Here is a 115,343-nt window from a genome sequence, read left to right as displayed (position 1 = left end):
ACGTGCACGACACCATTCGTTGTAACAATATCGGCAGGTCCTATTTTTGATTTCGTGGTATTGGATTTCCCCTTCACCGCAGCACCAGAGGAAAGATCGATTGTCAGCGTTTCTCCCGCAAAGGTGGAAGGCTGCCCGCCATCCACAAGATTTGTCGAGAAAACACGGTCAGTAATTACGTGGTATGCAAGTATCGGAGTAAGGTCGTCCGGTTTTGCAGCATTGATACTTTCAATAGTCGGGAAGCCGGCATTAATGAAAGCCTGATTTGTGGGCGCGAAAACAGTCAACGGCCCATCACCGCTTAATAAGGCAGCCACATTGGTTGTACCCTGGCTTGCTCTTACGACAGCAGCCACCAGGTAGCTTAGAGCGGGATTGGATTTCGCAACTTCTACGATATTGCCTGCCGGGGGAACCAATACTCTGTCAATTCCGTGAATCACACCGTTGTTCGCTTCAATATCAGCCCTGGTTACACCGGAGCCATTCACTGAAACTTTTGAGCCTGATTTCGAAACATATAAAGCTGCTCCCAGAAGTGATGTTACTGCGGTATTATTTCCCTCCGGAATTTGTGAAGCCGTTATCTTACTCCCGATCACATGGAATAATAAAACGTTTTTTAAAGTCTCCACTGGTGCACTTTCGATCAGCTCGACCGTGGCACCCGCTTTTTCGAAAGCGGAATTATCGGGCACAAAAACAGTAAACGTTCCAGGTTGATCAAGGGTCTTGAGTAGATCAGCCCGCTCCAGAGCGAGCTTAAGCATACTGTAATCCTTCGAAGATGAAACGATAGCAGCAATTGATTTTTTAGGCGTATTACCGTTTGGGAAATAGTCCCTGATCTTGTTACAACCCTGGCTTACTAAAAGAAGCATTAGCAAACATGCTGACAGTGGAATAATCGCAGTTTTTTTTGACATGATCTTTTGGTTTTTTAATTCAGAAATATCAAAGGCCTACGGATCGTCGATAGCTTTATATTGAAAACAATCAGAAAAAATGAAAGGATGTATTGTGGTGATGAAGATTCATTTTCACAGAAGTGAATTGTCCGTTTTTCACCGCCAACTGTACATAAACCAATTTTGGGGTATTGTCAGATTGATCACGGCAACAGTACCTTGTCGATCACGTGAATAATACCGTTAGTAGCTATGATGTCTGCACCGGTGATGTTTGACACTGCAGCGCTGCTGCCTGTAACTTTCACGTTTGGTGCAGGTGCAAGGCCTACTGTCAATGTACCACCCTGTAGTGTGGAAGGTGTAGCGCCATTGATCAAATCTCCTGCAGCCACATTTGTTGCGAGTACATGATATTTTACGACATTGGTGATGAGCTCAGTACTTGCGTTGTTGATGTCTTCCACGGAGTTGAAACCCGCTGCATTGAACGCGGCATTTGTAGGAGCGAATACGGTATATTTCCCGGCTGAGGAAATCGCATCCAGTAACCCTGCTTTGACAACTGCTGCCACGAGCAGGCTGAAATCCGGATTGGAAGCTGCAATACCGGCAATTGTACTGGTGGGCGGCATCAGTACTTTTGAAATCGTGTGTATGACACCGTTAGAAGCAGCGATATCAGCTGTTTTTACTTTGATACCATTTACAAATACACCGTTGGCATTGCTGGACGCATAAATGTTTAGTCCCAGCAGGGTCTTTACAGTGTCACTCGCGGGCACCTGCGCAGCGGTTACGGGCGCTCCCAACACATGGTATTTCAAAATAGAATCGAGTGTTGAAACAGGTAACGCAGAAATCATAGACTCGGTAATTCCTGAAGCATTGAACGCAGCATTATCCGGTGCGAAAACGGTAAGGTTGCCGGAGGCCAGAGCATCACCAAGACCAGCCCTGACAACGGCTGCTTCCAGAATAGAAAAATCGGGATTGTCAATGACTATCTGGGTGATGCTTTTTGTTGAAGGACTGTTATTATCATCATCCTTATCACAGCCAACAAATAGTACTGAAGAAACGAGCAGCGTCAAAATAAATGTGAGATTTTTTAGCATTGGTTTCATAAATATTTTTTCTTCGAAACAACAATCCGGATGCCCGGAATTGCCAAAAAATGCATGAAAAGGAGTGAATTGTACAATATCCGGAGTGAAACGGCCGATGGTTCAGGCTGATCGTCAATAGGAATCCCGATGACAAAAAGCACCGCCGGGGACATGAGGTAAAATTTTCCCGCTTCAGGAAATACGAAGAATTTCTTTCTACATTAGGTAACAGACCTGGCAGGTTTTATAGACCTCGCAGGTTTTATAGACCTCGCAGGTTTTATAGACCTCGCAGGTTTTACAGACCTGGCAGGTTTTATAGACCTGGCACGTCTTATAGACCTAGGAGGTCTTAGACCTCCCAGGTTGGCCTTTTTTGCTCTTTTATACCTGAATTATAAGAATGTAGAGATAGGAAGAGGCTTACAATTCAATCGGAACCGTTATCCGCTTGCGGACAATCTGCTTTACCTCCATAAACTCCTTTGTAACATCATCGAATGAATAAATCACTTTGAACCTGGTATGAAATTTCCCGTATTCTTTCAGATTCACCTTAAACAATACGAGATTCAAAATATAATCCTCATCGCCCCATGCATCCTGGACTGATTGAAAATCCGGCCTCCTGGTAGTTTGTTTTGTCTCAAGATTATGCGATTGAAAATATAAAGGATCAATAAATCTGCTGCCATCAGCTTTTCTTAGCTCTACCTCAAATTGCTCCACATATACGTCACCTGTCTCTATAAAATCATACTCAAGAGCCAGTCCTTCCGGGCTGTTTTTTTTAGAATGAATTTCATTGAACCGCACACGACACGTCAGGTTGCTGTCAATATTCAAATAAATTTCTTCAGTACCATCTCCTTCGGCGTCATGATAAACTGTCTTTCTTTGGCAACTCACCTGAGTAAAAACTATAAAGGAAAAAATCGAAATACAGGTAATTATCTTCCGGGTAATTTTCATGGTTTGATTACAACGGACAAAATAATGAAAACCTTATGATTTCCGAAGAATAGCTACCAGATTCTGCAATAGGTTTGGACCCACTTTATATATCGAAAGAAAAAATACGTCCATCAACCTCTTATATCTTACACAAGCTTTAATTTAACGTATTCAGTAAAAGCAATTACGCCACCACCAATTTTGCCGATATGTATTCTCATCTGAAAAAATCATTCTTTGTTTTGGCATCAGGACTGATCAGCTTAAATTCCTTCTCCCAGAAAATCGATGAAGGCTATAACGCCGACATCAAAAAATTCACGACCGACCCCAAGTTTCTGCCCGCATCAGTGCTGAACCTGGTGGAAGACTCAAAAATCCCGTCACCAAAAAAACATTTCGGAAGCATCATCGGCGCTCCGGGAGTGATGCATCGGTGTTCTGAGATCTATGACTACTATAAAAAACTGTCGGAGGTATCTCCACTGATACGTATGCAACAGGTCGGCACAACCGAAGAAGGTAGGCCGATACACCTTGTGATGATCGGGACTGCGGATGCATTAAAAAATGCCGCCACGCATAAAAACAATCTTGCTCTGTTGGCAGACCCAAGAAAAATAGGGAACAGCGATGTGAACAAACTGATCAGCTCCACCAAACCGGTTTTCTATTTGAATGCAGGTCTTCATTCTACAGAAATGGGTTCGCCGGAAATGTTGATGGAACTGGCGTATCGGCTCATCACAGGAAACACCGATGAAATAAAAAAAATCAGGGAGAATATAATTGTTCTGATCAACCCGGTGGCGGAACCGGATGGTCGCGATAAACAGGTAGATTGGTATTATCGTTACACCAAAAACAGAACTGATTATTATGATGGCTTCCGTTCTTCACCACCCTACTGGGGCAAGTATGTTTTCCATGACAATAACCGTGATGGAATACAGGTGTCGCAGGAACTGACCAAAGGCATTTTCAAAATATACTACGACTGGCACCCGACTGTGATGCTCGACCTGCATGAATCCGTTCCGTTGATTTATATGTCGACAGGTACCGGACCTTACAATGAACAGATCGATCCGATCACCATTGGCGAATGGCAGGTGATGGCGAATCACGATGTAACAACGCTGGCTGCTCAAGGTTTACCTGGCGCATTTACCTGGGCATTTTATGATGGCTGGTATCCCGGCTATGCGTTGTGGATAGCGAATAACCATAACTCCATCGGGCGGTTTTATGAAACATTCGGAAATGGCGGAGGCAATACATTTCTTCGCGACCTTACTGAATCAAAATATGCAGGCGATGATGTGACCAGCCGCGAATGGTATCGCCCGGATCCTGCAACCGCATGGGTAAACTGGAGTTCAAGAAACAACGTTAATTATATGCAGGCCGGCGTACTGGCTTCCCTCTCCTATACTGCAGATAACGCGCAGCTGCTGCTTCGCAATTTTTATCAGAAAGGGGTGAATGCTATAAGAAAAGGACGCGAAGAAAAACCCCGGGCGTTTGTCATTCCTGCTGAACAACGAGATCCATCAATGGCCGCGCATCTCGTAAACCAGCTGCGCAAACAAAACATCGAAGTACATAAAGTTCAATCCGGAAAAAATGCAGGAGATTATGTCGTACTCACCGAACAACCCTATCGCGCCCTCGCCATTACACTACTGACAAAACAGAACTTTCCAAAAGATGCCAAGTTTCCTCCTTATGATGATATTGCATGGACACTTGGTTATCTGTATGGAGTTGATGTTCGTACGGAAGACAGTCTTTCCAATGCAGCATCTTCTTTGAGTATGATCAACGAAGATGTTGCCTATAAAGGAAAAATAAAAAGCGGCGGAACGGATTATATACTCAATTACAAAGGACAGCAGAATGTTTTATCAGCATTGTACTGGTTTCAAAAGCAAAATATCAATGCTTCAGTAACGGTGCTGGATGAACGAACTGTGATCGAAGGTTCAGCAGATACCCTCGCTGCCGGTGCTATGATTATCACCGGCATTAATGCTCAGCAGGCAAATGATTTCACTCAGAAATTCGGACTTGATCTGCAGGCAACCAACACGAAATTCAAAGTGAAACAACATGCCGTCAAACTTCCGAGAGTTGCCATTTATCATACCTGGTACAACACCCAGGACGAAGGATGGTCTCGTTTTACATTTGAACAGCTGGGTATTCCTTACATCTCCATTGATAAAGACGATCTGATCAAAGGCGGACTTTCAAATCTTTTCGACATCATACTTATACCGCGTACAGGCGGCACAGTAAGTGATTTCATCAATGAGACAGATAGAAAATTCGGCCCGATGCCTTACACAAAAACTGCAGAATTCCCTTCTCATGGTTATCCTGATTCAACATCGGATATGACCGGGGGCCCAGGATACCTTGGGATGGAAAATCTTCGGCAGTTTGTTTCCGGTGGTGGAATCATTATTTCGCTCGATAACAGTTCTCAAATTCTCGCAAACGCGGGCATATCAAAAAGCATTCGGGCGTTTGAACCATCAGGCTTGTTTCATCCCGGTTCAGTAATCAATACAAAAGTGCGAAACAGCGGAAGTCCTGTAATGTACGGTTACCCGGAACAGTTTGCCATTTTTAAAGGCAATGGTCCTTTGCTGCAGGTGAATAAAAATGATCGAAATATGATACTGCTACAATACGGCAGCAAACCATTAAAAGACGAAGAAAAATATACGGGCCCGATATTAGGTTTGCCAGATCGCAACAGAGCCATACCCGAGAAGAAAGAGGAAACAAAAAAAGATCCGCCGTATGTATTGTCTGGCATGGTCAGGAATGAACAGTCGATCATTGGCCATGGTGCGGTATTTAATGTACCTATCGATAAGGGCCGGCTCATTGCATTCACTTTTGATCCATTGCACAGGTACCTGAACTTACATGATGCACCGATGGTCTGGAACGTACTGATCAATTGGGAATATCTGAAAGCAAATTAATTAAGCACATTTATAAAAAGGATTTGTTTACAACGTGAACAATACAGCCAGGAATACCCCTGGAAAAATTGCTCTGATCTTATTCCTGGTATTAGTGGCAGCAACGGCATGGCAGTACATTTCTGTATACCAGGTCAGGAGCCAATTGATAAGTCCGCTTATACCGGCATCTACGGTATATGAAATAAGTAAAGAGTTTTTGTACAGCGCAATATTTCTATCTGTTGCAGCGCTTGCATCTTCTATTTTTTTTTATTTCAAAAGATACTATGCTGTATTTATTATTGTGACTTTAGCCCTTATTGGAAGCCGGTTTCTCCATTTTTCAAATTTGATTTCCGGCCTGTAAACTCAATATAGAAAGATGGTTTTCTTCTTACTTTTTGTGTTGATACTTTTTCAGAGTGGTTCAGATGAATCTGTGTCATCGACTAACTTCGAAAACGCGTTATCAACTCTTCCAGAGAAAAATATTAAGTATCCCACAGAAGACTCGTTGATTTTGCAGGAATACTTTTCAGACAGCAGCCGGATCGGGAAAAAAAAGCAGAACAAGATTGAAATATCAATCTATGGAAATGAAGACTCGAGTTTTTCAATTATTAAATTTTATTCCTTAACAAACAGGAAATGGAAATTAAGAAATACCTACCGGTATGAGCACTATTCATTGATGGATCTGAACGCGGATCTTTCTGACTTTAATAACGATGGCTTGAATGATCCGACCTATATATCGAATACAGCGGCACGTGGTGCAAATGAAATCCGGCGCTTATTCATTTATGATAAAAATGCCGATAGCCTGATCAGTATTATTAATTCAGAAGATTATCCCAACCTACAGTATAACGAAGAATTAAAATGTATCGATGCATTTATGGTTTACGGTGGCAGTTCTACGGTTTTCCTGAGACTAAAGAAAAATCAGCTGAAGAAATTTGCTGTCGTGAGCCTCGATGACGGACTTTCCATCAGAAAGATAGATATGAATGGAAATGAAAAAACTATTTACAGCGACTCCACAAAAGGTTCCGGATATATCCGGTTCAGTACGTACAAAACAGAAAGGGTCATTAAGGAATCGACAGATCCTGGGAATTAATTCCGGAGCAAAATCGCTGAATGGTTTTCACGGATGAAGAATCTTTTTTACTTTGAAAAACTTTTAAAGACTGCCCATATTAAAAATCATTTTATGTCACGCTCACGTCGTCGTTTCCTGCAGAACGCCTTAGGCATAGGGGGCATTTTACCTTTTATGGATGCTGCTGCATTTCCGGGAACAAACACATTTAAGGCCAATGAAATCCCTCATCGGCCGCAGCCGCTGAAAATTCTTATCCTGGGCGGCACTGGTTTTTTAGGCCCGCAGCAAATCGCCTATGCACTCGAACGGGGACATGCCATTACAACATTTAATCGCGGCAAAACAGTTCCCACTACGCAAAAAGATGTTTTCAATCATGTGGAACAATTGCTCGGTGATCGCGAGAACAATCTCGAATCTTTAAAAAACCGCAAGTGGGATGCTATCATTGATAACTCCGGGAATAAAGTCAAATGGGTAATTGATACTGCACAATTACTGAAAGACAGCGCCGATTTTTATTTATACACTTCATCTACCGGTGTGTATTATCCTTATCTCGGTTCTGATATCAAAGAAAACACGAAAGCGGTATTAACATTACCACCCGGACTGAAAGAGCCGCAATTGTCTGAGTATAGTTATGGTGTGATGAAAATCAATTCAGAACTGGAAGTACAAAAAGCATTTGGTGAAAAACGTTCGATCATTGTTCGACCGACATATATGATGGGTCCCGGTGATCGTACAGAACGTTTTATTTACTGGCCCGTTAGATTGAGCAGAGGTGGAGACGTAATGGTTCCCGGTAAAGCAACTGATCCTGTACAATATATTGATGTACGCGATGTTGCTAACTGGATGATCCGCCTGATTGAAGAAAAGAAAGCGGGTACTTACAATGCAGTTGGCCCTTCCTCTCCTACAACCATGCATCCATTTGTCTATGGTGCGCATGCTGCATTCAGTTCACCGGCAAACTTCATCGCCGTCAATGATTATAATTTTCTCAAAGCGGAAAAAATTATGGAAGTCATTCCCTGGATCATGCCGGTTGATGAAAACAAAGGCTCTGCTTTAATCAATAATCAACTCGCCATGGCGAATGGTCTTGCACTCACACCATTGGCAGACAGTGTAAGAGATATGTTCGACTGGTGGAACTCAGATGATGTAAAACAGGAAAGAAGAGATAAGCTTGTTTCCGGTACTGATGCGCTGATGGCAAGGGAAAAAGAAATTCTTGCAAAATGGAAATCAAGAAAAAAATAGTGAATCCAAATGTCCTGACAGGTCTGCAGATGAAAAAGACCTAACAGGTCTTTTATAAGTTTCCTAAATCAAAAAGATTCTGACAGGCCTGTTAGGTCAATGTATGTAGGATCTGCTGCAGGGAATTGAGCTGGCACAGATTGCGTTATATTTGATAGTCTCAATCAAATTCACCAATTCACCTGCAATGAGAAAACGTTTCCTGACAGTTACCGGTATTTTTTTCTTTTTGGGTTGCCTTGCTCAATCGACTTCAACGCTGAAAATCCGGAAATCAGTACTGCAATCATCCGGCGAAATTGTTTCCGAATTTGTACAGCTGCTTTCCATCCCCAACATTGCCAGTGACGCTCCGAATATTCAGAAAAATGCCGCATTCATCATGGAGATGATGCATAAGAGGGGAATTAACAATGTACAGCTGTTATCGCCTACTACACCCGGTGCTCCACCTGTTGTTTATGGTGAAGTGATCGTACCCAATGCCAAACAGACACTGATATTTTATGCTCACTACGACGGACAACCGGTGAATCCTGCACAATGGGCTGCAGGTCTCTCTCCTTTTGATCCAAAACTATTTTCCTCCGCATTTGACAACGGGGGCGCATCTTTAAGTTTTCCTGATAATAAGCAATTTGATCCCGACTGGAGGATTTACGCTCGTGGCGCCTCTGACGACAAAGGTGGTGTGGCAGCTATCCTCAACGCATACTCGCAATTGAAGGCCAATGGCATTCAACCGGCGTATAATATTAAATTTTTTTTCGAAGGTGAAGAAGAGGCCGGTTCTCCGCATCTGAATGAAATCCTTGATAAATACAAAACATTATTGCAATCTGATCTGTGGATTATTTGCGATGGACCAGTTCACCAGAGCGGTATAAAACAAATCGTTTTTGGCGTTCGTGGTGATGCGCATATTGACCTGACCGTATATGCCGCGAAGCGGCCATTACACAGTGGCCACTACGGCAACTGGTCGCCAAATCCTGCAATGATGCTGGCAAGGTTATTGGCTGACATGAAAGATGAAAACGGTCGTGTAACAATCAAAGGATTTTATGACGATGTTATCCCGCTAACAGCTTCCGAAAAGCAGGCATTGAAAGATGTGCCATCTGTTGATCAACAAATGAAAACTGAACTGGGGATACGGGCGACAGAAAATCCGGGTATGTCGCTCGTGGAAGCGATTTCGCTGCCCTCACTTAATATCAACGGTATTGCCAGTGGTAATGTCGGCAAACTCGCTTCCAACCAGATACCAACCTTTGCAACCGCTGTACTCGATCTTCGCCTCGTGAAAGGAAACGACTGGCAGAAGCAGCAACAGAAAGTTGTCAATTACATTATTGAAAAGGGATATCATGTTATTGATCATGACCCCACCGATGAAGAAAGAAAAACCTATGACAAGCTGATCAAAGTCCTGCTCGGAAAAGACAGCTATAATGCACAGCGTACTTCCATGGACCTTCCGATCGTGAAAGGGATAATAGCTTCCGTGCAATCCACAACTGCCGACAAAGTTGTGTTGCAGCCTACATCCGGAGGAAGTCTGCCGCTGTTTCTTTTTGAAAAATATCTCAATGCCAAAACAGTAACCGTGCCGATTGCGAATCATGACAATAACCAGCATGCGGAAAATGAAAATATCCGGCTCAAGAATTTATTTGAAGGAATTGAAACGATGGCAGCGCTGATGGCCGGAGGAATGTAGAAAAACTATCGCGAAAATTGCTTGTCCATATTAATTATATAAGAGTGTTAATTAATCACATTTTTTATGATTCTTGACTGTTCAGTGAAAATAAAAAACTACAAATGTTTTGGCTCTGAGGCGCAAGGATTAGAAAGAATATTCCCTTTAAACATTATTATTGGAAAGAACAATTCAGGCAAAAGTTCATTAATTGACCTAATTGAATATATTACTTCGCCTACTGAAAAATTTATCGAAATAGGGAGAGATCGAATTAAAAGTGAGATTTCAATCCAAATACCGATATCTAAAGAAATGATAGATTCATCTTTCCCAATTGACACTTCTGGAGGAGGAATACCAGGTGCAAATCATAATGCATATGGGCAAACATTTGTTGGAAAAAAGATCCAGTATACATTACTGCCCAAAAAAAAGACCATAACATCTTGGGAACAGGAACCCCATCCAACTGCGGAAGTCTATGTAAGAAGGCTGGAAAACAATATCATAGGTCCTCTTGAAAATAAATTTTTCATTCGGTTAAGTGCAGAGAGAGATATTAGACCAGAGGGAGATAACCCCACTAAAAACACACTTGCCGCTAATGGCGACGGCGCAACTAACATGATTCGGCAGGTTGTAACTCATGCCGAGCATGATTTAAATCTAATTAGAAAAGATTTATTATCTGCTCTCAATGAAATTTTAAATCCTGAAATTGTATTCACGAATATTGCTCCAAGACGAACGTCTTCAAATGGCATGTGGGAGATTTACTTAGAGGACAATAAATCAAATCTAATTTCATTGTCACGCATGGGAAGCGGTATCAAAACCATTTTACTTGTATTGTTAAACATGCTCGTGGTACCAAAGATTGAAAGTAAAATAGAATCAAATTTGGTTTTTGGATTTGAGGAATTGGAAAATAATTTACATCCTTCATTGCAAAGGCGTCTCTTCAACTTCATTTTTAAATATTCATTATTGAGTAAGTCGTACTTTTTTATTACAACACATTCAAGTATTATTATTGATCTTTTCTCGAACAATAAAAATGCCCAAATTATACATACTCAGAATGACGGAATGGTTTCAAGCACTAAAGCTTTGTTATCGCTTGTTGATGGGAAAAACATCTTACGTGATTTAGAATACAAATCAAGTGACCTGCTATTGAGCAACGGAATAATTTGGGTGGAAGGGCCCAGTGATGTGATTTATATAGAATTACTGTTTAAGCTATTCATCAAATCAAACCCTGAGACTCAGCTTGAAAGATTTAATTACACGATTCAATCACTTTCAACCGCTATTTGGAAGTATGCGGGATTTTCAGATCTAGATTGGAATAAATTAGATGAAGGCATTGCAAATAAGATAGTGTCGTTGGAAAAGGTTAATTCAAATCATTTATTAATTATTGATCAAGATAGCAATTACCAAGACATACCTCCTGAAAGCTGGAATCAACAAACTAATGGAATTGGGAAAATAAAGGCAAGACTAGTTTATGAATCTATGATGGCTTCCGGACAAGATCCGAAACAATTAATTAACAATTTTGGAGAGACAGTTGATTCGATGTTATTCTGGATAACTGACGGAACAATTGAAAGTTATTTAGAATACTTCATAAACAAGAAAGGAAAAGAAAACTTTGCAAAATATTTCGATAGTAAAAAAAGTAGAGGTTACTTTGAAAAGAAAAGAGCTGGAAAAGATAACTCGATTTCAAAAGTTCAACTAGCTATTGAAATTTCAAAATTTTGCTTAGAGAAAAATTTAACTTTTAGTGATCTCGCACCTCAAGGCTCTAATTTGTACAATAAAATCAATAAACTTTTGAATAAAATTTCTACTTGGAATTAATATAAATTAGCGTGTCAAAAGTGCAAAGAATATTTACTATTCGATTAAAATTCCCATTTAAATTCATAAATAAATCAAGTATCCAATAAATTTTATAAATAATTCCAGAAACGGCCATCTATCAAAGTAGGCAACTAAAGCATTCACAAAATACTGCCAAAGAAAATTCGAGATAGGTTTGGCATTTCCTGTAGGCTGGTTGATTGTGAACCTTTCTCACCCGCCCGAAAATAAGCCTAGAAACAGGTTTGACTTTAATCTCTACTATTCACCTCCGTTTTTGTTTTTATCTTTCCTTATGCAAAAAATCATCCTATCAATAGCGATAATTGCATTTCCATTCATCAGTTCAGCACAAAAACGAGCCCGTGATTACTGCATCAGGATCGGTGTGATGCAAACCGGCAAATTAAATACGATCACTGATGTTGCAGGTGTAAAAGTCGGGCAGACTACTTTAATCAAAGCTGATTCCGTTCGAACAGGCGTGACCGTGATTATTCCTGCTGATGGTAACTTGTTCCAGCACAAAATTCCGGCGGCTATCTATGTTGGCAATGGTTTTGGAAAACTCGCGGGAAGTACACAGGTTAATGAACTCGGTAACCTGGAAACGCCGATCGCACTTACCAAAACTCTTGGAGTAGCAACTGCAATGAATGCGTTGATCGGTTATACGCTTCAGTTACCAGGTAATGAAAATGCAGCTTCAGTAAATGCGCTCGTGGGTGAAACCAATGATGGCTATCTCAACGATATACGGGGAAGACATCTGCGGGAAACAGACGTTCTAGAGGCGATCAGCAATGCGCAAACCGGCCAGGTTGAGGAGGGAAATGTCGGAGCGGGAACAGGAACAGTTTGTTTCGGGTTCAAGGGAGGAATTGGCACTTCTTCAAGGCACCTACCGGCAAGTCTCGGTGGATATACCGTCGGTGTTTTAGTACAAACCAATTTCGGTGGCGCACTCACTGTTGATGGTGTTCCTGTAGGAAAGGAAATGAAAAAATTCAATTTCAGTAACTAGCTACTAAATAATGCTGATGGCTCTTGCATGATTGTTATAGCCACTGATGCTCCGTTGGATCACCGCAACCTCGAACGCCTTGCAAAACGTGCGATGCTGGGCATGGGTCGAACCGGAGGAATTGCATCCAACGGAAGCGGCGATTATGTGATCGCCTTTTCAACAGCTAACCGGATACCGCATCATTATGAAAGCCCGACGACAACATTCACCAATTTGCATAATGATTCAACATCGCCATTATTTATGGCTGTTATAGAAGCAACCGAAGAAGCGATCATCAACTCATTATTCATGGCAAAAACCATGAAAGGCAGAAACGGAAATGCAGTTGAAAATCTGCCGATTGATGAAGTAATGAGACTGTGGAGCAAAAAACGGAAATAGAACTTTGTCGTGTCAGCTTCTAATTGTCCTATGTTCCCATAGTATTCGGAAAATCAAATTGAAATACTGCGAAGGGAATCTGCACCTCCCAGCCACAAAGTACACAAAGAATAATTCTATCTTCCGATTGAATTTTGAATAATGAACTCCATCACATCCCAGGAATTGCAGAAAAAATATGCCGGTCTTACCGAACGTCTTGAGGTACCGGCGAAAACAATTTTGTTGCGAGAGGGCCGGGTGGCCATGCATACCTGGTACCTGGAAAAAGGTTGTGCGCGCATCTGGTTTAATAATGGCGGGAAGGATATCACGCTGAATTTTTTTCTTGAAGGCGATGGTGTTTCATCCATCGAAAGTTTCAGGAATGGTACACCGAGTGCATTCAACCTGGAAACACTTGAACCTTGCGTCATCTATAAAATCTCCAAGGAAAATTTCAATTTCATGCTGGAGGATTCTGAAGCGTTCAGGAAGAGGATTGAAGAGACGGCATTCCAGACACTTTTTCTTTACCAGCGGCTTTTCTTGTCCCGTATAAAAGATAGTCCTGAAGAGCGTTACAAAGAATTATTGATAAAAAGACCAGAACTTCTCCAGCGGATACCTCAACATTATATCGCTTCTTACCTCGGAATTACGGCCGTTTCTTTGAGCCGCATCAGGAATAAGCGCTGATTTCTTAACAAATGTTATTGCCGGAAAGGAAAGGCGTGTTCATTTTTGCAGATCATTTGGAATCAAAAACAAAATCTAATGGCGGTAGAAATTTTGCAGAACGCCGGTCCTTCCGGAATAGATATTGCATACGAACGTTTTGGCGATCCTTCTTATCCTGCGCTCTTACTCATCATGGGCGCCGGCGCACAGATGATTTCCTGGCCGGATGAATTTTGTAAAATGCTGGTTAATCAAGGGTTCCAGGTCATCAGGTTCGATAGTCGTGATACCGGATTGACAACCCATTTTTCCGACACAGTAATCCCGGATTTTGCTGCGGTGATGGCTGGTGATTATACAACGGTGTCGTATACACTGTCAGATATGGCAGCAGATACCATTGGCCTGATGGACGGACTTGGAATTGAGAGTTTTCATCTCATAGGCGCCTCCATGGGAGGAATGATTGCACAGACAATCGCCATTGAATATCCTTTTAAAATATTATCGCTGACTTCGATAATGTCTACAACCGGAAGCAATTCAGTTGGTCAACCGGATTATGCTATATTGGGTTCATTGGGAGCGCCGCCTTCAGATGATCGCCAGAAATTTATTGAATGGAAAATAAAATCTTTAAAAGCAGTCGGATCTCCGGGTTTTCCATTTGACGAAGAGTCCGCAATAAAAAATGCCGGCATTGGTTGGGATCGCGATCATGATCCACTCGGAATGACAAGACAGGCTGTTGCTGTACTGAAATCAGGTGATCGCACAGACCAACTTCGAAAGCTGCGTCTACCCGCGCTCGTTATCCATGGTACATCCGATAAAATGATTGATGTGAGTGGCGGAATAGCTACCGCGAACTCGATTCCCGGCGCGAAGCTGGTACTGTTTGAAGGTATGGGACATAGCCTGCCACAACCGTTGTGGGAGAAAATGACAGATCTCATTTCCAGACTTATATTACAATCAGAGCATGTAGATAAGTAACAAAAAAAATAAAATCAGTTGTAAAGACCAGCTTCAAACGACGCTGATCGTTTTTTTCCAATACATCAAAAAAGACCAACGTTACCGGAAATTCGAACGATTTACATCTAAACAAGAATCGAACATCAACAACGTATCTTGTCACGTCATCCCACCTTCTGCGTCTCCTTTCCTATCTTTCAGTTTTGATCCCACACAAATATGCAGCGTTTCTTACTATTCCTGTTTCTGTTCCTGTTGTCTGTTTCAGGATCCTCCCAGGAGCTTTCCACTCCCTGGTACTGGCTTCTGCAGGCTAATCAACGTTTTAAAAACAATGATTCCACCAATGCTTTTCTTGCGCTGAAAAAATCTGTTCAGTATGGATTATTTGATCCGCAGGCAGTGGCTAATAAATATTTTCAATCGCAGCTGAACCAGGATCAGCAGAAAAAAATACTGGAAGGCATTAAAGCCAACCGCAAAAAAATCGAGTCTCCCTCTTCAATAAAAATAATCAACAGCGATATCGATCGATTCTGGAAAATTTTTGAACACAGAAACGATGCATATTTCGATTCCCTTCTTACTTCAGATTATATAATGAAAGGATCTGTTGGCGTTCAGACTTTCTACCAGATCAGGATGCAGAACAGCGTGAAAAGACTGGCTGATAAAATCCGTTCAGCACCGAAGTTTTACGAAAGCATCCGGCCGGCGACATTGTCATTTAAAAAAATGCAACCACAGTTTATAAAGGCCGCCGAAAAACTGGAACAGATTTATCCCGAATCCGTCTTTCCTCCGATTTATTTTCTTATCGGCCATCTGAATAATGTAGGAACTGCAGACGGTTATGCCGGTTTATTGATAGGCAGCGAACATCTATGCAAAACGGGACAAACAGATACCAGTGAATTGACAGCGATCGACAAAATGGTTCTTTTTGATTCAGGGCTTGTTGTACCGCTGATCATTCACGAGTATGTACATTTCCAGCAACATAACAAATACGAACAAACGCTGCTGGAACTATCGATCATGGAAGGTGTTGCAGATTACATCACATTTATCATTACAGGCAAGTACACCAATCCTGAAGTCATGCAATTCGGGTTAAAGAACGAACCAAAACTACGTAGTCATTTTTCAAAAGAAATGGATGGCGAAAATACCGATAACTGGCTGTTTAATGCATTCAATCCTGAAACCGGTTATCCCGGCAACCTGGGTTATTTTATTGGGTTCCGGATCTGTGAATTGTATTACCGGAAGGCTGCAAATAAAAAAACCGCTGTCAGGGAAATGCTGAATATCCAGGATTTTAAAAAAATCCTCGAAGTCAGTGGCTATGAACTGAAATAAATACGCCTCCATCTATCATTTTCCGGTATTTCAACGGATGAAACTGATCGCCTTATGTTTTGATTCTCCTTGTTGTAATTAATAAAAATACTAAACAGAAAGCAGACGAATTGATCAACGCTGATCAATAGAAAGCAGATGTTCGGTATCTGTTCAAAAACTGTCACCACCCGGCCTGTGCAACATGTGCATTTAAATCGCGACTATACTTAGTATTTACGTTGCACAGGATTAATTATTCTAATGGGCAGGAATTCATTCAATACGATCGCAGCTATACTTCTGTTTTGCATGTTGTGGCAAACTACAGATGCTCAAAACCCGTCTACATACCAACCGAAAATAGAATACTGCAATTGCGATTTTAAAGTTGATTCTCATTTTTTACAGCTGGCATCAGGAAGATTTAAACCCGATTCTATATTCAGATTACAGACAGATAGTAGTTTTAAGACTACGTGCGGATACCTGATAGTACCAGAGAGAAGAATACAGAATCAGGAATACAGGAGATATGAAAAGAAACAAAAAAAGAAAGCAGAAACAGTAAGAAATACGGTAAAACTGCCTTTTATTATTCTTCATAGCAAGAATTCCGATAAAGCAAAAGATCCTGTGTTGTACACCAGTGGCGGACCGGGGAACAGTTCACTGAGCTGGATCAATGGAATGACCAGAAGCGGTATCATTCAGCAAAGAGATGTAATCGCTTTTGAGCAAAGAGGTACACGCTTTGCGCTTCCTTATATAAGAAATTTTGAGCTTGATGATGCGATCCGCGAATCTTACAGCAAAAATCTGAACAAGGACAGCATGGTACTTGCTGGTTTGCGGCGGTACAAACAGGAACTTCAGCAGCGTGGTGTTGATATCAATGGTTACAACAGCGATGAATCGACTGCAGATATCATCGATCTGCTAAAAGAACTAAAAATTGATTCGGTAAATCTTTATGGCGGTTCGTACAGCGCCAGCCTGATGCTATCCGTTTTAAAAAGATCGCCTGAGCGGGTCAGGTCGTTGGTACTGGATTCGCCGCTTCCCAATTTCACTGCGATTGATGAAGATGAGCCTGCAAATTTTATGGAAGCGCTGAATAAATTATTTCAATATGTCGCAAATGATTCTTCAGAAGCCAAATTATATCCCGGACTAAGAGAAAAATTTCATAGCTATTTTATGTCAATCACCGGCAAATCGTTTTTGCATCCTTACGCTAAAAGCGGGAGTACAGATACAACGAAGATTGCTTATGGAACCAATGACCTGTTGCTGATTATTGTCAACAGCATGCTCTCCCCGGGCTTCCTCGAAAAAACACCAGCGATCATTCAGCAGGTTATTAACGGAGACCACTATGCGCTGATTCAGCATCGGCTGGATCGGATCTTTAACGCATTCACCGCGCCTGATGGGATGCGCATCTCTGTGTACTGTGCAGACGAAGCCACATACCAGAGTCAACAGGTACTGGAAGACCTGTATCGCATGTACCCCTATCTCGAAGGATTCAGAATAAATGATGTTTATAAGACCATGTGTGATTTCTGGGATGTTGCTCCGGTGGCGAAAAGCAGTACGGAGCCTTATTATTCTGATAGGCCCGCATTGATCGCAGACGGCGAGTTGGATCCCTCATGCAATCCCCTGTATGTGCAGCAGTTGATGCACTATATGCCAAACGCGCAGGGCTTTCTTTTCAAAAAACGCGGTCATGGTGTTGGAGGAAAGGAATTTTATGGGATGATTGATGTGTTTCTTGCGAATCCTTTTCAAGAAATTAAACCTACAGGGGAATATACTTCAAAATATTTGCCACCTCCAAGCTAAATTCAAACCACAGAGAAACAGCCGAGTTAACAGCCCACAGAGTAGATACAGAGAAAAACATTGTAGCTGCCTTGCATTCGTCCCCATCAACCGCCGCTGCTCCTCCTGCTCCCTCTCCTGCCTGTCGCCTGAAAATAAATTTTGCGCAACCGTATAATTGCATTTATATTTGCAACCGTATAGTTGCAAACATTATGCTGGAAACAAGAAGAGACATTTTTCAGGCCATCGCCGATCCTACAAGGAGAGCGATACTTACACTGATCGCACTGCAGGCTATGACGCCCAATGCCATAGCCGAGCATTTCGATAGCAGTCGCCAGGCAGTATCCAAACATATCCAGATCCTGATCGAGTGTAAGCTCGTGGATCAGGAACTGACCGGTCGCGAAATTTATTATCATTTAAATCCGCAGAAAATGAAAGAAGTCGCCGACTGGCTGGAACCTTTCCGCGAACTATGGGAAGGCCGTTACAGAAAACTTGACAAATTATTGGCTAATCTCAAAAACAAAAAATGATGGAAAATCCAACGAAGTTTATTGTTGAGCCCAACAAACAGGAAGTATTTATCATCCGCGAATTTGATTATCCGCGGGAAATGGTTTTCAAAGCACATGAAGATCCGGAACTGCTGGTGCAATGGCTCGGACCTGACAACAGGAAAGTAAAGATCGATTACTATGATTCAAGAACCGGCGGGTCATATCGTTATCTTATCTGCAACCAGGCGGGTAAAGAAGTGGCTGCTTTCAATGGTGTGATTCATGAAGTTACTTTTCCCGAGCGCATCATGCAGACCTTCGAATATGAAGGCCTGCCCGAGCGCGGACATGTCACGCTGGACACCATCCTTTTTGAAGACCTGCCTGGCAAGAGATGCAAGGTCACCATACACTCTGTTTTCAGATCGCTTTCCGATCGTGATGGAATGATGCAGTCGGGAGTGGAAACCGGAGTCAATGAAGGATATGTGAAGCTGGAGAAATTGCTGGCGTTGATGGGCAGTATTGCTTGAAGAAGGCGGACGGTAGACAGTACGAGTTTATAGAATTGAGTTATCAGTGATAAGCATTTCGAATTGCAGATTTGATCGGGTTGAAAATTATCGCCTGCGGCGTTGGGAACAGCCGGAACGCGGAGCGGAGGAAATTTTATAGCTGGATAATAGCATTGATAATAGTACATTTAAGAAAATCATTTTAGAACTATTAATTATTCCTTCTCCGCGCTCCTCCGCGGGGTTTTTCTCCGCGAACTCCGCGTCCTGCATTTAAAATCTCGCCGAAGGCGATACACTCTCACATTAGCATTCTTCACTTAAAACCTATAACTTAATAACCTATAACCAAAACGCCCTCGCTGGTCAATCATGCTCAAGAAAATCCTGATCGCTATCGGCATCGCCCTGTTGATCTTCATCGCCTTCGTCTACTCGCGCGTGCAACCTTCCGGCGATATTAACGATTACCAGGCTTATTATACTAACGATCAATCGCCGCCCGACAGCAACGCAGTAAAAGTTACTTTCTTCGGCGCTACTACCCTGTTGTTTGATGACGGCGAAACACAGCTTTTAATCGACGGATTTTTTTCCAGACCAACGATGTTCCGGGTACTCACCACCGCCATACAATCCGATACAGCAATGATTGATCGGATTCTTGCTGAAAACAACATGAACCTTGTTAAAGGAATTTTTGTCGCGCATTCACACTATGATCATTCTTTTGATGTTGCATACACGACAAAGAAGACGGGTGCAACACTTTATGGATCACCAGGCACCTTAAATATCGCTCGCGGAGGGAACGTTTCTGAATCACAGTTATCGGCTTATCAGCCCAACCAGGAATTGAACATCGGGCAGTTCATCGTTCGTGTGATCCCTTCAAAACATTCGCCTGGAAATGCACAAAATGACGATGGAATTTCTATCGATACAATACTAAAACAACCTGCCAGATACAAGTCTTATACGGAAGGCGGATCATTTGATTTTCTCATATCTCATCATGGTAAAAACATCTACATAAAACCGAGTCCGAATTATATTGAAGGTGCGCTTGATACCACAAGAGCTGATGCTCTGTTTATCGGAATTGGTATCGTAACGAAACAGCCGCCTGAGTGGCAACAGGCATTCTACAATCAAACCGTCGGAAAACTCAGGCCTTCTGTTGTTGTCCCGATTCATTGGGATGATTTCTTTTATCCTGCTTCGGAAAACCTGCAGATGCTGCCACGTTTTGTTTCCAAAGGACCGGAAGAATTTGACTTCTTTATAAACAAGACAAAAGCAGATAAAATCGATTTCAAAATTCTGCAGGGGAAGAAATCGATACTAATAAAATGAAGGTGATATGCAAACAGTATTGCAATAAAAAACGCTTTTCAACAAAAAGTTAAATGTATCTGATAACTGTTGTCCGCCAGGACCAGGCTGCTGTTTTCTGTTTAGATTAGTTGGATCAACCAAACTAAAACTGAATTTATGAAAGCATCAGCTACGTTCCTTCTGGCGGTGATCTTATTTTCATCCTGCCAGACAACAAAACGGGGATCGGGTCTTGGCGAGTTAAACTTTCCTGCCGGCGACACACTCATCACACAATCCTTATTCAACGACAAATCATCAACTGTTTCCGAAGAAAATATTCAGAAGATACTTGATGGTACTTATGCATTACCACAACAACTTCGGGTAGCCGTGGTACGACTGGATCCGGGAATACAACAGCGAAGAAATTACGGATACTTTTTTGATGATGAACAATACCTGAAAACACAACAATCTTACCTTGATCTTTTCATTGAAAAATTCAAACAGTCACCACGAGTAAATAAAGTCACACTCATCCCCGATCTCCTCGTTTCAAAATCGCCCAACTTTACAAATATCCGCGAAGCGGCAGTTAGGATGCAGGCCGACATTGTGGTGATCTATGCGATCACCAGTGATCTTTATTCCAAATACAAAGTTTTTTCAAAAACAGATATCAAGGCTTTCGCGACAACGCAGCTGATCGTTCTGGATGTACGTACGGGTCTTGTACCATTTTCAACGATCGTTACAAAAGATGCCTTTTCTCAACGAAAGAAAGAAGAACTCGATATTACCGAAGCCGCAGGGCGTGTTCAGCATGAGGCTGTGTTGCTTACTATTAATGATATTGGTAGCAAGATTACAAGCTTTCTTGGACAGAGTTCGGTTGCATTGAGCAAGCCCACTGAAACTGCAACTCTCCAGACGAACGGAAAGTAAAGTAAACACCCGGATTAATAAGCCGTGGAACAGTTCACAGACCTAGCAGGTTTTTGAAACCTGTTAGGTCATTTTAAGACCTGGCTGTCTCTTTGCGAAATCCCTGGCAGTCCGCCTAGCGGTTTACTGTATTAGTGAGTCAAAGAGTAGGTAATTTACTATCCATACATCGCAACTCGCATTTCGAACTTTCTCGTGGCTGTTTCTCTATGGGAAACTCGGCCGCTTCTCTGTGTTTTGACTTTAACTTTCGGAACACTTGCGTTTTTTAAGCTTAATTTTAACGACCGATGGAAGTCTTTTAAAACAACCTCCCTGGCTCATATGAGAAAACTATTCCCACTTCTGCTCCTATTGTATTTCAATCTTTCTGCCCAGGTCAATGACGCTGATGCGTTTTTCAATGGCAGCTATGACAAAGGCGTGGTCCGAAAAAACAAAATAAAACAGGTGAATGTCGACATCAGCATCGATGGAAAAAATTCAACCCGTTACACGTTCGAATTCGATCGCAAAGGTTTTCTGCTAAAAGAAACCATCACCAATGCTACCGGTAAAAAAGTCAACGACTATACGTTCACGTACAATGATCACGGTGATCAGACAAGCAGAAAAAATAATGCTTATGAACTGGGCAAAACTTATGAGACCAGTTTCAATAAAAAATATTCCGGTGCAAAGCTCATCAGCGAATCATCAAGCGAACTTCCATATACCACGCTCATCAGTTACAATAACCAGGGACAAAAGCTACTCGCCACCACTTATCTCGGCAACGACACCATCAATGATCCGAAACGACACATGAGTTATCACTATGACGGCTCAGGAAAACTGATCATGATGGTGCAGACTTTATCGACTTCAAAAAACACGCATCCGACAGATAGCGTAATTACAAAATTCAGTTACGACGACGCCGGCAAACTCAATCTTATTGATCGGAATGGTCAGACTGAATACAGGTTCATTTACGATTCAAAAGGACTACTCAAAACAAGGGAAACAATTATTGCCGATGGATGGAATGATTCGAAGATAGTAGATGAGTTCAGTTATACTTTCTGGTAATAATGCTTATTCCGATGGTTAAAAAAGCACAAACGGACCAACTTTTGCAAGCTGATCCGCTTATGACCTTATGATCCTATGAAAACCTATAGCCTATGGATTCATCGCTTCTTAATACCGATGATGTTTCCCATTGGTCAAGCTTACGATACCGATCATCACAACGGCTACGATCAATCGATTATTTTCCGCAGGTATGTTTTTAAAAAGCGCCGAACGAAGACATAACGGTCAAACCAGGCCGAAAATGCTGCATCTGAGATGAGAATCTGATTAGAATTTCATCGGAATCAGAGACTCATGCCACCGAAATAGAATTTATCGGGAGCCCTGTAACGGCCTGCCTATCTGATTAAAATTTCCGACACCTGTATTCTTACAAGTCTGCTTCTCCGAGTAAGAAATTCGTCCTGGTGCCTGCAGACAGATCAGATTTGAAACTATATCTCACACAATTGTCGTAACACATTCGCAATTTGGTACATTTGACACAGAAATATACATTCTTATCCAGCCTTGATTGGTAAGCCGTCGCTCCGTTTCCGAATGAACTTTACACATCGTTCATTGTTGTTTATTTTTTTTCATCGATAAATTTCATTTTTTATGTCACTCTTAAAAGATAAAGTTGCCATTGTATCCGGCGGCGGTTCCGGAATCGGGCAAGCAGTTGCAGAATCCTTCGCCAAAGAAGGCGCTAAAGTCATTATAACAGATATCGACGAAAAAGGCGGTGGGGCAACCGTTGACTTGATACAAAAATCAGGGGGAGAAGCTTTGTTTGTAAAAGCCGACTCTTCGAAAGCAGCGGATAATAAAATGATTGTCGAAGCCGCGGTGAAAAAATTCGGACGGCTGGATATCGGATTCAATAATGCCGGCATCGGCGGACCACCTGCTTTGACTGGTGCATATGATATTGACGCCTGGGATAAAGTTATTGCCATCAACCTCAGCGGTGTATTTTATGCATGCAGGTACCAGCTGGAACAAATGGTGAAAAATAGCGGCGGTGTAATAGTCAATATGGCTTCGATCCACGGTACTGTTGCCGCACCGATGAATTGCGCCTATACTGCGTCAAAACATGGCGTGGTTGGTCTTACAAAAAATATTGCCGCAGAATATGGACAGCAAAATATCCGTTGCAATGCTGTTGGACCTGGCTATATACGAACTCCACTCCTGGAAAAAAATCTCGATGAGGACATGATGAAAATGATTGCTGCCAAATCAACGATGAACAGGCTGGGCAGATCCGAAGAGATAGCAGATCTCGTGGTATATCTCAGTTCCGACAAATCATCATTTGTTACCGGTAGTTATTTTATTGCAGATGGCGGTTATACTTCCATCTGATAACTGCAGATTAAATGCCGGACTGATGGCTCCGCGGCATATCACTATTAAACCCATACCATTTGATTCCTTCCAATTATAAGATCCCGCTGAAATCATATTTAATCCCGGTACTCGTCTGGATTATTTATTTTATTAAACAGAGCTATACGAGCGACTGGCTGGATATTGTTGCTTTGATTGCCCTGGTCGTATGTACGCTCGAAGCTGTACATCACGCGGAGGTGATTGCGGTTAAAGTCGGCGAACCTTTTGGGGAACTGATCCTTGCATTAGCCGTCACCGTGATAGAAGTTTCGATGATTATATCAATGATGCATGCCGGCGGTAAAGACGCGACTACCCTTGCCCGTGACACTGTATTTGCTGCTATTATGATCATACTTAACGGAATGATCGGTCTCAGTCTATTGATCGGTGCTGTAAAATACAGGATACAGACTTTTGTGCTGCAGGGGGTCAGTTCAGTAACCACAGTACTACTCGCGATTTCGGTGCTGACACTTATCCTCCCGAATTATACCTCTTCAGTAGCAGGTTCATTTTACTCAACAAAGCAATTGCTCTTTGTTTCCGCAGCGTCGCTGATATTATATGCCGGATTTATTTTTGTACAAGGCTTCTGGCATAAAGATCATTTTGTTACAAAAAAACCAATAGAAACAGCGCCGGTGGATTTCCTGAAACCGAATAGAAAGACGACGATGATCAGTTTTGTGTTGCTGTTTGTTTGTCTGAGTGTAGTGATCCTGCTGGCAAAATCATTGGCGCCTGCCCTCGACAAGATGATTAACTATTTCGATGCACCGAGGGCGCTCGCAGGTATCGCTATCGCATGCATCATTCTTTTACCTGAAGCATTATCATCCATAAAAGCTGCCCGCCGGGATCAGCTGCAGACGAGCCTTAATCTTACGCTCGGATCGGCACTCGCTACCATCTGCCTTTCCATTCCCGCAGTGGCAATCTATTCTATCGTGTATGATATCCCGTTAGCCCTCGGTCTTGATCCGAAATCAACTGTGTTGCTGGTACTTTCTCTGCTCGTAGTTATTCTTTCCTTTCGTACAGGGAAAACAACGATCCTTCAGGGAATTGTGCTGCTCGTGATTTTTGCGGCGTATATTTTTATGACGTTGTTTCCGTAGGGAGTGAAGAGAATACAGGATGAAGACGACACCTGCCGACAGACAGCTGGGTCAAAACAGAATCTGGAAACGGGTCCTCAATGCCAAACTGCCCAACCGGCGTTGTGAGACTTTTAAATCAAATTCCCGGCTGCTACTCTTTAGTTTCACCTTAGCTATTCAGCCAACATTTGAACCACATAGGGAAAAAAAGGATACATAGGCACATAGAGAAAAAAGCCTGCGTCTAATCGTCCTAAGTTGCTACTTCAATCTCTGCCTATGTGCCTATATGCCCTATGTGGTTCAAAAAAAAAACTGCTTTAATGTGATATCTCTTTTATTTAGGAATAAGAAGTCAGACTGCAAAGAGAGCGAAGTAATCAAATTCCCGGCTGCTACTCTTTGGTTTCACTTTAATTATACAGCCAACATTTGAACCACATAGGGAAAAAAGGATACATAGGCACATAGAGAAAAAAGCCTGCATCTAATCATCCTAAGTTGCTATTTCTATGTCTGCTTATGTGCCTATATGCCCTATGTGGTTCAAAAAAAAGCTGGTTTAATGTGATATCTCTTTTATTTAGGAATAAGAAGTCAGACTGCAAAGAGAGCGAAGTAATCAAATTCCCGGCTGCTACTCTTTGGTTTCACTTTAACTGTACAGCCAACATTTGAACCACATAGGGGAAAAAAGGATACATAGGCACATAGAGAAAAAAGCCTGCATCTAATCATCCTAAGTTGCTATTTCTATGTCTGCTTATGTGCCTATATGCCCTATGTGGTTCAAAAAAAAGCTGCTTTAATTTGATATCTCTTTTATTTAGTAACAAGAAGTCAGACTGCAAAGAGAGCGAAGTAATCAAATTCCCGGCTGCTACTCTTTGGTTTCACTTTAACTATACAGCCAACATTTGAACCACATAGGGAAAAAGGATACATAGGCACATAGAGAAAAAAGCCTGCATCTAATCATCCTAAGTTGCTATTTCTATGTCTGCTTATGTGCCTATATGCACTATGTGGTTCAAAAAAAAACTGCTTTAATTTGATATCTCTTTTAGTAATAAGAAGTCAAACCGCAAAGTGCGCGAAGAAACAGCCCGCAAAGGAAGTACAAAATACCCGCTGCTTGGCTGTTCCTTTGCGGGACTCGGCTGTTTCTTTGCGGTTTGTTGTTCCCTGACTGAACTAAAAACTTTAAGCAATTCGTCAAACGTCCTTCATCCTTCGAACTTCTTCCAAATTCTCCGTATATTATTCTCTCATCGGTGGCTGATATATGACAAATTTTTACTTACTCAAAAGGATAGCCGGGAAGGCAGAAAGAACAGAAAGAAATCGGGAAGAATTGCATGCTGTAAGGACGCGATGCATCAGATCCCTGTTGACGTCAAACAAATTCCCTTTAAACATCATTCTATTGACATTATTTTTTATTTCCTCCTGTAACCAGGAGAAAAAAAAATCCACATCAGAAATCACCATCACTACATCTCTCTACACAAAAAAACAATCCACCGCCGGCCAACCGATATATATGCAGCACTGCGTCGCCTGTCACGGCCGTGATTTACGCGGCACCGAAGGTGGCGTAGCATTGGTAGGTGAACGCTTTACAGCAAAATGGAAAGACAGTTCCCTCGCCTCATTATTCGAGCTGACGAAGAACACCATGCCCAAAACCAATCCTCATTCGTTGAAAGACGAAGACTACGCCGCTGTGCTTGCCTATATCTTCGACGTCAATCAATACCCCGCCGGCAATGAAGAATTCCCTGCTTCGGGCTCCCGGGGCCTGGCGTATAAACCTGGTCCCGCACCCGGAACACCCTCGCGTATCAGTCTGCGTTTTAACGCACCGACATACTCTGATAAGCCACCTACCATCGAAGCTGAATGGCTGCAGCATCGCGGTGACTATGCGAGTACAAACTATTCGCCGCTTGCGCAGATCAATAAAGACAATGCAAAAGATTTGAAGATCCTCTGGCGCTGGAAGACCGAAAATTTTGGTCCGTCACCGGAATTTTATTTCAAGGCCACCCCACTGATGGCTAACGGTATCCTGTACACGACTGCAGGTACCAGTCGCACTGTCGCTGCCATCAACGGAGCTACCGGCGAAACACTGTGGACTTTTCGCTACGATGAAAAGGAAAGAAAAACTTCTGTACCGCGACAAAATTCCGGTCGGGGCGTAGCTTACTGGAAGGCGCAACCGAATGCAAAAGACCGGGTGATCTACATAACACCTGGTTTCCAGCTCATCGCACTTGATGCAGCAACCGGTCAGCCGGTACAGGGATTTGGAAAAAATGGTGTAGTTGATCTAAGACAGGGTCTTGATCAGAAAGCAGAAGCGTTAACCGCAACGATTGGTTCCACTTCGCCGCCGATCATTGTGAATGATGTGATCATCGTCGGCGCCAGTTTTCCAGTAGGTCTCGCGCCCGTATCAAAAACGCAGGTGCGAGGCGATATCATGGGTTATGATGTGAAGACCGGGAAGCGCTTGTGGATTTTTCATACCATTCCGCAAAAAGGTGAAGAAGGCAATGAATCCTGGGAAGGTGACAGCTGGAAATATACCGGCAATGCAGGTGCATGGGCTCCGTTGACTGCAGATCCCGAACTCGGTTATGTATACCTGCCGCTGGAAGCAGCGACAGGCGATTTCTATGGTGGTCACCGGCCAGGGAATAATTTGTTTTCACAGAGTCTTGTTTGTCTCGATGCAAAGACCGGAAAAAAAGTCTGGCATTACCAGCTCATCCATCACGATATCTGGGATTATGATCTGCCTGCACCGCCGATACTCGCCGATATCAACGTCAACGGGCAACCGATCAAAGCCGTGGTGCAATTAACGAAGCAGGCTTTTGCATTTGTATTCGATCGCGTCACCGGTAAACCGGTGTGGCCGATTGAAGAAAGACCGGTACCGAAGAGTGAAGTCAAAGGTGAGTGGACCTCTCCTACCCAACCCTTTCCCACAAAGCCGGCAGCGTATGACCGCCAGGGTTATCACGATAGTGTCCTGATCGATTTCACACCGAAGATGCGGAAGGAGGCTTTGCAGATCGTGCAGAAGTATAAACGCGGACCCCTGTACACGCCGGTGACAGTGTACGATCCACCTAATCATTTAGGAACATTGATGCTTCCTGATGCGGTCGGTGGCGCCAACTGGCAGGGCGGTGTTTTTGATCCGGAAACGAAGATGTTGTATGTGTCTTCCAGCACTGTGTTGCGGCCGATGAGTCTGGAAGCTGCACCACAGCTTAGCGATATGAATTTTGTTGCTTACATGGGAAGTTCGCGGATCGGCCCGCACGGGTTACCGTTAGTGAAGCCGCCATACGGTCGCATTACAGCAATCGATCTCAATAGTGGCGAACATCGCTGGATGATCGCCAATGCCGACTCACCCGAATGGATTAAGAATAATGAGGCGTTGAAAGGCCTGAATATCCCGCGTACCGGTATGCCCGACCGTGTGGGTATGCTGGTGACGAAAACATTGCTTTTCGCAGGTGAAGGCGCGGGTCTTTATGCATCTGATGGCGGTGGTGGAAATAAATTTCGTGCGCATGATAAGGCGACTGGTGCTATTATTTCCGAGCTGGAGCTGCCTGCATACCAGGCGGGCATACCAATGACTTATTCGATCAATGGGAAGCAGTATATTGTTGTGGCGGTGGGTGCTGTGGGGAAAGCGGGGGAATTGGTTTGTGTGGGGTTGTGACAGGGATTTGCTGACTGATAATCGAAAGAAGTAAATCCGGGATTGCATTTTTAAGTATTTAAAAACGTTCTAAAGCGCTATAAAATGTTTGAAATATTTATCATCCATTTCAAACACTTTTAAATATTTCAGCTACTTGTATACGTTTAATTACGCTTAGAATTAGTGATGTCGTGTGCGTATATTTATCTGTTATGCCCAATTTTTATTGACAATGTTTTCATTATTTAAGAGAAAGAATAAGCCAGTTTTCTATTTCGTTGGACAAGAACCCAAGGAAAGAATTAATAATTTCATTCTTGAATTCATTAAACCAATTTTCGACAAAAGGGAGTTTCAATTCAAAGAAGGAAGTTTCAACTTTTTTAAGAGTGGCAACTCCTTTAAGCAAGAAGTTTTCTTTAAGAGGAGTTCTTACAATTTAAAAGACAAAGTAATAAGGTTTGATCCTATCTTTTGTCTTTTTGACCTAGAGTACGAAAAGTGGTACAAAAGTTTTTACAAAAAGAAAACAGACGATTATTGTTTATTTTGGAGTAGTGGGGGACATATAGCTAATTGGGACAAACAGTTTATCGATAATATTTGGTATGACTTGGCTGCTGTTGATAACGATATACTGATAAAAATAATAACAAGAAATATCGAGAATATTGCGTTGCCTAATTTGGAAAGACTTTCAAACAGAGAAATTGCTTTCGAGACTTTGAGGCAGACTTCTTTTAATATTTGCGCAATATTATTTGACTATTGTATCATTGAGAACAATAAGGAGAAAGCTAGACTAATAATCGAGGATTTCGAGTACTATTTGAATTCTGATTTTAAAGATCAATACCAAGGCCTGATTGAAAAGTACGAGATTCGGAAACATCTCTTTAAAAACTGGGCATAACATCGGCCTCTGCGCAATACGGGCTGACGAACATATCCTGATCGACATTATCACGGATGAGCTGCAGTTCCGGGCGACAGGAACACGGATAGGCTTTTGGAATATAACATCGACGACATAACTTTACTCAGCTGACGGTTCAGGCAGACGGAACATGAAATTTCCGTACTGCACAAAGCCTCGAACATTAGCGGTAATATAAGTGAACTTCATATCAAAACATAACAACTATCAACAATTGAAATTAATAACAACACTTCTTCTTCTGCTGCTATTTGGATTTCCTGGGTTCGGACAAGACCGGGTTCAAAGGATTGACAGTTTGCTTAACTCTCTATATTCACAGGGTAAACTAAATGGAAATGTTTTGGTCGCGGAAAAAGGGAAAGTCATTTACAGCCATAGTTTCGGTTTTGCTAATGAAACGACAAAAGTGGAGTTGAACGAAAAATCGATTTTTAATTTAGCATCAGTATCAAAGCAATTCACAGCCATGGCTATAATGATGCTTAAAGAAAAGGGTAAGTTGAATTTAGACGATGAAATCAAAAAATATATCCCCGAATTAACAATTTACAGCGGAGTTACTATCAGGCACCTACTAAATCATACAAGCGGACTCCCGGATTATGCCAAACTTTTAGACAGTCTATGGGATAAAACGAAAATTGCCAACAATAATGACGTTGTCACTCTTTTAGCAAAACATAAACCGACAGCATTATTCAAACCGAATACCCAGTATAAATATAGTAATACAGGTTATGCAATCTTAGCTTTAATCATAGAAAATGTAACAGGCACCTCATATAGCGATTATATGAATAAAACCATTTTTAGACCGCTAAAAATGAGAAGTACTTTTGTTTATACTCCCCGTCTCACACCCAGAGATATAAACAATTTTGCTACAGGTTATATGCTTGATAGCTTGAATAAACTTGTACTACCAGATAGTATTAATGAAACAAAATTTGTTTTCTACAGCGATGGCATAGTCGGACAAGGTAGAATTCACTCATCAACCTTAGACCTTTTAAAATGGGACAGAGCTTTGTATACAAACAAATTACTTTCAAAAGAAGGGATGGAAGAAATTTTTGAAGTTGCTACATTAGAAGACAAATCTAAAACCAAGTATGGTTTTGGCTGGTATGTAGAAGAAAGTGCTGATTATGGAAAAATCACAAATCATAGCGGTTCCTGGCCAGGTTATGTGAATTTTATTGAAAGGCATGTTAGAAATGATAAGACTATTGTGATACTTCAAAATCATGTTAATCCTAGTATGCCGATACTCGAACCGATTCGTAGTATCCTTTATAATAAACCATTGACCATAAAATAAAAACTACCGCTAACATCGGCTATTGTCAAATCAAATTCAAATCAGTATCATTGTTCACGGCTGGCCGGCGACATTAACACCGGTATCCCGTACCGCGCAAGACAGTTGGCGTTAGCGGAAATTGGTTGGATACCTCAAATTTCGAAATGAGAGAAATTGTCGTAATACTTTCGTTGTCTTTGTTTAGCTGTTCCAACTCTACTCAAAATTCACCAATTACTTTCCCAGATGTTGGATATTTATTTGTAAAGCAACCTGATCCCAAAGACAGCAGCTTTCCTTTTTATCCAACGAGACATCTGGAGTCGATAAGAGATTCTACTTATGATGCGTTTTATTTAACGAAATTACTTGATGTGTTTGATGAGGGGAATATTAGTTTGAGAGGTCAGGAAAAACCAATCCTTCGGGTAATCATACAGCCCAGCGTTGCATCACCTATACAAATTATCCGATTTACAGAAGGGGAAGTCGTTGTAAAAAAAGGTAATCGAGTTGATTATTTGAAATTAAATACTAAAAATTTAAGTCCAATTGAAGAACAGCATTTTCAAATTTTCAATGGTGGAGTACCGTTATCAAGAAGAATAAGAGAATCCAATTCTGTCGGCAAAAGATTTTGGGATTCGATAATTAAAGTGTATCCGCAGCTTATGGAAGATGAGTACTACGAGTATATAATGGATAAAGCTTTTGATCCGCTGGAAGGATCCTTTACATATTCAACGAGGTCAATTCCCTTCAAAAGGAAACAATTCAAAGAAATGGTTGATAGTTTAAATTCTTCAGGATATTGGCAATTACCTATAGCACTTGGCTGCAGAAATATGCCGACAGATGGTGATTTATTCATCGTAGAAAGCAACAGCGGTTCCAGATATGGTGTTGTTAAGTTTTCGACGTGCAACGATAAGCCAACTAAATTGAAAAAGACAATAGAGAAATTGCTTACATACGCAGGAGTTTCATCGAACGACTATTCGCTGTAGTTTAGGGGTTAGAAATCTTAAATTTCCGCTAACACCGGCCAGCGCAACAGCAATCTCTTTATCACCCACTTTAAAAAAATATAATTTCATGAGCCAAATAGTAAAGTTCAGTCGGAAACGTTTTTTGTCGCTTTGCAAGGCGGTTCCATTTTTTTCTTTTTTTAGTCCATATTTGGCATTTTCAAAACAAAGCAAAAGTAATAAGCCATGTCGGCGTGTGGTTACAGGCGTCAATGCTCAGGGTAAATCAATTATTTATTGGTGATGGAGACGTTCCCAAAAATGCAACGTTTTTAAAATCGGGAGAAATAAATATGAATACTCTATGGGTTGGAAACGAAGTTCCGGTCGATTTTTACAAAAACGCCGAAACGCTTGATGGATATAATTTCAAGCTTGAACCACCTCATGGTGGATTCAATGCTTTTTCTATCACTTTGGAACCTGGCTTTAAACCGGATTTCCACAGTACCAATACAATTGATTTCATTTTTGTCATCTCAGGGAAGGTCGAATTACTATTAGAAGGAGGTTCAACCATTCTTAGTTCCGGTGACAGCGTAGTTCAACGAGGAACCAATCATGCGTGGCGGGTGATTGGTGAAGAACCATGTACCATGGCTGCAGTTCTGATTTCAGCAACTAAGAGTTGACATTCTTGAATAAGCGTGAAAAAGGGTATAATAACTGGAAGCTGCTATTACGGCCACTGCGCAGCCCGGGCTGACGAACATATCTCTATCGAAATTAACAATGATGAATTGTACTTGGGCAATGGTAATATAATATCGCATGTCTGAAGCCAATGAAAATTCCGATCACTTTAATAAAGAAGACTGGAACATCTAGATAATTTCAACAACTACTGATTTTGTATTTAATTTTAAAAAGTAGCCTGACAATTTTTCTTTCCTTCTTTGCGGCAACGTCCTTCAGCCAAAATTTCCTTATCACCGCCGACAGATCAAATGTTATTTATGCTAATTTTCACAACTACATTTCTATTGTCGCCGATGGTGTTCCCTGCGAGTCCATTGTTCTAAAAACCAATAACGGGAGATTTGATACATCCTGCAATTACTCTCCCTGCCAGTATGTTATTATTCCTTTCGAAGAGAAAGAAGCAACTATTGAGATCTATAGCAAATCCGGTAAGAAACTGATAAAAATAGGTGACAAACATTTCCGAGTCATGCGGCTGCCTGACCCAATTACTTATATCGGAAACATTCGTCCCGGTCCAATCAAAAAGGAAACACTTCTCGCTATGCCTGGCGTTATCGCCAGGGGGGAAGAAATTCACAACGACAGCTCAATCGATAGTTTTTCAATTTATTTATTCCGCAATAGTGCTCCATGTACAGTTGTAAAAAATAAAGGCAACAGATTTGAACCATCTACACTCGACCTATTGAAACAAACACAACCAGGAGATAAAATTATCGTAAGCGAAATCATGGCAATAAATTCCGTTGGAAATCACATTCGACTGCATACAATTGAAAACACAGTCACAGAATAAATTCTTTACATCGGAATTTTTATTTCGCACGCCTTATAATGTAAATATATTTCTGTGTTTATTTTGTCGCTGTCCTTCTACGCGATAAAAAATACAACGAACCCAGGAAGAAAATCACACTCAGCGCCAGGTTACTCCAGCTCATGGAATTGCCGACACCATTCATTTTACCGTGGAGTATAACTATAAAGTTCGCAACGTTGAAAAATACACTCGACAAAAGCAGGCTTGTCCATGATTTTTACTGCTCAGGAACATTCCTGTTCAACCAGTAAACAATGCCGAAGCTGAACATTGCTGAGCCATACAGTCGGGCTAGTACAGTACCCACAGCATCAAGATCAGATCCATAGGTCCTGACGAATTCCACAGGGAAAAACAGAAGTGCAAATCCATAAACTAAAGTAACGATCGCCGAAATAACGGCGTAGGTGGAGAGTTTCATATGCCAGCGATTTAGGTGTTTGTAAAGAAATAAATGCTATCCTAACTTATCGTTTTTTCATTCCAGTTAAAAAAAAATGTTTGTGGCTGTCTTTGCGGACCTGTCCTGCACCACTGACTCGTCTACTTTACTACTCGATAATCCCGGTAACACACACCCGAAAATCCTGAACCCGTTTTGCATACACCGAATCATCTCATCCAAAATCAGTAGCTTTCTACCAGTTTTCAGCCTGCCTGCATGCCTTCCGGACAGGCAGGCGGCAGGCAGATTTTCAGTTTCCGTTTTCGTCTTCCTGTATTCTGTATTTTGTATCCTGTATTCTTTTTTATGAACTCATTCTCCTACATCATCATCGGCGCAGGATCCGCCGGCTGTGTACTCGCCAATCGCCTGAGTGCAGGCAACGATTATGCCTTCTACTCCACCTCGCAGGAACATATGAACGGGCGGCGACTTTTTCTTCCGCGTGGTAAGGGAACCGGTGGCAGCAGCAGCATCAATGCGATGATCTATATCCGCGGAAACCGACAGGATTACGATGAGTGGAGCGCAATGGGCAATAAAGGCTGGTCGTACGATGAGGTATTGCCGTTCTTTAAAAAAGCGGAAAACCAGCAGATCATCCATAACAAATATCACGGTGATGCCGGACCGCTGCCCGTTACGGGTAGTCGCTATTACAATCATCTTTCCAATATTTTTATACAGGCCGGTGAGGAACTTGGTTATACGCGAAACGAAGATTTCAACGGTCGCAGCCAGGATGGTTTTGGTTTGTTCCAGGTCACGCAGGTCAATGGCGAACGATGCAGTGCGGCAAGAGCTTACCTGAAGCCAGTGCTGTCGAGGACCAACCTTATCATCGAAAACAATGCCGAAGCCGAACGCATCATTATTGAAAATGGAAAAGCGGTGGGCGTGGTGTATCACCAGCATGGACGAAGACAGGAAGCAAAAGCAACAAAAGAAATCATTCTCTGTGCGGGTGCCTATCTAAGTCCGAAAATATTGATGATTTCGGGTATCGGTCACGGTGATGAATTGACAAAACATGGAATACCGATTGTGAAACATCTGCCCGGTGTTGGTAAAAACCTGCAGGATCACCTGGCGATTGGTGCGCTTTTCAATACGAGTTACAAAGCAACTTTAGATGGTTCAGATAAATTTCCAGCAGTGCTGAAAAACCTGTTCAGCTATCTGGCATTCAAACGCGGACCCTTCTGCAGCAACCTTGCGGAAGCGGGAGCGTTTGTGAAGTCATCACCCGAGCAGCCTTGTCCGGATATACAATTTCATTTCGGTGCGGCTTATTTTGTGGATCACGGTTTCGTGCAACCGAAGGGTCATGGTTATTCTATCGGCGGTGTTGTACTCAACCCGCAGAGCAAGGGCACCGTATCATTGGCTTCCGGCGACTACAAAGCGGCGCCGTTGATCGATCATAATTTCCTGAATCATGATGATGATCTACGTCGCATGATCTGGGCTTACCGGTTTGCCTACCAACTTGGAATGACAGAGGCATTCAAACCTTATAGAACAGGTTTATTTCTTCCGGAGAAAATTTTGAATGATGATACCGGTATTGCTGATTTCATTCGCTCCAAAGCAGAAGTGCTGTACCACCCGACATCTTCCTGCAGGATGGGTAATGATGAATGGGCGGTGGTCAATCATGAGTTAAAAGTACATGGTGTTGGCAACCTGCGTGTGGTGGATGCATCTGTCATGCCCAATGTAACGCGGGGAAACACCAATGCGCCAACGATAATGATTGCGGAGAAGTCGGCGGAGATGATAGCTGGTGGTTTGTAGTTCTTTTTTAAACCATATAGGCCACGAAGAATACATAGGCACAATAGAAAATTCTAATGTGCCTCCATGTCCTGTGTGGTTCAAAAAATCTAAACACTGGAAACTATTCATCAGGAAATAAGTGGTACACCAATCCACCAACGATCATAATTGGTGAGAAGGTAAATGATAGTTGATAGATAATAGTTTTTTTTAAACCACATAGTTCACGAAGAATGCATAGGCACAATAGAAAATTCTAATGTGCCTCCATGTCCTGTGTGGTTCAAAAAATCTCAACACTGGAAACTATTCATCAGGAAATAAGTGGTACACCAACCCACCAACGATCATAATTGGTGAGAAGGTAAATGATAGTTGATAGTTAATGGTTTTTTTAACCACATAGGCCACGAAGAATGCATAGGCACAATAGAAAATTCTAATGTGCCTCCATGTCCTATGTGGTTCAAAAATTCTAAACACTGGAAACTATTCATCAGGCAGCGCAGCAAATAACCTATTTACAAAAGTTTTTTGCCCTTCGCGTACGATATTTACGCATTGAAAATTGATCAGCAATCCCTTTGGCTTTTGAAGCATCTCCATATATGAAAGAGTAATAGCATCATGTACAGGCAACAACCCCTGTTGAGCTTTTAGTTCCAGGCACAATACATCTTCTACCAAAATGTCCAGCCTCAGATCAGTCTGTATCTCAACGCCTTTATAATGAATAGCTGCCGATACCTGGCTCTCACATTTCAGGCCTTTAAGACGCATTTCATGCAACATAAGTTTCTCGTAAACGCTTTCAACCAGGGCAGGACCTATTGTCTTGTGAACTTCAATAGCACAGCCAATTACTTTGTAGGTGAGGTCATTCAGATACTTTTTTGTAATCATCTCTTCCATCCACTTTGAATCTAAAATTAAAACTCATTACAAGTCTAAAAAAGAGACAAACACGGCTTGAAAAAGTAAAAAAACGATTTTACTACGTGAAACACCTATTGCGGTTTTTTTTGAACCACATAGATCACATAGATCACATAGGCACATAGAAAATTCTTATGTGCCTCCATGCTCTATGTGGTTCAAAAAAATCAGGCCGAAGGCCACCAAAATCCTTTGCCCTTCCACCATTTACTTTGCAAATGAGGTCGTTCAGATACTTTTTAGAAATCATTTCTTACATCCTCTTTGAATCTAAACGTGAAAAACTTATTGCGGTTTTTTTGAACCACATAGATCACATAGAATACATAGGCACATAGAAAATTCTTATGTGCCTCCATGCTCTATGTGGTTCAAAAAAATCAGGTAGAAGGCCACTGATATTATAGCTTCCTGCCTTTGATTTCGTTAACAGGAATTCTGATTAAAATTGAAGAGCGTTATTTGACAGTTTTTTTGCACCACAAAGAAACAAAGGGCACAAACGGAGAACATAGATTATTCAAAAATCGTTTACCCCTGTTTTTTGAGCCGATCCTTTTTATCACCGGAAAGCTGTTCACAATTAATAAAGGGGTGATGGTGATAATTTTTTTCAGACTTTAGCTCTTTCTACTTTTTTATCTCTTTTAACCTTACGCCTGTTCATCCGCATCTGAAATACATCGACCAGCAATGCAAAAGCCATCGAGAAATAGATGTATCCTTTGGGAATATGAAATGCCAGCCCTTCAGCGATGAGCGAAACACCGATCAGCAGCAAAAAACTTAAAGCCAGCATTTTAAATGCAGGATGAGTATTAACGAATTTACTGATCGGCTCTGCGGCAAGAAGCATCACCCCCACACTTACCACTACCGCGGTATACATGATCCACAATTCATCCACCATTCCGACTGCGGTAATAATGCTGTCGACAGAAAACACGAGGTCAAGAATCAGGATCTGGCCGATGGCACTACCGAATGAATACACTTTGCTGGTGTCCACCGCATGCTGTTCATCACCTTCCATCTTATGGTAAATTTCTGTGGCACTTTTATAGAGTAGAAACAATCCACCGAGAATCAAAATAATATCCTTGCCCGAAATTTCATTAGAGGATATGGTGAAAAGCGTACCCTCGAGTTTCAGGATAAAAGAAATTATAGTTAACAATAAAAGCCGCATGATCATCGCCAGCAATAGACCAATACGCCGTCCTTTTTTCTGCTGGCTTTCGGGTAGCCTGGAAGTAACTATCGAAATAAAAATAATGTTGTCAATCCCTAAAACAACTTCTAAAAGAATTAACGTTAGTAAAGCAATTATTTGTTCCACGTGCTGAAATTAGTTAAGATGAATATTTTCTTTAAACCCGCATTTGTCATCATCCGGAAATAATGAACGATGAACTTACTTCAAAATAAATTCTTATCGCCTTAGACTATTTCTAATGTGATCGATGTACTGCCGGTAAAACACCCGGTTATCGTTCCCGAAACTATTGGATAAAACACGCCACACAGCGAACTTGAGACGTTCAGCTGCCGCACTTGTCTCTCAATATGAATCAGCGACTTTGAAGGAACAGGCAGCGGTAAGGGATTCAATACCTGGATTGGTCAGTTTAATTACCAGTTTTCCATTTCCCTGATCAATTTTTTTAAATGCTGCAGATTATAATCCGTATGATTGATCAGCTTTCTCTCATCACTACTGACATCTCCGCCAAGGATCCGTGTGATCTGATCGCGGTAAACAGCAAACACGGTGTAAGAAGGTCGCATAAAATAGAGACTTCTTCTTTTATGCTCTGATTCAGAAAGCTTGCGATAGTTCATACGCAATTCCTCTATAATTCCGCCATAACCGATAAAAAAACGCTCGGTCTCATCCCTGTATTCGTAGAGTGAATATTTCGGACCTTCATATACAGGCCGGAGCATGATGATTTCCGTTCGGAAACTATCGGCATTCATGACTTCAAGTTCAAAAGGATCCAGCCAGCTGACAGATCTTTTACCATACCAGATGAGATATGAGCCGTCCTTTATCTGCAGCGATTTCAGGTCTTCAATAGGTACATCTACCGGCTGGGCACCGTTCTGCGTCGTCTTGAACTTCAATGAACTTCCGGTCTCCGGTAAAAAGATATAGCCCCACATGGTATCGCCCTGGTTCGTCACATAGGCACCCTGACGAAATGATTTTTTCTGAGCATGGGTTAACAAACAGGAAAAAACCAGACAAAAGATGAAAACTGTTTTTCGCATAACACAAACCTTTTGGATCATTTAATGCACCTGGCGGAGACGTCAACCCTTCTGTATCCGGCTTCCCGACCTGTCTATCCATATACGTAAAAACAGGTAAAAGGCTGGCTCCTGATCTGAAAATTTCAACAGGAATCAGTGACCTGAATTTAATAAAATTTCATGAGGTGATGAGGTGATAAGCTGTAAGTTGTATGTTATGCGTCAACGGTTGTCGGGATAGATTTCTGTAAATTTCCGGCGTTATCTGAATTGCTATTGCACTTTAATGTTCCTAATGAAACATCAAACCGCAAAGGGCGCGAAGTAAGAGCACGCAAAGGGAATACAAAGGAAGTTTTCTGGCTGTTTCTTTTCGAAAAACATGGCTGTTTTCTTTACGGTTTGATGTTCTTGTAAACAAACTAATAAGCAAGCTTCAAAGAATGTAAGAGAAGGCACGCGAAGTTTTGGCAGTTCCCTTATTTCGGCAAAGCAATTCCTCATTTCCACTAATGCCCACAGATTTCTGAAGTCGAACTTTGCTCTGACATTCAGTTTAAAAAGAAATCAATGAATAGAACATTAGGAAAGAACGGCCCGTCGGTATCCGCAATCGGTTTAGGATGCATGGGTATGTCAGGTGCATATGGACATGCCGATGAAAGATCATCTGCAGCGACCATTGAAAAAGCATTGGAGCTCGGACATAATTTTTTAGACACAGCGGACTATTATTTGTCAGGTCATAATGAAATGCTGATTGCAAAAGCCATCAGCAGTAAAAGAGACAAAGCATTTCTTTCTGTAAAAACAGGAATGATGGCCTCTCCTGGCGGTTATGGGCCGGTGAATGGTCACCCTGATTATTTGCGACACGCCGTGATGCATAGTCTTCAACGACTGAAAACAGATTATATCGATCTGTATACATTAGGCCGGGTAGATCCTGACATTCCGATTGAAGAAAGTGTCGGTGCAATGGCTGAACTCGTTGCGAAAGGTCTGGTTCGTTATATCGGCTTGTCTGAAGCATCGGCAAAATCTATTCGCAGGGCTGCAGCTGTTCATGCCATTACAGCATTACAAACGGAGTATTCGCTCTGGACAAGAGACGTCGAAACAGAGATACTGCCAACCATTCGGGGGCTGGGCATCGGGCTTGTTGCATACGCTCCGTTGAGCCGTGGATTTATCAGTGGAGAATTCAAAATACCAGGAGATATAAAGGACAATCGCGCGCGTATGCCACGCTACCAGGGTGAGAACTTTTATAAAAATCTTGAACTGGCAGAAAAAATAAAACTGATCGCTCATGAAAAAGGCTGTACTCCATCGCAGCTGGCAATTGCCTGGGTGATTGCACAGGGTAATGATATCATAACTATTCCTGGCACTAAACATATACACCGGTTGGAAGAAAATACAGCATCAGAATTTATTCATCTTTCTAGAGAAGATTTGGCCGGTCTCGATGCCGTTATGCCGATGGGAATTGCATCGGGTCCCCGCTATCCGGAAATGTTCATGAAAGCATTGAATAATTAAACATGTTTAACTTTACCAGATGAAAAAGCAGAATGGTGTTCCACATAAATTCGAAACACTGTCTGAAGTGCACTGCATATTCGGACTGCCCAAACCTCTGCATCCACTGATCAGCCTGATTGAAAACAAAAAAAACGATTTAGATGCAAGTAAAGTGCCTGCATCCTTCATTCACAGTTTCTATAAAATATCATACAAGAAAAACCTCAGTGGAAAATTAAGATACGGACAACATTTTTATGATTTCGAGGAAGGCGGATTGTTTTTTACATCGCCTGACCAGGTTTCTTCCAATGCAGAAAACAATGGCGACCATACAGGTTTTACATTGCTGATCCATCCGGACTATTTAATGAATTATCCGTTGGCGAAAAAAATCAAAGAGTATGGATTTTTTTCATACGCTGCGAATGAGGCATTGCATTTATCGGATTCGGAAAAATCCACTATCATCTCCATATTTAAAAATATCGAAACTGAACTGCAGGGCAGGATTGATGATTTCAGCCACGATGTCATCATTTCGCAGATTGAATCGTTGTTAACTTACAGCAATCGTTTTTACAAGCGACAGTTCATCACGCGTAAGGCTGTCAGCAATGACCTGTTGCAACAGCTGGAGGAAATCCTGGATAACTGTTTTAAAGATGAACATACTTTGAAACATGGATTACCTTCTGTTCAGTTTCTTGCAGGGCAACTGAATTTATCGCCGGGATACCTGAGTGATATGCTTCGTTCACTAACGGGGCAGAATGCGCAACAACACATACACAATAAACTGATTCAAAAAGCTAAGGAAAAAATTTCAACAACAAATCTCAGCATCAGCCAGATTGCTTATGAGCTGGGCTTTGAGCATCCGTCTTCATTTAATAAACTCTTCAAATCAAAAACAAATTTATCTCCATTGAAGTTCAGGCAATCGTTTAATTAGTGGGGAGGCAGGAGTAAAAAGGCAGGAGTGAACAGCCGGTGTTCGCATATGGTGTGTCGGTTAAAGTATTTAGTTTTTGCTTCTCATGTGTACGGCGGGTCCAGCAGGCGTTAAGCGGCAGATTACCGTGATTATTTCATTATAGCCAATTATTGAGAGAGCCTCGCCTGGGCATTTGATAAGACCATCATTGGATCTTTGCGCCGCTGGAGGCGAGTCTCGCTGCTGGTATATGCAATTCAAATTAATGCAAGTATCCATCACATGCATCGGCTGCATCGGATTCGCCGACAGTCGCGTTTTATGTGGTCAAATGTTCGTGGCTGCAGGCTGTTCTCTTCCCTGAATATGTTTTCTATTTCTGTCTCTCCCTTATTATCTTTATTCGAACGGTCATCTATTATGACGAAACTACCAATCGCTATCTTTTTCATTTGCAGCATTTTTTCTGCATCATCCCAAGACTTACCACGCATCATCATATTAGCAACAGGTGGCACCATCGCCGGACAAGGAACGAGTTCAACAGGCGCGGGATATGTCCCTGGAAAACTTTCTGTCGAAGAACTCCTGAACAACATTCCGGCAATTAATAAAGTAGCCACGGTCAGGGGAGAACAGATAGCTTCCGTCGGAAGTTATGATATCACTGTTGAATTATGGTTGAAACTTGCCAGGCGCATCAATGAAATTTTTGAGAAGGATGAGGCTGATGGAATTGTTATTACCCATGGTACGGACACGCAGGAAGAAACCGCTTATTTTTTAAGCCTGACCGTTAAACATTCAAAACCGGTAGTACTTACCGGTGCCATGCGCCCTGCAACATCCATCAGTGCAGATGGACCAAAGAATTTATTTGATGCAATCGTTGCAGCCAGTGATCTTCAAAGCAGAGGCAGGGGTGTATTGATAAGTTTTAATGAAAAACTATTTGATGGAAAGACTGTCGTTAAAATAAACACGACCAATGTGGAGGCATTTGCATCATTGAATACCGGCCCTATCGGAAAAGTATTTGACGGCAGGGTGAAGTATTATTATCCGGCTGCAGATGTCCGCAGCAACTCACCCGTGTTTGATATTTCCAGGCACGACTCACTCCCGCGGGTAGAAATCGTGTATATGTATGTCGGTGCGAGCGGAACAGCTGTACGGGCCTTCGCAAATGAAGGGGCAAAAGGCATCGTCATTGCAGGCTCGGGAAACGGATCGTTCAATAAATCCATTCTCCGGGAAGTAGAATCGGGGATCAAAAAAGGCATTGCAGTAGTTCGCGCGTCGAGAGTATCATCGGGTACTGTCACACCATCCAACCAGGTATTTGTTGATGAACAACTTGGAACTATCGCCGCAGAAGATCACAATCCTCAAAAAGCAAGAATACTGCTGATGCTTGCACTTACGAAAACCAGTAACCGGAATACGATACAGGAAATGTTTTTAGAGTATTAAAAACAGAAGACATAAATAGAAATGGTGAATTCAACTGAAAACTGAAATCCGGCGTGTTCATTTTATATCCACCACAAAAAATCAAACTACAAAGGAGCAGCCAGGGGAAACAGCCCGCAAATGAACAATGAAGAATCGAAAACCAGATCTGAAAACCTGAAAACAGCCGTTCAAAACCATGAACTATGAACTATGAACTTTTATGAACTATGAACTCCCTTCACCACCCCTCCATTTCTTTCAGCAGTCTTTTCAAATGCAACTCATTATATTCCGTATGCTCAATCATATATTTCTCATATTCCGAAACCCTTCCGCCCAGGATGCTGATGATCTGAGATCGATAAGTTGCAAACACCGAATACCTGGGACGATTAAAAAGCAGGCTTCGGTCGCGGTACTCTTTCTCGGATAGTTTAGCGAATGTCATCTTCAACTCTTCAACAACACCTGCATACCCGATAAAAAACCGATCGGTTTCATCCCTGTATTGATACAGAGAATATCGATTGCCTTCATAAACAGGTTTTAGCATGATCATTTCTGTTCTGAAACTGTCTGCATTTCTGATTTCCTGTTCAAACGGATCCAGCCAGGTGACGCTTCTTTTGCCGTACCACAGCAGGTAGACACCATTGTTTACCATCAATGATTTCAGACTGTCCACCTGCACATCGGCTATTTCTGTATCGTCCTGTTCCCTTTTGAATTTGAGTGACTGACTATTACCGGGCAGATATATAAATCCGCGCACGGTATCTCCCTGTGCTGTTACATACGCGCCGTGATGAAATCCCTTCTTCTGCGCAAAAAGAGAAAGTGCAGTAACAATTATAAAAAATAAAAAAACTGCCTTCTTCATATTCCCGATGATTTTAAAAGGCTCACACTACAAAGATTTTCTGTCGCACTCAATTGCTGCATGATCAACAAAGTCAATTCAAAGAAAATATACGTATTACACTGAAAGAAGGTTGGAAGCAACTAATCTTAATAAAAAGGCCATCCAACTCCGGTTAAGTTACCAATTAAATGGCTGTAGGGGAAAAGATGAAAAAAGATGCTTTTCCCGGGATGTTCCTCAACGCACACTCAATAATTGATCTGTTTGGACTTTTACTGGCTTGCACTAAAACTCGGCCGCAATTAGTAAACCTTTGCCACTTTTGCCGATGTCCAAAATTATTTTGTCAGCAAATGTTCCTTCTCCAACTGTGATATCAGATCGGTTAAATATTGTCTGCGAACTTTTTCCAGTGATGTTATTTCAAAATCTGGTGAGGTCGAATTGTGTAAAATAGTTTCTGTTGCAAGATCATACAGGATCGACTGCATAGTAAAATAATTTCCACCCCTGGAAAAGCTTGCAGGCGTTTCAATACCGGCAACAGGTTCAACAGAATTATTACTTTTTAAAAGGCCCGTAAGCAAGCCTGCAATGATCTGCTGATTAGCTTTTATAGAACTGCCTTTATTGATAGTCAATGTTCCATCTTTTCTTAAAATCGTCAAAAACAACACTCCGTCACAACCAGCTTTCGCTCCTTTCATGTTTACTTCTTCTTTGGTCGGCACACTCGGTGTGTCCAGGGAGTACGGAATCAAATCAAGGCTTTTAACCGCCTTATACCCGGCAGAATCCAGAATGGATACAAAATCATTTTCCCATCTTACCCGCTCCTGTATAACGGGAGAAGGAGCAATAACCATAAGTTTTTTTAATCCGGGAACAATTGTCTCCTTGTCGTGCGAGGTTGATTTCTTCCCCGGTGTACATGCGGCGACTATAAAAATTAATGGCACTCTTACTATAAAGCGTGGCAATTTCATCTTGATCAATTTAGAGTTAATTACACCAACAAGATGTCCTTCCTCTAATTTACTTCATTATTGAACAGTTTTTATACTCAGCTCACATTACCGATGAGTTAATAATCTAAAAAAATGATTTCACTTTCCGAGAATTAAAAGCATAAAAATGCCCATGCAATTCAGCAACGAAAGAGTTATGTAATCAATTTCGTATACCGATTACGAATAAACGCAAATAAATCTCACAGGTAATTACTCTTTTTAATAGCACTTTTTACAACCAGCTTTAATTCCTCCTGTAGGCGAATTACTGCTTCTTTAACATTAAAAAACTGAGAAAATATTAAAAAGATCAACTTTTGGCTACAACAATAGCCGATCTGACTACATCTGCATCAACGATAAAGCGGAATTTTGTCCAAGTAATCGATCAGAAAAATGAAAATAGTATTAACAGGTTCCATTGGAAATATTGGTAAACCGCTGACAGGCATCCTTGTAAAGAATCGTCACGACGTGAAAGTCATCACCAGCAAGAAGGAAAGAGTTGCTCAGATTGAAGCATTGGGAGCAAAAGCTGCGATTGGCAGAATGGAGGACGCCGATTTCCTGGCGGCATCGTTCAGTGGCGCAGATATCGTTTATTGTATGGAAACAATGGAATCCGCAGGTGGATTACTCGATTCGGATATAGATATTTTCTCAGCGATCAACATCATCGGAAACAGTTATCGGAAAGCGATTGAAACCTGCAATATTAAACGCGTAGTTCATCTCAGCAGTGTCGGTGCACATACCAATAAGGGCATCGGTATCCTGGAGTTTCATTACAATGTCGAGCAGATACTGAGGCAACTACCCGAAGATGTGTCGATCAAAACAATCCGGCCAGTCGGATTCTATAGCAATTTGTTCAGCCATTTTCGCACGATCAGTGCATATAGCTCCATCATTAGCAATTATGGTGGTGATACTAAAGAACCCTGGGTTTCTACAACTGACATAGCGGAAGTGATTGCCGAAGAAATCGAAAAACCTTTTGACGGAAGAACTGTTCGATATATAGCGAGTGATGAAGTGTCACCGAATGAAATAGCAAAATCGCTTGGCCAGGCGATCGGCATTCCTGACCTGCAATGGAAAATTATTTCAGATAAAGAAATGATCGATGGTCTGCTGGCAACTGGTATGAACCTGCAGGCTGCAAAAGGATTTACAGAGATGCAGGCCGGACCAGGCAATGGCCCGATCTATGAAGATTACAATAAAAACATCCCAGTTTTGAGAAAAATAAAACTGAAAGATTTGCAAATGAATTTGCAGTCGAATACAATAAATACAAACAACAATGAGTACAACAAATAAAGTCGCACTGATAACCGGTGGCAGTCGTGGGCTTGGAAGGAACATGGCCGTCGCCATCGCAAAAAAAGGAATTGATGTCTTGATCACATATAATACGAACAGCAAAGCCGCAGAAGAAGTCGTTAGTGAAATAAAGTCAATTGGCCGGAATGCTGCAGCACTTCAGCTCGATACCAGCAGGATTAATAGCTTCGACGCATTTGTGAAAGAATTTACAGGCTGGCTGCAGGTCAATACCGCAAATTCAAAATTAGATTTCCTCATCAATAATGCAGGCACTGCTTTGTATTCACCGATCAAAGATGTGAAAGAAGAACAGGTCGATCATATTTTCGACATTCATTACAAGGCTGTTGTTTTTCTGACCCAGAAATTGCTACCGCTCATGAATGATGGAGGAGGCGTGATCAATATATCGTCCGGTCTTACTAGAATCACCAATCCCGGATCTGCCGTGTACGCATCAGTGAAAACAGCTGTAGAAACTTTCACGAGATATCTTGCAAAAGAAACAGGCGATAGAAAAATCCGGGCGAATGTGGTAGCTCCTGGTGCTATCGAAACGGATTTTGGAAATGGTCGCGTTCGCGATAATCCGGATATCAACAAACATATTGCAGAGATCACTGCGTTAGGAAGAGTTGGATTACCGGATGATATCGGTGGTGTCGTGGCTTTTCTTTGTACTGAAGATGCTTACTGGATCAATGGGCAAAGGATTGAAGTTTCTGGCGGACAGGCACTTTGATGCATGTTAAAGAAATAGATGTGGTATTTGAGTTTCGGCGCTGGAATCGATGCAATAACAGAAATGTTTCTGGCCTGCGAGTTGTGAGATCGATTCGGACAACTTCGGAGTAAGTTTTTCACTGAATAAATGCGTGGAAAAACGATTTTAAAACGCATTTTTTCTCTTCTGCAACCAGCCCTGCGGGCCCTCCCTTCGCCGCCTCCACCACCATTTTCTACGGATGACAACAGCTGTTTATCCAGGGATCCCGCTGTATCACCTGCCGTCGGCCATCCGCGAGCCGGCGGATAGTTGGCTAACTATCGTCCACCAGTAACCGCCGGTGGCCGGGAATAATACAAGTACCAAACAATAAAAATATCGCATGAAAACACGGCGGTTCAAAGTGTAAATCATCAAAAATAAAAGAGAAAAAGACCGGCCAGAAATGAGGTCATTCGCTGATCCCCCGTCAGAAAGCACCTGAAAATGGTATTGTCAGAAAATCATCGTGTCCTTCTTAATTTTGAAATATGGCAAAGCACAAACAGATCAGGGTGAAATCCATCAGCGAATATCATCGTTTCAGGGAATTGCCGCCGCCGGAACATCCATTGATCAGTGTGATTGATTATGCAAAAACAAAGATGCCTGAACCAGGCAATTCAATCAGTGTGATCAGTGAATATTATTCTATTTCGATCAAACGTGGAGTTGGAAAAATGTTCTACGGACAGCAGCAATATGATTTTGATGAAGGCGTGATGTATTTCATGGCACCTGGACAAGTGTTAAGAGTTGAACACAACCCCGATACAAAAGAAGACAGGTCGGGATGGATTTTACTGATTCATCCTGATTTCCTCTGGAACACGGCACTCGCGCAGAACATCAAAAAATATGAATACTTCAACTATTCAGTCAATGAAGCATTGTTCTTATCCGAGAAAGAAGAAGTGATCATCAATAATATCATCAACAATATCCGCCAGGAGTATCATACGAATATCGACAAATTCAGCCAGAGCATCATCATCGCCCAGCTTGAAACTCTTTTGAATTATGCAGATCGGTTTTATCAGCGCCAGTTTATCACGCGTAAAATAACCAGTCACCAGGTACTTGATCGTCTTGAAAAAGTCCTCTCCGATTATTTCAACAGCGATAAAATCCTGAAAGGTCTGCCCACAGTTCAATGGCTTGCTGACTCTTTGCATGTTTCTACAGGATACCTGAGCAGTCTGCTGAAAATCCTCACTGGTCAAACCGCCCAACAACATATCCACAGCAAACTCATCGAAAAAGCGAAGGAGAAATTGTCAACCACAGCATTAACAGTGAGCGAGATCGCTTATGAACTCGGATTCGAACATCCCCAATCATTCAATAAACTTTTCAAATCGAAAACGAATCTTACACCCCTGGAATTCCGCGCATCGTTTAATTAAATTTTAAGAAATAGGTTATTAGGTTTTAAGTTAGCTAATGTTATTACCGGATGCCCGCGGTATAGTTGACAAAAATTATAAGTAAAATCAATGGGTCGTCGATTGTGTTTTCAATCCATAAACTTTTCAAATCGAAAACGAATCTTACACCCCTGGAATTCCGCGCATGGTTTAATTCAATTTTAAGAAACAGGTTATTGGGTTTTAAGTTGGCTCATGTTATTATCGGATGCCCGCGGTATAGGCGACAAAAATTATAAGTAAAATCAATTGTTGGTCGATTGTGTTTTCAATTTATCATTGCCTCAACTTTTAATACTTGTTTCAGCCGATGTATCTAACTATTCGCTCTTCGCAATTCACCTTCTGCAATTCCTGATACAAGGCATGTCTTGTATCTGCAAACATCATCACCTTTCAACTCCTCCTTCACCACTCGCATTCCCGCCTTGTTCTTTTCCGGCTTTCTATTCTCCATTTCAGGCTTTCATGGCCCTGCCCCGCTGTTCTCATAACCGTATAGAGTACCTTGGACAGACAGGTGCAACTAGCGGGTTCGGGTAGTACCATAATCAATTCCGGAAATCTTCTTCAAAAAAAAATAAATCGTCATGGCAAAGTCAAAACACATCATACTCATCCACGGGAATTTCGTGAACAACCTCAGTTGGACAGAATGGAAAAAATATTATGAACAGAAGGGATATACTGTTCATACGCCGGCTAATCCTGGTCATGATGGTGACCCGGCAAAACTGAGAGCGAGAGTACATCCTGATCTTGTAAAAACAGGTTTTATTGATGTGGTGAATAATATCAATTCAATCATAAAATCACTTCGAGAAAAGCCGCTGATTATTGGTCACTCCATGGCAGGAATGGCAACAATGAAACTGGTGGAACTCGGCAGTGCCGCAGCAGGCGTAAGTATTGATGGCGCTCCTCCAAAAAATGTTTTTCCTCCGTTCCAGACTTTAAAAACAGCATTACCTGCTTTCGGATTTTTCAGCTTTAAGAAATATTTTATGGGTAGCAGGAAATGGTATGATTATTCGTTCTTCAATACCATTCCTGATGCAGAGAAAGAAAAAGCTTTCGAAAAATTCGCGGTACCGGAAAGTTTCAAAGTCAGTCGTCAACTCGTTCTACATTCATTTTCAAATATCGATTTTAAGAAACCGCATGCTCCCCTCCTTTTCATCGGTGGCGGCAATGATCATATCTTTCCGACCGGACTTACAAAAACGCTTGCGGGAAAATATAAAGATGCTGGCAGTCGGGTTGATCTTAAAATTTTTGAAGGCAAAAGTCATTTCATTTGCGGCGAACCTGGTTGGGAGAAAGTTGCAGACTATATTCTGGAATGGTATGAAAAGGTATAACGTAGAAGGTTAAACGTTAAACGTTGGCTCATGATGGTGATAATTCTCATCCAGTCAGGCCATTTTCTGTTTAGAAATTGGTTGCGAGTTCGCCAGGGATTGAAACTTTCACCGATAATGTTCCGGTTAAAGCACCTGAATCGGTACCACAATAGGTTCAGAAAAAAAGAATCTCGGGGACAGATTCCCACAGTTGCGCTCTGGTGTTTTACGTTGAACGTTACACGTTATACCTGAAATTGTTACCTTTCATGACACAAACAAAAGTTATGTCACAGAAAAAGCTCATTACCATATTTGGCGCAACCGGCGCACAGGGTGGCGGTCTGGCCCGCGCTATTCTCAGCGATAAGAACAGTGAATTTTCCGTTCGTGCAGTTACACGCGATCCTTCATCAGATAAAGCAAAAGCACTCGCAGCAATGGGTGCCGAAGTAGTGGAGGCAGACTTAGCGCATCCGGAAAAAGTGAAGAAAGCCATGGAAGGCGCCTGGGGTGCATTCTGTGTTACTTTTTTCTGGGCGCATTTTTCACCCGAACAGGAAGCCGCCGAAGCAAAGTGTATGGCCGATGCTGCAAAAGCCGCTGGCGTCAGACATGTAATCTGGTCTACGCTGGAAGATACAAGGCTTCACGTGCCCTTGCATGACGATCGCATGCCGACACTTATGGAAAAATACAAAGTGCCGCATTTCGATGCTAAAGGCGAATCCAACCGTTTTTTTAAAGAAGAAGGAATTCCCACTACTTTTTTGCTAACGAGTTTTTACTGGGACAATATGATCTATTTCGGGCTGGGGCCTAAACGCGGAGCTGATGGCGTACTGGCAATTACTTTCCCGATGGGAGATAGTCCATTATCCGGTATTGGCTCAGGAGACATCGGAAAATGTGCGTATGGTATTTTCAAAAAAGGTGAATCCCTGATCGGGAAAACGATTGGCATTGCAGGCGAACATATCACCTGCGCGGAAATGGCAAAATCCATGACAAAAGCATTGGGCGAAGAAGTTCGTTACAACAGCATCAGTCCGGAAACTTTCAGGTCGTTTGGATTTCCTGGTGCAGAAGATCTCGGAAACATGTTCCAGTACTACCAGGAATTTGCAAAAGAATTTGCCGACGCACGAGATATAAAAATGGCAAAAGAATTAAATCCGGAATTGCAGGATTTTGATAGTTGGCTTGCAGATAACGCGAAGAAAATTCCGTTGAGTTAATGCAAAAGTTTTTTAAAAAAGGGCATTCATTGATGCCCTTTTTTTATCGTTCACTTAAGTAGTCGCCTGTCTGAATTATTGCATCGTATTATACCCCAGTACCTGCTTTGCATGGTCTTTGGTATCCACTTTTTCAATCTTCGCAACAACGGTTCCTTTTTCATCGATGATAAAAGTTGTACGCGCCATTCCCATGAACTTCTGTCCATCTCTTTCTTTCTCCACCCAAACACCGTACTGATTGGCAATTGTTTTATCTGTATCTGCAATCAAAGTAAAGGGCAGATTGTATTTTGTTTTGAAGTCTTTATGTGATTTCTGATCATCAGCACTTACGCCAATAATGGTATACCCGGCTTTTGTTAACGAATCATAATTGTCGCGCAGACTGCAAGCTTCTGCAGTACATCCCGGTGTATCATCTTTCGGATAGAAATACAATACCACTTTTTTCCCTTTGTACTGATCGAGAGAAACGGTGTTCCCATCCTGGTCTTTGCCAGAGAAATTAGGTGCGAGTTGGCCGTTCTTCACACCACCACCGCCCTGGGAGAACACAGAAACGGAAACAGTGGACAGGAGGATCAAAAGAAAAGTAAGCTTTTTCATATTTAAAGTATTTTAATTCTTAAACAGATATACGCAAAGATACAATAAACGGAGGCTTACCGGCGGTGCCCGATTTTAATACTGTTTAGAAGAAATCCCCCTGAGAGGCTTTGAAATTCCATAGCTTCACCCTGCAGCATGAACAGTAGCCGGGAAAGATGTTATTCGGAAAATCTATTCAATCATTCATTAGAAAAACAATGAACCATGAAAATGTATTTCCTTTTATCAATGGGACTGGTAATATTCTTTAATTCGGATATATCGGCCCAGGATGGTAAAGAGCCGAATAGCAGAAGCAAGGAAATCTATTTGTTGATCGACAATTACGCTCTCGCGCGGGAGAAGAAAGATACAGTTTTACTTAGAAAAATTCTTACTAATGATATCGATCAGCTGGTTTCAACAGGAGAATGGCGATACGGAATTAATGAGGCAATAAAAGGTATGTTGCAAAGTTCGGTGGGCAACCCGGGTTCCAGAATTCTGAAAGTAGAAAAGGTTCGTTTTCTTGACGAAAGCACTGCGATTGCAGATGCACATTATGAGATAAAAAACCCGGACAATACTATTCGGAAAATGTGGAGTTCATTCGTTGCAGTTAAGGCTCTCGGAACATGGAAAATTGCCGCGATCCGGAATATGCTTCCTGGAAAATAATTAATGTCAGATGCCCCCGGTCTCCTACTTTCAAAAGACAGAAATTTATATCCGCGATAAGTTTGAAATTTGTATTATTAACGATGGTATTAAAAGCCTGGAAAAATGCTTCCATCAAAGCTGGTGTTGTTTTAAGCCTGATAACTGTTTTCAATTGCAGTACCGCACAAACGTTACTACCATCACAGCCGGCAAGAGACATATCTGATTCAGCGAACATCAGATACGACTCGCTTGAAAAAATTTATGGCAAAAACAAAGTAATTCCTACGCAGTATGCGAAGCAATTGATTTATGCACTCTCCTATTTTCCTGAGTTGGTTAATACTAAAATCAAACTCAAAATCATCAACAGCGAGAAGGGTTTGATTTCAACCAACCTTACATTCGGCAGCGTTTTTCGAAAGGCCAGTAAGCGAACTTATATCATTAAAATTTTTGAACCTTCCGCAGGATCGAATATTCCTTTGTTTGTAAACGCCGGCATAAACGGACAGGCAGGCATTTTCGGACACGAGCTATGTCATATCGTTTATTTCGGGACGAAAAATACCTTCGGACTGATCGGTCTTGGCATCAGTCATGTTTCGGTAAAATATATGGATCAGTTTGAACGCAACACTGATAGTGCCGATATCGCCCGCGGATTGGGTTACCAGCTATTGGCCTGGAAGGCATATCTCAATAAAGGTTTCGCTGTCATGCGAAACGACATTATTCCCCACGAAGAAAAATATCCCGGCGGAAAAAGGTATATGAGTGAGTCGGCGATACAAGAGCAGATGAGCAGGACGGAGAAATATGTTGGGTTAGACAGCAGATGGTAGGGTCAATAGTAAGCAGGCCATAGGCAGTAGGAACAGTCACGCTAAGAGAGTGCTGTGTCACTGTTACTGTCTCTGATTTTCTCCTGTACCGATTTGCGGTTTCTGTTTCCTGTTCAATTGCAGGGACGCCATGCATGGCGTCTCTGCAATTAAACCAACGGCATCCGTTTTTGACAAGATATATCATCCTGAAAAGCCAGCTGTTTCCTGTTGCCTGTTGCCTGCTTATTATTGCCTTTCTTCACTGTTTCTGTTTCTGTTTTCTCCTTTTCCCTGTTCCACATGTCCGTTTTCAGTTTCCCGCTATTCCTGTATTGCGTATTCCGGATTCTCCCTCCTCGTTAAAAAACGGGTTGCGCATTTACAATCATTCTTAACTTTGTATATCATTCAGCATTACATGCGGGCTTACTCTCTGCATATCGGTGTCAACAATGTTAACCCCGTACATTACAATGGCTGGGATGGGATACTGGCGTGTTGCGAGAACGACGCGAAATTTTATTCTGAAGTTGCCGGTAAAGCCGGTATCACAGAACAAACGCTGCTGCTGAGTTCAGATGCTGACGAATACAAAAGGCCGCTCACCGCTAACGTCAATGCCTATCTTAAAAAACAAAGCGAAACACTGAAAAACGGTGATTTCCTTTTCATCAGCTATTCCGGTCATGGTGGCCAGGTGAAGGATATCAATCATGATGAAGACGATTTCCAGGATGAAACCTGGTGTCTCTGGGACCGGCAACTAATAGATGATGAACTCTGGGATCATTTCAGTCGCTTTGAAGCAGGCGTAAAAATTTTGATGGTGTCCGACAGCTGTCATAGTGGCTCCATGTCTAGAGGGGCGGGAGAAGAAACAGCTACTGTTCTGCCAAAAAGATATGTCACCAGGGAAGCGCCAAGAGACATCGGACTTGAAGCATATCATAACAATAAGCAGGACTACGCAGATGCTGTCCGAATGCCGTTAGTAATAAAGGATGATATTGCTGCAAGTGTACTGCTGCTCGGTGCATGCCAGGATGCTGAGAAAGCTGTTGAGCAGGATGGCTTTGGACTGATGACCGGCGCACTCCGAAAGGTTTTACTGGAAAACGAACGACCTGGAACATATAAGCAGGTACATTCACGTATATTCGATCTGATTTCAGCTATTCAACGTCCCAATCTTTTCGCTTACGGTCGGGAATCTGCGCTGTTTCGTGAGGAAGAAATGTTCAAAATCGACCCTAAGAAATATTTCAGTTTCATCAGGAAATGAAATGGCTGAACTCATGGCTCTGAAGTAATACTGACTCATCATAAATTCTGACAAAAGCTTACTTCATTCCATGGAAAAATCCACGATCTACACGGTATTTGCCAATAGCATGAAAGATCGGCTGCCCAACCTCACCGAGGAAGCAATGAGCATCACCCATATCTTTTTGCCGCTGGCGTTTAACGACAAACTTTACTACATCAAGGATGAGATCTTTGATGTAGACAGGCTGACGCAGACTTTCTCCAAATACGGCAGCCGTTTTACGATTTTTTATTTCTCCGGTCATTCAAAGGATGGATGCATTAATCTTACAAACGATTACAGGATCGAACCGGAAAGAATGTCGCGGGTGATTTTGAGTAGTCTGAAACAAATTAAACTGATTTTTCTCAACGCCTGTGAAACATTTCCGCTGGCGAAGGAAATCATCAAACAGGTGGGCCCCGGAGAACAGGCACCTATTATCATCTCCTGCGGTACAGAAATCAACACTTATCTCGCTGAAACCTTTGCGCAGCTGTTGTTTCAGCAGATCGGGCAGGAAGAACCGTTCAGAAGTGCCTATACAAAGGCAAAAGACCTCGTAACGGTGATGGATAAAGAAAATAAAATTGTTTTCCGCGAATTCACTTCAATAGACGATGTAATAAATGCGAACGGCGATTTTACGATCAGTTATATCGAAATAAAAAACAGTCAGCCTGAAGATGATCAGCAGCGATCAGCAAAAAAGCACAGCTCTATTATCGGTAATGATAAACTGACGAGGGATGCGCTTTCGACCAATTACCTCACTTCCGTTGTGGAATCCATCGCTTCTAAACCCGACCTCGTCAGCAAAGAAAAAATCATTGCATTGAATGAAGCGCTGACCGCTGCAAAAATGGTTGCCGAAGGAAAAAAAGATGATAAGGAATTCAGAAAAGTTTTTGATAAAGCCGCTTTTGAACTTCCGGGAATTGATTCGAGGAAAATTTTCAGTTCATTGATCAATACTGAAAAAAATATCGCAGCATCGACGGTGCAAAGTTATATCGAAAGTAATGGATCAGTGATTGATAATCTGCAGGAGATGGTGAAGAAGATTGATGTAATTGATATATAACGTAAGCCGAAGGCTCAGTTAATCCTGCTTGTTGGTGATACAAACAGTAATCTGCCAATGAAAATGATCCGGAGAGAACACCAACAAGTATCACTCACAACTGGTTTAGCGGAGAATCGCCATACCCTAACACGTACTGGTGTTCCAAACGGGAACCAGTCAATAGCAAAGGATTTGAAGCGAACACCAACTATGAGTGAAAGATTTGTCTCTCTCAACAGTAAATATTTTCGCGATGAGAAACTTATTTAAAACGGGAATTCTGCTTTTCTTATTTATTGTTAACATTATTGATGCAGCTGCTCAGCCTGCAATAAAAATTACATTACTGGGAACCGGAGCACCCGTGCCATCTATAGAAAGATTCGGACCCGCTATACTGGTGGAAGCCGGCGGACAAAAACTGTTGTTTGACTGTGGAAGGGGCGCTTCACAAAGGCTATGGCAGCTGAAAATCCCGTTGGGTACGATCGATGCACTGTTCCTGACACACCTTCATTCAGATCATGTGGTTGGCATTCCGGATCTGTGGCTCACAGGATGGATACCTGCAGTTTATGGCAGGAGAAGTCATCCTCTCGAAACATTCGGTCCGGCAGGGACGCAGAACATGATGGAAAATCTTGTCAAAGCATATTCATGGGATATTACTACCCGCAGTAAAGAAAGAAACAAGGCGGATAGCGGAGCACTGGTAATCGCGACCGACATAGAAGAGAAATTCGTTTGGGAAAAGAATGGGGTGAAAGTAACTCCTTTTACCGTTCGCCATGCTGAGTTCATTGATTCTGCGTTGGGTTATAGAATCGATTATGCTGGTCATTCTGTTATACTTTCGGGTGATACACGTTACAGTGAAAACCTTATCCGATATGCAAAGGGTGTAGATGTAGTCGTGCATGAAGTTGCTGCTGCGAATGAAAGCTCCATGCAAAAATCCCCATTAATTAACCAGATCCTCGGCTTTCATATATCACCCGAAGAAGCGGGTAAAGTCTTTTCACAGACCAATCCCAAACTGGCGGTATACTCCCATATTGTATTGCTCACTGCTGACCCTTCCCTCCCACCTCCAACGGTGAATGACCTCATCAGTCGTACAAAGAAAACCTATAACGGTCCGTTAGAGGTTGGCGAAGATTTGTTGAGTATTGAGATTGGTGACCAGGTAAAGGTGACGAGATTTACAGCTGATCAGCGTAAACCAGGTGAAGTGATAAAATGAATTCCGTTGGTGTTTCACGGATACTATAGGGAGTAGTTGAACTGGAAGTAGGCCAGGGATTGTTGGTGTTCGACTCCTCTATCGATTTTCAACAACCACTCCGAGGCCCGTCGAAACACCAACAAAAATTCGCTATTCATCATGGATATTTCGAGACCAGTCAAAACCCTTCAATAAATGATAATCAAAGCTGCACATGCAACCACCTATCTCCTCTTTCGCGCAGCGGGAGAGTGGCCGGAGTGAGTCTGCTCTGTTGGTGTTCGACTCCTCTATCGATTTTCAACAACCACTCCGAGACCCGTCGAAACACCAACAAAGATTCGCTATTCGTCATGGATATTTCCAGATAAGTCAAAACCCTTCAATAAATTATAATCAAAGCTGCACATGCAACCACCTCTCCCCTCTTTCGCGCAGCGGGAGAGTGGCCAGAGTGAGTCTGCTTTGTTGGTGTTCGACTCCTCTATCGAATTTCAACAACCACTCCGAGGCCCGTCGAAACACCAACAAAAATTCGCTATTCGTCATGGATATTTCGAGACAAGTCAAAACCCTTCAGTAAATTATATCCCACCGAGCCAAAAGCCATTACCACACAGTGAACGAAGCTGCGCCCGCAAACTGCTCTCCCCTCTTTCGCGCAGCGGAAGAGTGGCCGGGGGTGGGTCATTTCTCCAAACGGTAAAATAGACCAACCGGCAGCATCCATATATCTGAAAACTTTGAGATATTCACGTTTTACCAAACCCGACGCTTGTGTTTAAAAATACCATCTTCTATTTCGCCGCAATCATCTTTGTTGCAGCATGCTCTCCAAAGCAAACTGAATCGCCTGACATCAACAAGCTCGCTGAAGAGTATATTCGTCTCGGACTGGACATCGGCCAGTATGATGGAAGTTTTGTTGACGCATACTATGGCCCTGATTCGTTGAAACCCAAAACGAAAGCCGATACTGCTTTCCCGAAACAGAAATTTTTAGATGAGGTAACTGCGCTATCTGCCAGACTTCAAAAAATCACCAGTGATACCAGTGCTGCAGTTTCTGCAAGAGCAAAATGGTTGCTGGCGCAGCTTAAGGCATATGAACGCAGAATCAAAATCTTTTCCGGTGAATATGCTGATTTCGACACTGAGGCAAAGGATCTTTTCGGAGTTACTGCCCCAAAATATGATGAGAAAACATTTCAGCAAAAACTCGATGAGCTCGATAAAATTCTACCCGGTAACGGCAGTATATTTGATCGCTTTCAGCAATTGGCCAACCGGTTCATCATTCCAAAAAATAAAATTGATACCGTATTCAGAACATCAATACTGGAATGCCGTAAACGAACACTTGCACATTTTACTTTACCGGGTCAGGAAAGATTTGAACTCGAACTGGTAAACAATAAACCCTGGAGCGGCTACAACTGGTACAAAGGAAATTACAATAGTCTTATACAGATTAATACCGATATCAACATTTTCATCGATCGTGCGATTGATGTCGGTAGTCATGAAAGCTACCCGGGTCATCACGTGTACAATATGTTGCTCGAAGAAAATCTGTACAAGGGAAAAGGCCTGATCGAAATTTCAATGTATCCTTTATTCAGTCCGCAGTCGTTCATTGCAGAAGGCAGCGGTAACTATGGTATTCAGCTCGCATTTCCGGGCGATGACAGGATACAATTTTCGAAAGAGGTGTTGTTGCCTCTCGCAGGCCTGGATACAACCGGCATCACCGCCTACTTCCGCGCAACAGCAATACGCGGGCAACTGAATTATGTTCGTAATGAAGTTGCTCGAGGTTTAATAAACGGTACTATGAATGAAACGCAGGCCCTCGAATGGCTGATGAAATATGGATTGCTCAACGAGGAGACAGCTAAAAAATCGATTGATTTCATAAAAGTCAATCGCACTTATGTGATCAACTACAATTATGGACTCGAAGCGGTTGAGGCATATGTCAATAAAAAGGCAGGTACAAATGCTACTGAGGACCAGATCTGGAAAGCATTCTATCAATTGTTAAGCGAACAGATCATGACTACTGATATCGTTAATCAGTAGGGCGCTTGTAGTGAAAATGATTCTCTCGCAAATTGATGCACATTTGTAAACAATTTATTGTGCATTGCATTAAACAGGTTGCTGATGTCAAAGAATTTTAGTTTTGTCAATGATGAATTTGTTGATACAGACAATGCAAAGATTGGCATAAAGGATCTCGGCTTGCAACGTGGCTACGGGATCTTTGATTTTTTGAAGACGGTTAATGATCATCCTCTTCACCTCGAAGATCATCTTGACCGGTTTTATAAGTCTGCGGAAACCATGCGGTTGCCAGTACCGTATAACCGGGAAGAACTGACCGACATCATCAGTCAATTGATGCGGAAGAACAAATTGCCTGATTCAGGCATCCGGATCAATCTTACAGGCGGTGATTCCGATGACGGCTATACCATTACAAGACCCAATCTGGTAATTTCACAATCCTTCCTTAGATACAATCCTGAGATTTTTGATCGTGGTTGGAAAATTACAACGTTCGAATACCAGCGCCAGTTTCCCGATGTAAAGACGATCGATTATCTGAATGCCGTATGGCTACAGCCGCAGGTAAAGGCTGCAGGGGCAGATGATGTGCTGTATTTTTATAACGACGAATTAAGAGAATGTCCAAGGACTAATATTTTTATTGTCACTCGTGATGGGATAGCGCTTACGCCCGCAAATCACGTCTTGCCCGGAATCACAAGAAAGCAATTATTGGGCTTGAAAGAATTCCAGGTGGACGAGGCGGTACTCACAATAGATATGCTTAATGATGCAGCAGAAGTTTTTATCACCAGTACCACTAAACTCATCATTCCGGTCCTTGCAGTTGATGGCCGTACTATTGGTAATGGTCAGCCCGGGCCGGTTACACGGGATTTGTATGCTGCTTTGAAAAAAATACAATATTCCTGATCACAAACCCTCGATCACATCTCTGTAACCCCTGCCGATAGGAATACTGATTCCGCCAAGTTCAACCGAATCGGCGGTGTAGGATTCAATCTTATCCGTTGAGATGATATATGAGCGATGTATTCTTTTAAAGATCTTTGAAGGTAGCAACGCTTCAATTTCATTGGTACTCATTTTGGTGAGCCATACTTTTTTTGTAGTGACCACGCGTATATATTCACGCTGACTTTCGATATAGACGATTTCTGAAAAAAGCAATTTCACTTTTTTCTTTTGTACACTGATGAAGAGATAATCCCTGTTTGATTCGGAAGAGTCTGCATTTTTTTGCGTTTCTACTCTTTTTACTTTGTTCACAGCCTGAAGAAATCGTTCATATTCGATTGGCTTCAGTAAATAATCAGTCACATTCAATTCAAAACCTTCCACAGCATACTGGTGATATGCTGTGGTAATGATTACTGCAGGCGGATCTGTAAGCGTTTTCAGGAATGCCATGCCTTTCAGCTTTGGCAGATGGATATCAAGGAAGATCAGTTCAGTGTCGTTATTACGCAGCCATTCCGTTGCGAGGATAGCATCCTTGAAACTCGCCTGCAGTTCGAGGAAAGGAGTTTGCTTTATATAGTCCGAAAGAACCTTAACCGCCAGCGGTTCATCTTCAATGATGATGCAGTTGACCTTAGACATAGCTCGCAAGATTGATCTTTAGTTCGGCAGTGAAAACAGATGCACTATGATCCAGATTCAGTTCATATTCTTTATAAAGTAATTGCAACTGCCTGCGGAGATTTGTTAACCCGATACTCTCTCTCGGAGTTTTTTCGTCAGGCATCCCGTCCACGGAATTCTTTACCATAAATTTCAGTTTACGCTGATTGACGGAAAGATAAATATCGACAAACGGCCTGCTTCGCGTTTCCGATACCCCATGTTTAAATGCGTTCTCCACCAACGGAATGAGCAGCAATGGCGGTAAAGCCTGCTTCATATCCTCTACATCATACTTAAAACCGATACTCAGCGATTCATCATAACGTAGTTTTTCCAGTTCGATATAGTCAGCAATTATTTTCAACTCCTGTTCTATAGCAATGAAATTTCCGCTGGTTTCATAAAGCATGTATCGCAAAATCTTTGACAGACGCATAATAGATTCTGGTGCCAGATCGGATTTGTCGCGGGCAAGCGAATAAATATTGTTCAGCGTATTGAAAAGAAAATGTGGATTGGTTTGTGATTTAAGATAATTAAGTTCCGCCGCCTGCTTCTCAATCCGCAGCTGCTGAGCCATGATTTTTAATTTCCGGTAATCGTAAATATGACGCAGGATGCCGAAGAAAAGAATGGCGCCAATGCTATCACCAAGGTTATCGCCGATCTGATGACCAATGCTTCCTGGTTCTTTCGGTGGCGCATAGAGTTGTAAAGTCAGGCCCAATTGATACCATAGGTAATGCACAAACGAAAACAACACCAGCTGACCAAATAATATCGCCAGTGAATTCAGCATTCTTTTCCTGGTGATTTTGGGTACGAGGTTTTCGTAGAAATTATATGCCAGGGGCATTACAAATAATGCCTGCCAGATATTGAGCACAAAATACCTGTTCCAGAACCTGTCATGATTCGATACAAAATCAGCGAATAAAGAAATGAGTAAATAGATCAGACCGATCCGGAGAAAAAGTTTGAAACGGGTTTTGTCGACGGGAAATATCATCTGCCAGATTAGGCGATAAATGTCGTCAAAAACTTCCGATTAATTGTTCGAACGTCTACGAATGAAGGATTTAGGTCAACGGATGTCGGGGGCGGATTGACACTTGCCGCTGTTCCTGCAAAAGTTATTACACATGAGGTACTACCGGGAACACCAACAAAAATAAAAACACAAGACTCAGGACAGAATGACGATTCCGGAGAGACGGCATGCATTGTCTGAGCATCGACCGAAGCACGGGTTGCGAAGCGTGATGGGATAATTTCATATTTGCGATGTTGCCGCAAAAATTACTACACATGAGGTCTTCACGCCAACACCATCATCAGGCATGTGTAGGGCGTTTTTCGTTGACACAAAACAGCTGTTCATAGACCAGGCGATCTGCAGAAACAAGCAACGATATATTCTTGTACCAGAAAACAAAAAAATATGAAAAGGACGATTCTAATGCTCGCCGTTCTGACTTTCGGCTATACTCACGTAAAGGCTCAAACGGAGCCCGGTGCCGGTAATTGGGTAACATGGTTTATCCCGTCCGGGAAAAGCTACAGACTTTCTCCACCTGAAAACAACAAAAAAGAGATTGATGAAGTGATCTCTATTCAGAAAAACCTGACTGCTGATCAACGTCGCGATATTCTCTATTGGAATACGGGCTCACCGGGTTTTCGCTGGCAGGAACTGATCAATGGTGTCTGGATGGAAAACATTCCTAAAACTGGTCCGCTTCCATTCATGCTGCTGAATGTTGCCATTTATGATGCAACTATTGCCGCCTGGGATACCAAATACTCGGTTAAACGTCCACGTCCCTACCAGGCAGATAAAAGAATTCAACGGATGATTTTGATTGGAGAAAGTCCATCCTACCCTTGTGAACATTCAGTAGCCGCAGGTGTTGCTGTAACCATCCTCTCGCATTTCTATCCCCAGTTGAAAGATTCCGTTTCAAAACTTGCTCAACGTGCAATGGCTTCGCGGATTGCTGCAGGTGTTGCCTTTCCTGAAGACACGAGAAAGGGATTTGAACTGGGCAAAACTATTGCTGAAGCCGAAATTGAATACACCAAAAACTACGCAACAACCAGGGTCTGGGACGGTAAAATCCCTGACAAGCCTGGATTGTGGAGAGGTAAGAATCCGATGTACCCCACGGGCGGCTATAACAAAACAGTTGTCCTCGACAGTGGCAGCCAGTTTCGTCCTGGCCCGCCACCTGATTTTGCAAAAGACATGGCCGAGCTGAAAAACTACAAAACGAATTTCCGCTCCCAGGCAAATGCTTTTCTATTTGGAGCAGGTTCACCCTGGGATGACTTGCTCAACAGAAAACTCATGGAATACAATTATCACCTTAATCCTCCGCTCGCCGCAAAAATTTATGCTACCGTCGCCATCGGAATGCATGATGGTTTCATATCCTGCTGGGACGCGAAATACGCTTACTGGGGTATCCGCCCTTCTCAATACGACACCACCTATACGCCACCGTTATTTTTCACTCCGCCTTTTCCGGGATATCCTTCAGGTCATGCAGCAATAGGTGCTGTTATGGCAGAAGTTTATTCCTATTTTTTTCCCGCAGATTCAGCGGAGTTTTACAAAATGGCAAAAGATGGTGCAGAATCAAGGTTCCAGGGCGGGATTCATTTCAGAACGGATAATGAAGTTGCGTTAGTGCTTGGCAAAAAAGTGGGTGAAGCTGTGGTGGAAAACGTAAAGAAGAATGAGAGGAACCGACGTTAGGCAAAACGGCAATTTCAAAAACAACTTCGCCGGATATTCCATGTGAAATACTGCAATCAGTAAAAGGAATAATACATTTCCCATGGGGAAAAACACGTTGGAAAATCCAAAAATCCTTTAGAATTTGCTGAAAGCTGCCAGGTATCCGATACTTTCAAGTATCGGATACCTGGCGGATTTTTCCGAAAATCGACAGACTGTCTCGCCGGTGCATTTGTTGTTACTTACGGGCACGGCGAGGTTTGGCAATTCAGGATCGCATGTGAAGAAGATGCAAACTTTTATAGTTGGTTTTTTCTTAATCCAAAAGAATTGATGCAAAAAGAATTGTTTGCCGGCGACCGATGTTGCGTGAAAAAATATCACAAAAAATAAATTTCAAATAACACGCAATAGTTATTAATTTCTGATCGCAATTCAATTCATGTCGATAGCGCTCGATAATTTTCGGAATGATTTTTTGTACGCCAGCAGCTGGGAAACCAGGAAAGATGGTCCGCCTTTATACCTGCTCGACAAACTCGATGCAACTGAATTGGCGGTTGCTGAAATGGAATTGATTAGTCATCTCAGCAAAGATGATTTCTGGCCCGTATCCGCTCTCGGATATATCCGATCACAGAATGCATTACCGTCACTATACAATTTACTGTACCGTGCCAGCTCTTATGGAAAAGTGATTACTGCGCATGCCATTTTCAACATCTGTAAAGATGAACAGATGATTGATATTGTTGAGCGCGAAATTAAGAACCAATGGAATAGTACACACCTGATTGATATCATTTACACTTTACCTGATTTTGACAATGAGCGAACAAATAAAATTCTCCATGACCTGCGAGAACATGAAGAATATCTTGTCGCCTATAATGCTACGCGCGCACTGCAACTACCCACAGAAGAAATTGTTGAACGATTCAGACAAAAAAAAATCGCAGCGAATAAAATCAGCCAAAATTCACCAGAGAGAAACAAACTCAGCTGGTGGCAAAAGATTTTCAGCTGACGATAATTTCTTAAGATGTTATTACCGTTATTTTCTTGCATCACTTTTTATTGTTTTATTAATAGTACCGAATCTTTAATGATGAGAACCTGTTCCACCATCTTATAGTCATTCGCACGCTTCTGCTTAATTGGATGCAGGTGAAAAATTAAACGATATGTATCGGACGACCAGGCTGTTTTGTCACTATCTGATATCGACCTGGCTATAGGAAAAGGTTCCAGAAGCAATAAGTCTGCAAATGGAAATCTTAAGGGCAAATGGAAATATCATCGTCCGTTTCAGACAATTGAGTTGGAACTTTTCCGCAATGGCGACTTTACATTTTCATCAGGATCGTGGATGAGATCAAGTTATTCAACAGGTAAATGGATCAGGGAATTGGCTACTTATGCTTCATAGCGATGATAGTTTGCAGAAAAATCAGACCATATCGGGAAACCCGCCTGACTTTGTGCGTCATTGCCATCAGCCTCTTTATTTTAATCACTATGTTCTAAGTCAACAACAGGATATGTTTGTAAGTAGTTTTGGCAGAATATTTGGCAATGCAATCTATTTTAAGCAATAATGTCTTTTTCTCTTTTTTCCGGTGAATTAAACGGTGCAATCTTTCCTTTCAGCTGCAGGAATCAACTAATTTTGTATTTCTGCGGAAAAAGAAGAAATGAACTTAACGGAAGAACAGAAGGCGATTATAGCGTCATCGGGAAATATTAAGATTAATGCTGTTGCTGGTTCAGGCAAAACGACCACTGTAATAGAATTCGCACGCTCAAGACCGGCAAGCTCCAGAATTTTGTACCTGGCTTTTAACAAATCTGTAAAAATGGAGGCTGCGCGGAAATTTGCGGAGCGAGGTATAACTAATGTTAAGGTTGAAACAGCTCATTCACTCGCATTCAGGTACATAGTTTATCAAAGTAAATATCAGGTAAAAGCACAGGGCTATAAGACCAGTGAAATTGCGGAGTTGCTCAACCTGCAACCAGGCAGCGAGCAACATGCAGAATACATCGTCGCCAATCATATCAATAAATACCTTACTTATTTCTGTAACAGCAACAAAGAAAAAGTACAGGAATTGAATTATCTCGATGCTGTGTCTGATGAAAAGGCGAAAACTTTTGTAAGGCAGTTTTATAATGAGATACAATCCCAGACCCGCTCCCTCCTGGCAAAAATGGATAGAGCAGAAATTGAAATATCACACGATTTTTATCTGAAAAAATTTCAATTGGCAGCTCCCGAACTTCCATTTGATTACATCTTATTTGATGAGGGACAAGATGCTTCGCCTGCGATGCTGGATATTTTTTTGAAGCAAAAAGCAATCAAACTGATTGTTGGTGACACACATCAGCAAATATACGGATGGCGTTATGCGGTGAATTCTCTCGAGCAAACGCGCTTTCCTTCTTTCAATCTGAGTACGAGTTTTCGGTTTCACCAGGACATTGCCAATCTTGCGATGGAGGTATTAAAATTGAAAAGCATTCTGGGAGGTTCGTCGAACGCAAAGCTGTTTGGCAAAGGTACACAACAGTCGCTGACTTCAAAAGCAACTTTGGCAAGAACGAACCTCGGTTTGCTTCTCGAGGCCATCAATTTTGTAGAAGGAAATGTAAAAAACCAACGATTGTATTTTGAAGGAAATATTCATTCTTATACGTATGCCGACGAAGGTGCTTCATTATATGATGTGCTGAATCTATATAACTACAAATTTGACTATATCAGGGATAAACTGATTAAGCAAATGAAATCATTAAAAGATTTGGAAGATTATGTGGAGAAAACAGAAGACATGCAATTAGGAATGATGGTGAATATTGTTCGCGAATACGGAAATAGAATTCCAGATATCCTCCGGACGATCAAAGAACGCCATGTAAGCGACGATGAAAAAGATAAAGCTGACATGATTTTTTCAACAGTACATCGCTGCAAAGGAATGGAGTACGATGTTGTAAAACTTTCGGATGATTTTATTACAGAAGAAAGATTGAAACGATTGATGGAGGACAAAAAAAACCCTCCGAATATTCCGAGATTGAATGAAGAAGTTAATCTTCTATATGTGGCCGTAACGCGCGCAAAAAATCGGCTACGCATTCCGGATATTTTTGTTCCGCAGAATTTTCCGAAATCTGAGTTCATCGAAGTATTGAAACCAAAGCCAACGGGTCTTGATGCTATGCAGAATCAGCCCGATTTTAAAAATTTCGCAAAAAGCAGGTTTTCAGAACGGTTTGTAAATAAAACATATGATCGTGCTGCGAGCAAACAGAAATCATCTGCGGCAAAAAAGCCGTGGACTTCCGATCAGGATTCGGATCTTAAAAGAATGTATGTCGACGAATTATACGAAGTCGATGAGCTGGCCTATCATTTCAAGCGTACGCGCAGTGAAATATTATCAAGGCTGCGAAAGCTGAAGATCGATGAATACTGATAAAAAGATCAGAATTCACTTTGTAGCAGACTACACGATTATCTTTATTCAACATCTCTCTTATTTAATGTGAAACTGAAATCTTCATTTCCGACAAGTAGTTTCCCGGATGCATCAGTAAAGAATAGAATATTGTCATCCCCTTTCACGAGGTGTATTGGTGTGTGATATTTTTCTGAATATACTTCGTAAATAATTCTGTCATCCGCACCAGTGAGCATTTTCCAAGTTCCTTTTTCCATAGTCTCCTTGCGATATCCTCTCCCACCTGAAAGATAGTGACTTGGTTTTCCAGTAGCAGAATCGCGGTAGAAAATGATATACCATTTCATTTTGGTGCAGGCATCAGTCTTATTAAGCCCCAGTTCGGCAGATATTTCCTGGCATGGAGTTCTGCCTTCGAATACTTCCGGATTTTTATCAATTTTGTTTGTTGAAGTCAAGTTGAACTGGTCCGATAGCTCAGGATGAATATTATTAAGCGCATAACTATATCCTCCATTTCCTGAAATCAGTTTTCCATTATGATTGATCAGGTGCAGAATATTCCTGTTGACCAGCGCGAGGTTCAGGATTTTTCCTTTATTGGTGAGAACGAGATTTTTGTCTCTGCGAGTTAATTGTCCGCCAACAGCTTTAATATGATCAGTGTAAAATCCGGGCGTGCCTGGTTTTGAAACACCGTAATTATATTCCAGTTTGTAAGTGCTTTCGCTTACCAGGAGTTTCCACCTGATGAAATCCACAGAATCCTTTAACGGCATTTCCAGGAATTTCCTCACTTCCGGATCAGCAGGCGTACTTCCCACAAAGGTCTGCTCTTCAAAACAGGAGAAAAACACTCCAACAAATCCAAGTATCGAGACGATGTGACTAAGCATATTCTTACTTTTTTACCAAGATAGTCACGTCTTGCCATGAGCATTTTAAGACTTGATCAAGGGTGGGGTTTTCGTGACGTGCGATCGCGAAAGTAAAACCTGCGAGGTCTTAAGACCTGGCAGGTCTCTTAAACCTGGCAGGTCTTAGACCTCCCAGGTTGGCATTTCATTATCACGGCTAGATCGGCAATTCTTACTAATCAATGAGTTACTCTGCATCAGAAAATGCTGGTTTCGGTTGCACCTTCCAACGCAGACAGTTTTACCTGCGAGGTCTTAAGACCTGGGAGGTTTTAGACCTTGAAGGTGTTTAAACCCGGCAGGTCTGTTAAACCTGGCAGGTCTTAGACCTACCAGGTTCCATTCTCCGCCAGCAAAATTCCTGCTTCATCCGATTCAGGCTTGCAATGATTACTTTATCATCTAACTTGTAGCCTATTCAGCAATAAAAAATTACTCACTAAGGCAATACAGAGCCATGAAACGCTTAGCTACCCTGCTCCTCATTTTTACTTCAATCGGCCTCCAGGGGCAATCAACAAACCCGAAATTCAACAAAGCACTTGCCGACTCACTCGGAGCCGACGAATACGGAATGAAAATGTATACTTTCGTCATCCTGAAATCGAAGGAGAACACGCTGGATAAAAAAATTAAAGACAGCCTGATGGTGGGGCATATGCAGAACATCAACAAACTTGCTGACGCAGGTAAACTGATCGTAGCAGGACCTATGGGGCAAAACGATAAAAAATACCGCGGCATATTCATCTTCAATACCAGTGATCTGAAAGAAGCAAAATCCTGGGTGGAAACTGATCCTTCCGTGAAAGGCGGCATCTTCGATGTTGAACTTTTCCCCTGGTATGGATCTGCGGCACTGCCACTTTATCTGAAACACCACGAAGAAGTAGAGAAAACAAAGTTTTAGTATTTCGTTATCAAAAATCAGAACTCATTCAGACACGATTCAGTTTCGAACAACGTTAACCCATGAACGTTGTTTCAATGATCAGGATTTCGCTGCAAATATTTGTACATATTTTGATCATTGCCTTTCTGACCATCATCACGCAAATCGGCGGAATTATCTGGCTGATCAATCTCTGTTTCTACAATTTCATAGATAAAATAATTTCAAACCCGTTCGTCGATAAAATTGCAAAGTTGCTTTCGTTTCTGTTTGTCATTTTCTCATCAGCTTTACTATTCTCCCATCCATCGCGCGAGAGTTTAATCGTCTACCACTATCCGTTACACAGCAACGAAATCTGCAACCTTTAAATATCATGACCTGCGTCCTGAACAGGCATTGGGTCACACCCGAGCTTCGTGATCAGATTATGAATATCGCTTCAGAAATGAACCTGCGCTATCCCGGAACTGTTACCAATTACCTGGAAGCAAACTTCCCCTTGTTCAATGGCTTCCCTCTTTGGCCACACCTGAGTCATCAGGATGGTAAAAAACCTGACATCTCTTTTTTCTATACAGATGCATTGACCGGGAACCCCGTCAGCACAGCACCTTCGTTCTGCGGCTATGGCATTTCAGAAGAACCCCGGCCAGGAGAAATCGACATTTCCAGAGATTGCGGAAAACAAGGCTACTGGCAGTACAGCCTCATGAGGAACCTGATGCCACAGAGCAGGAAAACATCTTCAGATTCGATTCAAAAAGAACAAAAAGTTTTTTAGAATGGTGTGTATCGAATGAAAAAGTCAACAAAATCTTCATTGAACCCCACCTCAAAACAAGGCTCGGACTTTCCAGCGAAAAAATCCGGTTCCATGGCTGCCAGGCTGTAAGGAACGATGATCATATCCATATCCAGGTAAAGTGATATGACCCAAAAAGGTCTTCGCGAACATCACCATTAAAATTCCTTCGGCCTCAGACAACTTTTCATAAATGAACACGTTGAATGATTTGCGGCATACTATTTTACCCTGGCTGCACCGTACCCACCTGCCCTGAAACCCGATTTAGTATTAAAACAAGATATCGTGAAAAAGCTGCTTACCCTTTTTTGTATTTATCCTGCATTGATCTTTGCGCAGGATCCCCATGTAACTAAACTCGATTTGTTTCTTAAATCCGCAGAGAAGTACAATAATTTCAACGGCAATGTGCTGATCGCCAAAGGAGGCAAAATGATCTATGAAAAAAGTATAGGCTATAGTAATTTCAGTACTAAAGAAAAGCTGTCGCCCAACTCCATGTTCGAGCTGGCGTCATTGACAAAACCTTTCGTTGCAACCGCTATCTTTCAGTTAAAGGAAAAAGGAAAACTCAGTCTCTCAGATACCCTGAGAAAATTCATTCCTGAGCTTCCTTATAAAAATGTTACCATTTATCAGATGCTTTCACACACTTCAGGCTTACCTGACGAATATGAAGCGATGGATAAAAAATGGGACAGAAAAAAATTCGCTTACAATAAGGATGTGATCGAGTTTCTCGCGGCCGAGAACTTACCTCCGGATTTTGCTCCCGGTTCAAAATGTGAATATTCCAACGTCGCATATGAATTACTCGCTGTAATTGTTGAAAGAGTTTCCGGACAATCTTTCGCCAGTTACGTCCAGGAAAATATCTGCAAGCCAATCGGATTAAAAAATACAAGAGTCTACAATACCCGTCGCACCAAGGGTGAGAAAATACCGGGCTATGCATACGGATATGTGAAAGACAGCACCCGCGGCTATATTATCCCTGACAGCCTGATCAAATATTCCTGGGTCATTTATCCTGATGGAATTTATGGTGCCGGAAATATCAGCTCAACTGCTGAAGATCTCTATTTATTTGACAGAGCATTAAAGGATAATAAATTTTTCACTAACATTATCCAGGACGAACTGCAACAATCCCGGGCACTATGGGATACGACATATAAAATCTATTATAGTCTGAGTTCACAGAAAGTCGGCATGAATGAATTCGGAAGGTATATCCATTCCGGCGTTGCCGGATGGCCAGGGTACAAAAATGATATGATCAGGTATCTGCGGGATGATCTGGTGATTATCGTGCTTTCAAACAATGAATCCAATGCAGGATATATTTCAGGAGCGCTGGCATATATCATGAATGATCAGCCGGTCGTGAATGCTTACGAACACAAAGAGTATCCGATGGAAAGCAGGCAGCTCAGTCGTTTCGAAGGCGCCTATACGGTACCGTATATACCTGATGCAATTACAATAAACATTTTTAAAAAAGATAAAAAACTGTATTACCAACCGGTGCAATTGATGGACAGAGCAGTTAAATCAGAACCGATTGAACTCACGCCCGAATCACCGAACAAATTTTTCCTGAGTAAAGGTGAAGATATCCAGATTGAATTCGACCTGAAAAAATCAGGTAAAGTTGACAAAGCCTACTTCATTCTTTATAACATGAAAAAAGAAATGGTTCCTTACCGGCGCCCCGCAGGAAAATAGCAACTACCCATTTTTTATATTCCACAGCCTTTTCGCCACAAGTGATCAGGCTGTTTTTCATTTCTGAAACAACTGCTGCTCAACCTGGTGTATTGCCCTAATCGTTTTCACCAGCGAATCCGGCGTAACCGAAATACTATCGATTTCCTGTTCTACAAGGAATTGTGCGAAATCCGGGTAATCAGAGGGTCCCTGGCCGCAGATACCTACTTTTACATTCGCAGCCCTTGCGGCACGGATAAGCATACAGATCATTTTTTTCACTGCCGGATTTCTTTCATCGTACAGATGCGCAACAAGAGAGGAATCCCGGTCCAGCCCAAGTGTAAGCTGAGTAAGATCATTGGATCCAATAGAAAACCCATCGATATGTGCAGCAAATTCTTCTGCCATCAGAATATTCGACGGCAATTCAGCCATCAGGTAAATTTCAAGTCCATTGACGCCACGTTCCAGACCAAAAGAAGCCATAGTGGCCTGCACCTGTTTGAGTTCTTCAACTGTACGGCAGAATGGAATCATCATCACGACATTTGTAAAACCCATTTCTTCCCTGACCATTTTAATCGCCCTGCACTCCAGTCCGAATGCATCTCTATATGAAGACGAATAATATCTCGAAGCTCCACGCCATCCAATCATTGGGTTCTCCTCGTGCGGCTCAAAATATTTCCCGCCCAGTAAATTATAATACTCGTTACTCTTAAAATCGGAAAACCGAACAATGACCTTATTTGGGAAAAAAGCTGCAGCAATCCGCGCTATACCATAGGCCAGTTTTTTTATAAAGTAATCTTCCTCGTTCTCAAATCCACGAATGATTTTTTTGATCTCAGCCGATAAATGGTGATCGTTCAGCTTATGATGCCCGATCAATGCAAGCGGGTGTACCTGTATATAGTTATTAATAATGAATTCTTCCCGCGCAAGCCCTACTCCGGCATTCGGCAGATGTGAAAACTGAAAGGCCATCGCAGGTGAGCCGACATTAAACATGATGGGTGTGCGAATTTCAGGCAAGTCATCAAGATCAATCTCAAGTTGAGTGTAGTTGATTGCGCCACGATAGACCTGGCCAACATCACCTTCGGCACAGGAGACGGTAACAATATCTCCCACAGTTAACAGTTCCGTTGCATTACCACAACCCACAATTGCAGGAACCCCCATCTCACGGGCAACTATAGCCGCATGGCAGGTACGTCCGCCTTTATTTGTAATAATTGCAGCGGCTTTCTTCATGATCGGCTCCCAATCCGGATCTGTCATATCCGTTACCAGGATGTCTCCTGTCTGGAAAGGCTGACTTTCTGCAACGCGACTATCAAGGGAATACATGATGTTCACTTTGCCCGAAGCGATCTTATCCCCAACGGCAATTCCTTTCAGTACCAGCTTTTGATTTTTATCAGGTTCATTGATATGGTATTCGGTTACCTTCCGGTCTTTTTTCTGCGAATGAATTGTCTCCGGACGCGCCTGTACAATAAATAGTTGCTGGGTTTTCCCATCGATCGCCCATTCGATGTCCATCGGGCACCAATAATTTTTTATCCGGCTATAGTAGTTTTCGATTTCAACAACCCAGGCAGATAATTGAAGAACCGTTTTGTCGTCAATACAAAACCTCTCCTGCATCTGCCTGTCTGTTGGTATGGTTCGTACACGTTCGTCGGGATCGTCACCATACACCATCATCTGATCCTTGTTTCCAAGTTTTTTTTCTACGATCGGGGTACAACTTTTACCAAGCATCGGCTTGAAAACGATGAATTCATCCGGAGAAACAGAACCCTGCACAATCATTTCACCAAGCCCGTAGGAACCATTGATGACTATTACATCTTTAAATCCACTTTCTGTATCAAGAGAGAAGGCCACACCTGAACATGCCAGATCCGAACGAACCATCTTTTGAACACACACGGAAAGCCCGATCTGAAAATGATCATAGCCAAAATTTTCACGGTAAGAAATCGCACGATCGGTAAACAAAGAAGCAAAACAATTCCGGACTGCATCAATAAGAGCACCTGGCCCCCTGACATTCAGATATGTTTCCTGCTGACCCGCAAACGAAGCGTCCGGAAGATCTTCAGCTGTTGCCGAAGATCGAACTGCCACATCAGTATCCGGCAAATGATATCTTTCAGAAAGACTCAGGTATTCCTGAATAATTTCTTCACCCAGCTCTTTGGGAAATCTTGTGTTCCGTATCAGCTGCCTTATTTTCTTACCGCCTTTACGCAGGGAATCAATATTATCAAACTCGATCTCGGAAATGAATTGCTTAACCGACGGTTCCAGCTGATTCGCAATAAGAAAATATTTGTACGCATGGACAGTAATTACAAATCCACCAGGCACCTGGATACCTAAAGGAGTAAGGTGTTGTATCATTTCTCCAAGCGATGCATTTTTCCCTCCCACCCATTCCAGATCATTCATACCTACTTCGTGCAGGGGCACGATGAACTTGTCAATACGCATATGTTTCATACTGATTTAATATTATAACGCCTTACAACAATTTATTATTTGCGCGGAAACACGGCACAAGTCAGCAATACGCAGATACCATCCGTACTAAAACGATTAATGCAAGAGAAAATAAAATGAAAATAAAATCCGGAGTACTATCAGAGACTTTAAAAAACGAATATATACATTTTTATTTGTCTAGACAAGTTGACACAAAACATTTTTGGATTATTCCTATGAAGCAAATGCGGAACAAGATAAATTTCTTAATGCAGCTAACAGGAAAATTGTTAATTTGAATTTTCAGTCTTCAATCAATGACATTCATGACATCAGAATCAAAGTACAGGATAAGACATACCGTTGTTTTTAAATTGAAACACCGGATAGGTTCGGAGGAAGAAAAACAATTCCTCGATGCTGCCAAAGAATTAAAAAAGTTACCGGGCGTTGAAAAATTCGAGTGCTTAAAACAGATCAGTTCTCACAATAACTATACCTATGGAATATCAATGGAGTTTTCAGATGCTGCGAGCTACCAGGCTTACAGCGATCATCCTGGACATGTACGTTTTGTTGAAGAGCTCTGGATGAAAGAGGTAGAATCATTCATGGAAATAGATTACCAAATCGAAGACCCTCAATGATCTGGATTGCTTTCTTCCGATTTGAATTTCGATATTGAATACCATACATCAATTATACAAACCAATTCAGCCTACGGTCAAATCCCCGACCAGTAATGTTATCTATCGGGAATTTGTTCCGCATCTTCACCTGCAACCATTTATCTGCTGTTACTGGGAACTGCTGACGACTACTCCCCTTCCATCACCATTTATTTATCGCGTTGTAGCTGATGGCTGTATTGATATTTATTTCGAGATGAACAATCCGGCATTAAGTTGGGTAATGGGTTTTTACAGAAAGTATACTGAGTTTCGATTGGCGAATCAGTTTCACTATTTCGGGATCAGATTTTTACCTGCAATGTTCCCGCAGATGTTTAAAGTTGATGCGGCGCAATTGAGCAACCGTTTTGAATCGTTGGATGTTGTCGTTCCGGAAATTGCGCGTTTTCTTGCAACTGGTATAAGTATCAATGACAGCTCACAGTTATGTATCGAACTTGATAAAATTTTCATAAGACAAATTCAGTCAACAACAATCAATTTTGACAATCGTCTGTACAACGCTATTGATATCATGCTTAAGAAATCAGGAGTGATCCGGATGGAGCAGGAACTGTCAACAGGTATAAGTTCAAGGCAATTGAGAAGATTATTTGAATATTATATCGGGGATACACCAAAAACTTTCTGCAAAATCGTTCGCTTCCAGAATATACTTCGTGCCAAGCCTTCCACACAAAGTCTGCGTGAAAACAAATTATTTTTTGATGCAGGATATTACGACCAGGCTCACTTTATTAAAGACTTCAAAAACTTCTATGGAGTCACTCCCTCTAAAGCATTCGGCCGCTGAAATTTGTCCGTTTTTTACAATGATTCCATCACTGGTTGATGCAATTTTGTATCAGAATAAAAATCATAAAAATGAAACTGAATGCAGGAATTATCACTAATAAAATGGAAGAGACAAAAAAATTTTACACTGACGTACTGGGATTCGGAATTACTTTTGAAAATGAATTTTATCTCCTGATGCATACGCCGGATCATCAGGCGGAAATTAGCTTTTTGTTACCTGAACATCCAACGCAACAACCGATTTTTCAAAGTCCATTCGGAGGACAGGGGGTTTATCTTACTATTGAAGTTGATGATGTAGATGCTTTATATCAGGAAATAAAATTGAAGATACCGGTTACGGTTCCAATTCGTGATGAACCGTGGGGTGATCGTCATTTTGCCATTACAGATCCCAACGGAATCGGGATTGATATCGTGAAATATTCGCCGGTTCAATCCTCATGATGATAATTTCTTTCTCTATCTTCCGTGAAATGAAAAAAATGAAATTGATAAAAGATTTCCGCTGGCATTTTTGTTGGGTTATTATCCTCGTAATCGTTACATCGTGCAATAACAACCCATCCTCTTCAGCACCGGATCTGAATAAAGAGAAACAGCAAATCATTTCATTGCTTGATTCATTCAATGCTGCTGCGGCCAGAGCCGATTATGATAATTACTTCGGCTATTATACCGATGATGCCACATTCATCGGCACAGATGCCAAAGAAAACTGGGACAAAAAGGCGTTTATGGCATGGGCAAAACCGGCTTTTGATAAAGGGAAAGCTTGGGATTTTACCGCAGTCGAAAGAAACATTTTTTTCGATAGTACAGGACGACTGGCATGGTTTGATGAGCTGTTGAGTACACAAATGAAACTCTGCAGAGGATCTGGAGTATTGGTTAAAAAAGGAAATGACTGGAAGGTTCAGCAGTATGTTTTGTCGATGACTTTTCCAAATGAACTGATCGATACAATTGTTGCCTTGAAAGGGCCGATTGAGGATTCGGTTTTGAAAACGAGGGGTAGTAGGTAATAAGTTGTAGGGTATAAGTTATAATAAGTTATAAGTTATAAGTGGGTAACAGCCGGCGGTTGAGAGTAGTAATAGAAACGTCCCAATTTTGACGTTTTTCATGTAGGTAAAAGGCGTGCCTTTTCCCTACATGAAAAACCAGGAAACAGCCTAAACTGTTTGTGAATTTACTTCGCGTACTATACTTCGCAATCCTGAGATGTGATTTTAATCGCAAAAGCTAACTTACCACATATAGCCTACTACACACCACCTAATAGCTGACGCCACCGCCCGGTTGCTGCTTTTTCTGAAATACACGATTGACAAGAGGCTTGAAAAATAATTCTTTCACCTTATCAGCAAATAGCGCAAGAAACGTAACAATCGACCAGATAGCCACCTGCGCCGGCGACCAGTTGCGCATCAGGCGACCGAGTTGATTGTTGTACCTGGGATTTAATATTTCGACATTGACAGTTGTTGTTCCGTTCCGGGTCTGATCGAGTGAACTGCCGATAGAATGAAGATCAAATACAAAAACATCACTGTATTGCTCATCAATCAAACTCGTTTTCCTGGCTTCCGGAAAAATGCGTTCAACGATCCCTTCGTTTGCCCTGAGAACTACTTTTGAATTGTCTGAAAGAATATAATCCACATTACCATCGTAGGTTAATTTCCCTACAGAATCATTGACGATAAAATAACCTGACCCTGTTGGTCGATGATGAAGATCAGTCACGTTATTGAACAGAACGGGAATGGCCAGTCGCTTTGTTTTCTCAGCAAAGCCCATGGTATAAGGAAGTACAGAGGTTCGTTTGAAGAAATATTTCTTTGCATTCTTTTCTGAGCTTTCATTCCAGCGCAGATCCTTTAATTCTTTCAGATAACGTTCAATATACTTTTCTGTTTCAACAGAATTCAGTCTGGTACGTTTTGAAATTTTCTCATCGTAAGAATAGATATCATCATTCCCCAGCAGTGCAGGAATCTCGCGCTGGATCAGGTATGCAAGCGAATCTCTTTCAAAAAGTATGGATTCATCCACTGTCACAGCAGTATCATCAATATTGATACGGCCTGAATAGTCGCCAACAATTTTAATCACGGGATTGGCTGCTTCGCTGATAACAAAAGTGCTGTTGTCATAGTGTCCTTTGCTGAGCCGCCAATAATATATCGCAGCGAAAAGAATGGTAAGCGCAAGTATGATTCTAAGAATATTCAGCATCCGCATAACACCAGGTGGAGGGATTACCAAAATCTTACTGAGTAAAATTAGATGATTGTTTTGAGTTGACTGCCTAAAAAAGCTGCCCTTCCTCCAAAGAGCAGCTTACTGCATATGCCTCTTAACCCAAAGTATTTCAGATCACCACCTGTCGATTCCTAATAGTTTTCTACCCAGAGAAGATAGTTCGGCGGTTTCGTATCTGGTCTGTTCCCATTTGCGGGGATCTCCGGGGAATGCATAACCTTCCGGGGCCCTCCGATCTCTCCAGGAACTGATTCTCCATTCACGCAGTTCTTCATTGTCTTCCTCCGCGGGCATCATGGAAATGTATTGCGCAAGCCTCACTTTATCTCCACTCCTGTTTGGCCTGATACCGTGCGGTTGAAGACTGTTGAAGATGAGGAGATCGCCTGCATTCATTTTCACTTTTACTATTTCAAAACCTGTGGTATCAGGTTTAAAATGATCACGGTTGTCCGGCTGCGTTAGTTTCCATGTTTCGTAGGTGCGATACAATTCAGGAATACATTGAAAGCCTCCCATATTTTCGTCGTTCTGATCGGCGAGAGCCAGAACGCCCTGTACATTCTGTGGTTTGGTTTCAGGATCATAATCCCAGTGAATAAACCCTTTGTACTCGAAACCGGGCTGAATGGGCAGGTTTAGATTTGCGCGATCAATCGTTACCCAAAGTTTTTCTGTCCCCCAGATGTCACTGAATGCATCATGCACTTTTGGAAACTGACGATTATCCCACAGATACTGATGATTATACACTTCTACCATACCTGTATTAGTGAGCTCTTTCATTTTCATTTCCGCACGTGGAGCTGTATACCAGGTCGATTTATCATTGGGGTCTTTTTCTTCAAACTCCCAAAGGAAATCAGCCAGACGTTTTACCTGTTCTTCCGGCACAGCGTTCCCGATAACGATATATCCGTTGTTGATCCAGAATCTCCAATCCGCTTCAGACAAAACTTTTAACGGCCTTCCATTGCTTCTGTCGTTCAGTTTCACTTTGCTGCTCTTTGCAGTGGAGGGGTTCCCGGGGATGTCTTTGTGCGCATTTGCCGGGGCCATTGTTGCTGCCATCGTTTGTTGCTCCATATGAAGAATACTGTTGATTATTATGAAACAAAGATGAAACCATTGGCATTTTCATTTTTCGTTTTGAATGACCAGTTTTTGCTCTGTATTGACAATTTCAATTAAAATTCCACCCGATAATTTAGATTTATAGAAAAATCGGATCGTAATGAAGATTCAGAAGGAAATCATCACGTTAAATCCGGGGCAGTCGTTTAAGATCTTTTCACCCAGCCTGCGGAATAGCTTTTACTGGCACTATCATCCTGAAATTGAACTGCTGTATGTTGAAGCTATTACAGGCATTCGTCACGTAGGGCAGCATATTTCGAGCTTTACAACTGATGATCTTGTATTGATCGGACCGGATATTCCTCATCTCAATTTTGATTACGGTATTCAGACAGACTATCACCAGATCGTTGTTCAGTTCAGGGAAAATTTTTTAGGCGATGCATTTAAAACTGCGCCCGAGTTTGAGGCAATTGAAAACATGATGAAGCAATCGATTTACGGTTTGAGTTTTTTCGGACCAGCGAAAGAACGGGCAATTCAGAAATTAAAATCGATGAATGGAGAATCTGCATTTGTACAAATGCTAACACTGCTGGAAATTTTTCAATTGCTGGCATCAACCAATGATTATATCCAACTCAATGACCGTGACACACGTGTAAAGATTTTTCTTGATGATAAGATACGGATGGCATCGGTATACAATTATATTCATCTCAACTATGATAAGAAACCGGATGTAAATGAAATTGCAGATTGCGTCCATTTGAGTACTGCAGCATTTTGCAGGTATTTTAAAAAGCAGACAAAGATGACTTTCACTGATTTTGTCAACCAGTATAGAATTACCCAGGCGAAAACTTTATTAATGAAAGATATTACAGTATCAGAAGCATGTTATGAAGTGGGATTTGAAAGCCTTTCCTATTTTAATAAATTGTTTAAAAAATTAACGGGTATTAATCCATCATCATTTCGAAAGGCAAATCATTCCACAAGATTTAGCCTGGAAAATGTCTAACTTGTCCAATTGGAAACCTCATAACTTTATTTAACCATTGCCGGCTCATTATTCAAATTTTTTCGATCAGCTCATTCAGACCTTTCAGCAGAAAGGGAAACTGAAAACATTTAAGAAAGGTGAATTTATTCTGAAAGAAGGCGAAGTCGAAAGAAATCTGTATTGGATTGAAGAAGGCGCGGTAAGGGTTTTGCTTCTCACTGAATTCGAAGAACACACGGTAAGGCTTGGGTATAAAAATGGAATTATCAATTCACTTAGCTCCTATCTGAAACAAGCGCCTTCAGAATTTTATATCGAAGCGTTGCGAAAAACAATAGTTAGAATGATTTCGAAGAATGACATTGAGGAACTGATCAGCCAAAGTAGCGATAACTTGCTGGGCTACACGAAAATGCTGGAAGGGTTAGTTACGCAGACAATAGATCGTGAAATCGACCTGCTGATCGCTTCGCCTACTGAACGACTCAACCGGGTATTAAAAAGAAGCCCGAATGTATTCCAGGAAGTACCATTAAAGTATATTGCCTCCTATCTTCGCATGACGCCTGAGACATTGAGCCGGCTTCGGAATTCTTGATCCCGATCAAGAACATTCTGAAAAACCCGGGGGAGATTTGTACAAATTAAAAGATATGCAAATCAACAGCAGAGAATTACTGACAGAACTCATCAGCATGACTGACGACGCAATAGAAGCCGCACAGCGTTTTAAAACCTACGATCTCAGAATACTCAACTTTAAAAAAGATGCGCAGTCCTGGAGCATACTCCAATGCCTCGAGCATCTGAATCTTTATGGCGATTTTTATCTCCCTGAAATAGAAAAACGGATGGATAACAGTACGCACAGAAATCCCGGCACTGTTTTCCATAGCGGAATCATTGGAAATTATTTTGCCAACCTGATGCTGGGCAGGAACGGAAAAATCAAAAAAATGAAAACTCCCAAAGACAAAAGACCAGCCGAAAGTAATTTGTCTGTACTGACAATCGATAGGTTTATCAAACAACTGGAAATGCTGAAAACGCTTCTGGCAAAAGCTACACAGGTAGATCTTACCAAAACAAAAACATCAATTGCCATTTCCAACCTGGTAAAATTGCGGTTGGGCGATACTTTCAGGTTTCTCATTTATCATATCGACAGACACATACGGCAGGCTGACCGATCTTTTGAAGGAGCTCCGAAATATGCACCGAAGATCAGGCTGGGAATGATTATGTTCTAGACAGAAGACAGCAGACGGTACACAGGAGAGGCAATAGGCAATAGCAAGCAGGCAATAGGAACAGCCGGCGATTGAGGATGAAACAGAACACAGAATACGGAATACGGGGAAACGAAAGACTGCCTGTCTGGTAGGCAGGGCAGGTTGTCTGTTCAATTCCCACTCCTTACCTCTAACTTAGTAATATGGTTCATAGTACCTGTTACCAAAACACCCTGATCATGATTGCGGATGATTCGCCTTCACTTGCCGGAGAAATTCCGCCGGTGAAGGGAGATAAAAAATCCATTGCCAATCTGCAGTTTGAAATGATTCATAAGGCGCCTTACAAATACACTTCTGATGATGTGTTGTTTGAAGTGTATGCGCTTAGAAATCAAATCACAAAATCTGAAAGGAAAAAAGCGAGAGAAGCGTTTTTTTCAAAAGGCCAGGCTTGTTTTCGGGCATCACCGCTGACGAAAAGATATGGGTGGGGTGTACATTGCGATGCCAATGGAAAAATTGCGTTGTATGGTGCGGAGACAGGGGAGTACAAAAAACTGGTTGATGACAATAAGCTGGTAAAAGTAAAGGCGATGAGGAGTTCGAAAGGTTGAATGTTTAAAGTCAAGGGTGGAAAGTTTACTGGATAGTTCAGCGTTTATCGTCTTGAATACAAAAATGATCATGGAATTTTTATCACTCTCGCCATTTGTGCCTTCGGGAAAGGATTTTAAATCAGCAAAAGCATTCTTTGTTGAACTTGGTTTTAAAATCCTCTGGGATGGTGGAGATTATGCCGGGATGGGATATGGTCCTTGTACATTCATTCTTCAGCAATACGAAAACGAATCATTTGCTCAAAACTATATGGTGAGTGTGATCGTGAGCAGTGTAGAAGATTTCAGGAAGTCTGTTCTTGAGAAAAAACTTCCTGAAAAGTACGGCATCAGGATGGGAAATATTTCCAAACAGACTTACGGGCTGGAAGTGAATATTATTGATAAGGCCGGCGTGTGCTGGCATTTTATTGAGCAATCGGATCACTAAACCCATCCCTTATTTGTTGGTGTTTCGCCGGGAATACAAAACAACTCATCATCGTAATGCGGTAAGCGAACACCGGCCATTCTAGTTTAATAATGTTGTTGGTGTTCCGTGGAGTCGTTTTGAATCATACTGTTTCGAGTGATGCCCGGAAACACCGAACAACGGAAACTGCATCCTTCGTTGGTGTTTCGCCGGCCAACAAAAGAATTCATCAAAATAACATGCACAGGCGAACACCAACAAAACTTCGGAACAAATGGTTACCATATTGGCGTTTCGCCGGATAAATACAGACTTTGTATAATTTCAAACTTGCAGGCGAGCACCAACAAATTTTCGTTACCATCTGTCGTTGATGCTGTCAATTTTCCTCCGCTCCATCGGAGCGTCCTGATGGTAGGAAATATTTGAAATTTGAGACAAACACATCGCTCAGTAGGAGCGTCCCGTTACACAAAGTGCAAAAGCGCTGCCTTCTATCAATGATTATTTCGCACAATTCATAGCCAATTAAACACAGGCTTCGATTAATTTCACAGGACGCTCCTGCGAGCGGCAAACCGGATCCCTAAAATCCTCTTTCGCTACAAACAGGATGCTCCTAAAGAAGCAAAAGGCAAAACCTGACTACTTATAAAAAAACGTGGCGGTTACAATTATCTTTCAAGTCGTAGGTTTGTCAACTGGCACGGAAATAAATTTTAAATATGAACTGCGTAGGGGAACACCAACAAAATTTTCGTGATTGCAATTGTTGTCAGTGTTTCCTGGAGTCGTTTTACATTTTTCTCTTTTAAGTGAAGGCGGGAAACACCAACCGGACATTGCGCCCTTTGTTGGTGTTTCGCCGGGTACATAAAAACTTTGTATAATTTCAAACTTGCAGGCGAGCACCAACAAATTTTCGTTACCATCTGTCGTTGATGCTGTCAATTTTCCTCCGCTCCATCGGAGCTTCCTGATGGTAGGAAATAGTTGAAATTTTAGCCAAACACATCGCTCCATCGGAGCGTCCTGTTACACAAACTGCAAAAGCGTTGCCTTCTATCAGTGATTATTTCGCACAATTCATAGCCAATTAAACACAGGCTTCGATTAATTTCACAGGACGCTCCTGCGAGCGGCAAATCGGATCCCGGAAATCTTCTTTCTCTACAAACAGGATGCTCCTAAAGAAGCAAAAGGCAAAACCTGACTACTTATAAAAAAACGTGGCGGTTACAATTATCTTTCAAGTCGTTGGTTTGTCAACTGGCACGGAAATAAATTTTAAATATGAACTGCGCAGGCGAACACCAACAAAATTTTCGTGATTGCAATTGTTGTCAGTGTTTCCTGGAGTCGTTTTACATTTTTCTCTTTTAAGTGAAGGCGGGAAACACCAACCGGACATTGCGTTCTTTGTTGGTGTTTCGCCGGGTAGATAAAAACTCTGTATAATTTCAAACTTGCAGGCGGGCACCAGCAAAATTTCGTGTACCATTTATTGTTGATGCTCTTTCGGTTTTCCTCCGCTCCATCGGAGCTTCCTGATGGTAGGAAATAGTTGAAATTTTAGCCAAACACATCGCTCCGTAGGAGCGTCCTGTTACACAAAGTGCAAAAGCGCTGCCTTCTATCAGTGATTATTTCGCACAATTCATAGCCAATTAAACACAGGCTTCGATTAATTTCACAGGACGCTCCTGCGAGCGGCAAATCCGATCCCGGAAATCTTCTCTTGCTATCAACAGGATGGCCCTGACGGAGCATAATTCAATAGCCGGTAACCTGTGGGAAATGGTAGCGATAACAAGAGTTTCCTATGTTGTTGGTGTTCGCTTGAATCGTGTAGTGTTTGATTCTGGGGAGTATCCCGGGAAACACCTGTGGATGTAAAAATTAATAACCAACCTTACTATTTAATCCTGATCTGCATCTCCGTCAGGCCTTTCTCCTTTAAAAACTCAAGAATCTCTTTTGACTGCTCCCCTCCTTTTGTTGCATGATGTAAAAGCGTTAAACCATGAGCACCTTTGGCCCTGAGTAATGCCGGATATTTTGTAAGCATTGCTTTTACGATCTCAGTTTCACCCAGCATAGTAAGAACAAAAATGTTCGGTCTTGCACCCTGGCTGATGAGAAAATTAGCAATATCCTTATTTCCCACATGCCCTGCACCTTCAATTGCTTCTTCGAAATCACCACTGCCCCAATCATATCGGCAATACAACAGGTTGGGTGAATTGACCACCATCTCTTTTACTTTATCCATATTGCCATGACCTGCTATAACAAACTCCTTTACAATCGCGATGTTATAGGGGGGAACTTCCTGTTGCTGAGCCTGCAGCTCATTGCTGTGAAGGATTGCTGCTGCGAGCGCCGTAGTTCCTGCGGCGATAAAGTTTTTTCGATTCATATTGGTTCATTCAACTTGTTTCTAATTAGGAAGTGAACGATTCTATTAAATTATGGAGTTGGTCAGCAATGGAGAACTTAATTGTATGAATGGCAAAAATATAGAGCATAATACTGAAGGCAGAAACAGGGTATGCTGCAATGAGCGGAAACTGCCCGGTACTGAAACTGAAAACCTGCCTGCCCTGCCTGCCGGACAGGCAGGCGGCAGGCAAACTGAACATGGGCTGTTCCAAACGAAAAACGAACAACGAAGAACGAACAACGAACTGCCTTTTTACTTTTGCCTTTTGCCTGACTCAAAACCTGAAACCGATAGCCACACAAGCCGATGGAATAAAGAATGTAGAACTGAAAATGGGTGTGAACCCTGCACGGAATATTACACCTCTGTGCCTGAATGCCTGTTTACGAAACGCAAAAACCAGATGGCCCACTACCTTGCTTTTATTCAGATCAGGGTCGGATGAAAATGCTTCATTGAAGTTCCCAAAAGCAGCTCCGCCACCCATTTCAAAATATTTTCCGTTGCTTCCGATCAGGTAATTCAACCCCACCGGGATCATATAGTATCCCTCCCCATCGGCATAAAATCCACCGGCTCCTATCCTGAAACCCAATCCACGATCTGTTTTTCCGAACCGGCCATCGTAGTTGATGGAATAGATAATTCCGGCTCCACCGAATTCGGCATACACATTTGAGGCATTGGCAGTAGGAGGCTGCGGTTCTTCGCGCTCTTCCTGGGCACTTAGAGATAGAATACAGAATACGGAATACAGGAAGAGGAGGATTAACTTTTTCATGGAGAGTTCAGTTTAAATAGTATGCATTCTGACACCTAAAAAACAAAAAACATTGCATGGGATTAATACAAGTTCTTAGTTCTTAGTTGTTAGTTCTTAGAAACAGCCAAAAAGTCAAAATACTGAGCGACATCTGATTGAACAGCCCACTGAGAAGAAACGGAGAACTATATAATGGAACTGAAAACCGAAAACTGGCAGTTCCACACTATGAACCATGAACTAAGAACTAACAACTAAGAACTATGAACTAAACTACATTCACTTCTTTCTGCAAATGCACTCCAAACTTTTCCCGTACACTTTCACTGATCTTATCTGACAGTTTTAAAATCTCATGCCCACTTGCATTACCATAATTCACCAATACCAACGCTTGTTTTGCATGACAGCCTGCATCTCCTTCACGGTAGCCTTTCCATCCCGCCTTTTCAATCAACCAGCCTGCAGCAAGTTTCACCATGGCTCCCGGCAAAGGATAGCCGACGATTTCAGGATACACTGATTTTAACTCTTCAAACTGAGAAGCAGGAATTTCCGGATTCTTGAAAAAACTTCCCGCATTTCCTATAACCGCCGGGTCAGGCAACTTTGATCGTCGAATACTGATCACCGCATCCGCAATCGCACGTATGCTCAGGTCCTGGACACCCTGCCTTTCCAGCTCTTCGCGGATAGCTCCGTAGGTGATATGGAAAGCCGGGTTTTTATCCAGACGAAAACTGACAGATGTAATGACGAATCTGTTCTTCAATCTTCCTTTAAAAACACTTTCACGATAACCAAACTCGCATTCTGCGGCGGTAAAAATCACGGTCTTCTTATCTTCTATATCCCAGGCTTCCAGCTGATAAAAATGATCCTTGATTTCGACTCCATAGGCCCCGATATTCTGCATCGGAGAAGCTCCTGTATTACCAGGTATCAGCGCGAGATTTTCCAGGCCACCCCAGCCCATATCTATGCAATGCATTACTGTTTCATGCCAGTTTTCCCCTGCCCCAACGGTTACATATACATGCTGCTCGTCCTCGGCAGTTTTTCTGATGCCGGGAATATTGTTTTTTATGACAAGTCCATTGAAATCATTTGTCAGCAACATATTACTACCACCACCCAGTATCAGCAGTCGTCTGCTCCTCTCCGTGGTAAAAGGGTGTCTTCCGGTTTCCAGTAACTCTGCCAGTGACGGGATATCCGTAAAAACGGAAAAATATTTTGCGTTCACATCAAGCCCGAAGCTATTGTAGTTCTTAAGTGAAATATTTTCCTGAATTTGCATGGAACAATAATACTCAAAATGGGCCAGACCGTAACATTACTCGGCGCGACAGGATTGATCGGAAGTCACCTGCTGGATATTCTGCTGAATGATGAAACCTATAGCCAGGTCAATGTGGTGACAAGAAGACCGGTCGGCAGGTCGCATCCAAAACTGCTGGAAAAAATCATCGATTTTACTCAATTGAAAGAGATGGATCCTTATATTGTCGGAAGCGAAACGGTTTTCTGCGCAATCGGTACAACGAATAAAAAAGTTGAAGGCGACAAACAACTGTATCAGAAAGTAGATTATGACATCCCCGTACATGCAGCAAAAGTTGCTGCTGATGGTGGTGTATATGGATTTGCATTGGTAAGTTCGATCGGCGCGAATCCAGACAATAACAACAATTATTATCTCAAATTAAAAGGTGTTGTAGAAGAAGCAGTGAGCAAATGCCTGATCCCGCAACTCATCGTTGTAAGGCCCTCTTTATTAATCGGTCAGAGAAAAGAAAGACGTATAGGCGAATCGATCGCGCAATTTGTAATGCCCGCAGTCTCCTGGGTATTGCCTAAATCAATGAATAAATACAAATCGATCAAAGCTTCAGAAGTTGCGCTTGCAATGGTAAAAGCGTCACAGACACTACCGAAGGGAATTCATTTTCTGGAGTATGATGAGATGATTAAATACAGTAAGTAGTAAGAAGTAAGTAGTAGGTAGGAGTTTTAGATTGTAGTTGTCAGTTATCGGTTGTCAGTTGTCAGAACGGGCGCAATCGCGCCGACTAAATGATCAGCTATCCGACTCGATATTCATACCGGGCTAAAGCCCGGGGCGATTGAAATATCAATTTATTTTTCGGCTTTAATTTTCAATTTGCCTCCATCATTTTCAAACATGGGATGCTCCCATGCCTTGACGCCCATGATTGAAGTCATGGGCTATAAGATCATCTACGGGACTTGTTATTGAAACGCTGCATCTTTTAATTTGCCTCTGTCACTTTAAAAACGCTGGATGTTCACTTCATCCTTCGCCATTCATCCTTCGGCCTTCATCAAACCGGATCCACGTCTGGAATAATATCCACCGATCTGAAATTCTTATCATTCTGAAGAATGACCATCTGCTGTTTTATAAGCTCACGAACGAGCTCATTGGTCCTGGTGTCCTTAGGTAATTTAAACATCAGTTCCATAAGGTAATTCTCACGGATGCGATTTACCACCGGCTCTGCGGGACCAATTAAATAATTGCCGAGATGTTTTGCCAGCTGCGATGCCACAAGCTCTGCAGCCGCAGCGCATTTTTCTTTTACCTTATGCCTGAACGTTAGTTGGATGATTCTCGTAAATGGAGGATATCCGAAATTCTTCCTGACGATGATCTCGTGATCATAGAACTGCTGATAATTATGTTGCCTTACAAATTCAAGTACAGGATGCGCAGCATTGCGGCTTTGTATAACGACAGTCCCCTGCCGGTCGCGACGACCCGCGCGACCACTCACCTGTTCCATCAGCTGAAAGGCTCTTTCATTCACACGGAAATCTGCAAAACTCAGCAATCCATCAGCATCAAGAATTCCCACGACCTGTACATGGTCGAAATCCAGACCTTTTACTACCATCTGCGTCCCAACAAGGATATCCAATTGTCTTTCTTCAAACTCTTTTATCAATGCGTCGTGCGCATTTTTTCCGCGGATCGTATCCAGGTCCATACGAGCTATCCGGGCCTCAGGGAATTCTTCTTTCAGATCTTCCTCGATACGCTCCGTACCAAAATTTTTCTCCAGCCAGCTGCTGCTTCCGCAACGAATACAGGTCTGCGGTCGCGGATAGGAATTACCGCAATAATGGCATTGCAACCTGTGATGCAGTTTGTGATACGTGAGTGTAACATCGCAATGGTCGCAATGGGGAATAAATCCGCAAACTGTACACATCATAAATGGCGAGTATCCACGCCGGTTCTGAAAAAGAATCACCTGGTCCTTTAATTCAAGTGTCTGCTCAATTCTTTCTTTCAGCAATGGCCCGATCACCACTTTTGTATGGGGCGATTTTGTGCCCTGCCTTGTATCTGCTATCTCGATAACCGGCATTTCAATTCCGCCATACCGCTCATTTAATTGCACTAATCCATACTTGCTGATCGTTGCGTTGTAGTAGGTCTCCATGGAAGGCGTCGCACTACCCAGTAAAACTTTTGCTCCCAAACGGGAAGCATAATATACTGCAGCATCCCGCGCATGGTATCTCGGCGCAGGCTCCTGTTGCTTATAGGATGCATCGTGCTCCTCATCAACAATGATCAACCCGAGATTTTCAAATGGAAGAAAAAGCGACGACCTTACGCCTAACACAATTTTTGTTGTGCCGTCTTTCACCTTATTCCAGATCTCTACTCTTTCATTCGGATTGAATTTAGAGTGATAGATTGCGATATATCCACCAAAATGTTTCTGCAGTCTTCTGATAATCTGGGCAGTCAGCGCAATTTCCGGTAACAAAAACAACACCTGTTTGCCAGTACGGATAATTTCTTCCATCAACCGGATATACACCTGTGTTTTTCCACTGGAGGTAACTCCCTGCAACAAACAAACCGCTTTTTCTTCCAGCGACAGTTTCACCGCGTTCAAGGCACTTTGCTGTGCATCAGAAAGTGTAAAATCAATATCAATCTCCATGGGTAACTGCCGGAGACGGTCAACCGTAATCTTTTCACGGACCAGGATACCTTTTTCCTCCAGTCGCTTTAGCTGAGCCGCAGTTGCGCCGGATTTCTTCAACAGATCGGATTGCTTTACTTCGCCTTCTGTGCGTTGATAATGAAGGTAAGCCAGCAGCAACTCCATCTGCTTTGGCGCAGCAGAGTTCCAGTTGTTGAGGAGTTCATTCAGGTGCTCTTCATCAGCATACTTCTCGCTCAGCCGAACATATATTTCTGTTTTGGCAATGAATTTTTCTTTTATCGATTCCCATGCAAAACAAACTTTCTTTTCTATCAGTTTTTTTACGACGGGATATACATGCGAGCTGTCCAGAATAAGTTGAACTTCTTCCAGTTTCAATTCCCTCTTCATTAATAATCCTTCTGCTACGAGGTATTCGTCGTGCGACAGTGCAGAAAAATCATCGCCATAAGTTTCATTATAGATCAGGATCGTTTCACTGCTGAGTTTAAAATGAGCAGGCAATGCAGCAGCCATCACTTCTCCTTCTGTACAAAGGTAGTACCTGGCAATCCATTCCCATAAATCCAGCTGACTCTGATGAATAACCGGCTGCGAATCCAGCAGGTTCTGGATTTCTTTTGGTTCAAAGCCTTTTGGCTTTTCGGTAAAAAGATTTTTTATTACACCAGCATACTTCTTCTGTTTTCCAAATACAACTTCCGCGCGCATCCCCGGCGCCACCTGCTTTTGTAATGTTAACGGTATGGCATAGGTGTAGGTCTTGGGCAATGCCAATGGCAGAATTATCTCTGCATATAATAAAGCTGCCGCCTGTTCTACTTCTTCAAACATATCCTTCCATTTACCTCAAAAGCTATTTGATCCAGCTGGCGTTGTATTCTCTTAGTTTTTTATCCATCAGACTATAGACCCTTTCCTTTAATTCGCCAACCTGTTTTTGATCCATCCCGGCCACTTCGATGGGCTCAAGAAAAACCGCACGACATTTTCCCGGAGTCATGCTGAATATATGTCTGTAATGCATCCTGTCGTAGGCATCCAGGAAAAGCACAGGTTGAATTGTAGTTTGTGTTTCCACCGCTACCCTGAATGCGCCATCATAAAAACTTTTGAGCGGCTGATGGGTCATATTAAAGGTTCCTTCCGGAAAAACAAGGATGGAAATACCTTTCTTTAAAACTGATTTCAATTGCCTGATACTTTTAGCCCTGTCTTCAGCGCTGGCACGTTCCACCATCACTACGCAGACTCTGTATATAAATCCGAAAATCGGGATCTTACTCATTTCAATTTTCCCCAAGGGCCGAAAAGGCTGACGTATAAATTCAACAATAGTCGCCGCATCGAGATAAGAAATGTGATTGGCAACAAAAATGTACTGTTTAAGGGGATCAGGCCTTGATTCATAGATTCTTTTCGGAAAAATTCCGATCATAGGAAACCAGATGGCTGACCAGATCCGGAGGACATGGTATACGAAGTTGCCGCCTTTAACCTTACCCCAGAATGATGCAATCAGAACAAATGGAAAAACGATCAGCATCAGGGTAATAAATAGAAGAACAGCGTATAAGGTGTAGATAATTCTTACTGGCCATAAAAGTACATCCATGCTTGAAAGAATCCATTTAAAGCGTTATTTGCAGTCGCATTTCCATTCCTTTTCCAGATCAATGCAGGTGATGACCACCATGCCACGGGTTGAAGGAGCAAATATAACCCGAAGATGCTGACGGTTGTCACCATAGCCTTCCACCGCATATTTCGGCTCGGGTTTACTGTTGAGATCTGATTTTGATTTGTTGACAATCCCGTTGTTTAAAATAAACCTGATTTCATTTTCGGTGATGTCCCTGCAGGACATTCTGCAGCGCGCATGTCTGGTATAGATCAGGGGACCGCTGTTTCTATCAAATCCTTCGTCAGGATATGAATTCCTTTCGCCATTTTTCAGGTAAAAGGTTACTGCCAGTACCACCAGGAAGACAATGCCGTATAAAAGCTTTCGATTCATTTTGAATCCCACAACTTACAAATTTTCTATATCGGTTTACAATGGAGAAAATGTTGTTTTTCTTTCCATTCCGGAGATTAATCTCATCAGATGAATTCATATTGATAAAAAAAATCATTTTTCTTCTGACCATATTCGCGGGCGACAAATCTTCGATCCGAACAAATCTATCTGAATCGTTCTTCAGATTCTTTGTCATTTGTCAAATTCCTTGAACATTCTCGCAGGAATGAATACCGGGTCAACAATTCATCGGGCCCCGGAATGAATTCCGGGGCTATAAGATCATCGATCCTGGGGATCTTTATGAAATCATCTGGTTATATGGAGCGTTGAGATCAGAATACGGAATTAGCTTTTTAATAATTACCTGAGCCGCGACGCATCGCGGCTCTACGAACAACGGCACCACAAACATCTTCCCGAACATGGACTCCCCGTTTCAGACTTTTGGCTTTAAACTATTGGCTACGGTCTTTGGCTGCTCGGCTGTTCACTCTTAACTCCCGACTCCAGACTCCCGACTATTTTCCTACCTTTGCCGCCCGATGGCCGAAGCAAAATCAGTCGCTTTTCATACACTTGGGTGCAAACTGAATTTTTCAGAAACCTCCAGTCTGTCCAGGATACTGGAACAGGAAGGTTTTGAAAAGAGGTCGTTTGACGACCCGGCCGATGTTTATGTGATCAATACCTGCTCTGTAACTGATAATGCCGATAAAGAATGCCGTCAGATCGTTCGTCGTATCCAACGCCGCGCTCCTGAATCGACTGTAGTCATAACCGGTTGCTATGCACAGCTGAAGCCCGAGCAGATCGCTGCAATACCCGGCGTTGACCTTGTGCTGGGTGCTGCCGAAAAGTTCAACATAGCCCGGCATCTGCGCGACTTTACCAAAGGTGATTCTTCAAAAATCTGCAGCTGCGATATTACCGAGGTCAAAGGATTTAACAGCTCTTTTTCCGTAAGCGACCGCACCAGGAGTTTCCTGAAAGTCCAGGATGGCTGCGACTACTCCTGTTCGTTCTGTACCATCCCCATGGCCCGTGGGAAAAGCAGAAGCGACAGCATAGAAAACGTTGTAAAACAGGCATGGAAGCTTTCAGAACAGGGAGTTAAGGAAATCGTGTTGACCGGGGTAAACCTCGGGGATTTTGGCAAAACCAACAACAGCGATAAGCACAGTACCAACTTTTTTGAGCTTTGCAGGGAACTCGACAAAGTGGAAGGAATTGAAAGGTTCAGGATTTCATCTATCGAACCAAACCTTCTTTCTCCTGAAATTATTGAACTGGTGAGTGACAGCAATCGTTTTATGCCTCATTTTCATATCCCTCTGCAAAGTGGGAGTAACAAGATCCTGGGATTGATGAGGAGAAGATATCGCCGTGAACTGTATGCCGAAAAAGTGGCAATGATTAAAACGATGATGCCTCATTGTGCGATCGGAGTTGATGTAATAGTAGGTTTTCCAGCAGAAGATGAAGCATCTTTCAAAGAAACATTCGATTTTCTTCATAGTCTTGATATTTCTTATCTGCACGTATTTACTTATTCGGAAAGAGATAATACTTCCGCGCTCGATATAAAACCCGTCGTTCCGGTTCATGTACGCAATGAAAGAAATAAGGTACTCCGGAACTTATCGTTTATGAAATCGCAACATTTTGCTTCGCAACATCGTGGCGAAACAAGAAAAGTATTGTTCGAAACGCAGACCAAAAACGGTATGCTGGAAGGTTATACTGACAACTACATCCGGGTCTCCATTCCTTACCGGGACGATTATGCAAACAGCATCGTTCCCTGGCATCTACGCGAGGTTTAACATTTCATAACTGCAACCCCCGATTCAGAAATTTCGTTTATCTTATGAACGAATTGGTTTTTTATGAAGAAATACCAGGTTAGTATCCGGTTTGAAATGGATGAGAAATTCATGAAAGCAATTCCAGAACACCGGGCCTATATCAACGAATTAATTGAAGCAGGAACGATCGATCATTATGTTGTCACCATGGAATCACAGCGTTCCTGGATCACTTTTTCAGCAAATTCAAAATCAGAAGTAGAAGAAATGCTGAAAAAATCACCCATCTACCGGTACTGGACATACGAAATTGAAGAGTTGTATGTCGTGGACGGGCATCAGTATCGTCTGCCGGCGTTGCAGTTTAATTAGGCAGCGGTGAGCAGGCAGGAGATCCAGGTTATAGTCAGCAGGATCCAGTATGCGGTGTCAAATTTTTCCTGAATTCTGCTTTCGAATGTAGCCGACAGTTGTCTGTTGTCAGAGCAATTGGAATCAACCTGACGAATCGCTGGAAATTTCATTTTCCCGGTTCTCCGTTTTTGGTTATCAGTTTCCTGTTCATGCAGCAGGCAGGAGTAGGAGGAATGAGATCTGGATGGTGGGCTGCACATCAGGCATGCTATCGCGAATTTTTCTGTATTCCAAATTTTACATTCTGCTTTTCCTCCGGTTTTCAGTTTTCAGTTTCTTCCTGGTTCTGTATTCTGTCCTGTTACCTGTTAACCAGCTCCTCCCCCATCCTCAACGCTTCCTCGGGAATCAACAACAATTCCCCATTTGAAAATTCCTTCTGACTAAGGCACGACATCGCCAGCATCGATGCGCCCTGGTTTCGTTGCAAACGCAGCTTTGCATATTTAAACCAGAAGCCGGGCTTATGACTGAACCAGGTGCCCACATTCAGACAACGAACCGGCTTGTCTTTCTCAATAATAAACATCCTGGTCTGCTTATCCTTCTCATTCGGCCCCCCTTCCCTGTTGGTAGTCATTACGATCGTTCCGTCTTTCAGCATGGTTGAATGAAAAATTACTCCATGGACATCAGCAATTTTTTCGACTTCTCCCGTCTTGCGACTCCAACGGTAAAGTCCCTCGTATTTTGGATTATAAGTATCTGCTCCCCAGTACAGGTAATCCTGGTCAAATACCAGCTGTGTTGCCCTCCAGAGCTGACTACCTCCACCAATCTCATGAATAGTTTTGTAATTATCGTCTGTCCATGCAATCCGGGGCTCTTTTTTTACATCACCCGTGGTGATCCACATTTTGTTTTCAAACGGATCTTTCTGCAAGGAGTGTATATGGCGAACCTCGCCGGGCTTGAAGGAATAATTAATCTTCCAGTGACGACCATTATCTGTACTAACGTATACGTCCACCTGTTCACGGTCTTCATTCCTGAAATACTCTCCAAAACAAACTGTACTGTCGTTTATGATTGTAATTCCATTATCAAATATTCCCTGGTCTCCTTTTTGATAATGCCGCAGCGCGAGCGTTTCTGTAAAGCTGTCGCTACCAGGAGGCAGGTGCCAGAGTTTTCCGGCAGACATGGCTATGATCTCACCTGATTTCCTGACGAGAACTTCCATACATTCCGGGCGAAGTGTGAACTTCCTGACAAGCGAAAAGTTTCTGAACCAGAAAATGGAAAACCCGGTGGGGACATGGGCTATTTTTTTGAACCTGTCTTCTCCCTTTTTTAGTTTGTAAATATTCATCCCCCTGATCGCGTACAAATTTTCATGCTCGTCAAATCCCTGGACGATCAACTCCTTCGCACGAAAGCCTTCGAAACCCAGAATATTCGAAGGCCTGAGTACAATTTCAACCGGACCATGATAATCTGCAAAAAGATAAAGACTGCAACCCACCAATAAAATAAATATTATCAAACGTAATTTTCTGAACCTGGCAGTTCTTGATTTTCCTGTGCTCATACTGATCAGAATATCGTTTTTCAGGCTAAACAACAAACTAACATCAACGGGCGACCGTTAACTATTCTAAGCAATTTGTACCAAAGAGGAATTTAATTGTGAAAGCAGAAGGTATAGAACAAAAGGAAAGCAACTTCCTTTTAAAACTAAACATCGAAGCTAAAATCTATTCCTGAATTACCATTCTGATTAGAAATAAAACTTGAAAACTCTAATCTTATTCTAAGAAAGAAGTCTTCACTAAATAGCAAAAATGAAGAAGAAAGGTAAGCTGCAAATTTTCAGATATCAGCGAACTGTTATGTGTTGATAACTGTATTTTACTGCTTGATTTCCCGATGATCATCGCAGATTAAAAGCTGCGGTAGATCTTCGCTGATCAATAAATCCTGCTGGTAGTGCTGGGTTCATCTGCGTTTATGCAATCAGCGGGAATCTGCGGGAAAATCGGTATTTATTTCATAAAGCCCTTCTTTTAATTGCATTACAACAGTTTATAAAATTCAACAGCATAAGGGTCAATCAATTCCATAAGCTCATCTGCTGACATTATTCAATCCCCCCAGGCTATTTTCCCACAACCCTTGCATTGCTTGTTGCTTTTTAGTTATTTTAAGCTGAAATTTTCTTTCATCCCGAACCCTACACTCATGAACCTGAATATCTCCTCGGATTTCAGAAAGATGGCCATTCGTGCCGTTCTGCATATTTCCCTGTTTATACTCGTCTACATTGCATTAGTTTTTACAGCCACAGCATTAATGGCACTTTGCGTATTTGCAGGTATTTCACTCATTCTGATTAAACCAGGCTTTCTGACCATCGCTATCGGACTTGGTCTGGCGGGAATGGGCGTTTTTGTACTCATTTTTCTGATCAAGTTTATATTCCGTAAGTATGTAACCGATCGTTCTCACCTGGTAGAGATAACACAGGAACAACAACCTGAACTATTTGCGATGATCAGGGATATTGTGGATGAAGTAAAAACTGATTTTCCAAAGAAGATCTATTTATCGGCTGACGTAAACGCAGCTGTGTTCTATGACTCCAGTTTCTGGAGTATGTTTTTTCCGATACGTAAAAACCTGATGATCGGGATGGGGCTGGTGAACAGTGTGACTGCAGATGAATTAAAAGCTGTGTTATCTCACGAGTTTGGCCACTTCTCGCAACGTTCAATGAAGATTGGCAGCTATGTCTACAATGTGAACCGTATTATTTACAATATGCTCTATGAAAATAACAGTTATGAAAATGTGATTTCTACCTGGGCATCTTTCAGCTCTTATTTTGCATTTTTTGTAAAAATTGGAATCAGGCTCATCCAGGGTATTCAGTGGGTGCTGCACAAAATGTACAATATTGTAAACCTCAGTCACCTCAGGTTGGCGAGAGAAATGGAATTTCATGCAGATGCTGTAGCGGCACATGTAACAGGTTCTGCACCGCTGATGACTTCTTTGCGTAGATTGGATTTTGCAGGAAATGCATATCAGACGGTACTCGAATATCACCGGGAGGAAAAAATTAATGTTTCCAAAAAGAATATCTACGCACAACACCAATTTGTCATGCAATTTCTTGCAAAAGAAAACGACCTGACGATAGAACATAATCTGCCACAGATGGCTGGTGGCGGTGTAGAAAAATTCAAATCGAAACTCGTAATCAAGAATCAATGGGATTCTCATCCGCCGACAGAAGATCGCATAGCAAAGCTGGCTGCGCTCAATATTGTGAAGACCGATCCCGATAACCGACCGGCCGGCGAAGTTTTCCGCGACCTGCAACACCTGGAACTACAACTTACACAAATGGTGTTACCAGTAACAGATGCTGAAAGCGGTAAAGAGATAATTTCTGAATCAACATTTGAAAACGTTTTTACAAAGAATTTCCTTGAGAATGCACAAAACAAACTGTATAACGGTTACTACGATCATAAACAACCATCAGGATTAGCAGGTGAAGCAATGAACATGACAACATCGCTTTTAGCTGAATCTCCCGAATCGCTTTTCAGTCGGGAGAATGTGTCATTGATTTACACTTTACAATCTTTGGAATCAGACCTGCAGTTGCTTAGGCAGATCAGGGAAGGAAACCATGATCTGAAAACCTTTGATTATGACGGTGAAAAATTCCTGGTGGAAGATTGTGGGGCGTTGATTGGAAAACTTGAAAACGATTTATCAGAATTAAAAGGAAAAATTGCAACTCATGATGAATTGATCTTTCGTTTCTTCGAAACAAAGGCCGCAGAAAAAAATCTTTCAGGAGAATTCAATCGCCAATGGGATCTGTATCGCATTGCAGACAACGCGACAGACGAATTATTTAATTTCTATACAAAGCTTTATGGAGCGACAAGATTTATCTATGAACAAACTTCCGTCGAAGAAATAGACATAAAACTGAAAGATCTTGCTATTCTCGAAGTTGAACTGAGGAAATTCATAAAGGGATTTTTGAGCGATCCACTCTATGAGCCTGTTCTTTCTGATGTAATGCGTGCAGACTTCGGAAAATACCTGGAAAAGGAACTGAATTATTTCGTCATCAATGAGTACGACAATGATCATCTTCGTATCTTCTTCACAGCGATGAATCAGTTTCAGACGGTAATGTCAAAATCATTTCTGTACCGCAAAAAATCCCTGCTCGAATTCCAGGCAACCTTGTACGATCATCCGCATGCAAAAGTAGCCTGATTTCACCCCGATAAATAAACAATCATGGAGCATATTTTATCCGAAGCTGGCGAGCGAATCCTCGTACTCGACGGTGCGGTAGGCACGATGATACAACCGTTAATGCTGAAAGAAAATGATTTCAGAAATGAGCAGCTTGCTAATCATCCCACTGAGCTAAAGGGAAACAATGAACTGCTGAACATTACCCGACCTGATCTCATACAGGATATCCATCTGGCTTATATTAAAGCTGGTGCAGACATTATATCTACAAATACGTTTGGCGCAAACAGGATATCACAATACGATTATAAAGTGGCTGGCTATGTTCGGAAAATGAATATCGAAGGTGCAAAGATCGCGAGAAGGGCGATTGCAGAATATACCAGGAACCGTCCTTTTAAAAAGATTTTTATTGCCGGAGCGATAGGCCCAACGACACGGCTGGCATCCATGTCACCAGACATGAATGATACTGGCAAAAGAGCAGTTCATTTTGATGAGCTGGCTGCAGCATATACTGAACAGGCAAATGCGCTGATCGAAGGAGGAATAGATGTTTTCCTGCTGGAAACAGTTACAGACACGCTAAATGTAAAAGCTGCATTATACTCATTGATGCAAGTGTTTGAGACTAACGGTCGAAAGTACCCGATAATGGTATCTGCGACAATTACTGATACCAGTGGAAGAATATTATCGGGTCAGACCATTGAAGCATTCCTGATATCGATTTCTCATGCCCCTCTGCTTTCCGTAGGATTGAATTGTGCTTTAGGTGCCGATGAATTGCGTCCTTACCTGCAAATGCTTAGCAATCAATGTCCGTTTCTTGTAAGTACTCATCCCAATGCCGGATTACCCAATCAGTTTGGAGAATATGATCAGAGTCCGGAAGAATTCGGTGCTTATATGGAAGAGTTTGCAAAAGAGGGATTGCTCAACATAGCCGGGGGTTGTTGCGGAACAACACCTGCACATATTTCTGCAACCGCAGCCGCTGTAAAAAATATTAAACCCAGGAAAATTCCGTTATCTAATCTCTTTGACCCAACAACTATGACAGACTACAAAACCGTATCCCGAATCAACAGCTGGAAAAAAGATGTTGCTGAGAATGGAACTTCAATTCCAAGTATGAATGAACTCATCACCCTTGTTTCCAGGATAGAAGATGAACAGACTTTTGAAGTCCTGAAACAAACATTCACTGAACAAAAGCATCTTTACCATCCCGAACAGGCAATGTTAATCAATGCACATTTATGGGGCAGGCAACAGCATCTCCGTTCCGTTGCCAGTCTTCACCGCCAGGCATAAGCCACCGGAAATCAGTAACTTACTTCTCTAAACTGATCATATGTACAACAGGTCAAGAAGAGAAGTATTAAAAACACTCGCTGCTGGCGCAGGAAGTTTAATTTTTTCACCCAACAGTCTGCTTGCTGCTACTTCACAGAAAAAACGGCTGGGTGTTGCATTGGTAGGATTGGGATATTATAGCACCGATCTCCTGGCGCCAGCGCTCCAGGATACAAAACATTGTTTTCTCGCCGGTATAGTGACCGGTACTCCTTCCAAGGCAGAAACCTGGAAAAAGAAATACAGTATACCCGATAAGAATATTTATAACTACAGCAATTTCGATTCGATAGCGAACAATCCCGATATCGATGTAGTGTACGTTGTACTGCCGCCGTCAATGCATAAAGAATATGTTGTGAGAGCTGCAAATGCAGGTAAACATGTTTGGTGTGAGAAACCCATGGCGATTTCTGTGAATGAGTGCGAGGCAATGATTTCAGCTTGTAAGCAGAATAAAAGATCGCTGGCCATCGGTTATCGTCTGCAACATGAACCCAATACAAAAGAATACCGGCAGCTTATCAGGGACAAAAAGCTTGGTAACGTAAAATATGTCAATTGTGCTGCGGGCTATCGCGATAACAGAACAGATCACTGGAAGCAGAAAAGGGAAATGGGCGGCGGAGTATTGGGTGATATGGGCGTATATGCTATACAGGGAGCACGCGGCGGCACAGGCATGGAGCCTATCGCAATTATTTCAGCAACAACATCTACAACAAGACCAGAAATCTATAAAAATGGATTGGATGAAACTGTTGTAGCAAAACTTGAATTCCCTGGTGGCGTAATTGCTGACATCAAAACAAGCTTTGGTGAAAACATCAATTTTCTGACTGTCAATTGCGAAAGAGGCGATCTAAAAATGGAACCTTTCTCTGCATATGCCGGCGTACAGGGTTCAAGTCCGCTGGGCGTAATCAATCATCCGTTCAATGTTCCTGCAGAGCAGACTATGCAGATGGACGATGATGCATTAGCGATCATGCAGAATAAGCCAGTAATTGCCCCGGGCGAAGAAGGAATGAGGGATATTCATATTGTACAGTCAATCTACGCTTCTGCGGCAAAAGGGACCAGAGTGAAATTGTGAGGGAGAGTTTATCGTTGTTCGTTATTCGTTGTTCGTTGTTCGTTGATCGTTGATCGTTGATCGTTTGAACACGAACTCCAGCAGTGCTTTTCCTGATTAACCTGCAAGAAGGAGAAACAGAAACATTGAAGAATAAACACTGAAAACGGAATACAGAATTCAGGAAGCATGTTGAACTATGGTGACTGATACTGGCCTTCTATAAACTCCACCCCCAACCTCGACAGTTAAACCTAGCAGGTCTAAGACCTAGCAGGTCTTAGACCTGCTAGGTTTAACACCTTGAAGGTTTAAGAGCTTGCAGGTTTTAAAACCTTGAAGGTTTTAAAACCTGCGAGGTTCAAAAGGTCTCGTCGTTGATTTTCCAATATATAATCAGAATTTTAAACACGTTTTTCAATGAATATGAACACAGATTGAGAATGCTACCACCAACCTGGGAAGTCTAAGACCTCCCAGGTTTAAGAAACCTGCAAGGTCTGAAAGACCTGCCAGGTGTTGACGTACCTATGTCTGGCGCGGACAATTTCCGTTTTCGTCAGGATTCTTGTACCAGCCCGAGCGACCCAAGGGTCCTGCTACTTCACCGCATTATTACTATTTCTTGTGAATTCATCATAAATCCCAAGCAAAATATTATAATCATCCAGCACCCAGTTTCCGGAAGAAGCGCCCCGATAATGACTTTTCTCAAGAACCTTTTCATATTGGGTGTACGCCGCCTGAGCATCTTCAGGACTATAAAATGACTTCTTCCATATTTCGGGAACGATATCGAAAGAATAGATGCCGATCCCACCATTGTAAATTTTTATCGGACCCTGGGAATACGTGAATGATACAACATCCTGCTTTCTTTCAGTTGCGGCATTCAGAATAAGAGCTACATGTTTTAAATAGTTCGTGATTCGTTTTGCCAGTAATGATGAATCTTCCGGTGCGGGGGGCCTGAACCGCCATTCATTATTCTCAGCGTAAAAAGGATCGTCTTTGAAGTTTTTCAGAGGCGCTGATCCCTCAATAAATTTTAATACAACATCATTCTTCTTATCAGTGAAACTCAACAGCCCCCTTCCCTTCAGGTTTTCTTCAAAACTTATCGGGAACACGGATGAATGTCCGTTATCACTATTCAAATGAATAAGTAAATTGCTATTCTCAAGCGTCCATTTTCCTTTTTCAAAAACGCCATTTCCTTTGACAACGGTATAACTGCTATCTTTAAAAAAGTTAAACAGTGCACCAATTTTTACATCGCGTTTAAGCATGGCCAGTTTCGAAAACGAATCATTAACACCGGCTCTGCTGACCTGAACAACATCAAACAATTGCCAGCTCCCGGTTACCAATTTTTCATCAATCGTCTTTTTACTTAAGCAACCTGAGAAAAGCAGCGCCAAAAACAAAGAAGGGAAAGCCAGCAACGAAAAACGCCCTGCACGTAACCGAGAATAAAATCCAATATAGTTTTTCCTCATAAATTCCAACTGATTCACATTTATTGAAGCGATAAATATAGATTGAATTTTCAGAACAATCAATCGTTTATGAATTACTGGAATTCTCACCAAGCATGGCCCCAAATCGTCAGTAACCCTGGTGGAAGACCAATTATTTCCTTCAATAAAACGGTGAAGAATCCAAGGCAGTTTTCAACTTAATGTTGCCTGAATTTTATCATGGTCGGCTCCAGTAATGCACATAAGTATTGAAGAGAAAATAAGCAGCTATCGGAGATTGAAAAAATCCATTATTATTTTCCTGCGGGATTTCGCAACAGCTGTAATTCTCTATCTTCCATTTCTCTCCGGGACACTTTCAGTTCATCGTGGTGTTCTTTGAGCCATTCAAATAACCATCCTTGCTGATTTTGGCAAACGGATATTTTCCTGATGAATTCTTAGAAAGTGAAACTATTTTTTTATTCCATTTTTCACCTTGATAAACCGGTTCAGCGTTTGCCATTAAATATATCGCATCACATGGGCATCACAACGAAAAATGTAACGTTAGCCATCGACACATCAGAAAAAACAAACTATTAGGTGAGAAAAGACTAAACCAGTGTCCATCTTCCCATCCATTATCTCTAAATTATTATTACCCTGGTCAAACCAAATTGTAAACGCAAACTTTCATGTCAATGCTATTGTTCGCTGTATTCCGATATCGTTCAAAAAATATTCATCGTGTGAAACAACGATCAGTGTTCCTTTGTACTCATTGATCGCCTTTGATAGTATTTCCAGATTTTGCAGATCCAGGTTATTCGTTGGCTCGTCGAGAATAATGATATCCGGTGATTGAATCGCCATTGTCAGACAGCATAATATCAATCTCATTCTTTCGCCACCGCTGAGCGAAGAACATGATTTATTCCAAAATTCTTTACCCAATAAAAATCTACTCAGCCGGATGTTGATTTCATGTTCCAGCAATCCGGCATGGTTAAATTTCACCGCTTGCTGAAAAACAGTCAGATCTTTATTGATAAGCGAATACTCCTGGTCAATACAAATTATTTCCGTCGCAGCATTGACGATATTTCCAACGTCAGGTTTAATATCACCTCTGATAATACTGATCAACGTCGTTTTCCCTGAACCGTTATCACCACTGATGGCAATCCTTTCTCCTGCGGTTATTATGAAATTCAATGGATCGCACCACATCCAGATATCATCATAAGAGTGATTCATGTTTTCAGCCTTTACCAACACTTTATTTCTATGGATATAAGAATCAGTTAACCCAATCTTCATCTGATCGTTGGCAGGGATATTGCTTGTTAATTCATTTACCTCTTTCTGCAAAGCACTTCTTTTTTCTTCATGTGTACCTTTCAATTTCGCCGCGGTTTTCTCGGCATTGTTTCTCAATGTATTCATCATAATCGTTGGCACTCCGGACCTGGCTTGTTTACTTTTTCCGCGTGCGTTGAGTTTGTACTGTCTTTCAGATGCCTCCCGCTCCGTGGCTTTCGCTTTTCGCAATGCTTTTTCCTTCTCCTTTAACTCATCCCTGTATGCGGATCGTTCAATCTTTTTTTGTTCTGAATAAAATTGGTAATTGCCACCATAAACTTTTACTCCTTGAGAAGAAAGTTCTAAAGTAGTACTAACAAGATTCAACAGTTTACGATCATGACTAACCAACAACAAAGAATGCTGCCAATTGGTGATCATATTCTGCAGTTGCCGAAGCGCAGAATAATCGAGATGATTACCAGGTTCATCGAGTAAAATCAATTCAGGTTGATGAATATCGATGCCGGCAAGAAATACTTTTGTTTTCTGGCCACCACTCAATGTCGAAAATTTTCTTTCCATTTTGATATCATCGAGTCGCCAATGTTGTAACGCCTGATTACAACGTTCTTCGATCATCCAATCGTCTGCCAGCTCATCCAACCAATGCTCTGCAACATTACCTTCTGTAATTGCATTCAGCGCCTGGAGTTTTTTATCGACACGCAAAGCCTGTGCAACAGTTAGGTTATTGTACTGACCAAACAACTGCGGAACAAGCCAGGGTACCACTGACGTTTTTATAATACCTGAAGAAGATTCGAGTTCACCGGAAATAATTTTCAGAAGCGTGGATTTGCCGGAGCCATTATTGCCCATGAGCGACATCTTTGCTTCGGCATTGATATTTAAATTGATTCCGTTAAAAATTAAATTTTTGTCGGGATGGGAATACACCAAATCCCTAATGGAGATCACAGCCATTTAATTTCTTATTTGAGTGAATAAAAAAGGAACCGCCGGCGGCAGCTAACGTAACAAAATCAAAAAGAAATTAAATTCTACATGGAGCCATTTCTATTGCAGAGGGCAAATATACAAAAAATTGCATTGATCATTTATCATAAGTCCGCTCCATGGCATGGGTGATGCCAGATCTGATCATTCTTCCATAGCCATCATCAGGAAGAAATTGCTGAAAAGATGAAGCAGAATGATAAGCCCTTTTTGCCGATCCGATATCTTCCAGCTGTTCATAACCTTTACCGATATTTAAATAAAGCGAAGGCAACCATTGCCTTACATATTCTTCGCCGGTCTTAAGTGCAAACCGGAGTGATACCAGATCCCATTTCAATTTTTCTTCAACAGAATTTTGTTGCCTGGCCAGATAATGCGCGGCTACAAATTTTTCAAAATCATTTTCCGATTCATCCCATGCCTTTTGAAACAGATTCCGCGCCAGTAAAGGATCGCCAGCTGCTTCTGCTGACATTCCTTCTGCACAGAGCCTGTTGATTTTATTCTCAGGATTGAAATCCATAGGATCAAAAAAACTTAAGTTTCCAATTGTATTGCGTATCTGTTTTACCTGTTCTTACAAAATTGTTTTTTGCTAGAATGGAAATTGAAGCGCGATTATCTTTGTCGCAACTGGCAATGATTGCTGAAACACCGCTTTGGTTCCTGGCCCAGGCAATGATGGCGCCTACCATTTCTGTCATATACCCTCTGCCGCGGAATTCCTCATGCGTACCATATCCTATTTCAATGTTGCCTTCAGCATCAGGTTCACCCGTAATGCAAACCTCACCGACCATCGCACGATCATTTTTTGAAATGCCGGTCCACAGCGTACAGAACAAATAATTTTTTGAAGGATCAGCGACATTTGGAAGAATGGTTTGCTCAAATGCTTCAAGCAATTCAGGTGAAATTTTTCGCATTGACATTTTCAGATTCAACTCCTCTTCGAGTGAATTGTCTGCCTTCAGATATTTTAAGAGTTGATTATAATTCAACGGTTTTATAATCAATCGTTCAGTTTCTAACAACGTTAATTTTTTTGACGAAAATAAGAACTGCAGGGGCAAACTGCGACGAATAAATTCTACCGGGTTCTCATTGCCCTTATCAGCCGATCGTTTCTTCTGTCAGCGCGGGCATTCTGTAGTGAAATAACTGCCCATACTGCGGCAGGGATCCATCCGATCAAAGTGATCTGGAGAATAAGACAGATGATGCCGGTAAGAATTCTGCCCCGGAGTAAAAAAGAGAGAAACGGGAAAAATATCGCAATCAGCGTCATTGATGCCAGTTTTATGAACGAAAAATTAGGAATTAATTTCTTAAAAATCCTTTAATAGAACTACCGCTCATAAAACAAGAACGAAGGAAGAATGGAAAAAAGTCTGTTCTTCGAATTACGTACATCGAATCAGAGAACATTATTTAATCTCTGGCCAGGTAGCTGAATGCGCCTGGTAAAGCGATCACCCGAACCTGAAAACCACGGTTCCGATGTATAAGCTTACTAGTTCTTCAAAAATGCCATCAACGGCTGTGCAAAACGCTCGAACGCTTCGATATGTGGGAGATGACCTAATCCATCCAATTCGACAAGTACCGAGCCGGCAATAAGATCGCGTGTTTTTTTCCCGAGTTCATTGTACAGACCCATTTTTGATTGCAGTTCTTTGGGGGCGCGATCTTTCCCAATCGCCGTACGGTCACGTGTTCCGATGATCAGCAATGTTTTGCAACGTAGATTCTGAAACTCATATACTACCGGTTGGGTGTAAATCATATCTGATGTTAACGCCGCATTCCAGGCGACCATTGGATAATCCCGGTGAAGCGTCCAGCCTGCGAGTAAATTGAGCCAGCGATCATATTCCGGCTTCCATTGGTTATCGTAATAAAAGCGAAGCTGGTAATTTTTATAGGATTGTAATGTATTTTTAAGCTCGGCAGCATAGGAAGAATCGATGGATTGATACGGCGTGAAAAGTTTGTAATCCTCCAGGCCGATGGGGTTTACCAGCACCAGTTTTGAAATCATATCCGGATACATCAGCGCCAATCTTGTTGCGAGCATTCCTCCCATTGAATGGCCGACAACAATTATTTTTCTTATCTCTAAACTATCCAGTATCTCTTTGGTGTTAAGCGCCAGCTGTTGAAAACTATAATCATAATACACGGGTTTTGTTGATTTACCAAAGCCGATCTGATCCGGAACAATAACACGATATCCAGCAGCCTTGAGAAAATTGATTGTCTCTTCCCAATAAGCTCCGTTGAAATTCTTTCCGTGAAGGAGCAAAACAGTTTCGGCATTGGCCGGGGATGGTTTTACATCCATAAAAGCCATCGCCAATTGCTGTCGCTGTGAAGTAAATTTATGGTAACTAACCTCGAACGGATACTTCACTGTACTGAGGTCCTTATCGAGAGGAACCTGACCACAAACAGCAAGAGCGAGAAACAAGAAAACCGGAATTAAAATCTTTCTGATCATAACGCTGCTTTTGTAAGAATTAAAGTATGCAAAAACCGTACACCTGTATTCTTAGCCAGTTATCCTTCCCTTCAGATAAAAAACCCCTGCCATCACCTTTTCTTGTGTAAATTGGCCGATTCAAAAAATGTCAGATTCATGAAGAATTTCTTTTCAGTAGTTACAGGATTGATTTTAGTTTTTCAGGTTACGGCACAGCATACCGAGCCCTATTTTCTTTCACAGCCGGCCCTTACTCCTGATGCCAAAACAGTGATTTTCTGTTTTGAAGGAGATCTCTGGCGTAGCGATATCGCTACTGGTCAGTCTTTCCGTCTCACGGCAATGCAGGGTTATGAGACCAACCCCAAAGTTTCACCTGACGGAAAATGGATTGCATTTACCGGTAGACAATATGGTAACGCCGACGTGTACCTGATGCCGGTTAACGGCGGAGAAATCAAACAGATTACCTATTATAGTGGCGGGGATGAACTGAGCAGCTGGGGATGGGATTCAAATACGATCTATTTCACCAGTGGAAGAATGGGACAGCAGGCGGGTTTTACCGTAGATATGAATGGAGGTACACCGCGTCGCGTTTTTGGAAATTACTTTTTTCAATACGATCATAACCTGGTAGAACATCCGACCAACGGCGAAATATTTTTCAATGACACCTGGGAAAGCAGTAACCAGGCATCGCGCAAACGATATAAAGGGGCATTCAACCCGGAAATTCAATCTTATCATCCAAAGACAAAAAAGTTTAAACAGTACACTCACTGGGAAGGAAAAGATTTCGGAACAACGATTGATAAAAACGGGAATATCTACTTTATATCTGATGAAAGCAATGGTGAGTACAACCTGTACACTATCGATAACGGGAAAAAATCAGCACTTACTAAATTCAATACTTCAATAAAATCCCCTTCGGTAAATGCCGCGGGAGGAAAGATTGTTTTTGAAAAAGATTACCAGTTATGGATCTATGATGTTGCAGGCAAAAAGGCAGATAAACTCAATGTGTCCATTTTCCGCAACAGTACACTGGGTAAAGAAAAAGACTTTGACGTAAAAGGAAATATCAGCGCTTTCGATGTATCACCCGATGGTAAAAAGCTGGCATTTATTTCCAGGGGAGAACTATTTGTAAGTGATATTGAGGGCAAATTCATTCAACAGCTATCTAAGGGTTCAGCGGAAAGGGCTTCTGAAATAAAATGGTTAACGGATAACAAAACGCTTTTATTCAACCAGACTAAAGACGGGTTTCTGAACTGGTATACGATCGTAGTAAATAATCCGGAAGCACCAAAGCCATTAACAACTGATAAGCAGAATAACCGTTCGATTGCACTAAACAAAAAAAGAACGATGGCCGTTTATCTCAGTGGAATAAACGAGGTGCGGTTGATTGATCTGAAAACGCTAAAAAGCGAAACGATAGCGAAAGAAGAAATCTGGGGTTTCCAGAACAGCACGCCTGGATTTTCCCCTAATGATGAGTATGTTTTCTTTACCGCTAGAAAAAATTTCGAACAGGATATTTTCCTGTATAATATCAGAGACAAAAAATCTTTCAACCTCACGAATACAGGCATAACAGAAGCCGATCCGCTTTGGTCGCCCGATGGAAAATATATTTTCTTTGAATCTTCAAGATTGAAACCTTATTATCCTTTTGGTTTGCAAAATCCAAGGGTGTATCGCCTCGCACTGGACAAAATTGACGAACCTTATCGGATGGACAAATTCAATGAACTGTTTAAGGAAACTTCACCGGCTGACTCTTCGAAAAAAGATACTGAGAAAAAAGATACTGCAAAAAAGGTTACACCGGCTCCGATGGCTAACATCAATATTGATATGGAGAATATTATGGAGCGCATGGAATCAATAAGCCCGTCGTTTGGCTCACAGTACCTGGCTTTTGTAACAGCGAAAGCGGATAAAACCACAGTGTTATATTTCAGTGATCATGCGGAAGGAAAAGGTGCTTTATGGAAAACTGTTATCGAACCTTTTGAAAATAATAAAACGGAAAAGATTGCCGGTACTGATAATGCCTTTGGGTTTGATATTGTTGAAGTGAGCGATCAGTTCTATATTTTATCAAATGGAAATATCAGTAAACTGAATCTTGCGGCCAACAAGCTTGATCCTATCAGCACCAGTTACACTTTCCGTCGTAACCTGCAGGAAGAGTTCAGGCAGATATTTGAAGAAACCTGGAGCCAGGTACAGGAAAATTATTATGATGATAAGTTCCACGGTATCGACTGGTCGAAGACACGAGAGCAGTATATCCGCTTTACGCCTTATCTGACTAACCGCGGTGATCTCAGAACATTGCTGAATGATATGCTGGGAGAACTCAACTCATCGCACCAGGGTTTCTATACCGGTGGTAATGATGAAAGCATAAGTCTTCAAAACTCTACCATGGAAACCGGGATTATTTTCGATAATGACGAACCCTACAAAGTAAGTTACGTTGCAAAAAGAAGTAATGCTGATAAAAAATCAATTGATGTAAAACCGGGTGATGTCTTGATAAAAGTGAATAACAAAGAGGTTGACAAGAAAATGGATCGGTATTATTATTTCACACGTCCTTCCATGGACAAAGAGTTGAAACTAACATTCCTGCGTGACGGAAAAAATATCGATGTGAAAGTTCATCCGCAGTTTTCGGTCTATAACAATTTGTATGATCAATGGATTGATGATAACCAGAAGCGTGTTGATGAGAAAAGTAATAAGAAAATCGCCTATGCCCATATGAAAAACATGGGGCAGTTTGAGTTGGAGAATTTCCTTATCGACATGACGAAAGAACTGAATGATCGTGATGCATTGATTCTCGACTTACGTTACAATACCGGTGGAAATGTGCATGATGAAGTTATCAAATTCCTGAGTCAGAAATCTTACCTGCAATGGAAGTATCGTGAAGGTCAGTTGACACGCCAGGGCAATTTCACACCGAGCGACAAACCGATTATCTTATTAATAAATGAACAATCGCTGAGTGATGCGGAGATGACTGCTCAGGGATTCAAACAACTGAAGTTGGGAAAGATCATTGGTAATGAGACTTACCGCTGGATCATATTCACCAGCGGTGCGGGATTGGTTGACGGATCGTTTGTTCGTTTGCCTGGTTGGGGATGTTATAGTCTTGATGGTAAAGATCTCGAGATGACGGGTGTGGCTCCCGATGTAAAAGTGGTCAATACTTTTGAAGATAAATTGAATGGGAAGGATCCGCAATTGGATGCGGCGATTGAAGACATCATGAAGCGATTGAAATAGTGACAGATAGGACGGGGCCGCGATTATTCAGGTTGAGTTTTGAAACACTGCCGTGAATCACCTGTTTTGAGCTGTTATTTTCTCTTTCAATTATGATTATTTGCACTTGGAACAGGTTGATCGGTAATATTATTTTCGTATCGTCTTATACATGTGTGATTCCTGATCATCAGCGGATACTGATGAAAGATGTTAGCTAACATCCGCTGCGGTGGATGGATATGGCTGGTGGACTTGGGCGCGCTCAGAAAAATCTGCCATATCCACCGCCAAAAACGGTGGTGGAGGCGGGGGAGGGCAAGCGGGGAGGGCCCAGGATTTTGGTTGCCGGAGAGCTTTTTTTTAATTTCTGGAGATACTTTTAGACAAGAATCAATTGTTTGCATTTTTTAAGTCAAGCTGATTTATAGTTTTCTTACATCATCCCCCTTTACCATACGAATTAACAATTCATTATTCCTCAGATTACAACTCGCCGTATTACAAGTGAAAAATGAGAAATTAATTTTAAAAAATTAAGCAAGGAGAAATGACCTTTTCATTTTAAATAATCGGCACAAACTATCACATTACCTCAACTTAATTAATGTGTCTCTCCTGCCCCTTTCACTTTTCAACAATACCTATAACATAGATTCAGATCATCGGCCATTCGAAAAATCTCCAATGGTTCTTACTGGCATCGTCTGGTTCCTGCACGAAATCAATTGAGTTTTTGTAATTCTGCTTAAAATCAAGACCAGGCACTGAACCCCTGACCAACATCCCTTCCAATGATCCTGGCAATCCCGGACAAAGTAGATTTAAAAAATTTTCCTTATACAATTATTTAATCGATCAGCTTTCATTTTTTTCTTTACTTCATCCAAAATCTACATTATGAGAGAATTTTCTTCTCTGATCATTATCCTGCTGCTGTTCCAGTTCAGCAGTTTTGCTCAGAATTCTGCTCGTGGAACTATTTATGAGGACGCAAATGGGAATGGGAAAAAGGATCGAAAAGAAAAGGGAATTCCGGGAGTTGCAATTTCCAACGGTATCGAAGTTGTGCTGACGGATAATTTGGGCAAATATGTGCTGCCTGTTGGCAATGACAATATCATTTTTGTTGTAAAGCCCTCGGGTTATAAATTTCAGCCGGACAGCAATTTTCAGACGCGATTTTATTATATACACAAACCGGAAGGATCTCCAGCCGGATATAAATATGCTGGTGTAACGCCTACAGGAAAACTGCCCGCGTCAATTGATTTTGGACTTACAAGGAATGAAGAACCCGAAAATTTCACCGCATTTATTTTTGGTGATCCGCAACCGTATACCGCCCAGGAACTCGATTATTTTTCGCGCGGAGTAGTTGATTCCGTTTCAGGCATAAAAAATATCACGTTTGGCATTAGTCTGGGCGACATCGTTGGCGATGACCTGAACCTTCATTTGGAATATCTGAAAGTGATGCGAAAAGCGGGAATACCCTGGTACAATGTGATGGGTAATCATGACATGAATTATGAAGCGAAATCCGATTCGCTTTCTGATGAAAGTTTTGAAGCTCATTTTGGTCCGGCAAATTACGCCTTTAATTACGGAAAGATCCACCTGATCGTGATGGATGATATACTGTATCCCGATCCTCGGGGCAGGAATGGATATTGGGGAGGTTTTACAAAAACACAACTTGCCTTTATTGAAAACGATCTCAAACATGTCAGCAAAGACAAACTTGTGATTGTCTCATTTCATATTCCATTGATGCAATATGGTGATACTTACCGCCTCGAAGACAGACAACGACTCTTTGATTTGCTGACTCCTTTTCAGAATGCATTGATTCTTTCTGCACATACCCATCTTCAGCGAAATGATTTCTACACAAAAGCAGATGGGTGGAAAGGCGAGAAGCCGTTACATGAATACAATGCCGCTACTACTTCTGGCGACTGGTATTCCGGTGAATTAAATAAAGATGGCATCCCCTACTCTACTATGCGGGATGGCACTCCAAAAGGATTTGCATTGATACATTTTAACGGTAACCAGTACACGATCGATTATCAGGTGATCGGGAAACCGGCAGATTACCAACTCGAAATATTTGCACCTAAAGTAATTCCTGATAAACTTCGGTGGACTACATATAAATTCTATGTCAATTATTTCATGGGCTCTCCCAAAGACACATTGGAATATAGTATCGACGGTGGTAAATGGAGTAGAATGTTTCCTACGGAAGAAGCATCACCTGATTATCTTGATCTTTTACATCGTTGGGATTTCACTCCGCAACTGATGCCGGGAAGAAGGCCAAGTAATCCCGAAAAATCAACACATGTGTGGCAGGTGAATTGCCCAAATAATCTTCAGGTGGGAAAACATGTTATTTCGGTTAGGGTAAGAGATATGTTTGGGCGGGTGTTTATGGGGACAGAAGAGTTCATGGTGGAAGAGAAAAAATAACTGTAGAGAGTAGTATCAAGCGGGAGTAATTTTAAAATCATCAGTTGAAAGGAACGGTTAATGTGTATTGTATTGTTCTGTTGTTTGCTGTTTGCTTTGCAAAGTGTGATTTATTAGCCACATAACTCAGGCATACCTGCCAGTTATTCATCGCGTAAGGAGAATCTCCGCTCAAGTTCTGGTTAACGGCAATTTGTTTCGTATGATACAGTACAATTGGTTTTCAGATTTTTTAGTCGCCAAGGCGGGCCGCTGCTGTATTTCCAGTTGATTGCTATTGGTAACTAAACTGTAGTAGAATTGCCTGTGCGACTCGCCGTAATAGAATTATAACTGACGGTTGACAGCAGGCATAGCGTAAGTAGTAAGTAACCAGCCTGCCGGTAGACAGGTGAGTAGGACCAGGCCTCCTTGATAGCTGATTTATTTAAACTAAAGTCCAGCGGGGACGACCAATCTTAATGCCCGGGATTTCAATCCCGGGAGAAATAATATGGTGCATTATTGAATGATTTTTAAAAATGGATGTGAACCGCTTTCACATACCTTCCATGATTGCGGCTTCCGTATATGCCGGCTCTCCCATTTGCCAGTTACCTGTTGCCTCTGCAATCTATCGTCATCTCGACATAGCTCCTATCTTTGCCTCAAAGAACAACCAATGAAAATCGAACAGATATATACCGGCTGCCTGGCGCAAGGTGCATATTATATCGAGAGTGATGGAGAAGCTGCAGTGATTGATCCGCTTCGTGAGGTAGAACCCTATATCAAAAAAGCAGAGCGCAATCATGCAGTAATAAAATGGGTTCTTGAAACGCATTTCCATGCTGATTTTGTTTCAGGCCATTTAGATCTGTCGAAAAAAACAGGTGCACCAATTGTATACGGCCCGACAGCAACACCATCTTTTGATGCGCATATTGCAAAAGATGGCGAGATACTGAAGTTGGGGAAAACGAAAATAAAAGTGCTTCATACACCAGGGCACACGTTGGAGAGCAGCTGTTATCTCTTATTTAATGAAGATGAAAAACCGGTTGCATTATTTTCCGGAGATACTTTATTTATTGGAGATGTTGGTCGCCCTGATCTTGCGCAGAAAGCAGCATCGATGACAAAGGAGGAACTTGCGGGATTATTATTTGATTCTTTGAGATCGAAAGTCATGCCTTTGCCTGATGACATCATCGTATATCCGGCACATGGTGCAGGAAGCGCCTGTGGAAAAAACATGAGCAAAGAAACAAGCGACCTGCTGGGCCATCAGAAAAAAACAAACTATGCTTTGCGTGCTGATATGACGCGCGAACAATTCATCAATGAAGTTACTGAGGGACTTCAGCCACCCCCTGCTTATTTCCCGTTGAACGTCATGTTGAACAAACAAGGTTATGAAAGTATTGATGAGGTGATGAAACGTGGAAACATTGCGATGAGTCCGGATGCATTTGAAACTGCTGCCAATGAAACAGGCGCCATCATCCTGGACACCCGCGATGCGGAGCGTTTTTCGGCTGCGTTTATTCCCAACTCAATCAATATCGGCCTTGACGGAACTTTCGCTCCGTGGGTAGGCGCATTGATTCCTGACATCAAACAGCCAATTTTAATTGTTGATGAACCTGGCCGGGAAGAAGAGGTAATTACACGACTCGCACGCGTGGGATATGATCATACGATAGGTTATCTTAAAGGCGGAATCAGGTCGTGGATAGAAGCCGCTAAAGAGACGGACAGGATAGAGAACATCGATCCTGAAGATTTTGCGAAACTCCTGAAAAAAGAGCCTGGTACACACGTGCTCGATGTGAGAAATCCAACAGAATTCAACCAGGCACATCTGAAAAATGCACAGAATCATCCGCTGGACTATATCAGTGAGCAAATGCATGAGCTCGATAAAGACAAAACTTATTATGCTCATTGCGCCGGTGGATACAGATCAATGGTGTTTGCTTCGATTCTGAAGTCACGGGGATTTGATCACATCATCAATATTAAAGGAGGTTTTAAAAAACTGGAAGAGAACGGGAAATTCCACATCACCACGAAAGCTGAACAGGAAGCCGGTTAACCAATATTGTCTTAAATTGATAAACAGATGAATTGAATCAGATAGCCTGAAGCATTGAAAATTAACTAACAAATGTGCCATCTCTCTGCATTCCTGCTTTACCATACATCATGAACTTCTCCCTGATGGTAATAACGATACTATCGGCGAAGGATAGACGCGAAAGCGTTGAGAGTGCTTGCCCGATGAAGCAAAGTGAAGGCGGGGCAAGAAGCGGTAAAATGGATAATAGAACTAATAATACCTATAAATGACAATTCTTAACATACTTCACTCACCTTGGCCCTGGTATATTGCCGGACCGGTTATTGGATTGATGGTGCCTTTGCTGCTGATACTTGGAAATAAATCATTCGGCATCTCGTCAAACCTCAGGCATATCTGCGCAGCATGTTTCCCGGCAGACATTCCATTTTTCAAATACGACTGGAAAAAAGAAATATGGAACCTTGTACTTGTGGCAGGTGTTGTCATTGGGGCGTTGATCACCGTTAGTTTTTTCAACAATCCGGATCCGATTGCGATCAATCCAAAGCTGGTCAACGATCTGGAAGGAGCTGGCATCAATAGTTTTCATTCTCTTGCGCCGACAGAAATTTTCAGCTGGGCGAAGCTGTTCACCGTGAAATCATTGATCATGATTGTTGCGGGTGGTTTCATGGTTGGCTTTGGTACACGTTACGCGGGCGGTTGCACCAGCGGCCACGCGATTATGGGGCTGAGCAGTTTCCAATGGCCCTCGCTTGTAGCAACCATTTGCTTTATGATCGGCGGATTCACCGTTGCCAATCTCGTCATTCCTTACCTTTTAAAACTCTGATTATGCTGGATGCAACAACAAATTCTGTGATTAAAAAACAGACTGATTTCGAGGTGAGTTTTGATGACAGCACCGGCATGAATGAATCGACGCTGCGTCATAAACCATGGCATAATATCAAATATCTTTTCGCAGGAATGATTTTCGGAATGGTACTGGTTAAATCGGAAGTGGTAAGCTGGTACCGGATACAGGAAATGTTTCGCCTGCAGAGTTTTCACATGTATGGAGTGATTGGTTCAGCGATCTTCACCGGCATGATCGGTATACTCCTGATAAAAAAATTTAAGGTAAAAACCATTTACGGAGAAGATATTCACATTCCTAAGCGCAAATTCAGTAAGGGTCAGATCTATGGCGGATTGATTTTCGGCTTTGGTTGGGCGCTGACAGGCGCATGTCCGGGACCGTTATTTGCGCTTGTCGGGGCTGGTGTTTCAGTAATGGTGATCGCATTGATCAGCGCCGTCGCCGGTACATGGTTTTATGGAAAAATAAGAGAGAAGCTACCCCATTGATCGTCATTTTCATTATCTTTTCGATCAAACAAAATCACCAACAGCAATAACATGAAAAAAATCTCATTCGTGCTGGTTATTCTCCTTACAGCCTATGCAACAAATGCCCAGACAAAAAAACATCGGATTATTTTCGACATGGCCAAAACAGATACCGGCTACCAGGCCATCCTGATGAAACAGTTGAACAACACACTTAACGAAGCTCCGGATGCTGAACTTGAAGTTGTATGTTACGGACCCGGGCTTTCCATGCTGGTAAAAGGAAGAAACTCTGTGGAATCGCAAATGAAAGCGCTCACGGAAAGAGGCAAAGTAAGTTTTGTTGCCTGTGCTAATGCAATGAAAATTCAGAACGTAAAAAAAGAAGACCTGATACCATTTGTTTTAGTAACACCAGTGGCACTGCTGGAACTTTCTTCTAAGCAGATGGAAGGATGGTCTTAT

The 115,343-nt window shown here is 42.0% G+C and carries 97 protein-coding genes and 1 pseudogene (2 of these 98 cut by a window edge); 68 read left to right on the top strand and 30 right to left on the bottom strand.

Features of this window, described 5'->3' with window-relative positions:
* The 3 genes from P2W82_RS14255 to P2W82_RS14245 form a co-directional block, all read right to left on the bottom strand.
* Nucleotides 1-929, bottom strand: partial view of a fasciclin domain-containing protein gene (locus P2W82_RS14255; RefSeq protein WP_336516574.1) — the 5' portion only. It extends 25 nt beyond the left edge of the window; the window shows 929 of its 954 coding nt (coding positions 1-929); the start codon lies at nt 927-929; its stop codon lies beyond the left edge, outside the window.
* 185 nt (nt 930-1,114) lie between these two features.
* Nucleotides 1,115-2,038, bottom strand: coding sequence for a fasciclin domain-containing protein (locus P2W82_RS14250; protein ID WP_336516573.1), 924 nt, complete (start codon nt 2,036-2,038; stop codon nt 1,115-1,117).
* A 405-nt stretch (nt 2,039-2,443) separates the two neighbouring features.
* On the bottom strand, nt 2,444-2,992 hold the full coding sequence (locus P2W82_RS14245) for a hypothetical protein (protein WP_336516572.1): 549 nt from the start codon (nt 2,990-2,992) through the stop codon (nt 2,444-2,446).
* 191 nt (nt 2,993-3,183) lie between these two features.
* On the opposite strand from P2W82_RS14245, the gene P2W82_RS14240 reads away from it, so the two are divergent.
* The 23 genes and pseudogenes from P2W82_RS14240 (at nt 3,184) to P2W82_RS14130 (ending at nt 33,489) form a co-directional block, all read left to right on the top strand.
* Nucleotides 3,184-5,973 carry a M14 family zinc carboxypeptidase gene (locus tag P2W82_RS14240; RefSeq protein ID WP_336516571.1) on the top strand — a complete coding sequence of 930 codons (2,790 nt, stop codon included), beginning with the start codon at nt 3,184-3,186 and terminating at the stop codon, nt 5,971-5,973.
* A gap of 364 nt (nt 5,974-6,337) precedes the next feature.
* Nucleotides 6,338-7,078 carry a hypothetical protein gene (locus P2W82_RS14235; RefSeq protein WP_336516570.1) on the top strand — a complete coding sequence of 247 codons (741 nt, stop codon included), beginning with the start codon at nt 6,338-6,340 and terminating at the stop codon, nt 7,076-7,078.
* Nucleotides 7,079-7,171: 93 nt separating this feature from the next.
* Complete coding sequence (locus tag P2W82_RS14230) at nt 7,172-8,335, top strand: NAD-dependent epimerase/dehydratase family protein (RefSeq protein WP_336516569.1); 1,164 nt, start codon at nt 7,172-7,174, stop codon at nt 8,333-8,335.
* A gap of 187 nt (nt 8,336-8,522) precedes the next feature.
* Nucleotides 8,523-10,058 (top strand): M20/M25/M40 family metallo-hydrolase, encoded by a 1,536-nt coding sequence (locus P2W82_RS14225; RefSeq protein ID WP_336516568.1) that lies wholly within the window; start codon nt 8,523-8,525, stop codon nt 10,056-10,058.
* A gap of 66 nt (nt 10,059-10,124) precedes the next feature.
* Complete coding sequence (locus P2W82_RS14220; protein ID WP_336516567.1) at nt 10,125-11,915, top strand: ATP-dependent nuclease; 1,791 nt, start codon at nt 10,125-10,127, stop codon at nt 11,913-11,915.
* Nucleotides 11,916-12,213: 298 nt separating this feature from the next.
* A pseudogene (locus P2W82_RS14215) lies at nt 12,214-13,329 on the top strand (DmpA family aminopeptidase).
* A gap of 141 nt (nt 13,330-13,470) precedes the next feature.
* On the top strand, nt 13,471-14,007 hold the full coding sequence (locus tag P2W82_RS14210) for a Crp/Fnr family transcriptional regulator (RefSeq protein ID WP_336516566.1): 537 nt from the start codon (nt 13,471-13,473) through the stop codon (nt 14,005-14,007).
* Between the two features lie 78 nt (nt 14,008-14,085).
* Nucleotides 14,086-14,985: an alpha/beta fold hydrolase gene (locus tag P2W82_RS14205; RefSeq protein WP_336516565.1), complete on the top strand. Its 900-nt coding sequence runs from the start codon at nt 14,086-14,088 to the stop codon at nt 14,983-14,985.
* A 201-nt stretch (nt 14,986-15,186) separates the two neighbouring features.
* Nucleotides 15,187-16,329 carry a gliding motility protein GldB-related protein gene (locus P2W82_RS14200; protein ID WP_336516564.1) on the top strand — a complete coding sequence of 381 codons (1,143 nt, stop codon included), beginning with the start codon at nt 15,187-15,189 and terminating at the stop codon, nt 16,327-16,329.
* A 243-nt stretch (nt 16,330-16,572) separates the two neighbouring features.
* A complete protein-coding gene (locus P2W82_RS14195; RefSeq protein WP_336516563.1) occupies nt 16,573-18,159 on the top strand; it encodes an alpha/beta hydrolase in 1,587 nt (528 codons plus the stop codon).
* Nucleotides 18,160-18,356: 197 nt separating this feature from the next.
* Nucleotides 18,357-18,680 carry an ArsR/SmtB family transcription factor gene (locus P2W82_RS14190; RefSeq protein WP_336516763.1) on the top strand — a complete coding sequence of 108 codons (324 nt, stop codon included), beginning with the start codon at nt 18,357-18,359 and terminating at the stop codon, nt 18,678-18,680.
* The gene (locus tag P2W82_RS14185; RefSeq protein ID WP_336516562.1) at nt 18,677-19,177 is read left to right on the top strand and encodes an SRPBCC family protein; all 501 of its coding nucleotides are present in this window, start codon (nt 18,677-18,679) and stop codon (nt 19,175-19,177) included. The genes P2W82_RS14190 and P2W82_RS14185 overlap by 4 nt, the downstream gene beginning before the upstream one ends.
* Nucleotides 19,178-19,531: 354 nt before the next feature.
* Nucleotides 19,532-20,515: an MBL fold metallo-hydrolase gene (locus tag P2W82_RS14180; protein WP_336516561.1), complete on the top strand. Its 984-nt coding sequence runs from the start codon at nt 19,532-19,534 to the stop codon at nt 20,513-20,515.
* Nucleotides 20,516-20,653: 138 nt separating this feature from the next.
* Nucleotides 20,654-21,424: a hypothetical protein gene (locus P2W82_RS14175; RefSeq protein WP_336516560.1), complete on the top strand. Its 771-nt coding sequence runs from the start codon at nt 20,654-20,656 to the stop codon at nt 21,422-21,424.
* A gap of 324 nt (nt 21,425-21,748) precedes the next feature.
* Nucleotides 21,749-22,495, top strand: coding sequence for a hypothetical protein (locus tag P2W82_RS14170; RefSeq protein WP_336516559.1), 747 nt, complete (start codon nt 21,749-21,751; stop codon nt 22,493-22,495).
* A gap of 606 nt (nt 22,496-23,101) precedes the next feature.
* Entirely contained in the window at nt 23,102-23,854 is a 753-nt protein-coding gene (locus tag P2W82_RS14165) for an SDR family NAD(P)-dependent oxidoreductase (protein WP_336516558.1), read from the top strand.
* Between the two features lie 62 nt (nt 23,855-23,916).
* Nucleotides 23,917-25,002: a calcium:cation antiporter gene (locus P2W82_RS14160; protein WP_336516557.1), complete on the top strand. Its 1,086-nt coding sequence runs from the start codon at nt 23,917-23,919 to the stop codon at nt 25,000-25,002.
* A 1,408-nt stretch (nt 25,003-26,410) separates the two neighbouring features.
* Nucleotides 26,411-28,735, top strand: a complete 2,325-nt coding sequence (locus P2W82_RS14155; RefSeq protein WP_336516556.1) for an outer membrane protein assembly factor BamB family protein — start codon at nt 26,411-26,413, stop codon at nt 28,733-28,735.
* 214 nt (nt 28,736-28,949) lie between these two features.
* Nucleotides 28,950-29,630, top strand: coding sequence for a hypothetical protein (locus P2W82_RS14150; RefSeq protein ID WP_336516555.1), 681 nt, complete (start codon nt 28,950-28,952; stop codon nt 29,628-29,630).
* Nucleotides 29,631-29,868: 238 nt separating this feature from the next.
* Nucleotides 29,869-30,978 carry a serine hydrolase domain-containing protein gene (locus P2W82_RS14145; protein ID WP_336516554.1) on the top strand — a complete coding sequence of 370 codons (1,110 nt, stop codon included), beginning with the start codon at nt 29,869-29,871 and terminating at the stop codon, nt 30,976-30,978.
* A gap of 146 nt (nt 30,979-31,124) precedes the next feature.
* Nucleotides 31,125-31,967 carry a hypothetical protein gene (locus P2W82_RS14140; RefSeq protein WP_336516553.1) on the top strand — a complete coding sequence of 281 codons (843 nt, stop codon included), beginning with the start codon at nt 31,125-31,127 and terminating at the stop codon, nt 31,965-31,967.
* 314 nt (nt 31,968-32,281) lie between these two features.
* Nucleotides 32,282-32,620, top strand: coding sequence for a cupin domain-containing protein (locus P2W82_RS14135; protein WP_336516552.1), 339 nt, complete (start codon nt 32,282-32,284; stop codon nt 32,618-32,620).
* A 218-nt stretch (nt 32,621-32,838) separates the two neighbouring features.
* Nucleotides 32,839-33,489, top strand: coding sequence for a GldM family protein (locus P2W82_RS14130; RefSeq protein WP_336516551.1), 651 nt, complete (start codon nt 32,839-32,841; stop codon nt 33,487-33,489).
* Nucleotides 33,490-33,730: 241 nt separating this feature from the next.
* On the opposite strand, the gene P2W82_RS14125 is transcribed toward P2W82_RS14130, so the two are convergent.
* Complete coding sequence (locus tag P2W82_RS14125) at nt 33,731-33,934, bottom strand: hypothetical protein (protein ID WP_336516550.1); 204 nt, start codon at nt 33,932-33,934, stop codon at nt 33,731-33,733.
* A 330-nt stretch (nt 33,935-34,264) separates the two neighbouring features.
* Here P2W82_RS14125 and P2W82_RS14120 point away from each other — a divergent pair, with 330 nt between their 5' ends.
* A complete protein-coding gene (locus tag P2W82_RS14120; protein ID WP_336516549.1) occupies nt 34,265-35,755 on the top strand; it encodes a GMC family oxidoreductase in 1,491 nt (496 codons plus the stop codon).
* 471 nt (nt 35,756-36,226) lie between these two features.
* On the opposite strand, the gene P2W82_RS14115 is transcribed toward P2W82_RS14120, so the two are convergent.
* The 3 genes from P2W82_RS14115 to P2W82_RS14105 form a co-directional block, all read right to left on the bottom strand.
* Complete coding sequence (locus P2W82_RS14115) at nt 36,227-36,640, bottom strand: GxxExxY protein (RefSeq protein ID WP_336516548.1); 414 nt, start codon at nt 36,638-36,640, stop codon at nt 36,227-36,229.
* A 646-nt stretch (nt 36,641-37,286) separates the two neighbouring features.
* A complete protein-coding gene (locus P2W82_RS14110; protein ID WP_336516547.1) occupies nt 37,287-38,012 on the bottom strand; it encodes a TerC family protein in 726 nt (241 codons plus the stop codon).
* A 293-nt stretch (nt 38,013-38,305) separates the two neighbouring features.
* On the bottom strand, nt 38,306-38,947 hold the full coding sequence (locus P2W82_RS14105) for a hypothetical protein (RefSeq protein ID WP_336516546.1): 642 nt from the start codon (nt 38,945-38,947) through the stop codon (nt 38,306-38,308).
* A 552-nt stretch (nt 38,948-39,499) separates the two neighbouring features.
* Here P2W82_RS14105 and P2W82_RS14100 point away from each other — a divergent pair.
* The 3 genes from P2W82_RS14100 to P2W82_RS14090 all read left to right on the top strand — a co-directional run bounded on the left by P2W82_RS14100 (nt 39,500) and on the right by P2W82_RS14090 (nt 42,866).
* The gene (locus P2W82_RS14100) at nt 39,500-40,474 is read left to right on the top strand and encodes an aldo/keto reductase (RefSeq protein WP_336516545.1); all 975 of its coding nucleotides are present in this window, start codon (nt 39,500-39,502) and stop codon (nt 40,472-40,474) included.
* Nucleotides 40,475-40,493: 19 nt separating this feature from the next.
* On the top strand, nt 40,494-41,411 hold the full coding sequence (locus P2W82_RS14095; protein WP_336516544.1) for a helix-turn-helix domain-containing protein: 918 nt from the start codon (nt 40,494-40,496) through the stop codon (nt 41,409-41,411).
* A gap of 402 nt (nt 41,412-41,813) precedes the next feature.
* Nucleotides 41,814-42,866 carry a type II asparaginase gene (locus P2W82_RS14090; protein ID WP_336516543.1) on the top strand — a complete coding sequence of 351 codons (1,053 nt, stop codon included), beginning with the start codon at nt 41,814-41,816 and terminating at the stop codon, nt 42,864-42,866.
* A 220-nt stretch (nt 42,867-43,086) separates the two neighbouring features.
* Here P2W82_RS14090 and P2W82_RS14085 read toward each other — a convergent pair whose 3' ends face one another.
* Nucleotides 43,087-43,728, bottom strand: coding sequence for a hypothetical protein (locus tag P2W82_RS14085; RefSeq protein WP_336516542.1), 642 nt, complete (start codon nt 43,726-43,728; stop codon nt 43,087-43,089).
* Nucleotides 43,729-44,048: 320 nt separating this feature from the next.
* A complete protein-coding gene (locus P2W82_RS14080) occupies nt 44,049-44,696 on the bottom strand; it encodes a hypothetical protein (RefSeq protein ID WP_336516541.1) in 648 nt (215 codons plus the stop codon).
* A 420-nt stretch (nt 44,697-45,116) separates the two neighbouring features.
* On the opposite strand from P2W82_RS14080, the gene P2W82_RS14075 reads away from it, so the two are divergent.
* From P2W82_RS14075 to P2W82_RS14065, 3 genes are all read left to right on the top strand, one after another.
* Nucleotides 45,117-46,043 (top strand): SDR family oxidoreductase, encoded by a 927-nt coding sequence (locus P2W82_RS14075; protein ID WP_336516540.1) that lies wholly within the window; start codon nt 45,117-45,119, stop codon nt 46,041-46,043.
* Nucleotides 46,027-46,791 (top strand): SDR family oxidoreductase, encoded by a 765-nt coding sequence (locus P2W82_RS14070; protein ID WP_336516539.1) that lies wholly within the window; start codon nt 46,027-46,029, stop codon nt 46,789-46,791. The genes P2W82_RS14075 and P2W82_RS14070 overlap by 17 nt, the downstream gene beginning before the upstream one ends.
* A gap of 515 nt (nt 46,792-47,306) precedes the next feature.
* Entirely contained in the window at nt 47,307-48,221 is a 915-nt protein-coding gene (locus tag P2W82_RS14065; protein ID WP_336516538.1) for a helix-turn-helix domain-containing protein, read from the top strand.
* 337 nt (nt 48,222-48,558) lie between these two features.
* Here the strand turns inward: P2W82_RS14065 and P2W82_RS14060 are convergent, their stop codons facing one another.
* Nucleotides 48,559-48,699, bottom strand: coding sequence for a hypothetical protein (locus P2W82_RS14060; protein WP_336516537.1), 141 nt, complete (start codon nt 48,697-48,699; stop codon nt 48,559-48,561).
* A 133-nt stretch (nt 48,700-48,832) separates the two neighbouring features.
* Here P2W82_RS14060 and P2W82_RS14055 point away from each other — a divergent pair, with 133 nt between their 5' ends.
* Both P2W82_RS14055 and P2W82_RS14050 read left to right on the top strand, forming a co-directional pair.
* A complete protein-coding gene (locus P2W82_RS14055; protein WP_336516536.1) occupies nt 48,833-49,603 on the top strand; it encodes an alpha/beta hydrolase in 771 nt (256 codons plus the stop codon).
* Between the two features lie 269 nt (nt 49,604-49,872).
* Nucleotides 49,873-50,823 carry an NmrA/HSCARG family protein gene (locus P2W82_RS14050; protein ID WP_336516535.1) on the top strand — a complete coding sequence of 317 codons (951 nt, stop codon included), beginning with the start codon at nt 49,873-49,875 and terminating at the stop codon, nt 50,821-50,823.
* Nucleotides 50,824-50,898: 75 nt separating this feature from the next.
* On the opposite strand, the gene bcp is transcribed toward P2W82_RS14050, so the two are convergent.
* On the bottom strand, nt 50,899-51,432 hold the full coding sequence (gene bcp / locus P2W82_RS14045) for a thioredoxin-dependent thiol peroxidase (protein ID WP_336516534.1): 534 nt from the start codon (nt 51,430-51,432) through the stop codon (nt 50,899-50,901).
* A gap of 207 nt (nt 51,433-51,639) precedes the next feature.
* Here bcp and P2W82_RS14040 point away from each other — a divergent pair, with 207 nt between their 5' ends.
* The 7 genes from P2W82_RS14040 to P2W82_RS14010 all read left to right on the top strand — a co-directional run bounded on the left by P2W82_RS14040 (nt 51,640) and on the right by P2W82_RS14010 (nt 59,483).
* Entirely contained in the window at nt 51,640-52,092 is a 453-nt protein-coding gene (locus P2W82_RS14040; protein ID WP_336516533.1) for a nuclear transport factor 2 family protein, read from the top strand.
* A gap of 62 nt (nt 52,093-52,154) precedes the next feature.
* Nucleotides 52,155-52,919: a hypothetical protein gene (locus tag P2W82_RS14035; protein ID WP_336516532.1), complete on the top strand. Its 765-nt coding sequence runs from the start codon at nt 52,155-52,157 to the stop codon at nt 52,917-52,919.
* A gap of 400 nt (nt 52,920-53,319) precedes the next feature.
* Nucleotides 53,320-54,183: a caspase family protein gene (locus P2W82_RS14030; protein WP_336516531.1), complete on the top strand. Its 864-nt coding sequence runs from the start codon at nt 53,320-53,322 to the stop codon at nt 54,181-54,183.
* Between the two features lie 70 nt (nt 54,184-54,253).
* Entirely contained in the window at nt 54,254-55,291 is a 1,038-nt protein-coding gene (locus P2W82_RS14025) for a hypothetical protein (protein ID WP_336516530.1), read from the top strand.
* Nucleotides 55,292-55,526: 235 nt separating this feature from the next.
* Complete coding sequence (locus tag P2W82_RS14020; RefSeq protein WP_336516529.1) at nt 55,527-56,516, top strand: MBL fold metallo-hydrolase; 990 nt, start codon at nt 55,527-55,529, stop codon at nt 56,514-56,516.
* A 759-nt stretch (nt 56,517-57,275) separates the two neighbouring features.
* Nucleotides 57,276-58,580 (top strand): hypothetical protein, encoded by a 1,305-nt coding sequence (locus P2W82_RS14015; RefSeq protein WP_336516528.1) that lies wholly within the window; start codon nt 57,276-57,278, stop codon nt 58,578-58,580.
* Nucleotides 58,581-58,664: 84 nt separating this feature from the next.
* A complete protein-coding gene (locus tag P2W82_RS14010) occupies nt 58,665-59,483 on the top strand; it encodes an aminotransferase class IV (RefSeq protein WP_336516527.1) in 819 nt (272 codons plus the stop codon).
* Here the strand turns inward: P2W82_RS14010 and P2W82_RS14005 are convergent, their stop codons facing one another.
* Nucleotides 59,484-60,173, bottom strand: a complete 690-nt coding sequence (locus P2W82_RS14005; RefSeq protein ID WP_336516526.1) for a LytR/AlgR family response regulator transcription factor — start codon at nt 60,171-60,173, stop codon at nt 59,484-59,486.
* On the bottom strand, nt 60,166-61,206 hold the full coding sequence (locus tag P2W82_RS14000; RefSeq protein WP_336516525.1) for a sensor histidine kinase: 1,041 nt from the start codon (nt 61,204-61,206) through the stop codon (nt 60,166-60,168). Before P2W82_RS14000 ends, P2W82_RS14005 begins: the two co-directional genes overlap by 8 nt.
* A gap of 432 nt (nt 61,207-61,638) precedes the next feature.
* On the opposite strand from P2W82_RS14000, the gene P2W82_RS13995 reads away from it, so the two are divergent.
* The 4 genes from P2W82_RS13995 to P2W82_RS13980 all read left to right on the top strand — a co-directional run bounded on the left by P2W82_RS13995 (nt 61,639) and on the right by P2W82_RS13980 (nt 66,419).
* Complete coding sequence (locus P2W82_RS13995; RefSeq protein WP_336516524.1) at nt 61,639-62,955, top strand: phosphatase PAP2 family protein; 1,317 nt, start codon at nt 61,639-61,641, stop codon at nt 62,953-62,955.
* Between the two features lie 424 nt (nt 62,956-63,379).
* Nucleotides 63,380-63,964, top strand: coding sequence for a hypothetical protein (locus P2W82_RS13990; protein WP_336516523.1), 585 nt, complete (start codon nt 63,380-63,382; stop codon nt 63,962-63,964).
* A gap of 180 nt (nt 63,965-64,144) precedes the next feature.
* Nucleotides 64,145-64,366, top strand: coding sequence for a hypothetical protein (locus tag P2W82_RS13985; RefSeq protein ID WP_336516522.1), 222 nt, complete (start codon nt 64,145-64,147; stop codon nt 64,364-64,366).
* Between the two features lie 265 nt (nt 64,367-64,631).
* Nucleotides 64,632-66,419: a UvrD-helicase domain-containing protein gene (locus tag P2W82_RS13980; RefSeq protein WP_336516521.1), complete on the top strand. Its 1,788-nt coding sequence runs from the start codon at nt 64,632-64,634 to the stop codon at nt 66,417-66,419.
* Between the two features lie 44 nt (nt 66,420-66,463).
* Here the strand turns inward: P2W82_RS13980 and P2W82_RS13975 are convergent, their stop codons facing one another.
* Complete coding sequence (locus P2W82_RS13975; RefSeq protein ID WP_336516520.1) at nt 66,464-67,300, bottom strand: hypothetical protein; 837 nt, start codon at nt 67,298-67,300, stop codon at nt 66,464-66,466.
* A gap of 478 nt (nt 67,301-67,778) precedes the next feature.
* Here P2W82_RS13975 and P2W82_RS13970 point away from each other — a divergent pair, with 478 nt between their 5' ends.
* The 4 genes from P2W82_RS13970 to P2W82_RS13955 all read left to right on the top strand — a co-directional run bounded on the left by P2W82_RS13970 (nt 67,779) and on the right by P2W82_RS13955 (nt 70,749).
* The gene (locus P2W82_RS13970) at nt 67,779-68,231 is read left to right on the top strand and encodes a YciI family protein (RefSeq protein WP_336516519.1); all 453 of its coding nucleotides are present in this window, start codon (nt 67,779-67,781) and stop codon (nt 68,229-68,231) included.
* Nucleotides 68,232-68,293: 62 nt separating this feature from the next.
* The gene (locus tag P2W82_RS13965; protein WP_336516518.1) at nt 68,294-68,584 is read left to right on the top strand and encodes a hypothetical protein; all 291 of its coding nucleotides are present in this window, start codon (nt 68,294-68,296) and stop codon (nt 68,582-68,584) included.
* A 5-nt stretch (nt 68,585-68,589) separates the two neighbouring features.
* Nucleotides 68,590-68,997: a hypothetical protein gene (locus P2W82_RS13960; protein ID WP_336516517.1), complete on the top strand. Its 408-nt coding sequence runs from the start codon at nt 68,590-68,592 to the stop codon at nt 68,995-68,997.
* A 309-nt stretch (nt 68,998-69,306) separates the two neighbouring features.
* Nucleotides 69,307-70,749 (top strand): serine hydrolase, encoded by a 1,443-nt coding sequence (locus tag P2W82_RS13955; protein WP_336516516.1) that lies wholly within the window; start codon nt 69,307-69,309, stop codon nt 70,747-70,749.
* A gap of 57 nt (nt 70,750-70,806) precedes the next feature.
* Here the strand turns inward: P2W82_RS13955 and ppsA are convergent, their stop codons facing one another.
* The gene (gene ppsA / locus P2W82_RS13950) at nt 70,807-73,248 is read right to left on the bottom strand and encodes a phosphoenolpyruvate synthase (RefSeq protein ID WP_336516515.1); all 2,442 of its coding nucleotides are present in this window, start codon (nt 73,246-73,248) and stop codon (nt 70,807-70,809) included.
* A gap of 308 nt (nt 73,249-73,556) precedes the next feature.
* Here ppsA and P2W82_RS13945 point away from each other — a divergent pair, with 308 nt between their 5' ends.
* From P2W82_RS13945 to P2W82_RS13930, 4 genes are all read left to right on the top strand, one after another.
* The gene (locus P2W82_RS13945; RefSeq protein ID WP_336516514.1) at nt 73,557-73,877 is read left to right on the top strand and encodes a Dabb family protein; all 321 of its coding nucleotides are present in this window, start codon (nt 73,557-73,559) and stop codon (nt 73,875-73,877) included.
* 34 nt (nt 73,878-73,911) lie between these two features.
* Nucleotides 73,912-74,715 carry an AraC family transcriptional regulator gene (locus P2W82_RS13940; RefSeq protein ID WP_336516513.1) on the top strand — a complete coding sequence of 268 codons (804 nt, stop codon included), beginning with the start codon at nt 73,912-73,914 and terminating at the stop codon, nt 74,713-74,715.
* A 71-nt stretch (nt 74,716-74,786) separates the two neighbouring features.
* Entirely contained in the window at nt 74,787-75,167 is a 381-nt protein-coding gene (locus tag P2W82_RS13935) for a VOC family protein (RefSeq protein WP_336516512.1), read from the top strand.
* Nucleotides 75,168-75,205: 38 nt separating this feature from the next.
* The gene (locus tag P2W82_RS13930; RefSeq protein WP_336516511.1) at nt 75,206-75,745 is read left to right on the top strand and encodes a nuclear transport factor 2 family protein; all 540 of its coding nucleotides are present in this window, start codon (nt 75,206-75,208) and stop codon (nt 75,743-75,745) included.
* A gap of 253 nt (nt 75,746-75,998) precedes the next feature.
* On the opposite strand, the gene P2W82_RS13925 is transcribed toward P2W82_RS13930, so the two are convergent.
* Complete coding sequence (locus tag P2W82_RS13925) at nt 75,999-76,967, bottom strand: hypothetical protein (protein ID WP_336516510.1); 969 nt, start codon at nt 76,965-76,967, stop codon at nt 75,999-76,001.
* A gap of 135 nt (nt 76,968-77,102) precedes the next feature.
* Nucleotides 77,103-78,074, bottom strand: coding sequence for a phytanoyl-CoA dioxygenase family protein (locus tag P2W82_RS13920; RefSeq protein ID WP_336516509.1), 972 nt, complete (start codon nt 78,072-78,074; stop codon nt 77,103-77,105).
* 148 nt (nt 78,075-78,222) lie between these two features.
* On the opposite strand from P2W82_RS13920, the gene P2W82_RS13915 reads away from it, so the two are divergent.
* The 5 genes from P2W82_RS13915 (at nt 78,223) to P2W82_RS13895 (ending at nt 81,353) form a co-directional block, all read left to right on the top strand.
* Nucleotides 78,223-79,089, top strand: a complete 867-nt coding sequence (locus tag P2W82_RS13915) for an AraC family transcriptional regulator (protein ID WP_336516508.1) — start codon at nt 78,223-78,225, stop codon at nt 79,087-79,089.
* Nucleotides 79,090-79,126: 37 nt separating this feature from the next.
* Entirely contained in the window at nt 79,127-79,669 is a 543-nt protein-coding gene (locus P2W82_RS13910) for a Crp/Fnr family transcriptional regulator (RefSeq protein WP_336516507.1), read from the top strand.
* Nucleotides 79,670-79,724: 55 nt separating this feature from the next.
* Nucleotides 79,725-80,321, top strand: coding sequence for a DinB family protein (locus P2W82_RS13905; RefSeq protein ID WP_336516506.1), 597 nt, complete (start codon nt 79,725-79,727; stop codon nt 80,319-80,321).
* 185 nt (nt 80,322-80,506) lie between these two features.
* Nucleotides 80,507-80,920 (top strand): DUF6157 family protein, encoded by a 414-nt coding sequence (locus tag P2W82_RS13900; protein ID WP_336516505.1) that lies wholly within the window; start codon nt 80,507-80,509, stop codon nt 80,918-80,920.
* Between the two features lie 70 nt (nt 80,921-80,990).
* A complete protein-coding gene (locus tag P2W82_RS13895) occupies nt 80,991-81,353 on the top strand; it encodes a VOC family protein (protein WP_336516504.1) in 363 nt (120 codons plus the stop codon).
* Between the two features lie 1,897 nt (nt 81,354-83,250).
* On the opposite strand, the gene P2W82_RS13890 is transcribed toward P2W82_RS13895, so the two are convergent.
* The 3 genes from P2W82_RS13890 to murB form a co-directional block, all read right to left on the bottom strand.
* On the bottom strand, nt 83,251-83,754 hold the full coding sequence (locus P2W82_RS13890) for a hypothetical protein (RefSeq protein ID WP_336516503.1): 504 nt from the start codon (nt 83,752-83,754) through the stop codon (nt 83,251-83,253).
* 298 nt (nt 83,755-84,052) lie between these two features.
* The gene (locus P2W82_RS13885) at nt 84,053-84,559 is read right to left on the bottom strand and encodes a hypothetical protein (RefSeq protein ID WP_336516502.1); all 507 of its coding nucleotides are present in this window, start codon (nt 84,557-84,559) and stop codon (nt 84,053-84,055) included.
* Between the two features lie 250 nt (nt 84,560-84,809).
* Nucleotides 84,810-85,841, bottom strand: a complete 1,032-nt coding sequence (gene murB / locus P2W82_RS13880; protein WP_336516501.1) for a UDP-N-acetylmuramate dehydrogenase — start codon at nt 85,839-85,841, stop codon at nt 84,810-84,812.
* 18 nt (nt 85,842-85,859) lie between these two features.
* Between murB and P2W82_RS13875 the strand changes: the two genes are divergently transcribed.
* Nucleotides 85,860-86,528, top strand: a complete 669-nt coding sequence (locus P2W82_RS13875; protein WP_336516500.1) for an NAD(P)H-binding protein — start codon at nt 85,860-85,862, stop codon at nt 86,526-86,528.
* 358 nt (nt 86,529-86,886) lie between these two features.
* Here the strand turns inward: P2W82_RS13875 and priA are convergent, their stop codons facing one another.
* The 3 genes from priA to P2W82_RS13860 are packed head-to-tail and all read right to left on the bottom strand — an operon-like array spanning nt 86,887 to nt 90,547.
* Nucleotides 86,887-89,364, bottom strand: coding sequence for a replication restart helicase PriA (gene priA, locus P2W82_RS13870; RefSeq protein WP_336516499.1), 2,478 nt, complete (start codon nt 89,362-89,364; stop codon nt 86,887-86,889).
* A 22-nt stretch (nt 89,365-89,386) separates the two neighbouring features.
* Nucleotides 89,387-90,145 (bottom strand): lysophospholipid acyltransferase family protein, encoded by a 759-nt coding sequence (locus P2W82_RS13865; protein WP_336516498.1) that lies wholly within the window; start codon nt 90,143-90,145, stop codon nt 89,387-89,389.
* A gap of 24 nt (nt 90,146-90,169) precedes the next feature.
* Complete coding sequence (locus P2W82_RS13860) at nt 90,170-90,547, bottom strand: DUF4258 domain-containing protein (protein WP_336516497.1); 378 nt, start codon at nt 90,545-90,547, stop codon at nt 90,170-90,172.
* 548 nt (nt 90,548-91,095) lie between these two features.
* Here P2W82_RS13860 and mtaB point away from each other — a divergent pair.
* Nucleotides 91,096-92,376, top strand: a complete 1,281-nt coding sequence (gene mtaB, locus P2W82_RS13855; RefSeq protein ID WP_336516496.1) for a tRNA (N(6)-L-threonylcarbamoyladenosine(37)-C(2))-methylthiotransferase MtaB — start codon at nt 91,096-91,098, stop codon at nt 92,374-92,376.
* Between the two features lie 63 nt (nt 92,377-92,439).
* Nucleotides 92,440-92,730 carry a muconolactone Delta-isomerase family protein gene (locus P2W82_RS13850; RefSeq protein ID WP_336516495.1) on the top strand — a complete coding sequence of 97 codons (291 nt, stop codon included), beginning with the start codon at nt 92,440-92,442 and terminating at the stop codon, nt 92,728-92,730.
* Nucleotides 92,731-93,073: 343 nt separating this feature from the next.
* Here the strand turns inward: P2W82_RS13850 and P2W82_RS13845 are convergent, their stop codons facing one another.
* Nucleotides 93,074-94,303, bottom strand: coding sequence for a hypothetical protein (locus P2W82_RS13845; protein ID WP_336516494.1), 1,230 nt, complete (start codon nt 94,301-94,303; stop codon nt 93,074-93,076).
* Between the two features lie 650 nt (nt 94,304-94,953).
* Here P2W82_RS13845 and P2W82_RS13840 point away from each other — a divergent pair.
* The 3 genes from P2W82_RS13840 to P2W82_RS13830 are packed head-to-tail and all read left to right on the top strand — an operon-like array spanning nt 94,954 to nt 99,457.
* The gene (locus tag P2W82_RS13840; protein ID WP_336516493.1) at nt 94,954-97,017 is read left to right on the top strand and encodes a M48 family metallopeptidase; all 2,064 of its coding nucleotides are present in this window, start codon (nt 94,954-94,956) and stop codon (nt 97,015-97,017) included.
* A gap of 24 nt (nt 97,018-97,041) precedes the next feature.
* Nucleotides 97,042-98,319 (top strand): homocysteine S-methyltransferase family protein, encoded by a 1,278-nt coding sequence (locus P2W82_RS13835; RefSeq protein ID WP_336516492.1) that lies wholly within the window; start codon nt 97,042-97,044, stop codon nt 98,317-98,319.
* Between the two features lie 40 nt (nt 98,320-98,359).
* Nucleotides 98,360-99,457: a Gfo/Idh/MocA family protein gene (locus tag P2W82_RS13830; protein ID WP_336516491.1), complete on the top strand. Its 1,098-nt coding sequence runs from the start codon at nt 98,360-98,362 to the stop codon at nt 99,455-99,457.
* A 578-nt stretch (nt 99,458-100,035) separates the two neighbouring features.
* Here the strand turns inward: P2W82_RS13830 and P2W82_RS13825 are convergent.
* The 6 genes from P2W82_RS13825 to P2W82_RS13800 all read right to left on the bottom strand — a co-directional run bounded on the left by P2W82_RS13825 (nt 100,036) and on the right by P2W82_RS13800 (nt 105,724).
* Nucleotides 100,036-100,935, bottom strand: coding sequence for a hypothetical protein (locus tag P2W82_RS13825; RefSeq protein ID WP_336516490.1), 900 nt, complete (start codon nt 100,933-100,935; stop codon nt 100,036-100,038).
* Nucleotides 100,936-101,592: 657 nt separating this feature from the next.
* On the bottom strand, nt 101,593-103,182 hold the full coding sequence (locus P2W82_RS13820; RefSeq protein WP_336516489.1) for an ABC-F family ATP-binding cassette domain-containing protein: 1,590 nt from the start codon (nt 103,180-103,182) through the stop codon (nt 101,593-101,595).
* Between the two features lie 136 nt (nt 103,183-103,318).
* The gene (locus tag P2W82_RS13815) at nt 103,319-103,747 is read right to left on the bottom strand and encodes an rRNA adenine methyltransferase (protein ID WP_336516488.1); all 429 of its coding nucleotides are present in this window, start codon (nt 103,745-103,747) and stop codon (nt 103,319-103,321) included.
* 4 nt (nt 103,748-103,751) lie between these two features.
* Complete coding sequence (locus P2W82_RS13810; RefSeq protein WP_336516487.1) at nt 103,752-104,258, bottom strand: GNAT family N-acetyltransferase; 507 nt, start codon at nt 104,256-104,258, stop codon at nt 103,752-103,754.
* A gap of 56 nt (nt 104,259-104,314) precedes the next feature.
* Nucleotides 104,315-104,512, bottom strand: coding sequence for a YqaE/Pmp3 family membrane protein (locus P2W82_RS13805; RefSeq protein ID WP_336516486.1), 198 nt, complete (start codon nt 104,510-104,512; stop codon nt 104,315-104,317).
* 225 nt (nt 104,513-104,737) lie between these two features.
* Complete coding sequence (locus P2W82_RS13800) at nt 104,738-105,724, bottom strand: alpha/beta fold hydrolase (protein WP_336516485.1); 987 nt, start codon at nt 105,722-105,724, stop codon at nt 104,738-104,740.
* Nucleotides 105,725-105,862: 138 nt separating this feature from the next.
* On the opposite strand from P2W82_RS13800, the gene P2W82_RS13795 reads away from it, so the two are divergent.
* The 6 genes from P2W82_RS13795 to P2W82_RS13770 all read left to right on the top strand — a co-directional run.
* Nucleotides 105,863-109,024 carry a S41 family peptidase gene (locus tag P2W82_RS13795; protein ID WP_336516484.1) on the top strand — a complete coding sequence of 1,054 codons (3,162 nt, stop codon included), beginning with the start codon at nt 105,863-105,865 and terminating at the stop codon, nt 109,022-109,024.
* 879 nt (nt 109,025-109,903) lie between these two features.
* Nucleotides 109,904-111,481: a calcineurin-like phosphoesterase C-terminal domain-containing protein gene (locus P2W82_RS13790; RefSeq protein ID WP_336516483.1), complete on the top strand. Its 1,578-nt coding sequence runs from the start codon at nt 109,904-109,906 to the stop codon at nt 111,479-111,481.
* A gap of 661 nt (nt 111,482-112,142) precedes the next feature.
* Complete coding sequence (locus P2W82_RS13785; protein ID WP_336516482.1) at nt 112,143-113,558, top strand: MBL fold metallo-hydrolase; 1,416 nt, start codon at nt 112,143-112,145, stop codon at nt 113,556-113,558.
* Nucleotides 113,559-113,808: 250 nt separating this feature from the next.
* On the top strand, nt 113,809-114,378 hold the full coding sequence (locus P2W82_RS13780; RefSeq protein ID WP_336516481.1) for a YeeE/YedE family protein: 570 nt from the start codon (nt 113,809-113,811) through the stop codon (nt 114,376-114,378).
* A gap of 2 nt (nt 114,379-114,380) precedes the next feature.
* Complete coding sequence (locus tag P2W82_RS13775) at nt 114,381-114,896, top strand: DUF6691 family protein (protein WP_336516480.1); 516 nt, start codon at nt 114,381-114,383, stop codon at nt 114,894-114,896.
* A gap of 51 nt (nt 114,897-114,947) precedes the next feature.
* A protein-coding gene (locus P2W82_RS13770; RefSeq protein ID WP_336516479.1) for a DsrE family protein crosses the window boundary here: on the top strand, nt 114,948-115,343 show its 5' portion. Its footprint extends 18 nt past the window's final position; only the first 396 of its 414 coding nucleotides appear in the window; it begins with the start codon at nt 114,948-114,950; its stop codon lies off the right edge, out of view.

Origin of the sequence: Pollutibacter soli (genome assembly GCA_029269725.1) — a bacterium.
GTDB classification, from domain to species: Bacteria; Bacteroidota; Bacteroidia; order Chitinophagales; family Chitinophagaceae; genus Pollutibacter; species Pollutibacter soli.
This window is presented reverse-complemented; position numbering and strand designations above follow the sequence as displayed.

Coding starts and splice junctions, on each gene's coding strand:
- P2W82_RS13960 (WP_336516517.1), top strand. CDS start 68,590: ATGACCTGCGTCCTGAACAGGCATTGGGTCACACCCGAGCTTCGTGAT.
- P2W82_RS14095 (WP_336516544.1), top strand. CDS start 40,494: ATGAAAAAGCAGAATGGTGTTCCACATAAATTCGAAACACTGTCTGAA.
- P2W82_RS13865 (WP_336516498.1), bottom strand. CDS start 90,145: ATGGATGTACTTTTATGGCCAGTAAGAATTATCTACACCTTATACGCT.
- P2W82_RS13890 (WP_336516503.1), bottom strand. CDS start 83,754: ATGAATCGAAAAAACTTTATCGCCGCAGGAACTACGGCGCTCGCAGCA.
- P2W82_RS14235 (WP_336516570.1), top strand. CDS start 6,338: ATGGTTTTCTTCTTACTTTTTGTGTTGATACTTTTTCAGAGTGGTTCA.
- P2W82_RS14250 (WP_336516573.1), bottom strand. CDS start 2,038: ATGAAACCAATGCTAAAAAATCTCACATTTATTTTGACGCTGCTCGTT.
- P2W82_RS14070 (WP_336516539.1), top strand. CDS start 46,027: ATGAGTACAACAAATAAAGTCGCACTGATAACCGGTGGCAGTCGTGGG.
- P2W82_RS14050 (WP_336516535.1), top strand. CDS start 49,873: ATGTCACAGAAAAAGCTCATTACCATATTTGGCGCAACCGGCGCACAG.
- P2W82_RS13805 (WP_336516486.1), bottom strand. CDS start 104,512: ATGACGCTGATTGCGATATTTTTCCCGTTTCTCTCTTTTTTACTCCGG.
- P2W82_RS13825 (WP_336516490.1), bottom strand. CDS start 100,935: ATGAGGAAAAACTATATTGGATTTTATTCTCGGTTACGTGCAGGGCGT.
- P2W82_RS13775 (WP_336516480.1), top strand. CDS start 114,381: ATGCTGGATGCAACAACAAATTCTGTGATTAAAAAACAGACTGATTTC.
- P2W82_RS14195 (WP_336516563.1), top strand. CDS start 16,573: ATGGGCAGGAATTCATTCAATACGATCGCAGCTATACTTCTGTTTTGC.
- P2W82_RS14105 (WP_336516546.1), bottom strand. CDS start 38,947: ATGCGAAAAACAGTTTTCATCTTTTGTCTGGTTTTTTCCTGTTTGTTA.
- P2W82_RS14090 (WP_336516543.1), top strand. CDS start 41,814: ATGACGAAACTACCAATCGCTATCTTTTTCATTTGCAGCATTTTTTCT.
- P2W82_RS13930 (WP_336516511.1), top strand. CDS start 75,206: ATGAAATTGATAAAAGATTTCCGCTGGCATTTTTGTTGGGTTATTATC.
- P2W82_RS13965 (WP_336516518.1), top strand. CDS start 68,294: ATGAACGTTGTTTCAATGATCAGGATTTCGCTGCAAATATTTGTACAT.
- P2W82_RS14020 (WP_336516529.1), top strand. CDS start 55,527: ATGAGAAACTTATTTAAAACGGGAATTCTGCTTTTCTTATTTATTGTT.
- P2W82_RS14065 (WP_336516538.1), top strand. CDS start 47,307: ATGGCAAAGCACAAACAGATCAGGGTGAAATCCATCAGCGAATATCAT.
- P2W82_RS14140 (WP_336516553.1), top strand. CDS start 31,125: ATGAGAGAAATTGTCGTAATACTTTCGTTGTCTTTGTTTAGCTGTTCC.
- P2W82_RS14040 (WP_336516533.1), top strand. CDS start 51,640: ATGAAAATGTATTTCCTTTTATCAATGGGACTGGTAATATTCTTTAAT.
- P2W82_RS14115 (WP_336516548.1), bottom strand. CDS start 36,640: ATGATTACAAAAAAGTATCTGAATGACCTCACCTACAAAGTAATTGGC.
- P2W82_RS13845 (WP_336516494.1), bottom strand. CDS start 94,303: ATGAGCACAGGAAAATCAAGAACTGCCAGGTTCAGAAAATTACGTTTG.
- P2W82_RS13900 (WP_336516505.1), top strand. CDS start 80,507: ATGGTTCATAGTACCTGTTACCAAAACACCCTGATCATGATTGCGGAT.
- P2W82_RS14055 (WP_336516536.1), top strand. CDS start 48,833: ATGGCAAAGTCAAAACACATCATACTCATCCACGGGAATTTCGTGAAC.
- P2W82_RS13945 (WP_336516514.1), top strand. CDS start 73,557: ATGACATCAGAATCAAAGTACAGGATAAGACATACCGTTGTTTTTAAA.
- P2W82_RS14005 (WP_336516526.1), bottom strand. CDS start 60,173: ATGTCTAAGGTCAACTGCATCATCATTGAAGATGAACCGCTGGCGGTT.
- P2W82_RS14080 (WP_336516541.1), bottom strand. CDS start 44,696: ATGAAATTGCCACGCTTTATAGTAAGAGTGCCATTAATTTTTATAGTC.
- P2W82_RS13815 (WP_336516488.1), bottom strand. CDS start 103,747: ATGGATTTCAATCCTGAGAATAAAATCAACAGGCTCTGTGCAGAAGGA.
- P2W82_RS13905 (WP_336516506.1), top strand. CDS start 79,725: ATGCAAATCAACAGCAGAGAATTACTGACAGAACTCATCAGCATGACT.
- P2W82_RS13915 (WP_336516508.1), top strand. CDS start 78,223: ATGAAGATTCAGAAGGAAATCATCACGTTAAATCCGGGGCAGTCGTTT.
- ppsA (WP_336516515.1), bottom strand. CDS start 73,248: ATGAAACATATGCGTATTGACAAGTTCATCGTGCCCCTGCACGAAGTA.
- P2W82_RS13980 (WP_336516521.1), top strand. CDS start 64,632: ATGAACTTAACGGAAGAACAGAAGGCGATTATAGCGTCATCGGGAAAT.
- P2W82_RS14085 (WP_336516542.1), bottom strand. CDS start 43,728: ATGAAGAAGGCAGTTTTTTTATTTTTTATAATTGTTACTGCACTTTCT.
- P2W82_RS13925 (WP_336516510.1), bottom strand. CDS start 76,967: ATGCGGATGCTGAATATTCTTAGAATCATACTTGCGCTTACCATTCTT.
- P2W82_RS13780 (WP_336516481.1), top strand. CDS start 113,809: ATGACAATTCTTAACATACTTCACTCACCTTGGCCCTGGTATATTGCC.
- P2W82_RS13860 (WP_336516497.1), bottom strand. CDS start 90,547: ATGAATCGAAAGCTTTTATACGGCATTGTCTTCCTGGTGGTACTGGCA.
- P2W82_RS14245 (WP_336516572.1), bottom strand. CDS start 2,992: ATGAAAATTACCCGGAAGATAATTACCTGTATTTCGATTTTTTCCTTT.
- P2W82_RS13970 (WP_336516519.1), top strand. CDS start 67,779: ATGAAACGCTTAGCTACCCTGCTCCTCATTTTTACTTCAATCGGCCTC.
- priA (WP_336516499.1), bottom strand. CDS start 89,364: ATGTTTGAAGAAGTAGAACAGGCGGCAGCTTTATTATATGCAGAGATA.
- mtaB (WP_336516496.1), top strand. CDS start 91,096: ATGGCCGAAGCAAAATCAGTCGCTTTTCATACACTTGGGTGCAAACTG.
- P2W82_RS13920 (WP_336516509.1), bottom strand. CDS start 78,074: ATGGAGCAACAAACGATGGCAGCAACAATGGCCCCGGCAAATGCGCAC.
- P2W82_RS13800 (WP_336516485.1), bottom strand. CDS start 105,724: ATGATCAGAAAGATTTTAATTCCGGTTTTCTTGTTTCTCGCTCTTGCT.
- P2W82_RS13785 (WP_336516482.1), top strand. CDS start 112,143: ATGAAAATCGAACAGATATATACCGGCTGCCTGGCGCAAGGTGCATAT.
- P2W82_RS14000 (WP_336516525.1), bottom strand. CDS start 61,206: ATGATATTTCCCGTCGACAAAACCCGTTTCAAACTTTTTCTCCGGATC.
- P2W82_RS13850 (WP_336516495.1), top strand. CDS start 92,440: ATGAAGAAATACCAGGTTAGTATCCGGTTTGAAATGGATGAGAAATTC.
- P2W82_RS13830 (WP_336516491.1), top strand. CDS start 98,360: ATGTACAACAGGTCAAGAAGAGAAGTATTAAAAACACTCGCTGCTGGC.
- P2W82_RS14175 (WP_336516560.1), top strand. CDS start 20,654: ATGAAAGCATCAGCTACGTTCCTTCTGGCGGTGATCTTATTTTCATCC.
- P2W82_RS13975 (WP_336516520.1), bottom strand. CDS start 67,300: ATGCTTAGTCACATCGTCTCGATACTTGGATTTGTTGGAGTGTTTTTC.
- P2W82_RS14200 (WP_336516564.1), top strand. CDS start 15,187: ATGCAGCGTTTCTTACTATTCCTGTTTCTGTTCCTGTTGTCTGTTTCA.
- P2W82_RS14150 (WP_336516555.1), top strand. CDS start 28,950: ATGTTTTCATTATTTAAGAGAAAGAATAAGCCAGTTTTCTATTTCGTT.
- P2W82_RS14100 (WP_336516545.1), top strand. CDS start 39,500: ATGAATAGAACATTAGGAAAGAACGGCCCGTCGGTATCCGCAATCGGT.
- P2W82_RS14170 (WP_336516559.1), top strand. CDS start 21,749: ATGAGAAAACTATTCCCACTTCTGCTCCTATTGTATTTCAATCTTTCT.
- P2W82_RS14120 (WP_336516549.1), top strand. CDS start 34,265: ATGAACTCATTCTCCTACATCATCATCGGCGCAGGATCCGCCGGCTGT.
- P2W82_RS14205 (WP_336516565.1), top strand. CDS start 14,086: ATGGCGGTAGAAATTTTGCAGAACGCCGGTCCTTCCGGAATAGATATT.
- P2W82_RS13875 (WP_336516500.1), top strand. CDS start 85,860: ATGGGCCAGACCGTAACATTACTCGGCGCGACAGGATTGATCGGAAGT.
- P2W82_RS13840 (WP_336516493.1), top strand. CDS start 94,954: ATGAACCTGAATATCTCCTCGGATTTCAGAAAGATGGCCATTCGTGCC.
- bcp (WP_336516534.1), bottom strand. CDS start 51,432: ATGAAAAAGCTTACTTTTCTTTTGATCCTCCTGTCCACTGTTTCCGTT.
- P2W82_RS13935 (WP_336516512.1), top strand. CDS start 74,787: ATGAAACTGAATGCAGGAATTATCACTAATAAAATGGAAGAGACAAAA.
- P2W82_RS13895 (WP_336516504.1), top strand. CDS start 80,991: ATGGAATTTTTATCACTCTCGCCATTTGTGCCTTCGGGAAAGGATTTT.
- P2W82_RS14240 (WP_336516571.1), top strand. CDS start 3,184: ATGTATTCTCATCTGAAAAAATCATTCTTTGTTTTGGCATCAGGACTG.
- P2W82_RS14225 (WP_336516568.1), top strand. CDS start 8,523: ATGAGAAAACGTTTCCTGACAGTTACCGGTATTTTTTTCTTTTTGGGT.
- P2W82_RS14030 (WP_336516531.1), top strand. CDS start 53,320: ATGCGGGCTTACTCTCTGCATATCGGTGTCAACAATGTTAACCCCGTA.
- P2W82_RS14075 (WP_336516540.1), top strand. CDS start 45,117: ATGAAAATAGTATTAACAGGTTCCATTGGAAATATTGGTAAACCGCTG.
- P2W82_RS13795 (WP_336516484.1), top strand. CDS start 105,863: ATGAAGAATTTCTTTTCAGTAGTTACAGGATTGATTTTAGTTTTTCAG.
- P2W82_RS14165 (WP_336516558.1), top strand. CDS start 23,102: ATGTCACTCTTAAAAGATAAAGTTGCCATTGTATCCGGCGGCGGTTCC.
- murB (WP_336516501.1), bottom strand. CDS start 85,841: ATGCAAATTCAGGAAAATATTTCACTTAAGAACTACAATAGCTTCGGG.
- P2W82_RS13790 (WP_336516483.1), top strand. CDS start 109,904: ATGAGAGAATTTTCTTCTCTGATCATTATCCTGCTGCTGTTCCAGTTC.
- P2W82_RS14025 (WP_336516530.1), top strand. CDS start 54,254: ATGGAAAAATCCACGATCTACACGGTATTTGCCAATAGCATGAAAGAT.
- P2W82_RS14210 (WP_336516566.1), top strand. CDS start 13,471: ATGAACTCCATCACATCCCAGGAATTGCAGAAAAAATATGCCGGTCTT.
- P2W82_RS13885 (WP_336516502.1), bottom strand. CDS start 84,559: ATGAAAAAGTTAATCCTCCTCTTCCTGTATTCCGTATTCTGTATTCTA.
- P2W82_RS14180 (WP_336516561.1), top strand. CDS start 19,532: ATGCTCAAGAAAATCCTGATCGCTATCGGCATCGCCCTGTTGATCTTC.
- P2W82_RS14230 (WP_336516569.1), top strand. CDS start 7,172: ATGTCACGCTCACGTCGTCGTTTCCTGCAGAACGCCTTAGGCATAGGG.
- P2W82_RS14135 (WP_336516552.1), top strand. CDS start 32,282: ATGAATACTCTATGGGTTGGAAACGAAGTTCCGGTCGATTTTTACAAA.
- P2W82_RS14060 (WP_336516537.1), bottom strand. CDS start 48,699: ATGGAGAATAGAAAGCCGGAAAAGAACAAGGCGGGAATGCGAGTGGTG.
- P2W82_RS13995 (WP_336516524.1), top strand. CDS start 61,639: ATGAAAAGGACGATTCTAATGCTCGCCGTTCTGACTTTCGGCTATACT.
- P2W82_RS14125 (WP_336516550.1), bottom strand. CDS start 33,934: ATGAAACTCTCCACCTACGCCGTTATTTCGGCGATCGTTACTTTAGTT.
- P2W82_RS14185 (WP_336516562.1), top strand. CDS start 18,677: ATGATGGAAAATCCAACGAAGTTTATTGTTGAGCCCAACAAACAGGAA.
- P2W82_RS14220 (WP_336516567.1), top strand. CDS start 10,125: ATGATTCTTGACTGTTCAGTGAAAATAAAAAACTACAAATGTTTTGGC.
- P2W82_RS13990 (WP_336516523.1), top strand. CDS start 63,380: ATGTCGATAGCGCTCGATAATTTTCGGAATGATTTTTTGTACGCCAGC.
- P2W82_RS14010 (WP_336516527.1), top strand. CDS start 58,665: ATGTCAAAGAATTTTAGTTTTGTCAATGATGAATTTGTTGATACAGAC.
- P2W82_RS13835 (WP_336516492.1), top strand. CDS start 97,042: ATGGAGCATATTTTATCCGAAGCTGGCGAGCGAATCCTCGTACTCGAC.